The sequence below is a fragment of the Butyrivibrio sp. genome (genome assembly GCF_017433805.1).
In the GTDB taxonomy this organism is placed as follows: Bacteria; Bacillota; Clostridia; order Lachnospirales; family Lachnospiraceae; genus Butyrivibrio.
On record NZ_JAFRGN010000043.1, the window covers coordinates 1 to 115,343 of the forward strand.

General features: G+C 41.5%; 88 protein-coding genes and 2 pseudogenes (1 of these 90 running past the window's edge). 9 read left to right on the top strand and 81 right to left on the bottom strand.

From position 1 onward, the window contains the following. Positions 1-181: 181 nt before the first annotated feature. The 6 genes and pseudogenes from IJI01_RS10945 to IJI01_RS10965 form a co-directional block, all read right to left on the bottom strand. Complete coding sequence (locus IJI01_RS10945) at positions 182-1,756, bottom strand: flagellin (protein WP_442861682.1); 1,575 nt, start codon at positions 1,754-1,756, stop codon at positions 182-184. After that, a pseudogene (locus IJI01_RS14930) lies at positions 1,742-2,101 on the bottom strand (flagellin); the annotation flags it as partial. The gene IJI01_RS10945 and the pseudogene IJI01_RS14930, both read right to left, overlap by 15 nt. Positions 2,102-2,113: 12 nt before the next feature. Next, entirely contained in the window at positions 2,114-2,512 is a 399-nt protein-coding gene (locus IJI01_RS10950; RefSeq protein ID WP_292190091.1) for a hypothetical protein, read from the bottom strand. Between the two features lie 136 nt (positions 2,513-2,648). After that, the gene (groL, locus tag IJI01_RS10955) at positions 2,649-4,274 is read right to left on the bottom strand and encodes a chaperonin GroEL (protein ID WP_292190093.1); all 1,626 of its coding nucleotides are present in this window, start codon (positions 4,272-4,274) and stop codon (positions 2,649-2,651) included. A 188-nt stretch (positions 4,275-4,462) separates the two neighbouring features. Continuing rightward, a complete protein-coding gene (locus tag IJI01_RS10960; protein WP_026488498.1) occupies positions 4,463-4,747 on the bottom strand; it encodes a co-chaperone GroES in 285 nt (94 codons plus the stop codon). Between the two features lie 259 nt (positions 4,748-5,006). Continuing rightward, the gene (locus tag IJI01_RS10965) at positions 5,007-5,756 is read right to left on the bottom strand and encodes an SIMPL domain-containing protein (RefSeq protein WP_292190100.1); all 750 of its coding nucleotides are present in this window, start codon (positions 5,754-5,756) and stop codon (positions 5,007-5,009) included. A gap of 220 nt (positions 5,757-5,976) precedes the next feature. Here IJI01_RS10965 and IJI01_RS10970 point away from each other — a divergent pair, with 220 nt between their 5' ends. Further along, positions 5,977-6,393, top strand: coding sequence for a hypothetical protein (locus tag IJI01_RS10970; protein WP_292190102.1), 417 nt, complete (start codon positions 5,977-5,979; stop codon positions 6,391-6,393). A 74-nt stretch (positions 6,394-6,467) separates the two neighbouring features. Here IJI01_RS10970 and IJI01_RS10975 read toward each other — a convergent pair whose 3' ends face one another. Genes IJI01_RS10975 through IJI01_RS10995 form a run of 5 tightly spaced genes read right to left on the bottom strand, consistent with a single transcriptional unit; the run spans position 6,468 to position 12,413 of the window. Continuing rightward, complete coding sequence (locus tag IJI01_RS10975) at positions 6,468-7,358, bottom strand: metallophosphoesterase family protein (protein WP_292190103.1); 891 nt, start codon at positions 7,356-7,358, stop codon at positions 6,468-6,470. 11 nt (positions 7,359-7,369) lie between these two features. Next, a complete protein-coding gene (locus IJI01_RS10980; protein ID WP_292190106.1) occupies positions 7,370-9,184 on the bottom strand; it encodes an ABC transporter ATP-binding protein in 1,815 nt (604 codons plus the stop codon). After that, positions 9,181-10,998 (bottom strand): ABC transporter ATP-binding protein, encoded by a 1,818-nt coding sequence (locus IJI01_RS10985; RefSeq protein WP_292190109.1) that lies wholly within the window; start codon positions 10,996-10,998, stop codon positions 9,181-9,183. The genes IJI01_RS10980 and IJI01_RS10985 overlap by 4 nt, the downstream gene beginning before the upstream one ends. A 50-nt stretch (positions 10,999-11,048) precedes the next feature. After that, the gene (locus IJI01_RS10990; protein WP_292190112.1) at positions 11,049-11,966 is read right to left on the bottom strand and encodes an SPFH domain-containing protein; all 918 of its coding nucleotides are present in this window, start codon (positions 11,964-11,966) and stop codon (positions 11,049-11,051) included. A gap of 3 nt (positions 11,967-11,969) precedes the next feature. Continuing rightward, positions 11,970-12,413: an NfeD family protein gene (locus tag IJI01_RS10995; protein WP_292190115.1), complete on the bottom strand. Its 444-nt coding sequence runs from the start codon at positions 12,411-12,413 to the stop codon at positions 11,970-11,972. 233 nt (positions 12,414-12,646) lie between these two features. Here IJI01_RS10995 and IJI01_RS11000 point away from each other — a divergent pair, with 233 nt between their 5' ends. Further along, entirely contained in the window at positions 12,647-14,035 is a 1,389-nt protein-coding gene (locus IJI01_RS11000) for a GGDEF domain-containing protein (protein WP_292190117.1), read from the top strand. Between the two features lie 69 nt (positions 14,036-14,104). Here IJI01_RS11000 and IJI01_RS11005 read toward each other — a convergent pair whose 3' ends face one another. The 27 genes from IJI01_RS11005 to IJI01_RS11135 form a co-directional block, all read right to left on the bottom strand. Continuing rightward, on the bottom strand, positions 14,105-15,124 hold the full coding sequence (locus IJI01_RS11005; RefSeq protein WP_073384489.1) for a GGGtGRT protein: 1,020 nt from the start codon (positions 15,122-15,124) through the stop codon (positions 14,105-14,107). A 23-nt stretch (positions 15,125-15,147) separates the two neighbouring features. Then, entirely contained in the window at positions 15,148-15,840 is a 693-nt protein-coding gene (locus tag IJI01_RS11010; protein WP_292190118.1) for an iron-sulfur cluster assembly scaffold protein, read from the bottom strand. Between the two features lie 304 nt (positions 15,841-16,144). After that, positions 16,145-17,335, bottom strand: coding sequence for a multiple monosaccharide ABC transporter permease (mmsB, locus tag IJI01_RS11015; protein ID WP_292190119.1), 1,191 nt, complete (start codon positions 17,333-17,335; stop codon positions 16,145-16,147). After that, on the bottom strand, positions 17,328-18,881 hold the full coding sequence (gene mmsA, locus IJI01_RS11020; RefSeq protein WP_292190121.1) for a multiple monosaccharide ABC transporter ATP-binding protein: 1,554 nt from the start codon (positions 18,879-18,881) through the stop codon (positions 17,328-17,330). Before mmsA ends, mmsB begins: the two co-directional genes overlap by 8 nt. Positions 18,882-19,108: 227 nt before the next feature. After that, the gene (gene chvE / locus IJI01_RS11025) at positions 19,109-20,185 is read right to left on the bottom strand and encodes a multiple monosaccharide ABC transporter substrate-binding protein (protein WP_292190123.1); all 1,077 of its coding nucleotides are present in this window, start codon (positions 20,183-20,185) and stop codon (positions 19,109-19,111) included. 251 nt (positions 20,186-20,436) lie between these two features. Further along, the gene (locus tag IJI01_RS11030; RefSeq protein ID WP_292190127.1) at positions 20,437-21,501 is read right to left on the bottom strand and encodes a sugar ABC transporter substrate-binding protein; all 1,065 of its coding nucleotides are present in this window, start codon (positions 21,499-21,501) and stop codon (positions 20,437-20,439) included. A 15-nt stretch (positions 21,502-21,516) separates the two neighbouring features. After that, positions 21,517-23,112 (bottom strand): helix-turn-helix domain-containing protein, encoded by a 1,596-nt coding sequence (locus IJI01_RS11035; RefSeq protein WP_292190129.1) that lies wholly within the window; start codon positions 23,110-23,112, stop codon positions 21,517-21,519. A gap of 3 nt (positions 23,113-23,115) precedes the next feature. Further along, positions 23,116-24,591, bottom strand: a complete 1,476-nt coding sequence (locus IJI01_RS11040) for a sensor histidine kinase (protein ID WP_292190132.1) — start codon at positions 24,589-24,591, stop codon at positions 23,116-23,118. Beyond that, positions 24,584-25,672, bottom strand: a complete 1,089-nt coding sequence (locus tag IJI01_RS11045; RefSeq protein ID WP_292190135.1) for a substrate-binding domain-containing protein — start codon at positions 25,670-25,672, stop codon at positions 24,584-24,586. Before IJI01_RS11045 ends, IJI01_RS11040 begins: the two co-directional genes overlap by 8 nt. Positions 25,673-25,781: 109 nt before the next feature. Continuing rightward, positions 25,782-26,264, bottom strand: coding sequence for an acetolactate synthase small subunit (ilvN, locus tag IJI01_RS11050; protein ID WP_026488477.1), 483 nt, complete (start codon positions 26,262-26,264; stop codon positions 25,782-25,784). Between the two features lie 188 nt (positions 26,265-26,452). Beyond that, a complete protein-coding gene (ilvB, locus tag IJI01_RS11055; protein WP_292190138.1) occupies positions 26,453-28,081 on the bottom strand; it encodes a biosynthetic-type acetolactate synthase large subunit in 1,629 nt (542 codons plus the stop codon). Between the two features lie 39 nt (positions 28,082-28,120). After that, positions 28,121-30,586, bottom strand: coding sequence for a homocysteine S-methyltransferase family protein (locus IJI01_RS11060; protein WP_292190140.1), 2,466 nt, complete (start codon positions 30,584-30,586; stop codon positions 28,121-28,123). Between the two features lie 74 nt (positions 30,587-30,660). Next, the gene (locus IJI01_RS11065; protein WP_292190142.1) at positions 30,661-31,731 is read right to left on the bottom strand and encodes an acyltransferase family protein; all 1,071 of its coding nucleotides are present in this window, start codon (positions 31,729-31,731) and stop codon (positions 30,661-30,663) included. Positions 31,732-31,735: 4 nt separating this feature from the next. After that, the gene (locus tag IJI01_RS11070) at positions 31,736-32,254 is read right to left on the bottom strand and encodes an LptM family lipoprotein (RefSeq protein ID WP_292190144.1); all 519 of its coding nucleotides are present in this window, start codon (positions 32,252-32,254) and stop codon (positions 31,736-31,738) included. A 16-nt stretch (positions 32,255-32,270) separates the two neighbouring features. Then, entirely contained in the window at positions 32,271-32,696 is a 426-nt protein-coding gene (gene atpC, locus IJI01_RS11075) for an ATP synthase F1 subunit epsilon (protein ID WP_292190147.1), read from the bottom strand. A 2-nt stretch (positions 32,697-32,698) separates the two neighbouring features. Then, positions 32,699-34,090: a F0F1 ATP synthase subunit beta gene (gene atpD / locus IJI01_RS11080; protein WP_292190341.1), complete on the bottom strand. Its 1,392-nt coding sequence runs from the start codon at positions 34,088-34,090 to the stop codon at positions 32,699-32,701. Positions 34,091-34,100: 10 nt separating this feature from the next. Continuing rightward, positions 34,101-35,072 (bottom strand): ATP synthase F1 subunit gamma, encoded by a 972-nt coding sequence (gene atpG / locus IJI01_RS11085; RefSeq protein ID WP_292190149.1) that lies wholly within the window; start codon positions 35,070-35,072, stop codon positions 34,101-34,103. Positions 35,073-35,098: 26 nt separating this feature from the next. After that, positions 35,099-36,895 carry a F0F1 ATP synthase subunit alpha gene (atpA, locus tag IJI01_RS11090; RefSeq protein ID WP_292190151.1) on the bottom strand — a complete coding sequence of 599 codons (1,797 nt, stop codon included), beginning with the start codon at positions 36,893-36,895 and terminating at the stop codon, positions 35,099-35,101. 7 nt (positions 36,896-36,902) lie between these two features. Beyond that, positions 36,903-37,379 carry an ATP synthase F0 subunit B gene (locus IJI01_RS11095; RefSeq protein WP_292190153.1) on the bottom strand — a complete coding sequence of 159 codons (477 nt, stop codon included), beginning with the start codon at positions 37,377-37,379 and terminating at the stop codon, positions 36,903-36,905. Positions 37,380-37,407: 28 nt separating this feature from the next. Then, positions 37,408-37,623: an ATP synthase F0 subunit C gene (gene atpE / locus IJI01_RS11100; protein ID WP_013280552.1), complete on the bottom strand. Its 216-nt coding sequence runs from the start codon at positions 37,621-37,623 to the stop codon at positions 37,408-37,410. A gap of 40 nt (positions 37,624-37,663) precedes the next feature. Further along, positions 37,664-38,353, bottom strand: coding sequence for a F0F1 ATP synthase subunit A (locus IJI01_RS11105; RefSeq protein ID WP_292190156.1), 690 nt, complete (start codon positions 38,351-38,353; stop codon positions 37,664-37,666). Positions 38,354-38,468: 115 nt separating this feature from the next. Continuing rightward, positions 38,469-40,988 carry a DUF342 domain-containing protein gene (locus IJI01_RS11110; RefSeq protein ID WP_292190158.1) on the bottom strand — a complete coding sequence of 840 codons (2,520 nt, stop codon included), beginning with the start codon at positions 40,986-40,988 and terminating at the stop codon, positions 38,469-38,471. A 138-nt stretch (positions 40,989-41,126) separates the two neighbouring features. After that, a complete protein-coding gene (locus tag IJI01_RS11115; protein ID WP_292190160.1) occupies positions 41,127-42,929 on the bottom strand; it encodes a methyl-accepting chemotaxis protein in 1,803 nt (600 codons plus the stop codon). A gap of 177 nt (positions 42,930-43,106) precedes the next feature. Continuing rightward, entirely contained in the window at positions 43,107-45,953 is a 2,847-nt protein-coding gene (ppdK, locus tag IJI01_RS11120) for a pyruvate, phosphate dikinase (protein ID WP_292190162.1), read from the bottom strand. Positions 45,954-46,022: 69 nt separating this feature from the next. Continuing rightward, positions 46,023-46,922: a glycerophosphodiester phosphodiesterase family protein gene (locus IJI01_RS11125; protein ID WP_292190164.1), complete on the bottom strand. Its 900-nt coding sequence runs from the start codon at positions 46,920-46,922 to the stop codon at positions 46,023-46,025. A gap of 155 nt (positions 46,923-47,077) precedes the next feature. After that, positions 47,078-49,225, bottom strand: coding sequence for a glycosyl hydrolase 115 family protein (locus tag IJI01_RS11130; protein ID WP_292190166.1), 2,148 nt, complete (start codon positions 49,223-49,225; stop codon positions 47,078-47,080). Positions 49,226-49,329: 104 nt separating this feature from the next. Next, entirely contained in the window at positions 49,330-50,670 is a 1,341-nt protein-coding gene (locus tag IJI01_RS11135; RefSeq protein WP_292190168.1) for an MFS transporter, read from the bottom strand. A 102-nt stretch (positions 50,671-50,772) separates the two neighbouring features. Between IJI01_RS11135 and IJI01_RS11140 the strand changes: the two genes are divergently transcribed. Continuing rightward, the gene (locus tag IJI01_RS11140; protein WP_292190171.1) at positions 50,773-51,636 is read left to right on the top strand and encodes a DegV family protein; all 864 of its coding nucleotides are present in this window, start codon (positions 50,773-50,775) and stop codon (positions 51,634-51,636) included. A 176-nt stretch (positions 51,637-51,812) separates the two neighbouring features. On the opposite strand, the gene IJI01_RS11145 is transcribed toward IJI01_RS11140, so the two are convergent. From IJI01_RS11145 to IJI01_RS11155, 3 genes are all read right to left on the bottom strand, one after another. Next, positions 51,813-52,424: an Hpt domain-containing protein gene (locus tag IJI01_RS11145; RefSeq protein WP_292190173.1), complete on the bottom strand. Its 612-nt coding sequence runs from the start codon at positions 52,422-52,424 to the stop codon at positions 51,813-51,815. 26 nt (positions 52,425-52,450) lie between these two features. Further along, positions 52,451-53,212 carry a response regulator gene (locus IJI01_RS11150; RefSeq protein ID WP_292190175.1) on the bottom strand — a complete coding sequence of 254 codons (762 nt, stop codon included), beginning with the start codon at positions 53,210-53,212 and terminating at the stop codon, positions 52,451-52,453. Positions 53,213-53,358: 146 nt separating this feature from the next. Continuing rightward, positions 53,359-55,080, bottom strand: coding sequence for a GDSL-type esterase/lipase family protein (locus IJI01_RS11155; protein ID WP_292190178.1), 1,722 nt, complete (start codon positions 55,078-55,080; stop codon positions 53,359-53,361). Positions 55,081-55,276: 196 nt separating this feature from the next. Between IJI01_RS11155 and IJI01_RS11160 the strand changes: the two genes are divergently transcribed. Then, positions 55,277-56,917 (top strand): ABC-F family ATP-binding cassette domain-containing protein, encoded by a 1,641-nt coding sequence (locus IJI01_RS11160; RefSeq protein ID WP_292190181.1) that lies wholly within the window; start codon positions 55,277-55,279, stop codon positions 56,915-56,917. Positions 56,918-57,010: 93 nt separating this feature from the next. After that, a complete protein-coding gene (locus tag IJI01_RS11165) occupies positions 57,011-57,886 on the top strand; it encodes a phosphoribosylaminoimidazolesuccinocarboxamide synthase (protein WP_292190183.1) in 876 nt (291 codons plus the stop codon). Between the two features lie 42 nt (positions 57,887-57,928). Here the strand turns inward: IJI01_RS11165 and IJI01_RS11170 are convergent, their stop codons facing one another. From IJI01_RS11170 to IJI01_RS11205, 8 genes and pseudogenes are all read right to left on the bottom strand, one after another. Then, positions 57,929-59,563: an Mbeg1-like protein gene (locus tag IJI01_RS11170; protein ID WP_292190186.1), complete on the bottom strand. Its 1,635-nt coding sequence runs from the start codon at positions 59,561-59,563 to the stop codon at positions 57,929-57,931. 124 nt (positions 59,564-59,687) lie between these two features. Beyond that, positions 59,688-60,107: an HIT family protein gene (locus tag IJI01_RS11175; RefSeq protein ID WP_292190189.1), complete on the bottom strand. Its 420-nt coding sequence runs from the start codon at positions 60,105-60,107 to the stop codon at positions 59,688-59,690. A gap of 20 nt (positions 60,108-60,127) precedes the next feature. Further along, a complete protein-coding gene (gene thrH / locus IJI01_RS11180; RefSeq protein WP_292190192.1) occupies positions 60,128-60,730 on the bottom strand; it encodes a bifunctional phosphoserine phosphatase/homoserine phosphotransferase ThrH in 603 nt (200 codons plus the stop codon). Positions 60,731-60,769: 39 nt separating this feature from the next. Further along, positions 60,770-62,149, bottom strand: a pseudogene (locus IJI01_RS11185) (TrpB-like pyridoxal phosphate-dependent enzyme). A gap of 81 nt (positions 62,150-62,230) precedes the next feature. After that, positions 62,231-63,115 (bottom strand): protease modulator HflC, encoded by an 885-nt coding sequence (gene hflC, locus IJI01_RS11190; protein WP_292190195.1) that lies wholly within the window; start codon positions 63,113-63,115, stop codon positions 62,231-62,233. 12 nt (positions 63,116-63,127) lie between these two features. Beyond that, on the bottom strand, positions 63,128-64,057 hold the full coding sequence (gene hflK, locus IJI01_RS11195; protein ID WP_292190198.1) for an FtsH protease activity modulator HflK: 930 nt from the start codon (positions 64,055-64,057) through the stop codon (positions 63,128-63,130). 86 nt (positions 64,058-64,143) lie between these two features. Continuing rightward, on the bottom strand, positions 64,144-64,776 hold the full coding sequence (locus tag IJI01_RS11200) for a CPBP family glutamic-type intramembrane protease (RefSeq protein WP_292190201.1): 633 nt from the start codon (positions 64,774-64,776) through the stop codon (positions 64,144-64,146). A gap of 53 nt (positions 64,777-64,829) precedes the next feature. After that, a complete protein-coding gene (locus IJI01_RS11205; protein ID WP_292190204.1) occupies positions 64,830-66,638 on the bottom strand; it encodes a hypothetical protein in 1,809 nt (602 codons plus the stop codon). Between the two features lie 122 nt (positions 66,639-66,760). Between IJI01_RS11205 and abc-f the strand changes: the two genes are divergently transcribed. Further along, positions 66,761-68,779, top strand: a complete 2,019-nt coding sequence (abc-f, locus tag IJI01_RS11210; protein WP_292190206.1) for a ribosomal protection-like ABC-F family protein — start codon at positions 66,761-66,763, stop codon at positions 68,777-68,779. Between the two features lie 235 nt (positions 68,780-69,014). Here the strand turns inward: abc-f and IJI01_RS11215 are convergent, their stop codons facing one another. The 8 genes from IJI01_RS11215 to IJI01_RS11250 all read right to left on the bottom strand — a co-directional run bounded on the left by IJI01_RS11215 (position 69,015) and on the right by IJI01_RS11250 (position 84,530). Next, positions 69,015-70,223 carry an NADP-dependent isocitrate dehydrogenase gene (locus tag IJI01_RS11215; protein WP_292190209.1) on the bottom strand — a complete coding sequence of 403 codons (1,209 nt, stop codon included), beginning with the start codon at positions 70,221-70,223 and terminating at the stop codon, positions 69,015-69,017. A 22-nt stretch (positions 70,224-70,245) separates the two neighbouring features. Further along, entirely contained in the window at positions 70,246-70,926 is a 681-nt protein-coding gene (locus IJI01_RS11220; protein WP_292190212.1) for a GntR family transcriptional regulator, read from the bottom strand. Between the two features lies 1 nt (position 70,927). Then, a complete protein-coding gene (locus tag IJI01_RS11225) occupies positions 70,928-72,373 on the bottom strand; it encodes a 2-isopropylmalate synthase (protein WP_292190215.1) in 1,446 nt (481 codons plus the stop codon). 148 nt (positions 72,374-72,521) lie between these two features. Then, positions 72,522-74,468: an EAL domain-containing protein gene (locus tag IJI01_RS11230; RefSeq protein ID WP_292190218.1), complete on the bottom strand. Its 1,947-nt coding sequence runs from the start codon at positions 74,466-74,468 to the stop codon at positions 72,522-72,524. 98 nt (positions 74,469-74,566) lie between these two features. Beyond that, positions 74,567-76,657 carry an elongation factor G gene (gene fusA / locus IJI01_RS11235; protein WP_292190221.1) on the bottom strand — a complete coding sequence of 697 codons (2,091 nt, stop codon included), beginning with the start codon at positions 76,655-76,657 and terminating at the stop codon, positions 74,567-74,569. Between the two features lie 212 nt (positions 76,658-76,869). Then, complete coding sequence (locus IJI01_RS11240) at positions 76,870-80,322, bottom strand: DegV family protein (protein ID WP_292190224.1); 3,453 nt, start codon at positions 80,320-80,322, stop codon at positions 76,870-76,872. Between the two features lie 18 nt (positions 80,323-80,340). Further along, on the bottom strand, positions 80,341-82,383 hold the full coding sequence (locus IJI01_RS11245; RefSeq protein WP_292190227.1) for a hybrid sensor histidine kinase/response regulator: 2,043 nt from the start codon (positions 82,381-82,383) through the stop codon (positions 80,341-80,343). Positions 82,384-82,385: 2 nt separating this feature from the next. Next, positions 82,386-84,530: a GGDEF domain-containing protein gene (locus tag IJI01_RS11250; protein WP_292190230.1), complete on the bottom strand. Its 2,145-nt coding sequence runs from the start codon at positions 84,528-84,530 to the stop codon at positions 82,386-82,388. Positions 84,531-84,711: 181 nt separating this feature from the next. On the opposite strand from IJI01_RS11250, the gene IJI01_RS11255 reads away from it, so the two are divergent. After that, on the top strand, positions 84,712-85,815 hold the full coding sequence (locus tag IJI01_RS11255) for a prephenate dehydrogenase (RefSeq protein ID WP_292190233.1): 1,104 nt from the start codon (positions 84,712-84,714) through the stop codon (positions 85,813-85,815). A gap of 16 nt (positions 85,816-85,831) precedes the next feature. After that, a complete protein-coding gene (aroA, locus tag IJI01_RS11260) occupies positions 85,832-87,160 on the top strand; it encodes a 3-phosphoshikimate 1-carboxyvinyltransferase (RefSeq protein WP_292190236.1) in 1,329 nt (442 codons plus the stop codon). Positions 87,161-87,213: 53 nt separating this feature from the next. Here the strand turns inward: aroA and IJI01_RS11265 are convergent, their stop codons facing one another. From IJI01_RS11265 to IJI01_RS11375, 23 genes are all read right to left on the bottom strand, one after another. Next, the gene (locus tag IJI01_RS11265) at positions 87,214-87,564 is read right to left on the bottom strand and encodes a PilZ domain-containing protein (RefSeq protein ID WP_292190240.1); all 351 of its coding nucleotides are present in this window, start codon (positions 87,562-87,564) and stop codon (positions 87,214-87,216) included. 94 nt (positions 87,565-87,658) lie between these two features. Beyond that, positions 87,659-89,281 (bottom strand): L-serine ammonia-lyase, iron-sulfur-dependent, subunit alpha, encoded by a 1,623-nt coding sequence (locus IJI01_RS11270; protein ID WP_292190243.1) that lies wholly within the window; start codon positions 89,279-89,281, stop codon positions 87,659-87,661. 20 nt (positions 89,282-89,301) lie between these two features. Continuing rightward, positions 89,302-90,462, bottom strand: coding sequence for a trans-sulfuration enzyme family protein (locus tag IJI01_RS11275; protein ID WP_292190249.1), 1,161 nt, complete (start codon positions 90,460-90,462; stop codon positions 89,302-89,304). Positions 90,463-90,469: 7 nt separating this feature from the next. Next, the gene (locus tag IJI01_RS11280; protein WP_029231089.1) at positions 90,470-91,084 is read right to left on the bottom strand and encodes a hypothetical protein; all 615 of its coding nucleotides are present in this window, start codon (positions 91,082-91,084) and stop codon (positions 90,470-90,472) included. A 30-nt stretch (positions 91,085-91,114) separates the two neighbouring features. Beyond that, entirely contained in the window at positions 91,115-92,041 is a 927-nt protein-coding gene (locus IJI01_RS11285) for a transporter substrate-binding domain-containing protein (RefSeq protein ID WP_292190256.1), read from the bottom strand. A 31-nt stretch (positions 92,042-92,072) separates the two neighbouring features. Then, entirely contained in the window at positions 92,073-92,825 is a 753-nt protein-coding gene (locus tag IJI01_RS11290; protein ID WP_029231091.1) for an amino acid ABC transporter ATP-binding protein, read from the bottom strand. After that, positions 92,819-93,526: an amino acid ABC transporter permease gene (locus IJI01_RS11295; protein WP_292190259.1), complete on the bottom strand. Its 708-nt coding sequence runs from the start codon at positions 93,524-93,526 to the stop codon at positions 92,819-92,821. Before IJI01_RS11295 ends, IJI01_RS11290 begins: the two co-directional genes overlap by 7 nt. After that, positions 93,523-94,236, bottom strand: a complete 714-nt coding sequence (locus IJI01_RS11300) for an amino acid ABC transporter permease (RefSeq protein ID WP_029231093.1) — start codon at positions 94,234-94,236, stop codon at positions 93,523-93,525. The genes IJI01_RS11295 and IJI01_RS11300 overlap by 4 nt, the downstream gene beginning before the upstream one ends. Further along, on the bottom strand, positions 94,237-94,602 hold the full coding sequence (locus tag IJI01_RS11305) for a NifB/NifX family molybdenum-iron cluster-binding protein (RefSeq protein WP_292190262.1): 366 nt from the start codon (positions 94,600-94,602) through the stop codon (positions 94,237-94,239). A gap of 20 nt (positions 94,603-94,622) precedes the next feature. Next, on the bottom strand, positions 94,623-95,984 hold the full coding sequence (locus IJI01_RS11310; protein WP_292190265.1) for a nitrogenase component 1: 1,362 nt from the start codon (positions 95,982-95,984) through the stop codon (positions 94,623-94,625). 19 nt (positions 95,985-96,003) lie between these two features. Then, positions 96,004-97,452: a nitrogenase component 1 gene (locus IJI01_RS11315; RefSeq protein WP_292190268.1), complete on the bottom strand. Its 1,449-nt coding sequence runs from the start codon at positions 97,450-97,452 to the stop codon at positions 96,004-96,006. A gap of 21 nt (positions 97,453-97,473) precedes the next feature. Continuing rightward, entirely contained in the window at positions 97,474-98,316 is an 843-nt protein-coding gene (nifH, locus tag IJI01_RS11320; RefSeq protein ID WP_029231097.1) for a nitrogenase iron protein, read from the bottom strand. Positions 98,317-98,518: 202 nt separating this feature from the next. After that, positions 98,519-98,884: a NifB/NifX family molybdenum-iron cluster-binding protein gene (locus tag IJI01_RS11325; protein ID WP_292190273.1), complete on the bottom strand. Its 366-nt coding sequence runs from the start codon at positions 98,882-98,884 to the stop codon at positions 98,519-98,521. 13 nt (positions 98,885-98,897) lie between these two features. Further along, the gene (locus tag IJI01_RS11330; RefSeq protein WP_292190276.1) at positions 98,898-99,770 is read right to left on the bottom strand and encodes a radical SAM protein; all 873 of its coding nucleotides are present in this window, start codon (positions 99,768-99,770) and stop codon (positions 98,898-98,900) included. Between the two features lie 44 nt (positions 99,771-99,814). Continuing rightward, positions 99,815-99,967 carry a YezD family protein gene (locus tag IJI01_RS11335; RefSeq protein WP_292190280.1) on the bottom strand — a complete coding sequence of 51 codons (153 nt, stop codon included), beginning with the start codon at positions 99,965-99,967 and terminating at the stop codon, positions 99,815-99,817. Positions 99,968-100,040: 73 nt separating this feature from the next. After that, positions 100,041-101,231 (bottom strand): MalY/PatB family protein, encoded by a 1,191-nt coding sequence (locus IJI01_RS11340; protein WP_292190283.1) that lies wholly within the window; start codon positions 101,229-101,231, stop codon positions 100,041-100,043. A gap of 151 nt (positions 101,232-101,382) precedes the next feature. Beyond that, positions 101,383-102,318 (bottom strand): cysteine synthase A, encoded by a 936-nt coding sequence (gene cysK, locus IJI01_RS11345; protein ID WP_292190286.1) that lies wholly within the window; start codon positions 102,316-102,318, stop codon positions 101,383-101,385. A 232-nt stretch (positions 102,319-102,550) separates the two neighbouring features. Beyond that, positions 102,551-104,599: a methyl-accepting chemotaxis protein gene (locus tag IJI01_RS11350; protein WP_292190288.1), complete on the bottom strand. Its 2,049-nt coding sequence runs from the start codon at positions 104,597-104,599 to the stop codon at positions 102,551-102,553. 237 nt (positions 104,600-104,836) lie between these two features. Beyond that, complete coding sequence (locus IJI01_RS11355; protein WP_292190289.1) at positions 104,837-108,589, bottom strand: starch-binding protein; 3,753 nt, start codon at positions 108,587-108,589, stop codon at positions 104,837-104,839. Between the two features lie 300 nt (positions 108,590-108,889). Further along, positions 108,890-109,939, bottom strand: coding sequence for a tRNA preQ1(34) S-adenosylmethionine ribosyltransferase-isomerase QueA (gene queA / locus IJI01_RS11360; protein ID WP_292190291.1), 1,050 nt, complete (start codon positions 109,937-109,939; stop codon positions 108,890-108,892). Between the two features lie 102 nt (positions 109,940-110,041). After that, positions 110,042-110,218 (bottom strand): hypothetical protein, encoded by a 177-nt coding sequence (locus IJI01_RS11365; protein WP_292190294.1) that lies wholly within the window; start codon positions 110,216-110,218, stop codon positions 110,042-110,044. Between the two features lie 138 nt (positions 110,219-110,356). Next, positions 110,357-111,430: an Rpn family recombination-promoting nuclease/putative transposase gene (locus tag IJI01_RS11370; protein WP_292190297.1), complete on the bottom strand. Its 1,074-nt coding sequence runs from the start codon at positions 111,428-111,430 to the stop codon at positions 110,357-110,359. A 273-nt stretch (positions 111,431-111,703) separates the two neighbouring features. After that, complete coding sequence (locus IJI01_RS11375) at positions 111,704-112,705, bottom strand: pectinesterase family protein (protein ID WP_292190300.1); 1,002 nt, start codon at positions 112,703-112,705, stop codon at positions 111,704-111,706. A gap of 209 nt (positions 112,706-112,914) precedes the next feature. Between IJI01_RS11375 and IJI01_RS11380 the strand changes: the two genes are divergently transcribed. Then, entirely contained in the window at positions 112,915-114,984 is a 2,070-nt protein-coding gene (locus IJI01_RS11380; RefSeq protein WP_292190303.1) for an endo-1,4-beta-xylanase, read from the top strand. 76 nt (positions 114,985-115,060) lie between these two features. Here the strand turns inward: IJI01_RS11380 and IJI01_RS11385 are convergent, their stop codons facing one another. After that, on the bottom strand, positions 115,061-115,343 hold the end of the coding sequence (locus IJI01_RS11385) for a hypothetical protein (RefSeq protein WP_292190305.1). It continues 656 nt past the right edge of the window; the window shows 283 of its 939 coding nt (coding positions 657-939); its start codon lies beyond the right edge, outside the window; its stop codon occupies positions 115,061-115,063.

The window sequence follows — 115,343 nt, forward strand, 5'->3', positions numbered from 1 at the left end:
GTGACAGCTAAGGCCGTCATCATTGCAAGCTGAATATAATCTCGATAATCAAAAAGGGTGACCACATCCTATGAAGTGATCACCTTTTTTCTATGCTTAATTTGTTTATTTAACTTGTTTACTTGACAGACCCCTGTTCAAATCCCTGACTCTGAATATACATTTTTATTTATCTAACTTTTTACTGTAATAGCGACAGAACACCCTGATTAGACTGATTAGCCTGAGCCAGCATCGCCTGTCCAGCCTGAGCTAAGATGTTGTTATTGGAATACTTGACCATCTCGGCAGCCATATCTGTATCACGAATAAGTGATTCAGCGCTCTGAGTATTCTCTACAACATTATCAAGGTTCTTGATCGTATGCTCTAATCTATTCTGAAGAGCGCCATAGTAGCTTCTGACTTGTGCTACGTTTCGTCCTGCTATATTAACTGTTTCAATAGTCTCAAGGGCATTCTCTCTTGTGGATGTGTCAAAGGTATTGCCCTCAGCAATAGACATCATGGTCATATTGTAGCGCTTAACTCCGATCTGGTTCTCAGAAGATGTCTCTGAACCAACCTGAAGATATAGCATCTTACCAACATCACCACTAATGCTTCCTTTTTCAGGTAAGGTATATCCTGTTCCATACGCATTAGTAATCCAGGTGTTGCTGGTATCCACATTATATGAGCCATAAGAGCCGCCGCTACCAGCACCTGAAAAAACATCATTTTCTGACTGTCCAAGATTTCCAAGAAGAGAACCTGCTCCGGTAGTTCCTCTTTCATTCAGAAGATTTCTAGTAAAGGTAAATGCATCTGAATCAGCATTTTTAAAGCCGCTTGTAAAGTCTGACAGTCCGGAATAATTAGTAAGAGAAGCTATAGCCTCATCCAAAGAGTGTTTATTGGTAGCCATATCTACCATCAGTGATTCCAAACCATCTAATATGTTCGCGGAAGATACCGTTGTATTACCAGCTTTTGAAGAAACTGCATATCCCAGATACATAGTTGCAAGATATCCTGCACCATAAGGCATGGATGTCATCTGGCTCATGTAATTCTTAACCGACGCATCACTTGAAGAAGGGCCAATACTTCCTGACACCCATCCATTATCCCCACTTGATGTCTGCGCCATACCTTCGATGAACCACTTAGGAAAACCATTAAGCATTCCATCTGTTAATGTGTCGTACATAACAAGATGCGTCATCTCGTGAGCTATTACAGATGCAAGATCAGACTTCTGTGCCTGTGTCATACTTGCATAATTACTTTCATTATAGTCAGATGTATCAACCTTAAGGCTATATGACATCATTGAATAGTCGTTGGTCCAGGACATCTTAAGTGATGCAACTGCTAGTGTTCCACCCTGACCATCAACGTTAGTCAGATCAAGACCTATCTTGATGTTATCAGAGGAAGCAACGTCAAACAGTCTGTCATATTTGGATGCAAGCTGAGAAACAGCACTTGCTGCAGCATTTTGAATGAACTTGGCAAAATCAGAATCTTTATAGCTTGTATCATTTCCTGAAGCAGAAGATTCCTTTACAGTGTTCTCTAGTCCATCGTTGCCTATGAAATCTACAGATATTTCTATGGATTTCCCATTGGAAAGATTGACCATAAGCTTTCCATCAGTTTCAGTAACACTGATATTCTCGTTAGGCTCATAGCCATCATCAGAAAAGATATGAATATTATTAAACTCTGTAGATGCGTGAATTCTGTCTATCTCTGCAGCCATCTTCTGCATCTCTTCGTTAATATACTTCCTGTCTTCAGACATAAGGGTATCATTAGCTGCCTGAACTGCAAGTTCTTTGGCTCTGCTCAGCATAGTGCTGACTTCATCGAGAGCTCCATCAGCAATCTGGCACCAGGAAATACCATCCTGAGCATTACTGGATGCCTGTGTAAGACCACGGATCTGTCTGCGCATTTTCTCACTTATCGCAAGACCAGCTGCATCATCCGCTGCCCTGTTGATTCTGTATCCAGATGACAGTTTCTCAGATGATTTAGCCTGTACTCCGGTAGTGATATTCAGTTGTCTTCTGGAATTCATTCCGCTTATATTATGCTGAACTACCATAGACATTCACCTGGATTCTTAATCCCAGTGGCCATTAACTGTTACTTCTAAGGGTTCTCCGCATGGAGGACATGAAATCTTTGTCTTACCTTCTATTACTTCTTCTGAATCGTATATATCTACTTCAGCACCGCATGGACATTTAGCCTTATATACAATAAACTGTCCATTTTCCTGATTGAGTTTAAATACTGCAACGCCTGATATTCTGCCGCACTTGTCGCATACGCCTATTTCTTTTGAAACGTACCAAAAATTTCTAGGGTACTGCTCAATAGCGGCTTTTATCTTATCCTGCGTAGGTTTGTCAAACAGGGTCAGGACTGTATCGAGACTGTTAAAAGTAAGGCCTGCACCTACGCCAAGGTTTACTTCATATCCACATTTTTCGCATTTAAGACTAATAAGTTGTCCCATTTGTTTTCTCCCACGGGGTGAAGCAAACATAGTTCACCTCTATCATTCTGTTTATCGGTCAATTAGAGTATTTACTTTAACTTTTAAACAAAAAAACACCTGGCCTTACAGACCAGGTGCCAAACTAAAGATCAAATTACATCATACCGCCCATTCCTGCGCCGCCTGCTGGCATTGGAGGAACTGGCTCTTTAACTGTTGCTACAGCAGCCTCTGTTGTAAGGAAGCTTGATGCAACAGATGTAGCGTTCTGAAGAGCTGAACGTGTAACCTTGGCAGGATCGATGATACCATCCTTAACCATGTCTACATACTCTTCTGTATATGCGTTGAAGCCGATACCCTTCTTGGACTCCTTAACCTTGTTAACGATTACAGAGCCATCAAGACCTGCATTGTTAGCGATGTGGAAAAGAGGAGCCTCAAGAGCCTTAAGAACTACCTTAGCACCTGTCTTCTCATCACCATCAAGTGAATCAGCAAGCTTAGCAACTTCCTTGGAAGCGTGGATATATGCACTACCACCACCGAAGATGATACCCTCTTCTACAGCAGCTCTTGTTGCGTTAAGAGCATCTTCCATTCTGTACTTAGCTTCCTTCATCTCTGTCTCTGTAGCAGCACCAACTCTGATAACTGCAACACCGCCAGCGAGCTTAGCAAGTCTCTCCTGAAGCTTTTCTTTATCGAAATCAGATGTTGTATCCTCAATCTGCTTCTTGATCTGAGCTACTCTAGCCTTGATTTCGTCCTTGTTTCCAAGGCCGTCAACGATTGTTGTCTTCTCCTTCTCAACCTTGATGCTCTTAGCTCTTCCAAGGTCATCCATTGTTGTATCCTTGAGCTCAAGACCAAGATCAGAAGAAATAACCTTACCACCTGTAAGGATAGCGATATCCTCAAGCATAGCCTTTCTACGATCACCATAGCCAGGAGCCTTAACAGCTACTACGTTGAATGTTCCACGAAGCTTGTTAACGATAAGTGTTGTAAGAGCCTCGCCCTCAACGTCCTCAGCGATGATAAGAAGCTTAGAACCTGTCTTAACGATCTGCTCAAGAAGTGGAAGGATATCCTGAATGTTTGAAATCTTCTTGTCTGTGATGAGGATGAATGGATCTTCAAGTGTAGCTTCCATCTTGTCCATATCTGTAGCCATGTAAGCTGAGATATATCCTCTATCGAACTGCATACCTTCTACAAGGTCAAGCTCTGTCTGCATTGTCTTGGACTCTTCGATTGTGATAACGCCATCGTTGGAAACTTTCTCCATAGCGTCAGCGATCATCTGTCCAACCTCATCATCACCTGATGAAACTGCAGCAACTCTCATGATCTGCTCTTTGCCCTTAACCTTTGTAGCCATGCTGCTGATAGCCTCTACAGCCTTATCTGTAGCCTTCTTCATACCCTTTCTGAGTACGATTGGGTTGGCACCTGCTGCAAGGTTCTTAACACCTTCATTGATCAGAGCCTGTGCAAGAACTGTAGCTGTTGTTGTACCATCACCTGCTACGTCGTTAGTCTTTGTAGCTACTTCCTTAACAAGCTGAGCGCCCATGTTCTCATAAGCATCCTCAAGCTCGATCTCTTTAGCGATTGTAACACCGTCGTTTGTGATTGTAGGTGCACCGTAAGATTTATCAAGAACTACGTTTCTTCCCTTAGGTCCGATTGTTACTCTTACTGTATCTGCAAGCTTATTAACGCCTTCTACCATAGCTGTGCGGGCGTCAGCGCCGTACTTAATTGTCTTTGCCATTTTCGTTTCCTCCGAATTAATTCATATAATATACGAGTGATATACGGATTGCTCCGTTTCACTCTCGCAATCCTACATACATTCGGAATCCGCATTATCATGCTCCTTCCTCATGTATGTTCGCATCCCGAGGTCAATTGATCATATGTGCAAGCACATGATCAATTGACTTCTGTCTGCTATATCACTCACTTAATGATTGCAAGAATGTCGTTCTGCTTAACGATGATGAATGTCTCGTCATCAAGCTTAACTTCTGTTCCAGCATATTTGGAATAGATGACATTGTCACCCTTCTTAACCTGCATCTTAACTTCCTTGCCGTCTACTACTCCGCCAGGACCTACAGCGATAACTTCAGCCTGCTGTGGCTTCTCCTTCTCTGCTCCAGGAAGAACGATTCCTGATTTTGTAGTCTCTTCAGCCTCAAGAGCCTTCAGTACAACTCTGTCTGCAAGTGGTTCTAACTTCATAATAAAGCCTCCTTTATATGTTAAATACTTTGCTTTTTAATTTTTGTTAGCACTCATTATTATTGAGTGCTAATCTCTAAGAACATATATTAGTTGTTTATGGTTACACATGCAACCTCTATCGCATCGATATATCTTAGCATATCTCTTTTAATCTCTATATTACTCTATTATTCTCATATTTTCTACAATACATATAAAAAGAGCTTTACAAAGCCCATTTTAACTGACTTTGTAAAGCTCATTGGATGCAAAAATATCACTTAAGATCATACTCAAGACGCACTGTTATAGAAGCTGTCTTGTATCTGGCGCTTGTATCAAAGGCTCCATCATATGTATAGCTGCTTGTTCCGGTATTTCTGGCTGTAATCTGGAATACTCCAAGACTTGAGTTCTTGAGTTTACCAAGACCTGCTCCTGAATTCTTGGCGATTATGTCTATTCTGTCCTTGGCATTTATTGAAGCCTTATCGATAAGATCGAGCTTGAGTGCATCAAGATCAGAATAATAGTACTCTGGTGAATTGGAAGTAAGCTCTACTCCTTTATCAAGAAGACTTGAAATGTCTCTGGATATCTTTTCAACCACATCAAGGTTGTATGAAGATACTGTAACACTCTGTGTGAGCTGATAGCCATCTGCTTCAGAGCCAATGTAATTACCATTATTATCATAATTGTCACGATAAGTTCTTCTGATATCCACAGAGTCAAAAATGATCTCCGCTTCCTGAACACCATTACTTGTGAGGTACTCTTTAACTACATTTGCATCCTTTTTGATCTTGTTGTAGGCCTCCTGCGATGTAAAGGCTGTAGATGAAAAAGAGCCTCTCCAGATGATAATATCTGATTCAAAATCAACACTGGCACTACCTGTTGCGGAAATGACATGAGAACTCTCAGATCTAAAGTGTGAAAGTCCAAAGGCTAAAAGAGCGCAGCTGCTAACTACACACAGGCCAATTATAAGCGCATTAACCCAACTATTTTTCTTTTGTTCCATACTCTTCCCTCCTGAAATGCTAAGAAACTTCATAACTATACTAATATTATACGGACCGCCCAGTAATAATACAATTTTAATCACTTTTTAATTGCCACTTAATTGCATTTATGGTCCCTTCGAATAATAATAATCGTAAGATACTATAGTTATTTTGTCAGAAAAAGGACTTTCTGACGTTTGCAACTTGAGCAAACGCTATACTCAAGGAGGTGAATACATGAGCACTAATTTCTTTTCAAGTTTATCTGGAAATTTTGATTATATGTCCAGCATGAATAGTCTTCTTGGCGACTATGCCAGCATCAAAAATGGCTCTTATGGTTCCCTGATGAAATCATATGTCAATAAAGTTGGTAACAAGGCAGCTCTGAATGCATACAGAGAGACTGGCTCTACAACTTCTGTGGCTGATACAGCCAGCTCTACCAGTACATCATCAAGTACATCAACAGCAAAGACATCCACAGCCAAATCTAGTTTCCTTGACAGCCACCTTGGCAGCGTAAGCAGTTCAGGACATGTTGAGAAATCAGCAACTCTTCAGAAGCTTAAAGAAACAGCAACCCAGTATGATAAGGATGCAAATAAGACTACAGTAGCAAATACACCAACAGAGTATGACACAACTATCTAAAGTTCATATTCAGTTGGAATAAATAGCGCACTCAAAAAGGAAGTAACCACATTCAGCTGGTTACTTCCTTTATTTTATTCTTCGCTATGCGGAATCTCTTTTCCATGCAGATCAATATAGTTTTCTTTAAGAGCTATCGCCCAGTATTTCTCAGGAATATTGGGCCATTTTACTGTTCCTCTCTCCTGCTCACAAAGCCTCATGGCACGCAAAAGAACTGTCTGATTAAGGTCTACTCCGGTTCTGATGGTATGCATGGAAACCGCCGCCCAGGCAGGTGCATATCTGCTGACATCTGAGGACTTAAAATCTCTTATGATCTCTTTTCTGTTATAGTCCAGCTGAATATATTCTTCTTCCCAGCCTTTGGCACTACCATGTAATATGCAGAACTGAGTCTTACCATCATAGTACCATGGGATTCCGATGGATCCAGGATTGATTGCCTTGTTTCCGCGGTATACATAAGTTCCCTGAATATGCGTATGCCCGTGTACCAGGCAATTGCCCTTAAGATGGGTTAATACCTTTTTGGTATTACGCTTTTCCTTATACAGGAGCTCTGAAGTATTGGATGGAGATCCATGACAATACTCAAAGGATGGAAAGCCCTTCATCTCAAATACGCCGTAGTTAGGTAGAGATTCAAAAAACTTAAAGTCTTTATCAGAAAGATTCTCGTAGGTATAAAGAAGCGCTCCTGAAGCCGACCCTTTACGCCAGTTCCCTGCGCCGCTATTACGGTAGTTTAAAAGATATTCTTCCCTGTTGCCTCTGATGATATATGTATTAAAGTACTGTTTGAGAACATATATCTTTTCCATGGTCTTCTGAGGGCTCGGGCAGTCAGTGACATAGTCACCAAGGAGCATAAAGTTCGTAATGCCCTTGCCAACTGCATAGTCTATACACGCCTGCAAAGCGCTATAGTTACCATGAATATCACTAAAAACTGCTATATCCATATAATCCCCTGTCAGCCAAATACTGCATTGGTACTTGTTTCATCAAACTGCTTGGTAAAGAGCTCGTAGTAATAACCTCTCTGATCCATGAGCTGCTGGTGAGTACCTCTTTCTATAATTTTACCATCATTAACCACAAGAATGATATCTGCATCAACAATAGTTGATAATCTGTGTGCAATTACAAAAGAGGTTCTGCCCTTGGTAACTGTCACGATAGCGTCCTGAATAGCCTTCTCTGTAACTGTATCTATAGAAGCTGTGGCCTCATCAAGGACCAAAATCCTTGGATCAGCAAGAAGTGCTCTGGCAAAAGAAAGAAGCTGCTTCTCACCAGTTGAGAGCATTCCACCATCCTCTCCTACGTCGCTGTCAAGTCCCTTGTCCATACGCCTTACAATATCATCTGCCGATACCAGCTCAAGTGCTTTCCAGATTTCTTCCTCTGTAGCATCAGGATTACCATATCTAAGGTTATCTCGTACTGAACCAGAGAAAAGATGTGGTGTCTGGAGAACATATCCGATGTTGGAGTGAAGCCATAGCTGTGACCTCTCTGCTGCATCTCTACCATCGATGAGAACCTGACCACTTGTAGGTTTAAAGAATCTGCACACAAGGTTAACAAGTGTAGATTTACCAGCACCTGTCTCACCAACAATCGCTACATTGGTACCCTGGGGAACCTTGAGGTTAAAGTTTGTAAGAACATATTCATCTCCATCAGGATATTTGAAGGTTACATCCTTAAACTCAACATCACCGTGAAGTGGCTCCCAATTCTCTTTTTTAGGATTGAAGGTATCTCCGTATTTCTCGATAACCTCAGGAGAATCAGATACATCTGACTCTGTCTCAAGAAGCCTTGTAAGTCTCTCAACATTAACCTGAACGGCAATGAGCTCAGAAAGAGTGATGATAATGTTCTGAATAGGCTCCATCATGCTAAGGGCATAGGACAGGAAAACAGAAAGTGTTCCTATCTGTATAACGCCGTCCAAAGTAATGATTCCACCTCGCCACAATACAAGTGCCAGCGCCAGGGAAGACATCATGGTAATTGCAGATGTGAAAAAGGCTGAATAATGAGTAGCATGCACCGAGGTTGCTCTCATCTTCTCAGTATCTTCTTCAAAGTCTCTCTGAATCTTATCCTCTACAACCAGAGTCTTTATTGCTCTGGCTCCGGTAATACCTTCATTGAAGTTACTGGTTATAGTTGAATTGATCTCTCTGATCTTACGATTCAGCACTATAAGCTTACTCTGGAAATACATTACAAGTACCACTGCAATAGGCACCAGAACTATTACAAAAAGAGCCAGTCTGAAGTTGAGGATCATCATCAGAACAAGTTCAAAAATAACGAACGCTCCCTGCCATATAATATCCATCATACGCCAAGACACCATCATACCGATTTTGCCGGTATCACTCATTACTCTGGCATGGATATAGCCTACATTGTTCTGATTAAAGTAGGCAAAGGACAAGGTCTGTAAGTGGCTGAATGCCGCATTACGAAGATCTCTGTCCACAGACAGTTCTACCTGTCCGCAGAGATAACAACATATGAAATTATCAACAACCTGAAGAACCAGAACTGCAACATAAAGTATTATGAATACCGACAGGCCTTCAAGAGTTTTTTTGCCAACAAAATTATCAATGGCATACTGATTAAAAATTGGAAATAACGAATCCGCAAGCGAGCTCAGAACTCCCAAGAAGATCATAAAAATAATCTTGGGAATGTACTGCTTGATATACGGATACAATCTAGGTATTCCAAATAGTTTTAGTTTAATATTAGTATTCTCGTTCATGTTCCCTGCATCTGAATATCATAAATCTTCTTGTAAATGCCGCCCTTTTCAAGTAACTGTTCATGAGTTCCCTGCTCAGCAATCCTGCCGTGGTCCAGAACAATTATGTTGTCGGCGTTCATCAGTGTCATAATCCTGTGCGAAATAAGAACTACTGTGGAATCTGAAGTATTCTCAGAAAGCGCATGTCTTATCTTGGCATCAGTCTGCGTATCTACAGCAGAAAGTGAGTCATCAAAAACCATCACCGGAGGCTTGGAAACAAGCATCTGTGCAATAGCAGTTCGCTGTTTCTGTCCACCCGAGAGTGTTACACCACGCTCACCAACATAGGTCTCATATCCCTTGGAAAAATCTTCTATAGTCTCATCAAGAGCTGCTATTCTGGCAGCTGCACGAATCTCTGCAAAATCAGTTTTCTTCTGAGTTATACCAATGTTCTCAGATAAGGTTCTGCTAAAAAGGAATGGCTCCTGAAGTACAAAGCCAATATTCTGACGAAGCCATGACGCCTTGATATCTGTAATATCAGTATCTCCAACGAGAATTCTTCCGCAGCCTTCCTTAAGCCCATAGAGTCTGTCCATAAGGTACATAAGTGTGGACTTGCCTGAGCCAGTTCCACCAAGAATGCCGAAAGTTGTCCCTGCCTTGATGGTAAAAGATACATCTTTTAGAACTTCTCCTCCGCCGTTCTCATAAGCGTAGGATACATGGTCAAAGGTGATATCCTGATTAAGTGATGGAGTGACAGCTCCCTCTTTATCATGCTCAGTCTCTGAGTTCATGATATAGGCTATACGCTCTATTGATACTCCGGCTTTACTCATATCTGAGATGATTCTGCCAAGAGCTCTTACAGGCCAAACCAGCATGGAATTATATGATACAAAAGCAATATACTCACCAACTGTAATAGTATCCTGAACGCAATAAACTGCACCCAGAACCGTAATCAGCATAACCTGAAGACCTGAAATAAGGTCATTGGAAGACCAGAAGGCTGCCAGCGTTCTCATAAGGTTGATCCACAGCTGGGTATATTCTGCGTTCTGTTTAACGAACCTGTCTTTTTCATATTTTTCACGGCCAAAGGCTCGTACAACCCTCACACCTGTCAGATTCTCCTGAGCAGTTGCAGATAGTCTTCCCTCTTCGCTGTCAGCTCTTTCAAACTCGGTTCTGATACGCTTATGGAAAAAGCCTGAATATATGACAATTATAGGAATGAACACAGCTGATACAATTGACATAGGTATGCTGATGCCAATCATAAAATACATGGCTACAATTATCCTGATCGCAATTCTGAAAAGAGACAGCATCTGCTCAGAAATGAACATCTTGATAGTATCTACATCAGAAGTACATCTCTGAATGATATCTCCTGTGTGATTCTCTCCATGCCAGGTAAATGGCAGGTGCATAATATGCTCAAAAAGCTTATCTCTCATTCTCTGGATAAGCTTCTCAGCACCCTGCGCATTACACAGCCTGAAGAGATACCTGAAGGTAGCAGTTAAAAGAGCTACCACAGCCACCACAAGAGCAATGTAATACAGATGGCCTCTAAGGAACTCTCTTCCTCCAAGGCCATCCATTATTCTTTTCAGATAGACAGGAACACTGTTCGACTCTGCATCTGAGATACAGAAGTCGACAGTGTACTGTATGATTTTTGGATTGATAAGATCAAAAAATGTAACCAGAACAGAAAAGATAATACTTAAAAAGAAAAATCTCTTGCTTCCCTCAAGGAAGTATAAAACCAAATCTGAATTAGATTTGAATCTTTTGTTATTATTTGATGACATATTATAATCCCTATTATTCTGCATTATTAGTGGCAGGGATTATCAAAATGTTATTTAACCACTTCCTTGATAGACTGCGCAAGACCAGCAATTCCCTGAATATTTGAAGGAACAATGATCTTAGTAGCCTGTCCATCAGAAGCCTTCTCAAATGCCTCAAGGCTCTTGAGAGTAAGTACTGACTCATCAGCACCAGCCTCTTTTAACATCTTGATACCCTCAGCATTAGCCCTCTGAACGCTCTTAATAGCTTCAGCCTGACCTTCTGCTTCTCTTATTCTCTTCTCTCTCTCAGCTTCAGCTCTAAGGATTGTAGCCTGCTTATCAGCTTCAGCCTGAAGAATCTTACTCTGCTTCTCACCTTCTGCAACAGTGATCTGTGACTGCTTCTCACCTTCTGCGAAAAGGATCTTCTCTCTCTTCTCACGCTCAGCCTTCATCTGCTTCTCCATGGCATCTCTGATCTGCTCTGGAGGATTGATGTTCTTGAGCTCGACTCTTGTGATCTTGATACCCCAAGGATCAGTTGCAATATCAAGCGCATCCTGCATCTGTGCATTGATCTGATCACGTGATGTAAGTGTCTCATCAAGAGTAAGTGAACCGATTACGTTACGAAGTGTTGTAGCTGTAAGGTTCTCAATAGCTCCGATAGGATTTCTAACACCATAAGCATAAGCCATAGGATCAGAAATTCTGAAGAATACGATTGAATCGATCTGCATAGTAACGTTATCCTGTGTGATAACAGGCTGAGGTGGGAAATCACAATACTGCTCCTTGAGATCAACCTGTCTAGCCACTCTGTCGATAAATGGAACCTTGATATGAAGACCTACATCCCAGGTCTCCTTGTATGCGCCAAGTCTCTCTACTACATATGAGTGAGCCTGTGGCACGATCTTAATATTTGCTGCAAATAAAATCAAAATAAGAATAATAAGAGCTAGTAAAACATAAATAGACATAACTTAAACCTCCCTTTCAACAATAAGCTTTGCTCCCTGAACGCGAACCACTCTAACCTCTGCTCCAGCCTCAATTACAACCTCATCAATACTGGAAGCTGCAAGCCATGTAGAACCATCCATATCAACTTTGCCAGTTCCCTTGATATTGTCAATTTCCACTTTGACAATCAGTTTCCTACCGACAAGAGCATCAATATTGGTCTTCTTAATGTGGTTATTAAAGTGCGCTGCTGCAATAGGCCGCACAGTTAAAAGAATAACCGTGGATACTATCACAAATGTAAAAAGCTGTACCCAGATATTTCCACCAAGAAGTGACACTATAATAGTCACAGCTGCGCCGATGGCAAACCAGATAGTTATAAGTCCCATAGTGGAAAGCTCAATGACCGCAAGAACTACAGTCAGAAGCAGCCAGAATACTGCATATGAAACATTTGTCATCCCCATACCTCCTCTCTTAATGCTGCGATGCAGCTAGGATTATTATACTTCATTATCCTCTGGCAAGGAAGTACATATTTCCCGATGTAATCTGATATTTTCAGCATTTTTAATAACTATTTAATAATTCGCAGAACACATGTAAATGTTTTTTAGTTAACAATGTGTTATTATATAATGGTAGAATTGTAATCGTTATGTCGTATTTATTATATAAATAACTGGAGGCTGAAATGTCAGGTATCGATTATTCAACTCTCAAGAGTATAGTAAATCTTTGCGATATGCCCTGCGCTATCATGTCAGTAGAGAAAAAGGCAGATGGCACCTGTGGTGAGATTCGTATGGCCGCAACCAACAGTAAATTCAGCATGACTGGTGAAGATGTTGAGGGGCTGACCTATGATGCCAAGCTTCCCAAGGATCCAAAATTTGAAGATATTCTCTTCAAAGCGGCTTGGGAAAACGAGCATTATCATGCATATATCGATACTTCAAGACTCTATGGATACTGGACTGAAGATATTATCATCCCAATGAACAACGGCGGCGATGATAAGATTGGTTACTGCCAGTTTATGTATAACCTGAGTAAAGAAATGGAATCAGGCAAATATTCTATGATTTCACCTGATATAGCAAGCTTTGTTATCAGAACCTGCATTAATCTTCGTAAGGACGACGATTTCTATGCAACAATGGCAACTGTAACCAAAGATATCCGAGAGTTCACAGATTCTTTTGCTGCATCTATTATGACTGTTTCAAAGGACATGTACCAGTTTGAGGTTGTAAGTGAAAGCGTCAGAAATAACCTCAAAAACCTTCATGATGTATTTGCTGATATTCCTTATGAAGTTGTTGAATCCTGGGAAGAGCTCATTTCTGAGACAGACTGCATCATAATCCGCAATGAACAGGATATGAAGGATTTCGAATCCAAGGCACCAGAATGGGTTCAGACTCTTAGAGATAATGACGTAAGGAGTCTTATCCTTGCTCCTTTCATTCATCAGAACATGATCATCGGATACCTTTACATAACGAATTTTGACGTTTCTCATCTTTCCAGATTAAAAGACACAATAGAAATGGTATCCTTCTTCCTTGCTTCTGAAGTTGCTCACCATATCTTCATAGACAAGCTCAAAACTCTCAGTTCGCTGGATATCAGAACCGGTGTACAGAACAGAAATGCCATGAACAGTAAGGTTGATGAACTTGCATTGGAACTTCGTATCAGTAAGACTCCATTCAGTGTAGCTTTCTGTAACCTGAACACTCTTCGTACAGTCAATATCCAGCAGGGCCACGATGCAGGAAATAACCTTCTTAGCGATGCCGGCAGGATCCTAAGAGATGTATTCAAGGATGATTTCATCTTCAGATCATCCGGTGATGAATTTGCCATCATCTCAACCAACAGCTCCAAGGACGGCTTTGATGCCAAGATAAAAGAGCTGAAGGAAAAAGCCAACGATCCAGAATGGGTTTACTTCACAGTTGGATACTACACTGACATGACGGAAGGAAACCTTCACGCTGCCATGAGATTTGCAAACGAATATGAGCAGGAGTTCAAGGAAGACTTCTACTACAACAATCCTGACATGCTCAAATAATTATATGAATTTTCCCACTAAAAAAGGTGCCATCGTAAACGATGACACCTTTTATTATTGTTCAAATAATTAGAACTTACCAGCCTTAGCAGCCTCTTCGATTGATACAGCAGTTGAAACTGTCATACCAACCATAGGGTTGTTACCAGCGCCGATAAGACCCATCATCTCAACGTGAGCAGGAACTGATGAAGAACCAGCAAACTGAGCATCTGAGTGCATACGTCCCATAGTATCTGTCATACCATAAGAAGCTGGGCCTGCAGCCATGTTATCTGGGTGAAGTGTACGTCCTGTACCGCCACCTGAAGCAACTGAGAAGTACTTCTTACCAGCCTCAACACGCTCCTTCTTGTATGTACCTGCAACTGGGTGCTGGAATCTTGTAGGGTTAGTTGAGTTACCTGTGATAGATACATCAACATTCTCCTTCCACATGATAGCAACACCTTCCTGTACGTCGTTAGCGCCGTAGCAGTTAACCTTAGCACGAGGTGAATTAGCATCCTTAGAGTAGCACTTTCTGAATACTTCCTTAACCTCACCTGTGTAGTAATCGTACTCTGTCTCAACATATGTGAAACCGTTGATACGAGAAATGATCTGAGCAGCATCCTTACCAAGACCGTTAAGGATAACTCTAAGAGGTTTCTGACGAACCTTGTTAGCCTTCTCTGCGATACCGATAGCACCCTCAGCAGCTGCGAATGACTCGTGACCAGCAAGGAATGCGAAGCACTCTGTATCCTCTTCAAGAAGCATCTTACCAAGGTTACCATGTCCAAGACCTACCTTACGACGATCAGCAACTGATCCAGGGATACAGAAAGCCTGAAGTCCGATACCGATTGCAGCAGCTGCATCAGCAGCCTTGCGGCAGTTCTTCTTAATTGCGATAGCAGCACCTACAGTGTAAGCCCACTTAGCATTTTCAAAACAGATTGGCTGAATGCCCTCGATGAGCTTGTATACATCGATACCAGCATTCATGCAAATATCTCTACATTCTTCGATTGAAGAGATTCCATACTCCTTAAGGCAAGCCAGGATCTGGGGCTCTCTTCTTTCATATGATTCAAATAAAGCCATTTTAATTTCCTCCTTCTTACCTATTACTCGTGTCTAGGATCGATGCATCTAGCTGCATCTGCAACACGTCCATACTGTCCCTTAGCCTTCTCAAGAGCTGTGTTAGCATCATCACCAGCCTTGATGAAGTCCATCATCTTACCAAAGTTAACGTATTTATATCCGATGATCTCATCATTCTCATCAAGAGCAACATCTGTGATGTAACCATCTGTAAGCTCGAGGTAACGAGGTCCCTTCTCAAGTGTACCGTATGTTGTACCAACCATTGAACGGTTACCCTTACCAAGATCCTCAAGACCAGCGCCGATCTGAAGTCCATCCTCAGAGAATGCAGACTGTGTACGTCCATAAACGATCTGAAGGAAGAGCTCTCTCATAGCTGTGTTGATAGCATCACAAACAAGGTCTGTGTTAAGAGCTTCGAGAACTGTAAGTCCTGGAAGAATCTCAGCTGCCATAGCTGCTGAATGTGTCATACCAGAGCATCCGATAGTCTCAACGAGTGCCTCCTGAATGATACCTTCCTTAACGTTAAGTGAAAGCTTACAGCAACCCTGCTGAGGAGCACACCAGCCAATACCATGTGTATAGCCTGAAATGTCCTTAATTTCTTTTGACTTTACCCATTTAGCCTCTTCAGGAATGGGAGCAGCGCCATGATGTACCCCTTGTGTTACGGGACACATATTTTTTACCTCTGTTGAGTAAATCATGTGAAAAATCTCCTTTCGTATTGTAAAGTAACTTTCATTACTTACTACCTATTAGATGACCGCATGCCTTATGATATGCCACATGCAATCAAAGATGGCTCTTACATGTCAGTTTATATGCCGACCGTAGAACACCATTTTTATTTTTGCACAAATTCTCTAGTTTTTCAATGGTTTTTGATATTTTTTTAACATCCCATTTTCAGCATATTTTTTTCCAATAAATAGCATGGCTACGGGACAGAAAACAAGGAGTGCAATCCTTTAGATCGCACTCCCTGGCATAGTTTATAGATATTTAATATTAGTTCTTAACGATCATCTTACCACCACGCTTAGATACAACGTCGAAGATAACAGCTGCAAGAAGAACGACACCCTTTACAACCTTCTGCATGTTGGCATCAACACCCATAAGAGACATACCAAGGTTGATAACACCCATAAGAACCGCACCAACGATAACCCCCGGAACTGTACCGATTCCACCGTAAGCAGATGCTCCACCGATGAAACACGAACCGATAGCATCCATCTCGTAGTTCTGACCATATGTTGGCTGAGCTGATGTAAGTCTTGCTATTGTAACCATTCCTGCAAGTGCTGCAAGGAATCCCATGTTTGTGTAAGCAAGGAAGTATACCTTGTTTGTATCGATACCAGAAAGCTTTGTAGCCTTCTCATTACCACCTACTGCGTAGAAATAACGACCAGTTGTTGTATTGCTTGTAATGTAACCATAGATGATTACTACGATGAGTACCCAGATAAGAACTGTAGGAATACCCTTATGCTGAGCAAGCTTATAAGCAAAAGCAAGAAGTGCTGCAGCAATGAGGATCATTTTACCAAGAAATGCCCATAATGGTTCTACATCATAGTGGCTGTCCACTTTCTTTTTACGGCTGAATAAGCTAAGTGAAACAATGGCAACTGCTCCAAGGATTCCACCAAAGAGACATGTAAGGTTAAGGCTTCCATTTCCAAAGAAGTCAGGAATATAACAATCTGCACCGCCACCAAAGAGGTTAACAAATGATGTCTTATCCTTGATTGATACTGTAAGACCGCCGAGTACTACATTTGAAAGACCTCTGAAAGCAAGCATTCCAGCCAGTGTTACGATGAAAGGTGGAATTCTTACGAATGCGATCCAGAAGCCCTGGAAAGCACCAATTGCTGTTCCGATAAGAACCATAGAGAGGATTGAAAGCCACACAGGAACATTTAGGTTAACCATGAGTGTCGCACCAACCGCACCTACGAAACAAACAACTGATCCAACTGAAAGATCGATGTTACCACCAGTTAAGATACAGAGCAGCATACCTGTTGCCAGGATAAATACATATGCATTCTGCGAAATCAGGTTACTTACATTCATTGGCAGAAGGATTGCTCCACCTGTCTGCCATGAGAAGAATCCCAATACTATGAGAAGCACTATGATCATAGTGTTCTTTTTCAAAAATCCAAATACTTTGTCCTTATTCATGTTTCTCCTCCTTAACATCGGCAGATCTTAAGATGCAAGCCATAATCTTCTCCTGTGTTGCATCCTTGGCATCCATTTCCCCTACCATCTTGCCTTCGTTCATAACATATATTCTGTCGCACATTCCCAGGATCTCTGGCATTTCAGATGAAATCATGATAACGGCTTTTCCCTCTGCTACCAGCTGGTTAATAATGCAGTAAATCTCATACTTGGCACCGACGTCGATACCTCTTGTGGGCTCATCCAGTATAAGAATATCCGGATTAGCAAACATCCACTTTGCAAGAAGAACCTTCTGCTGATTACCACCACTAAGGTTTCCAACATTCTGTTCTACTGTAGGACACTTGGTTTTAAGCTTTTCCTTATACTCTACCGCTACTGAATACTCCTTGTGCTTATCAATTACACTCCTGTTGCTGACATCATCAAGATTAGCAAGAGTTGTATTTATCTTGATAGGATTTGAAAGAATAAGTCCATTTCCTTTTCTGTCCTCAGTAACGTATGCAAGTCCATGTTTGATGGCTGTATTTACGTTCTTAAGGTCAACAGGTTCCCCATTTATAAGGATCTGTCCAGAAATATTTTCTCCATAGCTCTTTCCAAAGATACTCATTGCAAGCTCTGTTCTGCCTGCTCCCATAAGTCCTGAAATACCAAGAACTTCACCTTTTCTTACATTGATATTTACGTTATCAACAACTTTTCTATCTTTGTGAAGAGGATGATATACATTCCAGTCCTTAACTTCCAGCATAACATCGCCGATATGAGGTTCTCTCTTAGGGAATCGATCTGAAATTTCTCGACCAACCATACCCTTGATGATGCGGCTCTCAGAGAAATCATCTACGCCCTTAGTAAGAGTTTCTATAGTAGAACCATCTCTTATTACCGTGATCTTATCCGCAACGTAGGATACCTCGTTGAGCTTATGAGAAATAATAATAGATGTAAGATTTCTTTCTGCTTTAAGTCTAAGGAGCAGATCCAAAAGAGCTTTAGAATCTGTCTCATTAAGTGATGATGTAGGCTCATCCAGGATAAGAAGCTTGGCATCCTTTGAAAGAGCCTTAGCTATTTCAACAAGCTGCTGCTTACCAACACCAAGATCTTTGATAAGCGCCTGTGTGCTTTCATGAAGACCTACTATATCCAAGAACTTTCTAGCAAGTTCGTTAGTTTCATTCCAATTAATTCTAAACTTTGTTCCTCTCTCATTTCCAAGGAACATATTCTCCGCAATTGTCATATACGGAATAAGAGCCAGCTCCTGATGAATGATAACAATACCCTTTTCTTCACTATCCTTGATAGCATTGAACTGGCATACTTTTGAATCATATATAATGTCGCCTTCGTATGAACCAAATGGATATACTCCACTTAGTACATTCATGAGTGTAGACTTACCAGCGCCGTTCTCTCCAACCAGCGCATGAATTTCACCTTCTGCCACTTGCAAATTTACATTGTCAAGTGCCTTAACCCCAGGAAAGGTCTTGGTGATATTCTTCATTTCCAATAATATCTTTTCCACCTTTGCCCCTCCTCCTTTCTTTCAAAGTAAAGGCGGGCTTTTTAGTTCCCGCCTTATATTTCTTGAGTTCTATACGGATTGCTCCGCTTCGCTTTCGCAATCCTACATACATTCGGAATCCGCTAATTTGCAAGCAAATTGCTACTTCCTCATGTATGTTCGCATCCCGAGGTCAAAATGTCATTTGTGCAAGCACATGACATTTCGACTTCTGTCTGCTATATCACTCACTTCAGCTGATCCTCTGTGTAGTAACCAGAATCAATAAGGAGTGTCTTGTAGTTGTTAACATCAGCGAATACAGGCTCGCAAAGGTATGAAGGAATAACGCCTGTGCCGTTGTCATATGTTGATGTATCGTTTACAGGAGCCTCTGTTCCCTTCATGATAGCGTCAACCATCTCAACTGTCTTAGCTGCAAGATCACGAGTATCCTTGAAGATAGACATTGACTGCTTGCCAGCGATCATGTTCTTAACGTTTGCGATATCGCAGTCCTGACCTGTGATGATTGGCCAGTCGCCTGTGTAGTTAGCTTCAAGAGAGTTTGTAACACCAAGTGCTGTTGAGTCGTTTGAGCAAAGAACTGCATCAAGCTTTGTTCCATCAGCATAGTTAGCAGAAATAATAGCATCCATTCTTGACTGAGCATTCTCTGTTGACCAGTTAGCTGTAGCAACGTTATCGAAGTCAACCTGACCAGACTTAACTACGAGCTTACCATTGTCGATGTATGGCTTAAGGACATCGATAGCACCACCATAGAAGAATCTAGCGTTGTTGTCACCAGGGTCACCTGTGAAGATCTCAAGGTTGAAAGGACCAGCTGCGTTGTCGAGATCAAGCTGCTGCTTGATGTATTCGCCCTGCTTTGTTCCAACCATGTAGTTATCGAATGTTGCATAGTAAGAAACAGCGTCTGAATTCATGATAAGACGGTCATAAGCAATAACCTTAATTCCAGCTTCCTTAGCCTGTGCAAGAACTGTTCCAAGTGAATCACCATCGATAGAAGCAATTACGAGAACCTTCGCTCCTGAACTGATCATGTTCTCAATCTGAGAAACCTGAGTAGCAATATCATTAGAAGCATACTGAAGGTCTACATCATAGCCAGCTGCCTTGAGCTGTTTCTCCATGTTAGCTCCGTCCTGATTCCATCTCTGAAGATCCTTTGTAGGCATAGCAACACCGACTTTACCATTTCCGCCGCCTGAGCTAGCAGGAGCTCCACTACCGCATCCAACAAGAAGTGATGCTGCCATAGCAGCAGCGAGCATTACACTAAATAACTTTTTCTTCATTTCTTTTCCTCCGTCTAGATTTACTATATGTTTATAGTTTTTTTATAGTTCAGCATCGCTCATGCCTCCCTACAGTTAACACCTTATCATAAAAAAACAAGCACTAACTTGCGATGTTAAGCAAATTTTTATGGTTGGTTAATAATAAAAAACAGTAGTGCTAGCATTATTTTGCTAGTACTACTGCTTTGAGACAATTTTGTGCTATAACGATTAAGATTCTGTAAATTTACGATGACTATTTTTGATAATCATTTCCCAGGAACATTGAGATATACATCTTCCTCCAAATGGAAGCCGCTCTTAATTATCACCTCATCCATATTGTCAGCACTGACGCTTACTGTTTCTATCTTGAGATATGGAACAATCTTCTTGCCATCATCATATTCATCAATGTCATCTACAGGAAGCTCTTCTCCACTTACCATGGCAACTGCTGCCTCTGCTGCCGTTCTGGCCAGCTTCTCAATAGGCTTATACACCGTCATGAGCTGTGTTCCTTCTACTATCCTCTGACACGCCTCAAGATCTGCATCCTGTCCCGAAACAAGCTTTTTACCTGCAAGTCTCTTTTCTGAAAGAGCATATACCACTCTGCTGGCAAGATCATCATTGCCACACATTATGGCATCAGCTTCTTCTATGAGTTCTGTATTGCTATATACATAATCGCCTGCTGCCTCTGCCTTCCAACCGTCTGCATAATATATGTCCAGAACCTCATTGTCATTTTCTTCCATGACTCTTGTAAAACCATCACGAACCATAGGCACGTTGTTGTCCGTAAGAGGGCCACATATCATTACAACCTTGCCGCCCTTAAGTCCACTTTTCACAAATGCCTCTCCCATCATTTCTCCAACCATTTCATTGTCAAAAGAAATATAGAGGTCTGCTCCGGCATTGGTAATTGGTCTGTCATAGGCAATGACCTTTATTCCTTCATCCTGAGCTTTTTTGACTGAATCAACTATCTTTTCCGGGTCGATACTAATAATGACAATAATATCCATACCCTTCTTGATAAAGTATTCTATCTGTTCTTTTTGCTTGAGCGGATCTCCATTAGCATTCTGGACATTGACTTCAGCCCCAAGCTCCTTGGCTGTGGATACAAATACATCCCTATCCCTCTGCCATCTCTCTATAACAAAAGAGTCAAAGCACATACCTATCTGTATTTTGTCAGTTTTTTCTTTATTACTGCTATCAGTCTCCATTGCTGGCGCACTACATCCACTGCATGTACACAAGAATGCTGCAATGAGAAGACTAGTGATAACCCTTAGAATATAAAACCTTCTCTTTCCCATAAACCCTGCCCCGTTTTAGAACCTGTCTTTATACTCAGTTGGTGTAACTCCCACGTTTTTCTTAAAGCTGCGGCTAAAATAGTTAGGATCGGAATAGCCACAGGATACGCATATCTCCTTGATAGAAAGATTAGAATTCTCAAGAAGATTCTTGGCCTTATCTATTCTGATGTTTGTGAGATACTCAATAAAGTTAAGACCACTCTCCTCCTTGAATATCTTACTGAAATAATAAGGGGAGATATTAACTACCTTTGATACGTCATCTAAGGAAATGTCCTTATCAAAATGCGCATCTATATAATCCTTGGCGGTCTTTATTATATTGCCTGACCTCTCCTGTCTCTTACTGATTACATCACTGCAGGCTGTAATTACCTTGGCTATAAACCACTCTTTTATCTGCGAAGGGCTATCAAGTGCCATTATCTCAGGCAGGTAGTTGTTTCTACTGGAATACCTGTAGGTCTGTCCGCCGTTTTGGTATGCGATGTGCTCAGCATAAAGAGAAAACTCAAGTACCTTAAGCCTCATAGACATAAGGTCACCGTCCATAGCTTTTTTACACATCCAGTCAGCATACTGCTCAGCAATCACCCTTGTTTCATTAAGATCGCCTTTGCTGACAGCTTCGAACAGAGGCTTCTCCAGTGCCTTGGGATATCCATCTTCATAGTCACAGTTGATTGTAAGGTCATCCGCATGAGCTACAGAACCAGTAGTTGCTATAAGGGCATTTAGTGCTTCCTTGTAGGAATCGCCCAGCTCCTTAAGAGGCTTAACTCCGCCAATACCTACTCTGAAGCTTATGTCTGTCTTTTTCCTGAGATACCTTGCCATCTCTCTTGCTCTGTCAATCAGCTCTGATCTTGCTGAGAGCTCCATCTGTGGATCCTTTTGCGGAATAAGGACAGCAATCTTGTTGGCCATTACGTTACCAATCTTACAGTTAAAAAAGTTTTTGACACCCTCTCGTATCTCCTGATACTTGCCAGATATCTTGACGGAACTACCAATGGCATTAGTCATATGATTACCCTCCTGGGAGTCTCCACATACTATAGCCATCATATAGCCATAGCTTTCATCGATTCCCAGAATAGTCCTGTAGTTCTCAATATCTTCCTCAAAATGCTCCTGCAAAAGGATGTCATAAATAAGACCGTTTTCGATGATTGGCTCAACAGTCTCAAGCTTCTCCTTAATAAGAAGCTCATTGCTGCGCTTTTCTCTATCAGAATCAATCTGCTCCATGGCCTTTTTAAGTACGCTGACAACCTTGGTCTTATCCATGGGCTTGGTGATATACTCAAGAACGCCAAGCTTAATAGCTTCCTTGGCATAGTCAAATTTGTCATATGCAGACATTACGATAAATACAGTGTTACTACTAAACCTCTGCATTTCTCTTATGGCATCAATTCCGTTGATGCCAGGCATATGAATATCTACTATTGCTATATCAGGTCTGAAGGTCTCAGCAAGCTCTATCATCTTGCGTCCTGTCTTGGCGAATTCCACCTGACACAGATCTCCAAACTCTTTTTCTATTATGAACTTGGTAGAATCTATTACGATTCCCTCATCATCAGCAAGCATTACTCTGTACATACATTACTTCTCCTCAAGAGGAAGGCTTAATTTGATCTCACATCCCTTATCCTCGCCGTCACTCTTAATATTGATAACATCGTCCCTTCCTGCAAAAAGACGAAGTCTTGAAATGACATTATCCATTCCAATGCCATTATTATCATATCTGCTCTCATCAGGATTTCTGGTCCCTGAGAGAATCTCTTCTATGGTCTTACTATCCATTCCCTTACCGTTATCAATAACGCTTATGCACAGCCTGTCATCTTCCCTGTAGACCTTAAGAAGGATCCTGCCTTCTCCTGCCATCTCTCTGATACCATGATTAACAGCATTCTCAACTATAGGCTGCAGTATCATGCTCGGCATTTCATGCTCAAGGAGCCTTTCATCAACCTGCTTGTCATAGCCTATGTCTCCAGAAAATCTTACATTCAGAATGCGAATATAGTTATCTACAAGGGTAACCTCTTCACGAACCTTAACTGTATCCTCACGGTTTTTGACATTATACCTGAAGAAATCAGCAACAGTCTGAACATACTCATAGGTTCTGTCTGCCCCCTCCATCATAGCAAGCTGAGCGCCTGCATTAAGGGTGTTAAAAAGAAAATGCGGATTGATCTGGGCCTTTAGATACTTAAGCTGAGCATCCTTAAGGTGAGCTTCCATAGTCAGCTCTTTTTCCTGCATGTCTTTTTCTTTTTCCAGGCTCTCACGAAGCTTTTCAATATAATCCTTGATACTGATGACCATCTTATTAAAGGCTCCAATAACTATTCCAACCTCGTCATTGTAATGAGCTGTTGGAAGAACGATATCGAAATTACCATCAGCCACTTCGTCAGCAGAATCAGACAACTTTTTAAGTGGCATGATCATGGTCTTAACAAACTTAGTGATAATGATTACATTACCTATCATTACCAGGAATGTAACAGCAACAGCAACTACCTCAAAATATCTGAACGCCGTGATGAGTGTGCTGAAGTTCTCTGAGTTTGATACAAAGAGCTCAAGGTTAAGACTGGTAAGATATGCCTTTATATCCTTGTAGAGCTCAGTTGATTTCTCGTAATATGCACGGTATTTTTCTACATTTCGGCCGCGCTTGGTATCAATTGTCTGCTCAACCTCACTTAAGTAATTACCAGTCATGTACTTGATGTTCCTCTCCATTCTGTTGTAGGAGAGGTCTGTTATCTTATCATCAAGGTCACCTGCAAGATTAGAAAGTCTCTGAGCACTGATATAGTAGTTCTCAAGAGAATCACTGGTCTTGGAGCTAAGGTAAAGAGTCATTGAATCCTGAACCTCATCAAGAGCCTTAGTCAGCTCGTTAAGTGCCCTGTTGTCCTGATAAACCATGTCCATGTCATTGGACATACTATTTATTCCCAGTAAAAGAAAAAGATTAACCACGAAGATGATCATGTTCGCAAAGACACATACACTTATGATCTTGGTCTGGAGGGAGCTGTTTAATAGTTTATTCATCCTGCTCCTCCTTTTTTTTGAAGTCACCAACGTTTTCCTTGTTTATAAGTGTGATGTCTGCAGTGTAATATTCACTTGTATTTCCAAATTCATAGTAGTCCATAAGAGCCTGAACGCTGTAGGTTCCAAGCTGATCAGTATCAATGGCTACCGTTGCATAGATAACTCCTCTGTCGATAGCCTTTATAATTTCTTCTGAGTCGTAGTAGCCAAGGACATTAACGTCTCCAACCATGTTGTAATCTACAACTGCCTGATAAGCGCAGACAGTATTAAGCTCATTTAGAGCTACGATTACATCCGGAACCTCTTCCTGCATGAAGATATCTCTGATGGATTCCTCTACAGCAAAGGCGTTGGTGTTATCTACAGTAACGATAGAAACCTCAAACTCAGAGTCTGTTGCATTTTCCTGCCTGATAGTATCCTGCATGGAAGAAATGATAATGTTCTGACCTGCATCAAGAGTATCTGCATTTGCAAGAACAGCAATCTGTATTTGGGTTCTGTCTCCTATAGTCTCTGATTCAAGTAATTCCTGTCTTCTGTTATCTTTGATGATATTGACTATCTGTTTGCCATAGAGCTTACCGACACTATAGCCGCCGACACCTACAAAGCTCAGCCTGTCAGAGTGCGTGCTATCCCCGTACAGGGTGACTACAGGGATACCATTTTTAACCGCTTCATCTATGAGATTGGTCATGGAAACTGCCTCGCTGGCATAGACAATTATCCCATCTACTTTGGAAGCTATAGCCATTCGCATAAGCTCCTCACAGGAATAATCCCCCGAAAGATTCTCTCCCAACAAATCCACATAAATACCATGTTCTTTGGCTGTCTCAAGAGCCGATCTGTATACTGACTGCCAGAAATCCGACTTATAATTGTCAGTTATCATCACATAGTACTGATCGTACTCGTTTCCTTCGGCTCTTCTTGTTATCCCCGCCCTGTAGAACCTGAAGTAAAAAGAACCGGCTATAAGCGTAATTACCACAAAGAAAAGCGTAAATAAAAGCGTCAGGTATTGTCTGTTTATTCTCTTTTGATAAATATCAACATTACTTTTTTTCATATGCTCCATTTTATCAAATAGGCCACTATATACAAAAGTGGATTATCTTGTCATTTCATCTCCAATGACAAAAAAATCCACTTGGTAATACTATATGCATTTGGAAGTTTTACTGCTCCTTACACTTGGTAAGAGCTACAGTTCCAGTGCGGGCAATCTCAACGATGCTGACACTTTTTAGCATTTCTATAAAGAGCTCTATACGCTCTGAGGTATCGCATATCTGGATCATCATAAGGTTCTTGGACATGTCAACGATCTGGGCATGCATGATCTCGCAGTTCTCCATGATGTCGCGGCGATTTTCCTTGTTATATTTGACCTTGATGAGCATGAGCTCTCTGTTGATAGACATGCTCTCCTTGAAGGTCTTAACTTTGATGACATCTATTTTCTTGTTGAGCTGTTTCTCAATCTGCTCAATAGTACGCTCATCTCCGCTGGAAACAATGGTCATGGCAGATATTCCCTTATCGGCAGTCTCACCAACAACAAGGGAATCGATATTGAAATTCCTTCTAGAGAAAAGACCTGCTACCTTCGAAAGTACACCGGCTCTATTCTCAACTAAAACTGAATAAATTCTACGCATGCTACTCCAATCCAGTTTTCTATATGCTCGCATGAATATACATATTCAATCAGTAGTTCTAAACGCTTCGACAAGCCAAATCATTGGATTTGTCTTGCCTACACAGAACTAATTCATTCATATGTATATCCATTGTTCGCATTAGAAAACTTCACTGAATCATATATCTGTCTGGAACTATATGCAGATCAATACTTCACAAGTTCCATTGGGTCTACTCGAACTTCCAAAAGACCTGCATTGTCATCAGAAAGGAACTTTTTAAGCTTGGCTTCTATATCATCCTCACCTGTAATTTTATCGTAATTCATCTCATAGGCTGCGGCGATAAGGGAAAGGTCTGGATCACCCTTAAGCTCTACCATGCTGTAGTTATCGTCATAAGCATAGTGCTGATGCTCTCTTACCATGCCAAGGAAACCATTCTTCATAACAATTATCTTGATGTTGATTCCGTACTGTCTCATGGTGGCAAGCTCCATCATGGACATCTGGAAGGCTCCATCTCCAATAACTGCAAGGACCTGTTTATCAGGAGCTGCGAGCTTGGCTCCCATCGCAGCCGGGATAGAATAGCCCATAGTTCCCATACCACCTGATGTAAGGAATCTTCCATCCTTAACCTTGTAATATGCACAGGACCACATCTGATTCTGACCTACGTCAGCTACATAGATAGCATCATCCTTAACAGCAGCTGAGAGCTTGATCATGAAATCTTTGGGCTCTACATAATCATCATCTCTTGGTGTTCTGTCTGATGCCATTTCTTTCTTGTAAGTGTTAAGCGTATCAAGCCACTCGCTGTGATCATCCGCATGCTCATCCTGTTCAAGGAAATCCTGAAAAATATTCTTGATATCTCCAACAAGAGGAATTGTAGGTCCAACGTTTTTACCAATCTCAGCAGGGTCTACATCTATATGTACCATTACCTTATTCTCTGTAATAAGGTCTGGTCTGTTAACCGCTCTGTCAGCAACTCGCGCTCCTACCATGAGAAGAAGATCTGACTCATTCATCGCTCTGTTAGCAAATGGCTGTCCGTTATTACCTACCATTCCAAAGAAAAGTGGATGATCAGAAGGCATTACGCCAATTCCCATCATAGTTGTAACAACAGGAACACTATTGAGCTCAGCAAACTTCCTTATCTCCGTCGTAGCCTGGCTAAGGTGTACACCGCCGCCTACGCAGATAATAGGACGCTTTGCATTCTCAACTTCCTTGATAACCTTTTTGATCTGAGCCATATTACCTTTAACAGTAGGCTTATAGCTTCTCATGGAGATTGACTCAGGATATGAGAATTTATCTTTAAACTCATCATTCTGAATATCGAAAGGAATATCGATAAGTACTGGTCCTCTTCTTCCTGTACTTGCAATATAGAAAGCTTCCTTGAAGATTCTGGGAAGGTCATTAACATCTCTTACAAGATAGCTGTACTTAACAAAAGACTCTACAGCTCCAGTAATATCAGCCTCCTGGAAAACATCACTTCCGATCATGTCACTGTTGACCTGACCTGTGATTGCTACAATAGGAATACTGTCGGCATAAGCTGTTGCAATACCTGTAATAAGGTTAGTAGCACCTGGGCCTGATGTAACAGCACAGACACCCACTCCTCCACTGATTCTTGCATATCCGCTGGCAAGATGAGCAGCATTCTGCTCTGTGCGCACAAGGACTCTTTTGATCTTAGAATCCAGTATCTTATTCCAAAATGGATCTATGGCAACACCTGAATATCCGAAAATAACCTTAGTGTTCTCTTTTTCAAGACATTTAACGATTACTTCTGCACCTGTCATAGGAGCCTCCAACTTAGCTTTTTCTCTTTTGTTCTATTATTACTCTATACCAAGAATGTTCTTAACAACTCTTACTGCATCTGCAGCATCTGATGAATAACCATCTGCACCGATCTCATCAGCGTAGTCCTGTGTAACTACTGCCCCGCCAATGATGATCTTGGCATCAAGGTTCTCAGCATGCGCCAGATCTACCACATTCTTCATCTCTTTCATAGTTGTAGTCATAAGAGCTGAAAGAGCAATGATCTTGGCATCATTTTCCTTGGCAGCCTTGATTATCTCTTCCCTTGGAACATCCTTACCAAGGTCGATAACGTTAAAGCCGTAGTTCTTGAGCATCAGCGCCACAAGATTCTTACCAATGTCATGAATGTCACCATGAACCGTAGCTATAACAATTGAAGGAAGCTTTTCTCCAGAATCTGCCCCCTCCTTTAAAAGAGGTTCAAGATATCCGATAGAGAGCTTCATCGCCTCAGCACCAGCAATGAGCTGAGGAAGGAAGTACTTACCCTTATCAAAAAGATCTCCTACTTCGTTGATAGCAGGCATCAGAACTTCATCCAGAATCTGTCTGGGAGAATTGCCCTCCTTAACAGCCTTCTCAGTGTCCTTGACTATTCCTCTCTTGTTACCTGTCAGTACATCTTTCTTAATTATATCAAGAATATTATCGTTTTCCAAAACAGGCTTTGACGCATTTGCATTAGTTCCTGCAGGGACAGCCTGATTCTGATCGGCATAACGCTCCATTCTGGTGATATATCTTACGTCTGCGCCCTCTTTTTTTCGAAGAAGGTCAGAAGCAAAGGCCGCATTGACCAGCATCTCCTGTGATGGGTTGGCAATTGCCATAGTAAGGCCTCTTGCTATAGCCATAGTCAGAAACGCTGTGTTTACGTTACTTCTCTGAGGAAGTCCAAAAGAAATATTGGAAAGTCCACAGATTGTAGCATAGCTGTTGTCATGACAGTACCCAATTGTATCAAGTGTGTTGAGAGCTGCATTAGGATCAGCACCTACAGTTGCTACAAGGCCGTCTACTACTATATCTTCCTTGTCCATGCCAAGTTCACAAGCCATAGCATAGATCTTATTAATGTTATCAATCTTCTCCTGACTGTCCTTAGGAAGGGCTTCAGCCAGTGGCAGCAGAATGAACATAGCGCCATATTTCTTGGCGAGTGGAAGGAACTTCTCAGCCTTACCCTTTTCAAGGGAAATAGAATTCATAAGTGCTCTTCCTGGGTATAGGCGAAGCGCAGCTTCCATTACATCTGCGCTACTTGTATCAATACAAAGTGGAAGGTCTGTGATAGACATTACTTCTTCCATAACCTTGAGCATCATCTCTTTTTCATCGATTCCGCTCATACCAACGTTGATATCAAGGATAGAAGCGCCCTCTTTTTCCTGATTGGCAGCAAAATCACATACCATATCAAGGTTGCCTTCTCTTAGCTGTTCCTGAAGCTTCTTCTTACCAGTAGGATTGATTCTCTCACCTACTATCATGAAGTTCTCATCAAGCCCAAAGGAAAGGCTCATTCTCTCAGAAGCAAGGTATCTTCTGCCGCAGATTTTCCTAGGTATAGGGTTACCTTCGCTATCTCTGATATCTAAAGGCTTAACATCGCCGTATTTATCTTTTATTCCCTTAATGTATTCAGGAGTTGTGCCACAGCAACCACCGATAATAGAAGCTCCGGCGTTAACAAGCTGTTCCATCTCCTTAACAAAAGTATCACAGTCCATGTCGTACTCAGTATTACCATTTTCATCAACAGATGGAAGTCCTGCGTTAGGCTTGGCAATAATAGGAATACTTGTAACCGCCGCCATATCACTGATAATGCTGACCATCTTGTCTGGACCTGTTGAGCAGTTAGCTCCAATAGCGCATGCGCCAAGAGCTTCCAGTGTGATAGCGCTTGATGCTGCGTCTGAGCCGTAAAGTGTTCTGCCATCAGCTTCAAAGGTAAGGGTTACCATAACAGCAAGGTCTGTTACTTCCTTGGCTGCAATAAGTGCTGCTCTGCACTCCTGAAGGCTCATCATAGTCTCAACTACGAGAAGATCACAGCCAGCAGCCTCTAATATCCTGATCTGCTGCTTGTAAACTTCGATAAGCTCCTCAAAATCTAGGTCACCGATTGGCTTTAACTGCCTGCCTGTCATGGTGATATCACCAGCTACAAGAGCTCCAGGCGCTGCTTCTTTGGTGAGCCTCACCAGCTCAGTATTGATCTCTTCTATTCTGTCTCCAAGACCATAATCTGCAAGCTTGATGCGATTTCCAGTAAAGGTAGGCGCATAGATAATGTCAGCTCCTGCCTCAGCATAGCTTCTCTGGAGATTAAGCATTACATCTTTATGCTCAAGGATCCAGTTCTCAGGACAGACGCCAGCAGGCATACCGGCTTTCATCAGGTTAGTGCCAGTAGCTCCATCAAGGAACAGTATTCTATTATTACTAAGTTTTAAAAACTCTTCTTTTGTCATTTCGTTATTTCCTTTAATACTTATCTAACTGCTCATCTCAGCAATTTTACTATCAAATATAACCTTAAATTACATCATGTACTAGATGGCATTTTTAACCATTTTTCTGTTATCACTGGAAGCAAATAGAATAAAATCACACAAATAGCCATAACCAGCAGCGGTTTAAACCACATGGCAGGCGTATGAATAAGGCCTTTTTGCGAGCATAGATCAATCACTGCGATCAAGAGTACATGATAATAATAGATATTTGAGGATGCTCTCCTTCCAATCTTCCAGGCAAAGCTTCCTAAAGGCATGTCGCACTCTGATAGGAACAAAAGGCTTACAACTATCATAAGAGATCCAAAGTGTACCTCTTTATTGCCATAGATTTCTATTTCCACCGCTGTAAGAACCACACCTGCTATAAGGCCAGCAAGTGCCTTTAATCTGGTACTTTTTTGCCAGCTCTTTTTATCTGCGTCAGCAAGTATATCCACCTTGCTCCTGATGTAATCGGAAAACAGTACACCAATGAGAACAAAAGGTATTCCCACAAACAGCCAGTTCCTCATTACGTACCAGGTACAGATATTGATTCCAAAGGGCCTAATTGGATAATAGGTCTGAAGCAGCATTCCAAGGTATAAAAAGAATAGGAGAATCGCTATAAGCCCCTTGTACCATTTCCTCAGAACTTTTGCAAAAATGCAGATCAGCAGATATACATAGATAAGTGCAAATAAGAACCACATGTGATCAAAGGTATATGAGCCGTCATAGATAAATCTGCCTGAGTTGTACAGGATAAAGTTTGATAGCTCTGTCAGATTAAACTTACTGGTAAGCCACTCGAGAGGTGCCATCTGATCTCGAAAAACATTGATGATAAAAGAATATACAAGATGGATAAGGTAAACAATTCCAGTAACCTTAAGTAGTCTCTTTAAAGCTCTTATTGCTCTAAAGCGAATATATCCAGGCTCATCATTTGATGAATCCAAAAGATATCTTCCTGAAACTGCAAAAAAATAAGGTACCGCAAATCTGGCCAGGGCATCCATCACCTGACCAAATTTTCCCGGAAACCTTGTATGAATTGTTATAACTGCCAGGCATGCAATAAATCTGACAGCATATAAGAATTTGTTTTCTTTCATGTATTTACTCTGCGGTTGCTCCTATTGTAGAGAACTGACCAGCCTCCTGCGTAGTAACTATTACACCATCTCCCTCTGGAATCTCTCCATGAAGAACCTGCAGCATAACATTAACTCTGTTATTAGCTCTCTCGTAGTACTGAGATGCTAGCATCTCACTGTCTTCATCAAACACACCGTCATAAGCCTGATGATAGCTCTCATTGGCCATCTGCATATAATCTGCAGCCTCTGCAGCTATATCTGAAATACCTGAAAACTCCTCTGGAATAGCTATTGCCGCCATCATCTTGTACGCTTCATTCATCTCATCAAGATATCCCAAAAGCTCGTACTTGGCTGTATCTGATGATGTATCAATATTGTTCATAGAATCATCAAGGCTTGAGAGCTTGTCATAGAACTCTGTCATACTAGCCTTGTAATCGTCAAGCTCCGCAGAGCCCTTCTGTCCGCATCCGGTAAGTGCAAATACCAGAACGGTCATAATAATGGTCAAAAAATATGCTTTACTTCTAAACAACTTGTGTCTCCTAAAATCAGTCAGAATATTTGGAAGCCGCCTTAAGTCTTGTAAGAGCTCTTGCAAGTCCCGCCTGAGACTTTTTAAACTCTTTGATAGACTGCTTCTGCTGAAGATGCTCCATAGCAAATTCGTATGCTTCCTGAGCTCTTCTCTTATCAATATCTTCAGGTCTCTCAACCGTATTAACTATTACTATACATCTATTATTGGCAACCTGAACAGACCCAAGACTTACAACACCGTAAATCCATTCTCCGCCAGGCTTCTTGATCTTGATGACACCATCATTAAGAGCAAGGATCATCTCCTCATGCTCCGCAAGAATGGCAAGTTCACCATCATCCAGAGGAAGAACAATCTCTTCTGCTCTGTCATCATAGAACACACCGTTAACAGATATTACCTGAAGACCAAAGGTTGGAACTTTTCCCTCACTCATATTTATGCCTCAATCTGCTTAGCTTTCTCAACTACTTCTTCTATAGTACCAACGTTAAAGAAAGCTGATTCAGGATAAATGTCCATCTCACCATCAATAATGGCCTTGAAGCCCTTAACCGTCTCAGCAAGAGGAACGAATTTACCTGGAATACCTGTAAACTGCTCAGCAACATGGAATGGCTGAGATAAGAATCTCTGTATCTTACGAGCTCTGTGAACTGTAAGCTTATCTTCATCACTAAGCTCTTCCATACCAAGAATAGCAATAATATCCTGAAGCTCTTTGTACTTCTGCAGTATCTCCTGAACCTTCATTGCCGTCTCGTAGTGCTCTTTTCCTACAATATCCTCTTCAAGGATTCGGCTGGAGGATTCAAGCGGATCAACAGCCGGATAGATACCCTGCTCAACAATCTTTCTGGATAAAACAGTAGTAGCATCCAGATGAGCGAATGTAGTAGCAGGTGCCGGGTCTGTAAGGTCATCCGCAGGAACGTAAACAGCCTGTACGGAAGTTACAGAACCAAGTCTTGTTGAAGTGATTCTCTCCTGTAATGAACCAAGGTCTGTAGAAAGAGTTGGCTGATAACCAACAGCTGAAGGCATTCTGCCAAGAAGTGATGAAACCTCTGAGCCTGCCTGAACAAATCTGAAAATATTATCAATGAAAAGCAAAACGTCCTGATGCTTAACGTCTCTGAAGTATTCAGCCATAGTAAGACCTGTCTCAGCAACACGCATACGCGCTCCTGGTGGCTCATTCATCTGTCCAAACACAAGGGCAGTCTTACTGATAACGCCTGACTCTGTCATCTCTGACCACAGATCGTTACCTTCTCTTGAACGCTCTCCTACACCTGTGAAAATTGAATATCCGCCATGCTCAGTCGCAATATTCTGAATAAGCTCCTGGATAAGGACTGTTTTGCCAACACCAGCACCACCAAAAAGACCTATCTTACCACCCTTGGCATATGGAGCCAGAAGGTCGATTACCTTGATACCTGTTTCCAGAACCTCTACTACAGGGCTCTGATCAACAAGCTTGGGTGGTTCTCTGTGTATCTGCCATCTCTCGGCATTTTTTACATCGCCTTTATTATCAATAGCATCACCCAGTACGTTAAAGAGTCTTCCCAGAACCTCTTCTCCTACCGGAACACTAATAGGGCCACCAGTTGGATAAACTGGCATATCCTTGCAAAGTCCTTCACTTGGAGATAACATGATGCAGCGTACTACATCATCGCCTATGTGCTGGGACACCTCCATAACACGCTTTTTGTCATCTACATAAACTTCGAGAGCATCGCTGATATATGGAAGTTCGCTATTCTCAAATTTTACATCTACTACAGGTCCCATGACCTGTACTATCTTGCCATTATTCAAGACTTTTCCCTCATCTTCTCGTTTCATCTATGATTTTCGCATCCTGGCCATGCATTTCCACCTTGGGAGTTTTCTGCATTTTAGCCATCTTGGCTCTTTTAAGCGCCTTAGCTCCACTGGCTACCTCAGTTATCTCCTGAGTGATCATCGCCTGTCTCTGCCTGTTATAGGTTCTCTGAAGAGCGTCCAGCATCTTGGCTGCATTCTTGTTGGCTGAATCCATAGCCATCATTCTGGAACTCTGAACTGAACAAAAGGCTTCTACAAGAGCGCCGTAAATATATCCTGTGACATAGTTTGGAACAATATTATCCAGAATCGCTGAAGGACTTGGTTCCATAAGGAATTCTTCCAGCATGGTACCTGGAGCTGTCTTCTCCTTCTGAATATCTGTAATGATTTCAAGTGGCAACAGCTTTTCATATCTGGTCTCGCAGACATTTCCATGAACTGTGGTATAAATACAGTAGAATTCATCTATCTCTCTGCGATAGTAGTAATCCAGAATCTCAGCTGCTATTTTCCTGGCTCTGTGAAGAGTAGGATTCTGAGAAGTGAACATGAAAGATTCCTCAATATCCATATTTCTGGACAAAAAGTGAAATCTTCCAACTTCTCCTATAACGAACAGTTTCCACTTGTCACCATCTTTCTGGATGTGTTCCTCAGCAAGCTTGATAACGTTATGGTTATAAGCACCTGCAAGTCCCTTATCATCAGTAAAGATGATGTATCCTTTTCTCCTGTCCTGCTCCGGAATATCAAGCCTTGACTCCAAGAAGATATTCTCAACTCCCTCAGGAAGATGTCTGACTACTCTTGAAATCATTGCCTGAGTGGAAAAGAAAAATGGCTCAGTATCATTAAGCATTTTCTTGGCTTTACGGAGCTTGGTTGAGGAAATCAGATACATGGCATTTGTAATTTTTCTTGTATCGTTGACGCTGTTTATGCGGTCACGAATTTCCTTGATATTTGCCAATTATCAGACCTCTGTTTTCTGATGTATCATTGCTTGTTCTTATGCAGTTCTTCTACTTCTTCTTTGAGCTTTTTGTTCTCGACGTCCATAAATTCATCGACAGCTTCTATGATTCTTCTCTTAAGCTGATCTGACATCTCACCGCTCTTCTCAAGCTCTTCACAGATATCTCCCTTTTCTGTGTTAAAGAATTCAAGGAGTCTGTTCTTGTAGCCTCTTACCTGATTAACAGGAATCATATCAAGTCTCTTGGCTCCAACTGCAACAAGAATTATAACCTGTTCATGCATTGCAAGAGGATGCTCAAGTGGCTGTTTGAGAAGCTCCATCAAGACATTACCATGAGCAAGCTGATTCTTGGTGGTCTCATCCAGATCAGAACTAAACTGTGTGAACACCGCCATTTCTCTGTACTGGGCAAGGTCAACTCTGATACTGCCCGCAGCCTTCTTCATGGCTTTAGTCTGAGCCGCACTACCTACACGGGATACGGACAGACCAACGTTTACGGCTGGTCTCATTCCTTCAAAGAACAGATCGCTTTCAAGGAATATCTGTCCATCTGTAATGGAAATAACATTGGTAGGGATATATGCAGATACATCACCTGCAAGTGTCTCTATGATCGGAAGCGCTGTAATGGAACCTCCACCAAGTTCTGATGAGAGTTTACTGGATCTCTCAAGAAGTCTTGAATGCAGATAGAATACATCGCCTGGATAAGCCTCACGACCTGGTGATCTCTCAAGCAAAAGAGAAAGTGCTCTGTAAGCAACAGCATGCTTGGACAGATCATCATATACAATAAGAACATCTTTTCCCTGATACATAAAGTACTCAGCCATAGCTGTTCCGGAATAAGGTGCTATGTACTGAAGAGGTGCTGTATCAGATGCTGTAGAGCTCACAACGATTGTGTACTCCATAGCTCCTGTCTTTTTGAGTGTCTGTACTATCTTGGCTACAGTAGATGCCTTCTGTCCTATAGCTACATAGATACAAATAACATCCTTGCCCTTCTGGTTAATGATGGTATCGAGGGCTATAGATGTCTTACCAGTCTGTCTGTCGCCGATGATAAGCTCTCTCTGTCCTCTTCCAATAGGGAACATGGTATCAATAGAAAGAATACCTGTCTCCATAGGCTCATTAACTGACTGTCTCTCGATGATACCAGGCGCAGGTCCCTCAACAGGTCTGTATCCTGACTCCTTGATATCACCCTCTCCATCTATAGGAGCGCCAAGTGCATCAATTACTCTTCCTATAAAGGCTTCACCAACAGGGATACCTGCCTCTTTGTAGGTTCTGACTGCTCTGGTGCCCTGTCTGATTCCTGTATCATTACCAAAAAGAATACACCCAATATGATCATCTCTGATATCCTGGGCCATTCCCTTAGTACCATCTTCAAATTCAATTATCTCGCCGTAGAAAGCGTGGTCAATTCCATCGATATTGGCAATTCCATCACCAACCCATGTAACACTGCCAACCTCTCTATCCTCAACAGCAAGGTTAAAGTCCTCAACCTTGGTGCTGAGCATGGAAATGATCCTGCCAGTGTCATTATCGCCGCTCTTGCGTCTGAGATTATTTATTTCTGCGCGAAGCTGCCTTGCTCTGCCAATATCCGACCAGTCATACTCATAGTTCTTGCAGGATACAATAAAGCCGCCACCAATAGACTTATCTTCGCTGACCTCCAGCTCGATGTCTTCACCATCAAACTTCTTACGAAGCATGGCCTTTATTCCATCAATCTGTTCAGTAGTTGGAGCAGTGCTGGCATAGCGCAGTTTAGCTAAAAGTTTTTCACCCATTCTCTGCTCAAGCCTCATTTATAAACTTATCGTACAGTTCTCTATCGTCTTGTGTACTATGCTTGGTTGCCGCAATCTTGGATGCAGCATCAATAACCATGTCTGTGAGCTGAGCAGCATAAATCTCCTTGGCTCTCTCATTCTCAACCTCAGCGTTGTGCTTGGCCTCTGTAATGATCTGCTCACCCTTTTTCTTGGCATCATTAACAATGCGCTCGTACTCGTCATAGCCCTGCTTCTTGATATCAGCAAGAATCTGCTCTTTTTCCTCGTCAGCAAGAGCAATCTTCTCCTCATATTCTTTCTTGGTATCAAGAGCCTTCTGTGTCGCAATATCAGCAGCTCTGGTAGCCTCATCCACTTCTTCTTTTCTCTGCATGAGAACCTTATCTACTCTCTCAAACAGGAACTTCTTGAAGATCAGATAGAGAATAAGAAGATTAACTATGACACATATAATGTTTACTAAACTAAATTCTAACAATGTATTACCCTTCTTTCTCGCTGTCTGATCAAGTGAACAAAATCATGATAGCTACAATGAAGCCATAAATAGCTGTAGCCTCTGCAAGTGCACAACCTGTGATCAAAAGAGTCATGATCTTACCATTAGCTTCTGGCTGTCTTGCTACAGCGTCTGTAGCCTTAGCTGTCGCAACACCGATACCAATACCTGCACCAATACCTGTAAATACCGCAATTGCTGCTCCTAATGCTGTTAAATCCATTACTTTACCTCCGTTTTTGAGTTTTTATATTGTGGTACTATCACTCTACTGCTTCGTTAATGTAGAGAGATGTTAAAAATACAAATACATATGCCTGAATAAGTCCATCAAAAATATCAAAGTACAGACAGAATGGAACTGGCAGAACAACCGGCAGAACCATCTTGATAAGCTCCATGATAACTGTGGCACCGATGATATTACCAAAAAGTCGCATACACAGTGACAGAGGTCTGATTGCAAGCTCCATGATATTCATAGGAAGAACGATAGCCATAGGCTTGGCAAAGCCCTTGAGCCAGCCCACAGGTCCTTTTTCTCTGATAGCTGCCACTTCAACAAGCGTAATACTCATAAGAGCAAGAGCTGCTGTAACGTTGATGTCCATAGTTGGCGGAATAAATCCAAGCAGTCCTATCATATTGGCTGCGCCGAGGAATAATAAGACACTTACGATATAATCAGTATATCTTTCGCCCTTTTCCCCAAGGGAACCTCCTATTATCTTCCTGATCCAGACAACAAAAGACTCAATAGCCGCCTGTCTCTTGGAAATATTATGAACTTTAAAATCACGGGTAAGAATTAGTAGAACAACCAAAATAATAGCCATTATGATCCACATGACCACAACTGACTCATAGATATCATATTTGCCATCCCCAAAAGGCAAATGAATGAAAGTCTTATCTTTTAAAAGAACTTCTCTTAGTAATTCTTTAATATCCATTTTATACCCCCATAGCAATCATATTCTATTATAAAAAAGCGTATGGGATTGTGCAAGATAAAACGGGGCTTTATGGCATTTTTTATATTCCCAAAAGCCCCTTATTTTTGTTTAATTAAAATACAAATATTTTCTCTTTTTTGGCATCGATTCTGAATACTATTTTATCAACAGTTTTACGGTCTTCTGTTATCTTAAGTGCAAGACCTTCGATAATAATTATAGTTCCGGCGAAGATCTGTTCTGTAACTACCGCTGTAGCTTTTCCGCCCTTCTCAACGTCTCCTTCAAGCTTTTCTTTCTTGGCTGACAGATACTTTATCTGCTGCTGTTTAATCGCAATCGCGGCATTGATCTTGATCTTAAGCTGCATAACCTGTGTGTTTCCAGAACCTATCTCCTGAAGCTTTTCTTTTTGCTTAAGCAGATTCTTAAGGTCTTCAGCCTCTCTGCTGATCTGCTTCTGTAATTCACTGTATTCTGCAAGAAGCGCAGTGTTTGCTCCAAGTGTGATTGTTGTCCTTGCTCCTGATACGTTTCCAATTTCAGCAGATTCAATTCCTATGAGGCTATAGGCCGTTCCACCGTATATAACACCCTGGCGGCCAAAGGTCCTGATCATTCCCCTGGCCTCTATAGTGCAGTTAATAAAATAGTTCGATGAGATATTGTTTCCCTTGATTGTAACTCCATCAAAGAACTTAGCTGTTATATCGCCTTTTGCTGTTATCGAGCCTCTGTTAGGACAGGTTGCACCACCTGCTATCACAACATTACACTTACTCTCTATTTCAGAGCTTTCCATGTGTCCGCCGATGATAATATCACCTGTAGCATGAATCTCACTGCCAGCATGGACATCACCCCTGATGAATACTACTCCATCGTAATTTATCTTATTATCAGTGATCTTGACTTCAGACATTATCAATATCTTCTTGATATAGATATCGCCCTCTTCCACACTGATAGCGCCACCGTACTTGGCTACATAGGTAACCCTGTCGGTCATGATCATGAATCCATCGCCCTTTAAAATAGGCACTTCCTTACCGTTTTGCGCTTTTACTATCTCGCCGTAAATATTGAATCCATCAACGCCTTTTGTGGCCTTGTGGTATAATGCCAGTTTATCTCCTACCTTTACCTGCTCTATCTCTTCAATGTTTGAAAAGTCAATGTTACCTTCTTCATCAACCTTGATCTCATTATTCTTTTCATAGTCAAAAAAGTATTCGTAATAGCCATCTTTGCCATTGATCACTTCTTTACCCTGTGCAGCAAGATATTTTTTCTTAGGCTCAGGGTTGGCAATAGCATCCTTGATAACTTTTCTATCTATACCGCTTCTTATCTTGAGCTTAAAAAAGAGCGTCATAATGGCATCTTCGGTATAATTTATTCCGTCTCTTCTAAGAGGAAGCATTAACCAGCATTTCATTTTATCTTCGGAAACAGAGATATACTGGTCTCTATTTTCGAGCATATCAGATAAAAGAGCCGTCTGATCTGATACGCCTCCAGTTCTGTCAAGGATACTTCCTTCCAGAGAATCATCAGCAATAACATTCTGCAACTCTCCAGACAGTATCTTTTTTCTGATGCGATACATATCCTTGGCTGTATACATCATTGAAGAATATTTAGATACATCAAGACTCGCTTCAATACCAAGCCTTATTTCACGCATCTGATCAGCCTGATATAATGGCTTACAGTATGGTGTTACATCTATCTGATGCTCCAGTCCCAGACGCATTTCGCGCATCTGCATCCAGTTAAAGGCAACATCAGCATACTTACCTACATCTATTCCCTCTTCCAGACCAAGTCTTATCTCTTTGATCGCTTCACCTCGCATATCAGCGGTCATGAAATCGTCGATAGGAAGATTCTTCTTAAGCGCCAGTCTTATCTGTTCAAGCTGTTCAGCATCAAAAAGTCTTTTAACATATCCATCAATATTAACGCCGTCCTTATGAGCCTGATGCATTTCTTCCAATATACTGGCTGTATATCTGCGAATGTCGGACTCTGTAAAGAAAAGTCCATCTTCAGCACTCTTTCTGGCAGCCCTCATCTTCATATATGGAATATCCAGCATCGCATAAGGAGAGATGTCAATACCTGCCTGTAGGCCCTTCCTGATTTCCCTCATCTGAAGAGAATCGAATGCCGGATCCTGGAAAAAGATAATAGGCACACTATTATCCTTGGCAAGTCCATGTCTTATTTCTCTCATCTGATCAGCCAGATACACCTTTTTGGCATAAACAGATACATCGAGTCCATCAACAATTCCTCTTCTTATCTGATAAAGCTGCTGATTATCAAAGCCTTTCTCTCGATACTCAGACATATCTATGCCCTGAGACATTTCAAGGCGCATTTCTTCCATATCCGTCCAGGAAAGCTTAGGATTCAGATACTTATTTACATCAACATTTTTATCCTCAAGGCCTTTTCTTATCTCAGCAAGCTGGAGCGCATTAAAACCAAGGCTACGCAGCTTTTCAACATTAGCGCCCAGCCCCTTACATAATTCCAACTCTTTTTCCAGAGCGATTTCACTTAACGATTCGAGTCCAGAATAGATATTCAATTCGTTAATAAGATCAATATCTTCGATATCCATCAAACGCTCCTTCATTAAAATGGATACAGTATTACACAGTAATTTTATCACTATGTTGATTATCACTCAACGCTATATCGGAACACAAAAGCACCCTAGCCCGCATATAGACTAGGGTGCAGTATATTTATTAAGTTATTATAAAGCAAATTTTGATACAAATTCCTGGAGTTCCTGCGCATTGTCAGCAAGTTTGTCTGATGCTTCCGCAACTTCATGGGTAGAAGCTGTCTGCTCCTCTGATGCTGCCGATACATTCTGAGTTTCATCAGCAACATTTGTACTCATATCTTCAATCTTACGGATATTATCTGCGATTGTCTCTGTTCCATCAGACAACTGGCTTACAATCTCACTCATTCTCTCGGACTGTTCTGAGATTGAATATACCATGTCTACAATATTACTAAAGGTATTACCGGCTTCATTTACGGTCTCAGTACCCTCAACAACGTTCTGTGCTCCGACACGCATGGCTTCAACAGCCTCATCAGAATTCTTCATGATCTCAGCAATAAGCTCAGTAATCTTGGATGCAGCCTCATTAGACTGATCAGCCAATTTGCTTATCTCACTGGCTACTACCGCAAAGCCTTTACCCATTTCTCCCGCTCTTGCAGCCTCAATGCTGGCATTAAGAGACAAAAGATTTGTCTGGCTTGCAATCTCAGCAATAGTATCAACAAAGGTATCAATGTTCTTGAGTTGTTCTCCAAGAGCTTCTACGACAGTTGCTGTATTTTCAACAGATTCCTTGATAGAACCCATCATATTTGTAGCGTTGGTCATATCAGCAGCACCCTTGCTGGCCGCCTCATTAGTGCTTTTGATCATCTCAGTTGTTCTGCCAATAGCATCCTGGAATTCCTGCATGTTATTAACAAAGGTCTTGGTCTCTTCACTGGCACCTGCAACTGCCGTAATCTGTCCAGAACAGGACTCTGCAACATTAGTACAGGAATTGGCAACCATCTCACTGGCCTTTGCAGACTGTGAAGCACTTGCAGAAAGTTCTTCTGAAGCAGACGCAACATAAGCTGTTGTATCAGAAATCTTCATCATAAGGTCTCTGATATTTGTATGCATGAGATCAAGAGCAACAGCAATCTGGCCAATTTCATTCTTTTCTCTTGCAGGAAGCTTACGAACTTTATCCATTGCCTCTGTATCAGTAAAGTCATTATTGGACATACGAACCATCTGATCTGTAGCCAGTATAAGTGGGCTTGTAATTCTCTTACCCATATATACAGCGATAGCTATACCAATGATCAAAAGAATAATAGTAACAACAATACAGCTCGTGATAGTTTTGGACAGGGCTGCAGACGCATGCTCATTATATGTGGCAGTAAGGGTATCTATATAATCTACCCATACTCCGGTACCCATAACCCAGTCAAAAGGCTCAAAGTATGCCGTATAGTTTATCTTAGGCAAAGGTTCAGTCTCGTTTGGCTTGGCAAACATAAGGTTAGTGTATCCGCCACCATCCTGCATGCCATTCTTAATCATTTCCTGAATAAAATAGGTTCCATTTGGATCTACACTATCCCATCTGGACTGACCTTCTGTGTCTCTTCCAAGAAGAACTACATTTACACCCTTAGAAGTATCAACCCAAAAATAGCCAGATCCGTCATTATACTTAAGCTCTCTAATAATATCTGCAGCTTCTTTCTGAGCTTCTTCCATGGTCATCTCACCAGCTAAGTATCTATCATACATTACCTGGCATATACTCATAGCTTCCTGAGTCTCGTTCTTGAGCTCAGTCATTATATCTTCCTTAAGTCTGCTCTGATAAGCTTCTGTCTGCGATGCGTTTGTACTGATAGTACTATAGATGTTGAACCCTGCAATAGATATGGCAGTGATCACAACAGCAAGAAAAATAGATCCAACGATAGGTAACATTAAAGAACCACGTTTTTTATCCATAATGACTATCCTTCCCCGATACTTTAACGATATATCGGCATCTACCTTTAGAATATATCACACTTCAAAGTATTAAAACTTAGGAAAAAACAAATATATTATTAAGAAAAAATAAAGAAAAAAAAGAGCTAGAACCCTTCTGGATTCTAGCCCTTTATTAAAGTCTAACTAAACAAATTAGTTCTTCTTGTTCTCGTTGTAAGCTCTCTTAGCTTCCTCGAGACCAGCCTTAAGACCAGCGAGACCAGCCTTAGCAACCTCTGCAGATGTCTCTGCGAGCTCCTTAGCGATTACCTGAGCCTTCTCAGCAGCTTCCTTAAGCTTCTCCTTTGTCTCGTCATCTACGAATGCCTTTGTAGCATCCTCGCACTTGTCGCACTTCTTAGCAGCCTTCTCAGCGATAGCAGCCTGAGCAGCAGCAAGTCTAGCAACAGGTACACGGAATGGTGAGCATGATACATAGTCAAGGCCAATCTTGTGGCAGAACTCAACTGATGAAGGATCTCCACCGTGCTCTCCGCAGATACCAACGTGAAGTGATGGGTTAACTGGCTTACCAAGCTTGAGAGACATCTCCATAAGCTTACCAACACCTGTCTGGTCAAGCTTAGCAAATGGATCGTTCTCGAAGATCTTTGTATCATAGTAAGCATTGAGGAACTTACCAGCATCATCACGTGAGAAACCGAATGTCATCTGTGTAAGGTCGTTTGTACCGAAGCAGAAGAAGTCAGCTTCCTTAGCGATCTCATCAGCTGTAAGAGCAGCTCTTGGGATCTCGATCATTGTACCAACTTCATACTCAAGCTTAGCGCCTGCAGCAGCGATCTCAGCATCAGCTGTCTCAACAACTACCTTCTTAACATACTTAAGCTCCTTAACCTCACATACAAGAGGAATCATGATTTCAGGCTTAACGTTCCAATCAGCATGTGCCTTCTGAACTTCAAGAGCTGCACGGATAACAGCCTTAGTCTGCATCTTAGCAATTTCAGGATATGTAACTGCAAGACGGCATCCTCTGTGACCCATCATAGGGTTGAACTCGTGAAGTGAGTTAATGATAGCCTTGATCTCGTCAACGCTCTTGTTCTTTGCGTCAGCAAGCTTCTTGATCTCGTCCTCTGTTGTAGGTACGAACTCGTGAAGTGGTGGATCAAGGAATCTGATTGTAACAGGGCATCCCTCAAGAGCCTCATAAAGAGCCTTGAAGTCGTTCTGCTGGTAAGGAAGAATCTTCTCAAGAGCAGCTTCTCTCTCTTCTACTGTATCTGAGCAGATCATCTCACGGAATGCAGCAATTCTGTCTTCCTCGAAGAACATGTGCTCTGTACGGCAAAGACCAATACCCTCAGCGCCAAGCTCTCTAGCCTTCTTAGCATCAGCAGGTGTATCAGCGTTTGTACGAACCTTAAGCTTTCTGAACTCATCAGCCCAAGCCATGATACGTCCGAACTCACCAGCGATCTGAGCGTCAACTGTTGCGATCTGACCATCATAGATGTTACCTGTTGTACCATCGATTGAAATGAAGTCTCCCTCGTGGAACTCTTTGCCACCAAGTGTGAACTTCTTGTTCTCTTCGTCCATGTTGATATCGCCACAACCAGATACGCAGCACTCACCCATACCACGAGCAACTACGGCAGCGTGTGATGTCATACCACCACGAACTGTAAGGATACCCTGAGCAGCCTTCATACCTGTGATATCTTCTGGAGATGTCTCAAGTCTTACAAGAACTACCTTCTCTCCTCTTGCAGCCCAATCAACAGCGTCATCAGCTGTGAATACGATCTTACCGCAAGCAGCTCCAGGTGATGCACCAAGACCCTTTCCGATAGGTGTTGCAGCCTTAAGAGCAGCAGCATCAAACTGTGGGTGAAGAAGTGTATCAAGGTTTCTAGGATCGATCATTGCTACAGCTTCTTCTGGAGTCTTGTGTCCCTCATCAACGAGATCGCAAGCAATCTTAAGAGCAGCAGGAGCTGTTCTCTTACCGTTACGGCACTGAAGCATATAGAGCTTCTTGTTCTCAACAGTGAACTCCATATCCTGCATGTCATGATAGTGGTTCTCAAGAGTCTCACAAACCTTGATGAACTCTGCGTATGCTTCTGGGAACTCCTTCTCCATCTGAGCGATTGGCATAGGTGTACGAACACCAGCAACTACGTCCTCACCCTGAGCGTTGATAAGGAACTCACCCATAAGCTTATTCTCACCTGTTGCAGGGTCACGTGTGAATGCAACACCTGTACCAGACTCATTATTAAGGTTACCGAATACCATAGGCATTACGTTAACAGCTGTTCCCCATGAATATGGGATATCGTTATCACGACGATATACGTTAGCACGAGGGTTATCCCATGAACGGAATACAGCCTCGATAGCAAGCTTAAGCTGCTCTACTGGATCTGAAGGGAAGTCCTTGCCAAGCTGATTCTTGTACTCAGCCTTGAACTGCTCTGCAAGCTCCTTAAGGTCAGCTGCTGTAAGGTCAACGTCAAACTTAACACCCTTCTTCTCTTTCATTGCATCGATAAGCTGCTCGAAGTACTTCTTACCAACTTCCATAACAACGTCTGAGAACATCTGGATGAAACGACGATATGAATCATATACGAAACGCTCGAATGCAGGATCAGGATTACCCTTGATCATTGCTGCAACTACGTCATCATTAAGACCAAGGTTGAGGATTGTATCCATCATACCAGGCATTGATGCACGAGCACCTGAACGAACTGATACAAGAAGTGGATTCTGAAGATCGCCAAACTTCTTGCCGTTAATCTCCTCCATTTTCTTAACGCCTTCCATAGCCTGAGCCATGATCTCGTCGTTGATCTTACGACCATCCTCGTAATACTGTGTGCAGGCCTCTGTTGTGATTGTGAAGCCCTGTGGTACTGGAAGGCCAATGCTTGTCATCTCTGCAAGGTTAGCACCCTTACCACCGAGAAGGTTACGCATTGTCATGTTACCTTCGCTGAACATATAAACCCACTTGTTCGCCATGTTTTCTACCTTTCCTGTCGCTCCTCTAAAAAGCGACACCTTTCAATATTGTGCATTATTTATATATAATCACATTTTGGGCCCATTCAAAGGAATGAAGCTATCAAATATGAATATATCGAAATTCTTGCGAGCGCGCTCAAGATCTTCCTCGCTCTTGATAGTCCAGGCAGCGGCAACGTTGCCATATACGCGTCTGCAAATTCTTCTGGACAGGTTACTTGCGTACTTGTGATTGTAAGCAACAAAGTCCGGTCTGGTAATACAGTTAAATAACAGATTAGTAAGAATAAAATACAAAGGTCCCTTGAACTCCTCAGGCTTGTCCTTGTGGAATTCATCTGAGAGCTGGCCTCTGAAAACCTCTGGCCTGTTCTTCCTATACCATCTGACACCCAATGGATTAAAGGATTCTATACAGTAAACTCCCTTGTAGTTACTAAGGAGTGCATCCACTTTTGGACAAACTGACAAATCTTTTAATTCTATTTTGAGTTCGACGATAAGAGGAATTGTACCATTTACCATTTTGAGAAACTCCTCAAATGTTGGGATTTTCTCATCAGAATCAAGTAAATGAAACTCTAATAGTTCCTCGTACGTATAATCGATTACTTTGCCTTTTACTCCAAGGCTTCCATCTGGGTTTCTTACTGCATCTGCAGGAATCTGACCCTCTGGATATCTGGCAATCCTTGCCAATGTAAAATCGTGGAAAATAACTGGAACCCCATCCTTGGTAAGCTGAACATCACATTCGATGCCGTATCCAGCCTCTACAGCCTTTCTGAAGGCTGCCATTGAATTCTCAGGTGCATCGCTCCTATTGTCATGTAGTCCCCTATGAGCATAAAGCACCCTGGTAAATGGTTCTCTAGAAGGTTTGTTCACCAATCTAGGCATAATCATAAGCATGTAGACCACGCATATAATAAGAATAATTAAGCCAACAATCTTAAGAACTAACATCAAACCACTTCCCAAATTCAATATACTGACAAACGTTAAAATTCTAACGGAGTTTGTCCGCTAAATATTTTACAGCCTTAATCCGTATTACGCAACTAAATTTTCTATGAATTACGAATATTAGATATAGATATGAAATATTATATTAAACACCTTTATTTATTTAGAGCCAGATCCATCAATTCCCAAAGCTCATCATCTGTAAGATGCTTTCTGACCCTGAGGATCAGGTGAACCTTGTTTCCTCCTGCTCCCTCCTGAAACATTCTCTGCCACTTATAGAAATGTGGTCCATCGCCATGGAACCTTACAAAAGACATAAGTCCCTTCATAACATAGTAAGATTGCCTTATATCAGCTTCGCAGTCATTATCAAAAAAGCCATCAAAATCCCCATGCTCATGGCTTCTCATCTTGTCGTAACCGGCAAGAAAAGCCTGTGCTGCAAGACCTGCTTCGTAGAACGCAGTCAGATAATCAGGCTCTCCTTCCCTATCCTGCCCCTGAGAGATACAGTCTATGACTTTCTCTTTCTGGTCATCATCAGTTCCCACTTTATCCGAGGCATCAACAAGACATGCATCCATAGACTTTATTGCATAAAGTGCGCCAAGATAGCTGTAATAAAGATATTCAACCTGCCAAACAAGAGTATCCTCCAGTATCTGTCTGGTGCTTTCAGGAAGCTCAGCCAGTACCTGCCTGCACTTTACAAGGTATTCCTCGTAGCCTCTCTGGGCGGGCTCTATAACATCTCTGTAAGCCAGTAGCTGCTCTCTAAGTGTCTTCTTGTCAGAGAACCAAAGCCACTCATCTGCCGCCCTGGTGCCACTTGGATTCTTTTTATCAAAATCCGTGATAAATCCTGTTGTCAGAACCCTGGCTCCATGATGTGCAAACTGTTCTCCTGAATGATCATCCTCATTGGGTCCATAAGATGGACTGTACCCTGGCCACAGCTGGTACAGTTCCTGTATCTGCGCAAGATGGTCATCCGCATAGTAATTCTGACAGTACTCTGATAAATGCGCATTAACATATTCAGGTGCTTCTCCTGCCAAGGCTTCCTCATCCGCCATAAGAGGTTCTCTCCACATTCTGGCGATAAGGTCAAGTATATAAGCATGAGGCTTAACATTTGAGCAGTTGATTATCCAAAAATCATCTGCTCCTACCTCATAGACGTTCGTCAGCTCTTTTACCACAAATTCAGGTGAGTTTGGAAGCATAGTCATCTGCGCAGCCGCCTGAAGGTCGTAAAAGGATGCATGATAATAGATTCCATGCCTGCCAGCTGCCCCATTCTCAGGAAGCGCATAAACTCTTGGATTGTGATTGCCCTGACGCCTTGAAACCATCTTGCCAAAGCCATTATCTGCCCAGATAAATATTACATCCTCTGGAATATCCAAAAGTCCCTTTTTGTACAGCTCCATGGTCTCACCGTAAAGGTTACTGCAGCATACGGCTTCACTGTCATAAGCCTTGACCAGATCATACTGCTTGCGGATGAGACTACTCATGAGCTCTCCACGCTTCTCATCAGAATCGTAAGCTGGATCATCGGCCCAGAATGGCCTGTCTCCCTGTCCCCTAAAGCCAAGATTCCATATAACCTTACATTCCTTCTGATCTTCTATTGCTTCCTTCCATAGTCCCTCGAACAGCTCAGGATATCTGTCATAGGAAGCCTCAAGCTCCGGATATGCTCTTGCAAACATTCTGGCACCAAGTGGCTCTGCATGATGGTGGGTTATCCATAAGCCGTAGTCAGCTGCTAGTTTCTTATATATGTGTGCATTAAAATCCGTGCCTGGGATAGTCATGTTGCCGCCAAGTCTTAATAGCGTTTCAAAAGCCATCTCCCAGGGCCTGTTGTCATCCTTATCTTTTTTCCAGCCATCGAACAAAACTTCATCGTTAATAAACCATCCTCTGAATCTCACACTGTAAGGCTTTGCTTCAAAGTGATAGTCCTCTGGAACCTCGTATCCTTCACGCTTTTCAAATATCTGCTCGTTCCAGAACCAGAATTCATTTACCCCAAGGAACTTCTTACTGATATGGTAGATTCCATAGACAAAGCCCAAGTCATCAGAAGCAGATATCTGCACTTTGTCAGAGAAGGCCGTGATCACATAGCACTCGCCAACTACAGCATCATCCTTTACAAAAGAAATATCGATGCCCTCTTTATCTGATTCAAGACAGGTACAGATAATGTCTCTCCTAAGAGCATCCGCAGCTATCTGCACCGGCTTATGTCTTGGAACATCTATAAGTTTAGTATTGTATGTGATCATAAGACCTCCTGACCTTTCGGACCTTTAAATCTGTACATCTATCGTAACACAAAAATGTAGTCAGACACCTACGCATCTGACTACATTTTACATCATATATTTAATCAATCATCTACATCAAAGTTCTCAATAAGTTTTTCCTTCTTGGGCGGCTTAACATCTCCATGTTTAACCATCAGCATCGTGCAGAATGAAAGTGCGGAGAATATAAACGCATAAGGGAAAAGAGTTTTATAGGAAACATGCTCTAGTAAAAATCCCGAAAAAATTGGTGTGAACACCTGAGCTGCCATGGAAAACGTGTAGTAGGTTCCTGTAAATTTACCTATATCTCCCGCTTTACTCATCTCAACAACCATAGGATAGGAATTAACATTTATAGCTGCCCAGCCAATACCAACCAGGGCAAAAAAGATATTGATTGAAGCCGAAAAATGAGGATACATGCCAGTAATAATGTAGCTCGCTCCCATGATCGCTATACCTATAAGGATTGTTTTCCTTCTGCCAATCTTGCTGGACACCATGGCAATCGGCACATAAGCCAGCGTTGCAGCGATGGTTGCCACCAAAAGACATGTAGCATAAGCATTATCATGAAGATTCCACACTTCTCCAACGAATCTGGAAAAGGCTGTTGTTACTGCGTTATAAGCTGTAAACCAAAGGAATACCGATACCAGAAGGAAAATAAGGCTTCTCTTTACCTCTTTGGGCATCATCTTGGTTACTGAGCCTTCCTCGAAGCTCTCAGTATTTTTGATACACTCAGCATCTTCTTCGTCATCAAAGGTATCTCCAAGAGAACAAAGTCCGCCTTCCTTGCTGATCTCATCCTTGATTTTCTTTTCCCTTATAGTTAATACCACGACTGCTACAGCAATAAGCATAAACAGAATAAGGCTGATCATAAGTGGTATGTAGTTAGTCTTGGCAGGATCATCAGCTTCCTTGAGAAGGAGCTTGATCATTACAAGAATATAGATACCTCCAAGTGTACCCATGAGATTGATAATGGCATTAGCTGAACTTCTGCATGGAGCAGGTGTAAGATCAGGCATCAGAGAAACTGCTGGTGATCTGTATATTCCCATTGCAATGAGAAGGAATAAGAGCACTGCCACGAAAAATGCAAGACTACCACTTGGCCTTGCAACAACAATAAGGATAGTTAAAAGAAATGTAGCCAGAACGGTTCCGATAATGATGAAAGGCATTCTTTTACCGATTCTTGTATTAGTCCTATCTGAGACAGAGCCAAACAAAGGCAAAAGGAAAAGCGCAAGCACATTATCCAGCGCCATAACTACTCCTGTAAAAGTTTCCCCCAGATTAAAAGTATATTTTAGTATCTTAGGAATCTCGTTGTCGTAGAACTGCCAGAATGCGCAGATAGACATGAAGGCAAATCCGATGAGTATAGTTCTTTTTGTGTTAAGTTTCATCCCCAAATCCCCCTAGATTCTTTATATAGTAATACTACTACAAAATAAAGTATGATATAATGTCTTTTGTACAATATTTTGAAAAATTTTAAGGGGTTTTTTATGTCTTTTACCGTATTTGCAGATGGATGTGCCAATCTGCCACAGAAAATAGCTGAAGAAATCGTAATTCTTCCATGTAATTACCTTGTAAATGGCACTCAGAATACTTATAGTGGCGACATTGATAATTTCGATGGACACACCTACTATGAGGGTCTTAAGAATGGCGATCTTATTCAGACCAGCCTTCTTAATACACAGCTTTTTATTGAGCACTTTACTCCTTACGCTCAGGAAGGTAAGGATATTATCTATATTTCTATGAGTTCAGGAATCAGTGGAACCTATAATGCTGCCAGAATCGCTGCTGATGAGCTTATGGAGGAATATCCAGACTGCTTTATCCATATCGTTGATTCACACGGCTGCGGCTTTGGTAACGGAATACTTGCTCTCAAGGCTGCAGATCTTGCAAGAAAAAATATCAGTGCCAGAAACGCTGCACAGATTCTGGACGAGGCTGTTCCTCATGCCTGCCAGTACTTTACTGTAGACGACCTTAACTTCTTAAAGAGAACAGGCCGTGTAAGCGGAGTTACAGCTAACATCGGAACTATCCTTAACATCAAACCCATTCTTTTTGGCGACAGCACAGGTCATATCATCTCCTGCAATAAGGTCAGAGGCCGCAAGAATGCTATTTCAGAGCTTGCCAAGAAATATGCCGAGAAGCGCATGGAGGATGAGAAGCAGATTGTTTTCATCTCCCACGGTGACTGTCTTGATGATGCCAATAAGCTTGCCGAAATGGTAAAAGAGATTAATCCACGTGCCCAGATCACAATCTGCATGCACGAGCCATTCTCCGGAGCCCACGTAGGACCTGGAATGCTTGGTCTCTTCTTCTGGGGCAAGGAAAGATAACGAAAAGGTATACTCCAAAAGCCGAGAGATTAATATGCGCACCCAATCCTCCGATGATTGTTCCAATCAAATCGGATTGGTCGCACATATTTAACCTCTCGGCTTTTTCACTTATACCTTAGATTGTATTATTCTCTAGCCATATTTATTGGCTTATCAGTCAGTCCTCTATGGATCTACAGATTATGAATCAAATCGTTCATAACATCCCAATTCATCTGTACAAGAAGCTCTTTAAGTTTGTCTACTGTATCATGATCTTTTTGGGGGAGCTTGTACTCTTTTAAACTATCAAGAATTACTTCTACTGCATCGTAATCCATTTTAGGAATATATTCTTTAAGGGCATTGTACGCATCTATAAGGTCTTCTGGAGCGATTTCTTCATGTGGTGTTTCTTCTAAGTTTTCAGCTACCACAGACAGCTTAGCTTTGTAACTGGAATAAAGCTGAAGAAGCTTATCATTATTATCTCGTATAAAAGCGATATCTTTCTTCTCTCCTGCTTCTTCGAGGCTACGAGCAAGGTCCGAAAGCTCGTATGCGCCTATTATTCTTGATGTACTCTTAAGTGCATGAACCTTGATCGTGTAGCTGGTCAGGTCATTTTTATCGAAAGCTTCTTTTATTTCTGCCAGCTTATAATCTATGGAACTGTAAAAAGTATTAAGAAATTTCAGAAACGCCTTGGAGCTACCACAAAAATCAAGTCCCTCTTTTATAGATATACCATCAATATTCTCCAGAATTTTAAGTTCTTCTGGAATCTCTTTTCCGTCTCCTATCATTTATAAATTCACACCTTAAATATGTTTTATCTATTTACAAAGAATTTGCTGATAGTATTTACTATCTCAGCCTTTCCGCTGGTCTTGAGAATATAGCCCTCTGGCTTGAGGGACAGAACACTCATAACGCTTTCCTTGTCATCCTTACCCGTAAGGAATATTACGGGAATGCCCTTGGTCTCTTCGTCACTTCTGAGCATCTCCAGAACCTGTGGTCCATCGGTAACAGGCATCTCATAATCCAGAAGTATCAGGTCAACCTTGTTACTACCAAGCCATTTGATAGCACGAAGTCCCGAGTTAGCCATTGAAACCTTGTAGGTATCCTTGATCCATTCTCTTACAAGACCCATGTAGTTAGGATCATCGTCAACGATAAGAATACTCTTTTTCATCTCACCTTCAGCAACCAGATTGAAGTAGAGGCTGACATCCGAAATGAAAGCATTATAGTCAAGAGGTCTGGTGAAGGCTTTGAATATGACATGTGGAGGGAACATATCTATTGCCTCCTTGGTATCGGTCATATCTCCTATAAGCGCAAGCTGCTTGTTATAATCTGACAGCTTGTCACGAAGGAACGTGGCAACTTCTCCTGCAATATGCTCACCCGCCTCCATGTAATAGATGACAAGGCCACTATCTGCCCACTCTTTATTTATAGCATTTACATTGGTGGATGAAAAAACAGCAGTTATCCCGGCATCTTTAAGCTTGCCCATAAGTACCTTAATGATAAATGTCTCTTTTTCGCCTATAACCAATATCTTGTTTGAACCAAAAACCATTGGTTGCCTCCATCTCTCATCAGGATTCATTGATACTGTCTTAAGCACAATGCCACGTACATGTTATCATTATATCATTTGTCAATTATCAATGCCATATCATAGACCTTGAATCTATGATATTTTCGGGCACTAATTCTAAATTTTCAATGTACTGGGTGAACTTCTGCATCTGATGGAAGGCCCTGATCAGACAGATTATCCCTATCCATGAACCTTGCAAGTATCGAATAAACTGCTGCTCTATTCACAGCTTTACCTGCATCAGCTGGGTCAATGTCTATTAAACCAAGCTCGATTGCTCTTTTTGCATAGCTTTCATACTTTTTATTCTCAAGCCTGCGAACCAAAAACTGAGATAGTTCTTCGTATGTCACAGCATCATCCGGCCTGAACACAAGCTTGGAATAGGCATTTCGTCCGTAGGTATCATAATCTATCAGATTATTTTCTATAAGTGCCTGAACATAGCCCGAAATCCACTCATCAACCTGGATATCTGCAAATATCTTTTTGTAGGGCCTGACCCCCGCCATCCTGAAGGCGTTAAACATCACCATCAGAAGCTGTCCCCTTGGCATCTGATCATAGGGGTGAAGGTACATAACGCAAGGATCAAGAAGGCAATACTTAAATGCCTTGCGTATTCTCTCATATTCAGGGATTCCCTTAATATCCAGATATGGCGGCTCAATATCAAATATGCTCGGGCCTGGTAACTCCTTGGGAAGTGTTTTGGTGTCTGAATCCGGAAGAAAGTCTCTACAAAATGGACCACTAACCCCGTCCCCCTGGTCCATTTGTTTCTTCATGTTTTCTACAAAAAGGCTGCATATGAGTACTGCGCCATATTCATTGGTATGGGTTATGTCTCCCGGCATAAAATAATCCCTGGCCTTATCACCAAGCTCTACCCATTTATCAAAGGTCATCCTGTGAAGGTCAATAAAACATACATTAAGCTTCTCGGCTACATCTCTTGCAGCATCAGCGTGAGCCTGTAAAAGAGAGTAGTGCCTTGGCATAGATAAATCCTTGGACTCCTCCTTGCTCAGTTCAAGCGGGATACGGCTTATGGGTGAGCATATGATCGGCTCAGCGCCTTTATCTCTTGCTTCTATAACAAATCTTCCAAGGTTATCTGCATAGCCTCCATAGGCTGATAAATTTCTTCTTTTCTGGTCATTGTGTCCAAACTGCATTATAAAGAAGTCACCTTTTTTCATGAATTCCTGGCAGATGGCGTAGTGTCCGTCATCCCTAAAGCAGTTAGATGTCATTCCAGAATGAGCCAGATTACAAACCGCATCCTTTCTGACGTATTTGTTAAGAATCTGCGCCCAGCCTGCGCAGCTACCATATGGATAGTAAGGAATTCCCGCATTCTGATCAGTGAGTGTTGAGTCACCTGCAATCCAAATGACCGGCACATCCTCTTTTGAAATATTTACTTCTAAGTCCTCTTCAATATCCGCCTCATCAGCTCCTGCTATGCTGACATATATACTCTTATCATTTATTCTATCTGCCATAAGAGCTGGAATATAGGGAAATACAGCCTGATAAAAAGATATATGATACTCTTCACCCTTTTTGATGCAGATATTTCTATCAATCATGTTTCTTCTTCCTGCAAAAAGAGTCAGTTCAGACAGCTCTTTTACCCTAGCTGAAAGAGTAACCTCCACCCTATAAGTTCCAAATTCAGGCACGCTAAAGCTTCTGACTATAACATTTCTGTTCCTTGAATCAGACTTTACGCCTTCATCGCTCAGGAGCCTTCGCTTATTCCATCCGCCATTAAAAAGTGCTGTATATGAATCCGTATCTTGCACGCTTATCTGCTTACATTTTGTTTGCTCTGTCATAACTTCCCCATTTAAAATACATTTTTCATTACTACACAATAGTAAACTCTTTGTCATATCTTTGAAACTCAGTTTTACAAGGTTTCTTCCTATTTTCATCCATATTCTTTTTTTGTTGCAATTAATAGAAGATTCTCATATAATACGAACTGTTGCAAAGGATAGATTTTTAATAAATATGTGAGGTTATTTTTTAATGATTAGTGCAAATAACGTAACCTTAAGAGTTGGTAAGAAGGCTCTTTTTGAAGAAGTTAACATCAAGTTCACACCAGGTAACTGCTACGGTATCATCGGCGCAAACGGTGCTGGTAAGTCTACATTTCTCAAGATCTTATCAGGACAGATCGAGACCACTAACGGAGATGTAGTTATCTCTGATGGTGAGCGTTTATCATTCCTTGAACAGGATCACTTCAAGTATGACGAGAATGTTGTTCTTGATACTGTTATCGCTGGTAATGCCCGTCTCTTCGAGATCAAGAATGAGAAGGATGCTATTTATGCCAAGGAAGATTTCACTGATGAAGATGGTATCAGAGCAAGTGAGCTCGAGGCTGAGTTCGCTGAGATGAACGGATGGGAAGCTGAGTCAGATGCTGAGTCACTTCTTAACGGCCTTGGAATCGATACAGAGTTCCACTACAAACTTATGAAAGAACTCGATGGTGCTCAGAAGGTCAAGGTTCTTCTTGCAAGAGCTCTCTTTGGTAATCCAGATATTCTTCTTCTGGACGAGCCTACTAACCACCTTGATCTTGATGCTATAGCATGGCTTGAGGAGTTCCTTATCAACTTTGAGAATACAGTCATAGTTGTATCCCATGACCGTTACTTTCTCAACAAGGTTTGCACTTACATTGCAGATATAGATTATGGCAAGATTCAGCTCTATGCTGGTAACTATGATTTCTGGTACGAGTCATCACAGCTGATGATCCGTCAGATGAAGGAAGCCAACAAGAAGAAGGAAGAGCAGATCAAAGAGCTCAAGGAATTCATCGCTCGTTTCTCTGCTAACGCAAGTAAGAGTAAACAGGCTACTTCCAGAAAGAAAGCTCTTGAGAAGATCGAGCTTGATACAATTAAGCCATCAAGCCGTAAGTATCCATACATCGACTTCAGACCAGACAGAGAAATCGGTAACGAAGTTCTTACTGTAGAAGGTCTTTCCAAGACAATCAACGGCGAGAAGGTTCTTGATAACATCTCATTCGTTGTACAGCGTGAAGACAAGATTGCTTTTGTTGGTGGTAATGAGCTTGCCAAGACTACTCTCTTCCAGATTCTTACAGGAGAGCTAGAGCCAGACGAGGGAACTTACAAGTGGGGTGTTACAACATCTCAGGCTTACTTCCCTAAGGACAACACAAAAGAGTTCGATAATGACTACACAATTACTGAGTGGCTTACAGGCTACTCTGAGATAAAGGATGCAACATACGTAAGAGGATTCCTTGGACGTATGCTGTTTGCCGGCGAAGACGGAGTTAAGAAGGTTAAGGTTCTCTCCGGTGGTGAGAAGGTTCGTTGCCTTCTTTCCAAGATGATGATAAGCGGTGCTAACTGCCTTATCTTCGATGAGCCTACTAACCACCTTGATATGGAATCAATCTCCGCTCTCAATGACGGAATGATCAAATTCCCAGGTGTTGAGCTTTTCGCATGTCGTGACCACCAGGTTGTTCAGACTACAGCTAACAGAATCATGGAGATTCTGCCAGACGGATCACTTATCGATAAGCGTTCAACATATGATGAGTACCTTGAAAATGATGAAATGGCCAGAAAGCGTACAGTTTATAACACTGCCGCTGACGAAGAGGAAGACGACTAATTGCAGTTCTAAACGGAAAGCGATAGATAGTCTTCTACCCTGTCCTTTCCGCTTATATATTATTTATTTCACATAAAACGGAGGAGTAATAGCATGCAGGAATTTAAGCCAGTAAAAGAGGGAAAAGTTCGTGAGATTTATGACATCGGTGAGAACCTTATCATGGTAGCTACCGATAGAATTTCAGCTTTCGACGTTATCCTTAAGAACAAGGTAACCAAGAAAGGCGCAGTTTTAACACAGATGTCCAGATTTTGGTTCGATTATACCAAGGACGTAGTTACAAACCACATGGTCAGCGTTGATTCAGCTGACATGCCTGAGTTTTTCAGAACACCTGATTTTGCAGGTAATAGCATGCTTTGCAAGAAGCTTAGAATGATACCTGTTGAGTGTATCGTTCGCGGCTATATAACAGGAAGTGGCTGGAAGAGCTATCAGGCAGATGGCACAGTTTGTGGCATCAAGCTCCCAGAAGGTCTTAAGGAATGTGATAAGCTCCCTGAACCAATCTACACTCCTAGTACTAAGGCTGAGATTGGTGATCATGATGAGAACATCGATTTCGAGCGCAGCATCGAAGTCCTCGAGAAAGAGTTCCCTGGTCATGGCGAATACTACGCTACCAAGATCAGAGATTATACAATCGCTCTTTACAAGAAATGTGCTGACTACGCTCTCACTCGCGGAATCATCATTGCAGATACCAAGTTTGAGTTTGGCGTAGATGAGAATGGCGAAGTTGTTCTTGCTGATGAGATGCTCACACCAGACAGCTCACGTTTCTGGCCAGTAGAAGGCTATGAGCCAGGTCACGATCAGCCATCCTTCGATAAGCAGTTCGTACGTAATTATCTCAAGGCTCATCCAGAATGTGATTACAACCTTCCTCAGGAAGTAATCGACAAGACTATTGATAAGTATCTTGAAGCTTACAAGCTCCTTACAGGAACTGAACTTAACGCATAAAACAAACAGCGCCGAGGCAATCGCCCGGCGCTGTTTTAATATTTAGTCATCATCTTCATAGAATCGGCTTTTCTTTTTAGGGTTATGCATCTGCTCCATCAACTGAATGATCAGGCGCACAAAGCCAATAATGATCAAATAGCTTCCAAGCGTAACTGATTTGGTGTAGTCAAATCTAGATGGAATGACTATAGAAATGATTCCAATGTACAGGTTAACCACAGCCAGAAGCATCATCCAGAACTTAGCTTTTCCTGATATAGTCTCTTTATATCTGATAATGTACCTGACACTGGCAAATGCCAGGGAAAAGAATACAATAGCCATCAAAAAGTTGGTCCACTTAGGAATTCGCTCCAGGTTCGACATAATAAAAACCATGAACCACATGAGCACTATATGAAAAATCATTCGGCCTCTTTTAAGAAACGGATTCTCATCACGCATGCCTGCCTTTACCAGCATTATCGCGCTCCAGACTGCAACTATCAGAGCTATAGCTCCGCCTAAAACACTGTAAACCGCCTCTGGAATGGTACGAAAAACGATACCAAGAAACATCATGAAAATATCTATGATACCCTGAAGTGACTTAAGGGCATCCAGAATCTTAATCTTCTCAAAAGACCTCCAAAGAGATCCAAAGAACTTACCTACAACTATCTTAGTCTTACTCTCAGAGTTGGCAGCTGATAGCAGAATGGTTCCAAAATCATGGAAGCCTCCTTCTGAAATATCATTTAATGAAACAGCACCTGCAGCCTTCATAGAATCAAAGATATCTCTCGTAAAAGTTCTCCTCTGCTCCATGGTAGCATTACCTATCCAGTCATCGATCGCTCTGTTGTATACAGAGCTTTCCTCTGTTAAAAACCTTCTGTTTACAAAATGATTTCCCTCTATCTTCCAGGTCATTCCAGAATGCTGCGCCATCTTCTTGGCACTAGATGCCACAATCTCGTGTGTAACTGGAAGTTCAAAAAGCATACCTACTACGCAGAAGGTCGGAACAACGTGAACTACTCTCTCCTGTATATCAGCAAACTTCTCTTCGTCCAAAAGTTCAGGACAAAAGCCTGGTCCATCAAAGCTATATATCTTTTTGATTCTGTTTCTAACAACATCGGGAGCATGCATGGCAGAATAAACCGCAAGATTTCCGCCCTTGGAATGGCCTCCCACATAGATGTTACCCGCATATTTCTGCATCACATACTGAAGGTATCTTGCTGCAGCTCTCTGAGCTTCTATCTCTTCGAAACTTATCTGGAAATCAAGTCTCCAGTCATCTATCTCCATTGTCGTTCCACGAAAAGCCACAAAGTGACTTCCATCTGGAAGGTGTACAGTAAATGCCGTAAACACCATGTTCCTGTCGGCATCGTCCACATCAACATAATCCGACAGATAAAGGCTTCCAAACCTCTTATATTTGGCCATATAGTACAGAACCCAGTCAAATGCAAGTTCATCCAGTTCATCTATACTGTGGGTCTGAAAATACCTCTCTGCAACTTCATAAACAGATACACGTCCATTCTCGCCCTTACCAGGAATCAACCCGGTAAAGTCGTTATATACCAAAAGAGCCAGCGCCAGATTATCGACTTTATTAAAAGGCACCTGCTTAAATTCCAGATCACCACGCCATTTGATGTAGTTTATGATATTAGCCATTTTCTGTTCCTCTTATTGTCAAGCAAAGTCAAGATACCCTGGAAAACACTTACATATATCATTATAACGTAAAAGAGTGCATCTGTTCACAGATACACTCTTTTCATTATCATTTTGTGTTAAATTACAGTGCAGCCTTGATCTTCTCGATCATCTCATCGTACTCTGCGTCAGATAAGAAAACCTTCTGTGGGTTCATCTCAAATACTCCGCCCCACTCAAACTCATCTTTGTACTTGGGAACAAGGTGCATGTGCAGATGACAGCCCGTATCACCATATGCGCCGTAGTTGACCTTATCAGGATTAAATACCTTATGAATAGCCTTGGCAGCACGGTTAACGTCTGCAAAAAATGCATTTCTGTCTGCATCGGAAATATCAACTATCTCGCTGATATGATCCTTGTAAGCAACGATACATCTACCAGGATGTGACTGCTCCTTAAAAAGAATAAGCTGGCTGACCTCAAGGTCACAGATCTTGATACCAAACTTTGCAAGTGGCTCGCCACCTACACAATATCCACAATTACAATCTTTCATTACAAAAATACTCCTAAAACTTAATCTAATTCTTTAATAATAGCGCTTAGCAGATCATTATATTCCTCAAAAGCTGGAAGCTCAGGATAATCTGCCTTGATCTTATCTGTTGATCTGAACAAAAAGCCTGCCTTGGAAGCCTGGATCATAGCAAGATCATTATAGCTGTCTCCACTGGCTATAGTATCATAGCCGATTGACTGAAGTGCCTTAACTGTAGTCAGCTTGGATTTCTCAATTCTCATCTTAAAGCCTGTAATCTCGCCGTTATCAGCAACCTCAAGTGAGTTGCAGAAAATTGTAGGCCAGCCAAGCTTCTCCATAAGAGGAGTTGCAAACTGAGTGAAGGTATCACTGATGATGATAACCTGTGTGCGTCTTCTAAGCTCATCAAGGAACTCTTTTGCTCCAGGAAGTGGATCTATCTTGGCAATAGTATCCTGGATTTCCTTAAGGCCAAGGCCATGCTCCTTGAGAATTCCTATTCTCCATTTCATAAGTTTGTCATAATCAGGCTCATCTCTTGTTGTTCTCTTAAGCTCTGGAATCCCACTTGCCTCAGCAAAAGCTATCCATATTTCTGGAACTAAAACGCCCTCAAGATCTAAACATACTATGTTCATGAATCAAACGTCTCCTCATAATCTATTTTGATGCAAATATCAGATATTAACCTTAGGTAATGTATCGAAGCTCTTCTGCAGCTCTGCATCTGTTGGGATATAATCTGTCATAACGCCATCGTTGTACTTCTGGTATGCAACCATATCAAAGTAACCAGTACCGGTAAGACCAAAGAGAATTGTCTTCTCCTCGCCTGTCTCCTTGCACTTAAGAGCCTCATCAATAACAACTCTTATAGCATGGCTTGATTCTGGAGCAGGAAGAATACCCTCTACTCTTGCGAATTGCTGAGCTGCCTCAAATACTGAAGTCTGCTCAACTGATCTGGCCTCCATAAGCCCATCATCATACAGCTGAGAAAGAATTGGGCTCATGCCGTGATAACGAAGTCCTCCAGCATGGTTAGCTGATGGAATAAAGTTACTGCCCAGTGTGTACATCTTGGCAAGAGGACATACCATTCCGGTATCGCAGAAGTCATAAGCATATTTACCTCTTGTGAATGAAGGACAGCTTGCAGGCTCAACTGCGATAATCTGGTAATCATTCTCTCCGCGAAGCTTCTCACCCATGAATGGAGAAATAAGTCCGCCAAGGTTAGATCCGCCACCTGCACAGCCAATGATCATATCTGGCTTAATTCCGTACTTATCAAGAGCTGCCTTAGCCTCAAGACCAATAACTGTCTGATGCAAAAGTACCTGATTAAGAACGCTTCCAAGAACATATCTGTAGCCTTCTGTATGTGTAGCCACCTCAACAGCCTCGGAAATAGCACAGCCAAGGCTTCCTGTTGTACCAGGATGCTCAGCATTGATCTTGCGTCCGATCTCTGTCTCCATAGATGGTGAAGGTGTTACGCTTGCGCCATAAGTACGCATAACCTCACGTCTGAATGGCTTCTGCTCGTAAGAAACCTTAACCATGTAAACCTTACAATCAATGCCAAAATATGCTGATGCCATAGAAAGAGCTGTTCCCCACTGACCAGCACCAGTCTCTGTTGTTACACCCTTAAGCCCCTGCTTCTTGGCATAATAAGCCTGAACGATAGCAGAATTGAGCTTGTGGCTTCCGCTTGTGTTGTTACCTTCGAATTTGTAATAAATCTTGGCAGGTGTTCCAAGAGCCTTCTCAAGGAAATAAGCCCTAACAAGTGGTGATGGTCAGTACATCTTGTAGAAATCCATGATCTCATCAGGAATATCTATGTAAGGAGTTGTATCATCAAGCTCCTGCTTGATCAGCTCATCACAAAATACAGGCCTAAGGTCATCAAAAGTCATAGGCTTAAGTGTTCCTGGATTAAGAAGTGGTGCTGGCTTATTCTTCATGTCAGCTCTTACGTTGTACCACTGTCTTGGAATCTCATCCTCGCTAAGGTATATCTTATAAGGTATTCTCTTTTCTTCTCCCATTTCTATATCCCCCGATATTCTTCAACAATTTAAACCATTAAAGCATATTTTAACCCGTCATGTCAATGAGAAAAGCCCTATTTAATTGAAGTTACCATACAGTATCTGAGCAAGTTCAGAGTCCTTATCAAGGATAATTGTCTTCTCTCCCCTAAGTGATTCCTTGAGGGTATCAAGACCTCTGATATAGCTATAGAACTCAGCCTTTTCCTCTGTATCATAAGCCTTTGAAAGAGTCTCCATGTATGCAGCTTCTCCCTCAGCCTCAAGAACTGCAGCGCTCTTCTGAGCCTGAGCCTTTACAATGGCTACCTGCTTGTCTGTCTCATTGTGAATCTTCTGAGCCTCAGCTTCTCCCTGAGCAGTATATGATGCAGCAATATTGTTACGCTCTGAGATCATTCTCTCGTATACAGCCTGCTTGTTGTCATCAGGAAGGTCAAGAGCCTTGATCTGAGCCTGAATGATAGCAATACCATATCCAGCCATATCTGAGTTAGCCTCTTCTGTAATAAGCTTGGTAAGGGTCTCGCCTCTTGCCTCAATGACCTCATCCTGTGTCATGGAAGAAATAGCATTTTTGGTTGCATTATATACAGAAGCTTCAATTCTCTCATCAGCTCTGGCACTAACTGCATTAAGAGTCTGGATATACTTAAGAGGATCAGCTACTCTCCAAAGTACATATGTATCAGTGATCATAGACTTCTTATCCTTGGTGATAACATCTGAAGCTGGGATATCATAGATGATGATCTTGCCACTGATTGCCTGTGTATCCTCGATAAATGGTGTCTTGAAATGAAGACCTGGCTCAGAAGCAATAGATACGATCTTACCAAATCTTCTGACTGCAACATACTCATTCTGATGAACTACATACATTGATGAGCCAACAAGAAAAGCTGCAGCAATTAACAATATGATAATTAATGTCTTTACAATACTAAATCTCTTCTTTTCCATATCAGGCCTCCATCAATTATTAAAACTGTCTAAAGGAAGCATCTGCTGTGTCTTACCATCAGTGATGATAACCTTCAGATCTGGAAGAACTTCTTCCATAGTCTCGTAGAATAGTCTCTTCTTGGTAATGTATGGCTGAAGCTTGTACTGCTCATACATCTCATTGAATCTGGCAACCTGACCTTCAGCCTCTGCGATTCTGGCCTGCTTATAAGCCTCTGCATCCTGAATGATCTTGTCTGCGTCAGCTTCTGCCTTAGGAAGCTCCTCACTCTGATACTTCTTGGCATTGTTAACAGCTGTGTCCTTGCCCTGCTTGGCTGTTTCTACAGACTTAAATGCCTGAACGATTTCCTGTGTTGGTGGCTCAGCATCCTGAACAGAAAGGTTAACAACCATCATTCCGATGTTGCTGTTAGTAAGCTCATTCTGAAGCTTCTCTTTAACCTCGGCCTGAATCTGTCCCTTAGCTGTTGTGATAACATCATCAACTGTGTAATTAACTACAGTATTTCTGATACAGGCAAGTGCCATATTCTTCATGATAACCTCAGGATTAGAAGAATTGTAGTAGAACGCTACAGGATCACTTACCTTGTACTCAAGATAGAAATCAATATCAACAAAGTTGAAATCAGAGGTGATCATAACACCCTCATCATCGACAGTAATGTTCTGTCCATCCTGCAAAACATAACCGATTCCAACACCATGAGTTGTCATATCGATTGTATGAACATCCTGAATAAATGGAATCTTGAAATAAAGTCCGGCAGTATCTACTCTGATTACCTTACCGAACATTGTCAGAACAGCCTGTTCCTGCTCTTTGACAGAATAAAAACTTTCCCCTACACACGTAAGTGCCACAATTGCTATGATAACAGCAATTACAATCGTAGGATTGAACTTGGCTTTAGGTGCATTACTTTTTACTCGCATACCTTTTCTCCCTTTTCTAAATAATAAAAAGCCGGCAGCTTCCAATTAAGCATACCGGCTAGTATTATACCATAAACCCTTATGAACTATCTATTCATTATCCTTCCCACAGCATAAACTATGGAATAAATATTATCGTAGAACTCAAACGCCACATGCGCCATGACTGAAATATAAATATTCCTTGTAATGACATATGCTATTGTCACAGGAATCGTCATGATCATCCACTCTGCGATTCCAAGCACTCCATGCGCTCTTGTAACTGCACATAAGATAAGGCTCACTATAGTAAGAACAAATACTCTTTTCTTGCTACCAAAAGAAATAATAGCTTTCCTGAAGAACAGTTCCTCTGCAACTGGCTTCATAACTATCATCATAAGTGCATAGAAAAAAGTAGGTAAAATATCATTTCTTGTGATAATGCTGACTGTACCATCCCTGACTGTAGCAAAATACGGCTGAAGAACTCTGTTCTTAATGTCATTAGCCAGCATCAGTCCAGCAAATGTCAGTATCACTGGAAGCCAGAATCTCTTTATTCTGGTAAGGTTTCGTGCAAATTTACGGAATGAAAACTGCTTGTGAAAATAATAAAAATAGATCAGAAGTCCCAGGTAAAATACGAAGAACAAGTGAAATGCCTGCATTGGCATAATTATTGTCGAGATGACAAAAAGCAGTTCCCACGCCAGTGGTATATATAAACGTCTCAAAGTAAACTCCTTTATTGTGAATCCACATCTCATTTATTATATAAGTCAGACTCTTATTTTTCAAGGAGTCCTTTGATAACAAGCACATTGTTACGGTCTTTTTGCTTGTAATCGGCTTCATTTCCAGTAAGTGACTTCTCAAGCTCTGAGATTTCATCAAGCTCATCCCAGTTTACAAGGCATACATGGCTCTTATTCTCTACATCCTTGGAGATACGTTTTGCTTCTGACTCTGAGGCCTCAAGTGCCCTCTTTTTGAAGGTATCAAGGTCCATCTTTTTGTAGCCCGCAGCATAGTAAAAAGCATTCCATCTAAGATGCTCAGATTTAGCCAGATTCTCAAGCACATCAGAAGATAATTCCCTGCCATCACACAGATCAAGCCTCTTCAAAAGAGCTGCCTGATAATCTGCAGATGCTCTGGAACTCATCCTGTCAAAATAGCTGCAGTCAGCCCAGTTCTTCTTGGGAGAAGCGCTATTGTTCATGTAATAATGATTAAGCTTCTTGGCCAGATCATCCATAGTTCCTGTATAAAGGATGTTCGCATCAAAGATACTGTGTCTTTCCACAAGACTGTTAAGCTCGTACTTGGTCACGCAGTCGCTACAGCACTGATAAACAGGAAGATTGACTCCTCTTCCTCTCATAAACTCCAGAATATTCATGGCAATCTCACGTCCTGTGCGGTCATCGCCAACTGCCACTGCAATATATCTGAGCTTATCAATATTTTCCTCAAGGAACAGCGCGAGCTCTCTACTGCGACCATCATGGTTTTCAAAAGAAATATCGTAGTTATCAAGAAGTGAACTAAACCTGGCCCTGAAAAAGCCGTCTATATTGCGTCCGCTCTTATCAAACACTTTGACCTTGAAGTTACTGCCCTCGAACTGACCATTTATAATTATCTTCTCTAAAAGCTCCTGTCCTTTTCTGCCAAAGCCAATAAGGAGCACATTGGCATCACAGGTAGCCTTGCCATTTTCATCAAAAGAAATAGCGTCGCAGATAGGATACTTCTGCATAAGGAGTCTTGCGAGGAGCTCAGCCTTTTCAAAGACTCGTACAGTTCCATAGCCGTACTTATCGCCTATAGCCTGGAGCATATATCCGTTATGCTCCTCATAGCCATAGAGGATCACTTCTGTCTGCTCAGGCCTTACCTTGGCTTTCTCAAGAGCTCTCATGATTTTAACTGCATAGTCCAGATTCTCATCGATATTGCCGGAAAAAGCAATAAGCCTGAACTTGCCCCTACCACGCTTAACAGATAATCTATGAAGAAATTTCACATCAGGATCAAGAGCTTCGCTGTCAGAAAAAAGAAGTCCTCCCATCTGGCTTATCTGGCTATCTTTGCCATTGGAACTGGTTCCTACATAAACTATAGAAGTATGATCCTTATCAGAAAGTCTTCTGCCGTAGGCAAGAGAATTCTCAGTAACTCCATAAATAAGCTCAACATCATTTATACGTAAAAAGAATGTTCTGATCTTCTTGAGCATTCCCTTGGCAACAGTCATGAGAATAGCACTGGCAAGTGAATAGTATGCCATAAAGTGCACTACCCAGAAGAAAATCATCCATTTTGAATCTGCCCCAACAAGCTTTTCAAAAACTGAAGCATTATTGACTCCGGCAAACATTCTGCCCACATCTACAACAGTCTCAAAAACTGCAGCCACAAGATTAGTCGCCTCATGAGCATGTGTTATTCCATAGATGCAAAGTCCTCCGATAGAGGCTATACCAAAGGTAAAGCCCAGCCATCTCTCCCTCTGATCCTGATTAAGTGCCAAATATAGTATAACTGCAGCAAACATAGCAGCTGAAAGCAGCACAACAACTAAGTATTCCATACACGTTTCCCTCAAATTCAGATTCTAACTAGAATAATAACATATTTTGTTTCTTTTACATATTGCCATTTACATGCTAAAATGTGGTGTCAAAATAACAATTTTCAGGAGTCTTATTTACTATGATTCTTTCAGTACATAACATAAATAAATCATTTGACGGTAAGGATATTCTCAAAGATGCCTCTTTTCATATAGAAAAAGACGAAAAGGCTGCCATTGTCGGAATAAACGGCGCAGGTAAAACCACCCTTATCAAGATCATCATAGGCGAACTATCTGCTGACGACGGCGATGTTACTTTTTCCAAGGATATTACATGGGGATATCTTGCCCAGAATCAGAATATAGATTCAGATAACACCATCTATGAAGAACTCGTAGAGGTTAAAAGAGATGTTATAGACCTTGAGAACAACATCCGCCTTGCAGAAGAAAACATGAAGCATGTCCAGGGAGCAGAACTGGAAGCTCTTATGGACAGATATACCAGAATGCAGGATGAATTTCAGCGCAAGTCTGGATATGCCTGGAAAAGCGAAGTAACAGGTGTTGCCAAGGGTCTTGGCTTTCTCGATGAAGAACTTGATAAGAGGATCAGCACCCTTTCAGGAGGTCAGAAAACAAGAGTTGCTCTTGGTAAGCTTCTTTTACAGAAGCCTGATCTTATCATCCTGGACGAGCCCACTAACCACCTTGATATGAACTCTATCAGATGGCTTGAGAACTATCTTCTCAACTACAAAGGCGCTGTACTTATTGTCTCTCACGACAGATATTTCCTTGATAAGATATCAGGCAAGATAATCGAAGTTGAGAATACAAGAGTTACCTCTTTTACCGGAAACTACAGTACCTATGCTGTTAAAAAAGAGCAGATGCGAGCTATAGAATGGAATGCCTACATCAAGCAGCAGGCCGAGATCAAGCACCAGGAAGAAGTAATTGCCAAACTCAAATCCTTCAACAGGGAAAAATCCATCAAGAGGGCTGAGAGCCGTGAAAAGATGCTTGATAAGATAGAAGTTCTCGACAAGCCCATAACAATTGATGATCGTATGAAGATAAGCCTGACTCCTTCCTGCGAAAGTGGTAATGATGTTCTGACTGCAACAGGGCTTTCCAAGTCATTTGGTAATGAACACCTCTTCTCAAATCTTGATTTTGAGATCAAAAAAGGCGAGCATGTTGCAATCATTGGTGATAACGGTTCAGGTAAAACAACTCTCCTTAAAATAATAAACGGAGTTGAGAGCCTTGATGCCGGAGAAATTGATTTTGGTGTCAAAGTTCATATTGGTTACTACGATCAGGAACATCATGTTCTCCACGATGAAAAGACCTTGTTCGAAGAAATATCAGATGCATATCCTACACTCAACAACACTGAGATAAGGAATACTCTGGCTGCTTTTCTGTTCACCGGTGATGATGTATTCAAGCGCATCGGTGATCTGTCAGGTGGTGAAAAGGGACGTGTGAGTCTTGCTAAGCTCATGCTCTCAGATGCCAATTTCCTCATTCTTGATGAGCCTACAAACCACTTGGATATCACTTCAAAAGAGATACTTGAAACAGCAATTTCAGGCTACACCGGAACTGTTCTCTACGTAAGCCACGACCGTTACTTTATCAACAGAACAGCTACCAGAATCCTCGACCTGACCCACGGCCAGTTCGTAAACTACATCGGCAACTACGATTACTACATTGAGCACGTGGACGAACAAATGCAGAGACTCTTCGGCACAGCAAGTAGCGTTGGAAATGCAACTCTTGCCGACGGCAGCTACAAATACGCACAGAGTGCTACAAGTGAGACTTCTGAAGCATCCAGTACTACAGCGGCTAGCAATGCTGCTTCTGCCCCATCCGGTGCCCAGGACTGGAAAGCCCAGAAGGCTATTCAGGCCCAGAAACGTAAATTGGAGACTTCCCTCAGCAAATGTGAGGAAGAGATCAGCAAGCTCGAGACTCGAGACGGCGAGATTACAGAGCAGCTCTCCGATCCATCAATTGGAACTGATCTGGCCAAACTCAGAAAACTTACCGATGAGCAGACTGAAATTCAAGACAAGCTTGCAGCTCTCTATGATGAGTGGGAGAACCTTTCCTCTGAACTTAGTGAGTTGAATGTTTGATTCATAATTGCTTTCCCATGAACAGTCAGCTAAAGTGGGGCAATGAATAGATTTGCGAATCATTCGCACGAGCAAGTAAATATATGAGCATATAAAAATATGACCTTCTTCCTGTTTATGGTTTACCCATTTTTAAACCATAGGAAGAAGGTCATATTATTTTTATGCCATATATTCTTGCGAGTCAGAAGTGAGCAAATCTATTTATGCCCCACTAGAGCTGACGTCCAGTTAATCATAATGATTCAGATAACTCAGTTGCAATAGCGTCGAGGAATTCCTCAGAACCGAGTTTAACTGGGTTAGGAAGATTGGTGATAAGTGCAAGGTCACCTGTCATACGTCCTGACTCAATTACAGAAAGTGTAGCCTTCTCAAGCTTGTCTGCATATTCCATAAGCTCTTTTATTCCATCAAGCTCACCTCTCTTGCGAAGAGCACCACTCCATGCAAAGATTGTTGCAACTGGGTTAGTTGATGTTGGCTCTCCCTTGAGGTACTTGTAATAATGTCTCTGAACTGTTCCATGAGCAGCTTCGTACTCATAAACACCTGTTGGAGATACGAGTACTGAAGTCATCATGGCAAGTGAACCAAATGCTGATGACACCATATCACTCATAACGTCGCCGTCATAGTTCTTACAGGCCCAGATAAATCCGCCCTTAGACTTCATAACACGGGCAACAGCGTCATCAATAAGTGTGTAGAAGTAAGTGATTCCAGCTGCCTCGAAGTCTTTCTTGAACTCTTTTTCATAAATCTCATCGAAGATATCACGGAATCTTCTGTCGTAGGTCTTACTAATTGTATCCTTTGTTCCAAGCCACAGCTCCTTTTTCTCAGAAAGAGCATATTTAAAGCAGGCTCTTGCAAAGCTCTCAATAGAAGCATCCTTGTTATGCATGCCCTGGATGATTCCAGGCTCTTTAAACTCATGGATTGTCTCTCTTATCTCTGTTCCGTCATCGCCTGTAAATACAAGCTCTGCCTTACCAGGTCCTGGAACTCTGATCTCAACATTCTTGTAAACATCGCCATAAGCATGTCTTGCAAGAGTTATTGGGCTCTCCCATGTTCTTACGTTAGGCTCAATGCCCTTAACCATAATAGGAGTACGGAAAACTGTTCCATCAAGAATGGCCCTGATTGTACCATTTGGACTCTTGTACATCTTCTTAAGGCTATATTCCTTAACTCTCTCATCGTTAGGTGTGATAGTTGCACACTTGACAGCAACACCGTATTTGAGAGTAGCATTAGCACTGTCTACAGTAACCTGATCATCAGTCTCATCTCTGTGCTTAAGTCCCAGGTCATAGTACTCGCTCTTAAGATCAACATAAGGCAAAATCAGCTTATCCTTGATCAGCTGCCACAACACTCTTGTCATCTCATCCCCATCCATCTCAACAATGGGGGTTGTCATCTTGATTTTCTCCATCCTGTCCTCCTACAAAACTTTATTATTCGTACATTTCAAGTAGTCCCTTATCAACCATGTTCTCATAAGCATTGATCATGTGCTGATTAGCAAGCTCTTCTGCCTTATCGGGATTATTCTCTTTAATTGCTTCCATAATAAACTTGTGCTCAACGTTGGATACAGCACCTCTGTTGCTGGAAAGAGTCTTCTGTCTGACTCTCCATACATAGCTGTGATAATCCTTGAGAAGGTGCTCAAGCATCTTGGAGTTACATGCCTCATACAAAATTGTATGGAATCTGTTATCAAGTTCAGCCATCTGCTCCATGTGGCCTCTTGCTGCATGAAACTCTGCAAGATAGATGATTTCTTCCATCTCTTCAAGCTGCTCTTTGGTAATATTCTCACATGCCCATCTGGCACATAAGCCTTCAAGCTTGGATCTGATCATGTAGATATCCTTGATATCCTTGACCTTGATACCAGTAACATAAGCACCCTTATTAGGGATAATCTGAATAAGACCTTCAAGCTCAAGCTGTCTGAAGGCTTCTCTTACAGGAGTTCTGCTGACGCCAAGCTCCTGGCCAATAGCTACTTCTTTTAATTCCTCATGATCCTTGTACTTGCCATTTAAAATGTCTTCTCTGATTCTATGAAAGACTCTTCCTCTAAGTGAGTATTTATCTGTTACTTCTTCTTTTAGATCGCTATTTCCCATATTAGTCCTCTTTAGTCTCGTGACTTACTATCTCTCCCTCTTTAACAACTAGTCCTAGTTCGCTGCTTACTTTTTCTATTTCTCTTACAAGCTCATCATCATACATTACGGTTACTCTACCACCGGCGTATTCAGAATCCACCCACTCTTTTAACTTAAGAACAAGTGGCGATGTCTTGGACATTGCCTTGTCATCACGCAGCTTATAATGAACATTTATCCAATGTGCAATTCCTGCAAGTCCTGATGTATTAGAAACAGCGCTGACAGGTGGACGGCGCAGGAACTTATCTGTATCAAAGATATTGTAGATCTCTTCATTCTTGAGAAGGCCGTCTGCATGGATACCTGCTCTTGTAACATTGAAGTTCTTACCAACAAATGGAGTGTTGGCAGGAACAGTAAATCCTATCTCTTTCTCATAATACTCAGCAAGGTCTGTGATAACCTGAGTATTCATGCCATTAAGTGTACCCTTAAGCTGAGCATATTCAAATACCATAGCTTCAAGAGGTGTATTACCAGTTCTCTCACCGATACCGAAAAGAGAAGTATTAACAGATGAACATCCATACAGCCATGCTGTTGTAGAATTGGTAACCGCCTTATAGAAGTCGTTGTGTCCGTGCCACTCAATGAGCTCACTTGGAACACCAGCGTTGGTATTGATAGCATATATGATACCCTGAACACTTCTGGGAATAACAGCACCAGAGAAATTAACACCATATCCCATTGTATCACAGGCTCTTACCTTAATAGGAATCTTATACTCATCTTTGAGCTTCATAAGCTCAAGGCAGAATGGAACAACAAATCCGAAAATATCAGCTCTTGTAATATCTTCAAGATGACATCTTGGGCTGATACCAGCTTCAAGACAAGATTTAACGACACTAAGGTAATGATCAAGCGCCTGTCTTCTTGTCATCTTAAGCTTCAGGAAAATATGATAATCTGAACATGAAACAAGGATTCCCGTCTCCTTCATTCCCATGGATTTGACCAGTTTGAAGTCTTCCTCACTAGCTCTGATCCAGCTGGTTACCTCAGGGAACTCGTAACCTCTCTCCATGCACTTATAGGCTGCATCACGGTCACTCTTACTATATAAAAAGAACTCGCTCTGGCGGATCATACCATTAGGGCCGCCAAGCTCATGGAACATATCGAAAATATGCACGATCTGATCCGTTGTATAAGGCGCCCTGGACTGCTGACCATCTCTAAAGGTTGTGTCAGTTATCCAAATCTCTTTGGGCATATTGTGAGGTACGATTCTGTCGTTGAAAGGAATCTTAGGTACCTCTTCATAAGGAAACATGTTTCTGAATACGTTAGGCCTCTCAACATCATCAAGAATGTACATATGCTCTTCGATCTGAAGCAGATTATTCTTGTTGTTCATTGTGACAGGCCGGTTCTGGAATGTGTTATTCTCCTGCATAATAAAGTCCCCGTTATTTCGAAAAGATTGTTCGTTGGGTATAATTGTATACAATCATACTATTCATGTCAACGTAGTAAAGTTATGCAATATAAAAGAGATGGGATTAATTTCCCACCTCTTTCCTGCAAAAATTAATATATTGTACTTAGAATGCGCTTTTTCTTGTAAAATATTTTTTGACATTTTCTATTGGCTCTGGCTTAGCATAATGGAAGCCCTGAATAAAATCAAAGCCTCTTTCCATCGAATACTGACTCTGCGACTCATCTTCAACTCCCTCAACCAAAGTAACAAAACCATTTTTCTTGAACACCTCGATCATGTAGCTCATTATGTCATCCATTCGTTCATCATCAAGGGACTTATATAGAAGCGTCTTATCAAATTTGATGGTCTTAACAGGGCAGTTCATAACTCTTTCAAAGGATGAATAACCTGTTCCAAAATCATCAAGATAGAACTGGATTCCTGCTCTGTTAAGAGAATTCATATTCTCATTGGCCTGTTCGTAATTCTCAAACATTGCAGATTCTGTAATCTCAAACCTTATCTTGGAGACATCAAAATCATATTTGTCGATAATGTCCATCAGATCCGAATACGCATTTTTGTGCGAAATCTCGCGGGAAGATACATTAACCGAGATAGAATCAAAATCATAGAACTCATCAAGAGCCTCTATAGACCTGCATACCTTATCCAGCACAATGCAGGTGATAGCATGAATTGTTCCGCTTTCCTCCGCAATTGGTATAAATCTCTCAGGACTTATTATCTTATTTCCAAGCTTAAGTCTTGTAAGAGCCTCTGCAGCTCTGAAATTTCCAGTATCAACGCTGTAAATAGGCTGAGCATATACCATAACTCTCTCATCGTCCATATCCAGCCTGTTACGTATATCCTCAAGCGCTACAGCTATCTCATATTCCTCAAGGAAATCATCGTAATCTGTAGGATTAACAACATAGAAATGACTGCTATTCTGGCTCTTAAAGCGTCTTGAAATATACTCAAAGTACTGTCTGCATTTTGCAGCAGTCTCAAGCTCTGGAAGAACTTCGCCGGAAACCATAATATAGTTGATGGGCACCGTCATATCTGCTCTTGCTCCATCAAGAACGCCTCTTATATTATTTATTGCCGCCACAAAGGACTTGTAGTCATCTACTTCTACAACAGCAATATATCTATCTTCAGAAATCCTGTACAGCTTGACCTTAGGTCTTATTGCCTCCATTGCCCTGCACATAGATACTGCTTTCATATATATCTCATCAACATTATCGCCAAAGCTCTCTACATTAGGATACTTAAGCTCTATATAGCTGATGAACATTTTCTTTCTACCAAGGTTCTTTTCTACATATGATAAAAGGCCATAAACATTCTGGCTTCCAGTCATCTCATCATAAGGATTTGAATGGAACAATATGTATCCAAGCGCAAATACCGGCACATAACTCATAGCCATATATACTGAATGGAATTTATCTACTACTACCATTTGGCTTCCAAGGAGGAGTATTTCCAATGGAACAATAGCAATAACAACATACCAGATAACTCTCGCTACATTTGTTTTATTGCTAAGTGTCGCATTAAAGCAGATGATAGCGCACACTATTCCAGCTCCGCAGTAGTATCTTACAAAGTGAGTAATATCGATTCCATCCACTTCAAAGGAATAGAAATTTCTGGCTGCAATCTCAATAATGACTCCGGTAATATAAGTAATAGACAAAAGAGTATACATCAAAAGAAACTCTTTACGCTGATTGCGCCTTACTATAGACATCATATTCACATAGGAATAAATGCAGAACAGTATTCCATTATATAAAAGAAGGAATACCAGAATCTGTCCCATAAAAAGATATCTGTTAAAATAAAGATCCGGATTATTAGCTACGTGAATAATAGAAATCTGAGTCAGAATGGCTGCTATAGACAGCACGATACCTCTGTAGATGTATTTAAAAACATACGACTTTTTGGGCTTAGTATAAATCAGAAGCACCAAAATAAGACCTGCCATAATAAGGCCGGCTATCTCACCTATATAGTTATAAGAAATAAAATTATTCTCTACCATATTCCCATATTATCACAAAACCGATAATTATGTGTTAAATTAATATTAACAATAAATAAGAGGCTCTGCCAGACGGCAGAGCCTCAATATATGCTATATTATTCCTCTGAATTAGCAGCTGCAACCTTATCTGCTCTAGCCTCAACTTCCTTGGCCTGAACATCTGAAGGAGCCTGCTCATATCTGTTGAACTCATACTCGAAATCACCACTACCACCTGTCATAGAACGAAGCTGTGTGCAATATCCAAAAAGTTCCATCATAGGCACTTCTGCCTCGATAACCTGCTTGCCTGTAAGAGAAGGATTCATTCCAAGTACACGTCCTCTTCTCTTATTGAGATCTCCCATTACATCACCTGTGTAAGTATCAGGTACTGTAACCTTGAGAGAAACGATAGGCTCAAGAAGAACTGGAGTAGCATCCATGAAGCCCTTCTTGAAGGCGTTGGATGATGCTACCTTGAATGCCATTTCTGATGAGTCTACTGGGTGATAAGATCCATCATAAAGAGTAGCCTTAACACCAACTACAGGATAAGCTGCAAGAGGTCCACGAAGGACTGACTCTGCAATACCTTTTTCTACAGCTGGGAAGAAGTTCTTAGGAACTGCTCCACCAACAACTTCCTGATCAAACTCATAAGCCTTGGTCACATCTCCAAGAGGAGCAAAGCGCATCTTAACGTGTCCATACTGACCATGTCCACCTGTCTGCTTCTTGTACTTGTACTCAACATCTGAGTTCTTACGAATAGTCTCTCTGAAAGCTACCTTAGGCTTAGTAAGATCGATGGCAACCTTGTAAACGTTCTGAAGCTTACTCTGGATAACCTCAAGATGCATATCGCCCATACCATACAGAAGTGTCTGGCGGTTCTCAGCATCATTGACAACCTTAAGTGTCTGATCCTCAGCAGCAAGCTTAGCAAGAGACTGAGCAATCTTATCGATATCGCTCTTATTCTGTGCGTGATATCTCATGTATGTATATGGTGTAGAAATATCCATCTTAGCATACTGTACAGGTGTAGACTTGGTTGAAAGTGTATCACCTGTAGAAATATCAAGCTTCTGAAGTGCTCCGAGGTCACCTGCGTGAAGCTCAGGAACTTCTATAGCTTTGTTGCCCTGAAGAACATAGAGCTTACCAAGCTTAACCTCAGCATCCTTATTAGCGATGTACATAACATCATCAGGCTTGATGACACCTGAACGAACCTTGATAAGTGAATACTTACCAATAAATGGATCGATCATTGTCTTGAATACAAAAGCGGTCTTTGGCTTAGAGAAGTCAAAGTCAGCTTCAAAGATTTCATTAGTATTAGTATTGATACCAGCCATCTTACGGTTCTCTGGGCTAGGCATATACTTAACAATATCATCGAGAAGTGTATAAATACCCTGGCAAAGAGTACTTGATCCCATCTCGATAGGTACGATTGTTCCATCACAAACGTTGGAACGAACAGCAGCTCTGATTTCTGCCTCTGAGAAGGTATCACCGTTAAAGTATCTGTCCATGAACTCTTCAGATGTCTCTGCTACTGACTCGATAAGAGTATCTCTGCAGAGCTTAAGGTTAGCCTGGTTGTACTCTGGCACTGGGCACTCAACAACCTCTTTACCTTCCCATCTAAAGCCCTTCTCCTGAATTACATTAACGTAACCAACAAACTTCTCATTCTCACGGATAGGAAGATTGAAAGGAGCCATCTTCTTACCATATTTGTCTGTCATGTCCTGCACAACCTGTCTATAGGAAACATCATCTATATCCATGTCTGCAACAAATACCATACGTGGTAATTTGTATTTCTCACATAATTCCCATGCTCTCTCGGTACCAACTTCGATACCTGCCTTACCTGATACAACAATGATAGCTGCATCAGCAACACTCATAGCTTCCTCAACTTCACCGACAAAATCAAAGAATCCAGGAGTATCAAGGAGATTAATCTTGTGTCCATCCCACTCAAGCGGAATAGTAGAAGTGCTGATTGAAATATGTCTCTTCTGCTCTTCTTTATCAAAGTCACTAAGAGTATTTCCATCCTCGACTTTTCCCATTCTGGATGTAATACCTGCTAAATAAGCCATTGCCTCAGAGAGACTTGTCTTACCTGCTCCGCCATGGCCCAGCAGCACTACGTTTCTAATTTTGTCAGTCGTATAAACGTTCATATCAATGTCCTCCAGTTGCAATAAATTGGGTATTTTTGAGAAATACAAGGGACAATAGACGCACATTCAGCCGTAGCAGAACGCTACCGCCGCTCATATGCTATTTGAACAATATAGACACTCGCCCCAAACAATTCTCATAAGAACATTTTACTAAATATAGTGTTTAAACACAAGCATTTTCGGCCTTTTGCACAAACTATTCCCCAATGCTATTCAACCTCTTTTAATACCTCTGTCATTCCATCAAAATCAGACGCTTCAAAAAGTTCGTATAAGCGTTTAAATCTATCCTTATGTTCGCCAAGATCATAGTCTTCCATCTCCTTGAAAAGGTTACTCAAATAACCTACGTTTTTTTGATTAATACCCTCTTTAAGAGCTTCATACATACTCTTAATGAGGAATTCATTGTAGTTTACAGATGGAGCTTTATTTACTTCTTCTTTCTTGGCCTGCTCTTTTGCCTTTTCTTCGGCTTCTGCTGCAGCATATATCGCAGAAAGAGGCTCTTTATATCTGTTAAGCTCAGCTATAACCTCATCATTGTGTTCCCTGATATAATCAATATTTCCTTCTTTGCCGGCCATTTCCAGAGCTTCAGCGCCCTTTGACAGCTCCATTGCGCCAATAAGACGTGCTGAGCTCTTTAGAGCGTGGACCTTGATCGTGTAGTTCTCATAGTCGCCAGATTCATAGAAGCCTGTAATTTCCTGGCTCTTACTATCTATGGAATCATAGAATATCTTGAGGACACTCTTAAAAGACTCCTCAGAGCCGCTATTTTCAAGCGCCACCTTGGAATCAAGTCCCTCAATCTGGTCATACCACTTATCAGATGCAGTCTGGCCCGCTGCTTCAACAGTATTCTCAGTAATATTTTCTGTTACTGCCTCAGCATCTGTCTTTTTCTCTTCTTCATGCTTATCTGCAACCAGTATTTCTTCTTCAGGGAATACCAGAAGCTTCTGAAGATTATAAGGATGCTCTGACTTTTCCATATACATTATTCCAAAAGCGCCAGGACCACAGCTCACAGAAAGAGCTGCAGAAGCCTTCTGGAATATGACGTTCTTAAATGGAGCATTGGCAAGTATCCTCTTCTCAATTCTCTCAAGAACTTCCTCCGGAACATCAGAATGTGTCACCATCACAACATCAAGATCATGCCCTGCCCTTCTTGGAACAGCATAATCCACGTATCTGTCATAGCTTCTTGTCTTATTACCTATCTGTACCCGGTCTACCTTAAAGGTATCATTTTTAACAACAACAAATGGCTTTAAGCCAATTGACAGCATAAGCTCGCAAAGTCTTTTTCCTATAATTCCTCTCTTCATAAGAACCATAGGATCACTGGCAACAAAGCTGCACCTAACCTTACTCTTGATAGCAGTAAGCTCTTTGATGATATTTCCGGGGCTCATTCCCTGATTAGACAGGTTATAGGCCATAAGCGCGATCATACCCATAGAGCTTGAGTTAAAGCCTGAGTTAAAGACGAATACATTGCCATAGGCCTTGGCTGCCTGTCTCGCTCTTTCATACTCTTCACTGATACCTGGAGCCAAAGTGATATAAATGATCTGGTGGGCCTTCTTGAGTTCTTTTGCAAAGAACTGTTCGAATTCCTCAATAGTTGGAGGCTCAGAGGTAAATTCCTTGCCAGCCCTCATATATCTGATGATCTCATCTGTATCCGCCTCAAGGCCATCGTAATACTCTTTGCCATCCACATGAACCTTAAACGGAATAGTATCGATCTGCAGTTCCTTGAGGGTTCTAACTGGAAGATCGCACATACTGTTGGTTGTAATGATAAGTGGAATCTTCTTGTTATAGCCCTTAGCAGTATTGAGCTTGGATTTGCTAAAGTCTGCTGTCTTACTGATAGTAACCTTGGATTCAGGGAGGTGAGCCAGAAGCATTTCCTCAAACTGAGCTCCAGATACCGGTTTTAAAAGATATCCGTCAAAACCGCTGGAACTATACAGAGCCCTGTTCTCACTTCCAGCATTAGCAGTAAGAACAATAACAGGAACATGGTTATTATAGCCACCATGCTGCTTTCTGATAGCCTGCAAACATTCGATACCGTTCATAACAGGCATTAGATGATCCATGAATATAATGTCATATCTTGTAGCGATGGTATGAGCAAGTGCATCAGCTCCGCTACTTACCGTATCTACAGTTATCTGAGTGCCTTCAACAAGTTTTTTCTCAACCTCAAGGTTCATCTCATTGTCATCAACAATAAGGATTCTTGCCTCAGGAGCAGTAAAGCTCGCCTCATACTTCTGTTCATCTCTGACACTTCCATAATTAGTAATACTGATATTTCCAACTGCTGTAGGATTGCTGACCTTCTGCCACAGAGCCACTGTGAAGTTAGACCCCTGCGTGTATACACTGTTTACTGAGATGTCGCCATTCATCAGCTCCACGAGCTGCTTAACTATAGAAAGGCCAAGCCCTGTACCTTCGATCTTACTGTTTTTCTCTTCATCAATTCTCTGGAAGGCATCAAAAAGATAAGGAATAGCATCTTCCTTAATACCCATTCCTGTATCAGAAACAGAGAAGATAATTCGTACCTTCTCATCCTTGATGTCCTCTTTTTCTATATGAAGAGTAACTGTACCTTCGCTGGTATATTTGACCGCATTGTTCAAGAGATTTACTAGTATCTGCTTGATTCTGACTTCATCACCAAAGAGCTCCTGCGGAATCGTAGGATCGATCTCAACATTAAACTTAAGACCTTTTTGCTCGGCTCTAAGCCAGATCATATTGACAATCTCAGAGATCATGGATGGGACATTGTAATTTACAGGAATAATGTCCATCTTTCCCGCTTCAATCTTGGAAATATCAAGGATATCATTGACCAGAGCCAGCAGCATTTTACCTGCGCCCTGGATATTTCCTGCATCTTTTTTGATCTCTTCAGAAGCATCCTCCTGCCTGAGAATAATCTCATTAAGTCCCAGAATAGAGTTAATAGGCGTTCTGATCTCATGGCTCATGCTGGAGAAGAACCTGTTCTGAGATTTGTTCAGTTCCTCATATTTCTGGGTTTCTTCTTTGGCTCTTTTGTTCTCCTCTATAAACATCCACTCAACGAACCATACCATGATGCAGCAGATGGTGCCTACCATGATGACTGAAACCAGTGAATCTATGAAAAAGAACTGTCTACTGTGCTCTGTTACCCTCTCAGGATGCATATATGCATCAAAGTACATGAGACCTGATTCTATAGTAAGAACTATCAGCATGAACGGTCTCCACATACCGTTAAGAACGAGACCTGTATAAAGATATGCAAAAATAAGCCAGAGATAACCACCACCAGAAAGACCACCACCAAAATAAAACAAAATAGGCAGAATGATACCTACAAGGCCAATAACTATAATTCGGACAGCTACCTGAACTTTATTCTTTCTGACAGAAACACTCGTAATAATGGGCACAAGAATAATAGTGATGGTCAAAGTAATGATCTCCACTATATTCTCTCCCAGAATAAGGTTACTGATAAGCGCAAAAAATACGCCAAAGTCCGTCAAAAGAGTAAGTGCAATAAATACTCTTTCTCTCAGTGTCCTTGACGGATCCTTTAACCTTTCAATTGTTCTGGTAAAAAGACCTTTCTTCAATATGTACCTCCATCACGATCAGCGTTTCTCTGCCATTACGCGATTCATAACTCTTTCAAATTCACCTATATTTATTGGCTTAGCTATAAAGCCATCGAAGCCTTCTCTAATAAACATCTCCTTGGCACCGCTGACAGCATTAGCAGTAAGCGCAATAATCCTGATCTTACTGTTATCACGCTCAGCCATACCTCTTATGAACTTCATAGCTTCTACTCCATCCATCCCCGGCATCATGTGATCCATGAAAATAACGTCATAATCATTCTTACTATACTTATCAATTGCTTCTTTTCCGCTTTCTGCAGTATCAACGATCATCTTGTATTCACCAAACAGACCTCTTGCCACAACAAGGTTCATCTGTTCATCATCTACTACAAGCGCCTTGACACCATCAAGTACTGGCTTCTTGAAGTCTTTAGTAAGGACATCTGTCGCCCTTTCAATATTTCCATCGAGTATCTGAACCACTGTAAGGCCGTGGAATGGCTTGTTTATACAAACAATATTTGAATTATCAACATGCTGGCTATCATCTGCACATATCATGGTTACAGTGATATTTCCATTTGCCAGATTTCTGATATAGGATTTATCTTTTTGGTATTCTTTGTGGCCCATAAACACATGGGTAATCTTGCCTTTAGCCACAAGCTTTTTGAGATCATCCAAAGAAGTTGCAAAATACAGGTTAACCCTCAGGCCTGCTGCCAGATTCTTGCCCATATTTCTGTACATCTCACCAAGAGCCGGATGTCTGTTCTTATCGCCCATATCGTAAAAGACAACGTTAATAAACTTATCAGTACTGATTCCAAGGCAAGGTGACGGATCAATAACCTCCTGGAAGATACTGACTCTTACAGTTGTTCCCTTTCCCCTCTGGCTCTCAATCCTGACAAAGCCATTCATAGCTCTTACAACGCCGTATACTATAGAAAGACCAAGTCCAATACCGCCAGTACTCCTGGTTCTTGTCATATTGGCCTGGTATACACCCTTTTGGACACTCTCAATGTCCTTGGCTGTCATTCCAATACCTGTATCTGTAACTTCGATAATCAGGTTTACTCCATAGTCTTTTTTTAGGGCCGAAATTCTGAGGTATGCACCACCCTCATTAGTGAATTTAAAGGCATTATCCAGAAGGTGAGATATGATCTTCTGTATTTTTCTGATATCACCCCTAAGGACTGCTGGAACTGTAGGATCTACATCCACGATAAATTCCAGATGAGTCTTAACGTGCATGGCGTTATAATTGGCCAGAATATCATGGATAATGGAAGTTACCATGTATCTGCCATTTTCAAGCGTAAGGTTATTCTGCTGGATTTCACTGTAGTCCTGGATGTCTTCGATCTGGCCAGCCATTCTAAGACCAGCATTTCTGATCTGTATAATATCTTCTCTTGCTTCTTTTCTAAGAATCAGATCTGTAAGTCCATTTATAACGTTAAGAGGAGTTCTGAGCTCATGAGAAATATTAACCAGAAAGTCCTCCATATCACTGTCATGGCTCATTTTTTCTTTACTTAGCTTTTCTATCTGTGCTTCATCATCCTGCCTTTTTTCAAGAAGACAACTTAGTATCAAATAGATAAACAAAGCAGCTACAACATGTAAGAGCAGTCTTGAAACAACTAACGAAGTAAGCTGGTAATATGAATTTCTGACTGAAAGAACTATCTGTATCCCTATGATCACAAAAAACTCAATGAGAACGAGCTTTAAAAAAATTCTTCTGTCAAGAAGCGCTGCTATTCCCATTAAGAGAGCACAAATGACTATTACATCAAAAAAGCTTGAGCTATGTATGCCATGGTAGAAAGTTATAACCATGGAAAAGATCAGATAGAAGTTCTCTCTAAAAGAACTCCTGTTGTACTGAACAATATGCATCCACCACATGGCAAGAACACTCACGCCAATAAGAGGTGGCATCCAGAATTCCCACCCCATGGCAATGTTCTCAACAATGGCGCCAGTGCAAAATATGGATATTATGAAAATCGCCATGCTATGAACTCTGTTTTTTTCCTGCCTGCTTTCTTCCAAACTTATACTCCTTTATCCAACTCTGTTTTCTCGTTTTCCAAAAGCTCAAAGGTATACTTTATAACTACCTGAATATCAGTTGCACCATTAGAGCAAAAGACAGCTGCCACCGTTGCCTGACATTCTTTCTCACCAAGCAGTCGCTTAGCCCGTTGTACATCATTGTCAAAGTATGTCTCATCACTTTCAAAACCAAACGCCACAAAGGTTTCACCAGATAGTCTGTATACATTCTCATCGCCAAAGGCTTCAATCAGGCTCTGAGCTGTATTTCTAACCATCTCATCTCCGATATCATGTCCCATTTTTGTATTTATTTCCTTTAGATTTTCTATCTCGCAGAGGACATAACCAAAGGTCTGGGCCATATCAAGCTTTTCTTCCGTAAATTCTTTTAAAGCAATACGATTCTTGGCTCCCGAAAGAGAATCATGATAGCTGAAATAGATGATCCTATCCTGCTCTTTGCGCTGATTTATAAACTGAGCCATGAAATACGGCAGAATCCTCATAACCTCATATACGCTACTAATTGCATCCTTAGGAATATCGCTGATACCGACAAAACCAATAGAAGTATCACCTGATTTGATCGGACTGAAAACTGCATTGGATAGATTACCCTTCTGCATCATGTCATACAAAAATGGTGACAATTCTTTAACCTCGTCAGCGTTGTTTATAACAAAACAGTTGCCAGCAGCTGACATAATCTTCTGATGAAGCTGCTCCATTTCTTTATCCGTTGGTAAAGTCTCAATCTCTTTTTCCATAGGAGTAAGTCCATCCTTGAACCACTCATAGGTTTGAGACATACCACCATTTTCATTCATTTCAAAAATATAAGTTCTCTTAGCCTGTAGTTCTTTACCTAAATACTCCAAAAGAAGCTTGATACTCTCTATAGGATTTCTGGAATTGGCAGCAAACTGAAGCGATCTGTTTATGAATCTGTCTCTGTTGATAGCAACCTGATCGTTGGTCCACCATTTTACAAATTGAAGGATCATGATAACTATAAAGATTACTATTCCAACGCGCATGAAGGCGCCATAAGAATCCTGCATTTCCGTGTTATATCTCCACATGATGACGTCAAATATCATCATCACTAAAAGAATGCAGGTTGCCACCTTAAAGGTCTGAAGACCCGAAGGGATTTCAAGCTTCTTGCAATATATATTGTTTTCAATAAGAAGTATCGCCAGAATAGAAACATCGAGCACTACGCCACCAGCAGCAAACCAGCCATCTGACCTCATCATATCCAGATCTGCTACATAGCGCAGCACCACCATAGCTATCAGCGATAATATGGAGATAAAGCCAGATACCACGTTGTATCTACTCCTATTTAACTTAGTGAGGGAATTTACAAACACGACAAAAGGATAGCCCAACATAGGAATTGAGAGTGTTCCTACGATTCGCCAGAAATAATAATGCCCCGACAGGAGCTGAACAATATTGGAATTAATAAGGCACCAAATACCTACTACAAATGCGGCTGCACCTAGAGCCAGAACATTATATGGAGACCTGGATTTATCTGGAATTCCCATCCACAAAACAACCAGCAGCAATCCAAAGAATATGATCAGTGTTGAAGTCACAACAAGCGAAGCTCTGTCATAAATAAATCGCCTGATATAATCAGCTGGTTTTCCCAGATATGCTCTATATATCTGTCCTGATATATCTCTATCTACAAGTCTTTCAATCTGCATGGTTATAGTCTTTCCAGCATCCTCTCTGGAAAGTCCCACAGCATGAAAAGCTACTCCATAGCCTTTTCCTGTTATGTTCTCAACAGAATTAAAATCATATACTCTTCTCTTACCAACAGAAACCTTTATATTTACGTTTCTGGATTCAAAACAGATGCAATCTCCATCAAAAATGTAATACGGGAGTTTTTTTGTTAGAATAATACTGTTCTCAAAGTCTTTTACATTGAGATCGTCTATCTCATAAACGTTTCCATACTCATCAAGCCATTCAGAATTATAGTCAGTCATTTCAGGCAAATAACTGCGACTGAACGCATCCGAATTGATAAGCGAAACCACAGAAACAATAAGAACAAAAGCCGCATATACACAGCCTACTATTTTGTTTATCCCAAAATGTTTTTTGTTTTCCTGCATAATATACTCCTATGCATACTACCACTCATATATCATTTTAACATGCAATATTACGTTAAATTATTATTTTAATATTAAATATTCATTCACGAATTAACCTTTTTACGCGTTGACTTTAACACTTTGAAGTGTTATAGTTGATGTTGCACAAATATGCTTTGTTAAGGGGATTTTTACCTTTATGGATACTAGAATATACGGTTTTGTTGGCTTGGGACTTATCGGCGGTTCTATGGCCAGAGCAATAAAGAATGCCGAGCCTGATTGTAAGATTATTGCTTACACGCCTCACAGATCAACTGTTGATGCTGCCAAGGAAGAAGGAACTATTGATGTAGCGCTTGACAGGATCGGACCAGAATTTACAGATTGCGATTACATTTTCCTGTGCGCTCCTGTTGAGATCAACAATGATAATTTAGAGCTTCTGATGCCCTATCTTAGTCTTAAAACTACTGTTACAGATATCGGAAGTGTCAAGAACAGCATTCATGAAAAAGTTAGAGAACTTGGAATCGAGAAGCAGTTTATAGGTGGTCATCCAATGACTGGAACAGAGCGAATCGGTTATCAGAACTCCAAGGCATCTCTTTTGGAAAATGCCTATTATATCCTGACCAAAACTGATTCATGTCAGAAAGAGCGTCTTGAGGATTACTACCTGCTTGTTAAAAAAATGGGAGCTATTCCTCTTGTTGTTCCATATCTTCAGCACGACTATGCTACAGCCGCCATCAGCCATGTTCCTCACGTACTGTCAGCAGCGCTTGTTAATCTTGTCAAAAACAGCGACAACGAGGACCATCTGATGAAGACAATTGCAGCTGGAGGCTTTAAGGATATCACCAGGATTTCCTCCTCCTCTCCTGTCATGTGGCAGCAGATCTGTAATACCAACTCAGAGAATATTTCAGGGCTCTTAGAGCACCTTATTGATTCACTTATAGAGATCAAACTGGCTGTAGAGGATCATGATCCGGACAAGCTCCTGGATTTCTTTACATCCGCCAGAACCTACAGAGAATCCTTCTCAGACTTTACAAGTGGTCCTATTCAGAAGACTTATGTGCTCCACGTAGAAATCGACGATCAGCCTGGACGTCTGGCTGCCGTTGCAGTTCTTTTATCTGACCACAATGTGAATATCAAAAACATCGGAATTGTACATAACAGGGAATATGAGCGAGGAACTCTACGAATTGAGTTCCATAGCGGAAAAGACCTGGAACAGGCCACTAAGCTACTGACAAGCAATGAATACACTGTTGTTCTGACACAGGGATGACAATTGGAGAACACAAATGATATCACTAGAAAAAGCTAAACATCCATTAAAAGGCGACGTTTTCGTTCCTGGAGATAAATCCATTTCTCACAGGAGCATCATGTTTGGTGCCCTTGCAGAAGGCACCACCGAGATAACAGGTTTCCTTGAAAGTGCAGACTGCCTCTCAACAATAGAGTGCTTCAAAAAGCTTGGAATCATCATCGATCACACTATGAGACCAACTCACGGTGTTCCAACTATCACTGTTCACGGAAGAGGTCTCCACGGCCTTACAGCCGCTGATTCCACTCTGTACACAGGAAATAGCGGAACCACCACAAGGCTTATGTCAGGTATTCTGGCTGCTCAGCCTTTTGATTCTAACATTACAGGCGACAGCTCCATAGAGAAAAGACCTATGAGCCGTATCATCAAGCCTCTTTCTCAGATGGGCGCTGATATTTCCTCTGTACTTGGTAATGACTGTGCTCCGCTTCACATAGGTGGAGGCCGTAAGCTTCGTGGAATCAACTATCGTAACCCTATAGCTTCAGCTCAGGTTAAATCAGCTATTCTCCTTGCCGGCCTTTATGCAGATGGAGAAACCGTAGTTTATGAGCCAGCTCTTTCCAGAAACCACTCAGAGATAATGCTCTCTGCCTTTGGTGCAGATGTACATAATGAAATAGCCAGAGATGGTAGCGCTGCTGCTATACTTAATCCTGGAATGCCACTTCATGGCATCAAGATAAATGTCCCTGGAGACATTTCATCCGCCGCATATTTCATTGCTGCAGCCCTTATAGTTCCTGGTTCTGAGCTTCTTATCAGAAATGTTGGCATTAACAATACAAGATGCGGTATTCTGACTATTCTCAAGCAGATGGGTGCTGATATCACTCTTATGAACATCAATGAAGACGGTGAGCCTCGTGCTGATATTCTTGTTAAGCACAGTGAGCTCCACGGCAATCAGAACAATAAATTTGAGATCGGTGGTAAAGACATCCCTACAATGATAGATGAGCTTCCAATGGTTGCAGTTCTTGCTGCTACAGCTGGCTGTGATACTATCATCAAGGACGCAGCAGAGCTCAAGGTAAAAGAATCAGACAGAATCGCTACTGTTGTTGAGAACCTTAAGGCTATGGGTGCTGACCTTGAGGCAACAGATGACGGTATGATAATTCATGGTGGTAAGCCTCTTCACGGGGCCGATATCAACACTCATAACGATCACCGCCTTGCCATGTGCTTTGCAATCGCTGCTCTGGCTGCAGAAGGCACCACAAGAATTCTGGATGACGCCTGCGTTGGTATCTCATATCCTACCTTCTTCTCAGATCTTCAGAGATTACTGTAATGAATTATAAAAGGCTTTAGGAAGAAATTTCCTAAAGCCTTATATTTATTAGCTTAATGTCCCTGATGCTCAAGCTCATCAGTAACTGTCTCATATACCTGAATTCTCATCTGGTCTGCATCTGGCATTCCAATAAAGATACCGCCATATCTGAAGATATCACCCTCTTTATCAGCTCTTACGATCTGAATGAACACATGTATCTTATCCTTGTTCCAGAGTGTTAAGTTAGCCTCATAGTTGCTGCCAATGGTAAGAGCCTTATCAGTTGAAAAGCCAATTCCATCCCTCGAGCAGTCATGGATTTCGATATCGGCCACTTCACCGTTATCCGGTCCGCCCAGTTCCTTCAAAAGAAGTTCTCCGGAAAGTTCCAGTCTTTTATGTTTTCTCTTATCTTCCATAATTACCCCCGCTGATATGATAGATAATCAACTATATTTCGTTATCTATATTCATAATAACGCAATATATGCACATCAGCAAGTACTATGAAGATTATACAGCTTCAAATTTAAGATTATCTGCCATGAGGTCGCTCAGGAACTGCTTGCACTTCTGAGCTGCAGGTGTTGTGCAGGTTCCGCAGTCAGAACCACACAGGCGCTCTGGAGGTGTCAATCTGTAGTGTCTCTCCATTGCCTGAAGGCATTCATGGTATGGAATCAGTGGATCAATACCGATAATTGCCATCTCAGCATACATTGGAGCTGTCACTGCTGCCCTAAGAGTCCTTGTGATACATGGGAATTCAAGGCCGCCTGGAATTGGATCGCAGACAAGTCCCATGTTCGCCTGAAGAGCCATGGATGCTGCACGCTCTACTGCTATGCCAACGTCTACTAGTGGATCATCCGGCGTGATCAGATAGGCAATTGCTCCAGCTGCCATGGCATTACATACTCCTGATTCTCCAATACAGCCTCTGTCACCGGAAGCATTAGTATGAGTGTAGGCCAATGCTCCCAGGGCCGCAGCGATCACAAGTGCTTCCAGCTCTCTTTCCCTGCTAAAGCCCCTGTCCTCTCTTACTGCATCAAGCGCTGAATACAAATATCCGCCGCCAGTTCCCATTGGGCCCGGAACAATCTTAAAGCCGGGGACCTTGGCATTGGTGGCATAAGCATGAGTTAAAATGTGTCTTGTAAGAGAGTCAGATATTACCTTACCTCCATCAAGATATTTCTTCCACAGCTTGCCATAAATAGGAAGTGTAGGTGTATCCTCCGCATCGTAGTCAAGCTCCTCAAGGCTGTGAATCTGCTTATCAAATATATCCCTTATCTTAATAAAGAACGCCCAGATCTCTTCTTCACTCCATCCAGAGGCATCCTTTTCATACTCAATTGCAGCCTGAAGAAAAGATATTCCCCTGTCACTGGCAACCTGCCTCCACTCCTCAACAGTTGTAAAGAGCTGTTTCTTCTTGGCCTTAGTAGTAACTACTGGAAGGACAGCTGGAAGATGCACTGTCTGTCCAGCGCCTCCTGCCAGAATATCGTCGACATCAGAAATATCAATATCAGTCTCTATGAAAAGAGCTTCTCTATCATCAGCATTTGTGACTATGCGATGTTCTACAACATGATCACCAAATTTCTCAATATACTTGGAGACCAGGTTATCCAAATCTGTATCAGTACCTATAACCAATGTTCCGAATGTATCAGCCTGCCAGTTAAGCTTATAACCATAGGCTTCATATATCCTGATCATTCCTCCGCCTACAGATGCCCCAATCAGCTCGCCCTGACTGCTTTCTCCATAGACATTTATCTTAACTGCCCTAAAGTAACCAAAATTCCCATCATCAAGTCTGAATTCATAGGATAGTTTTTTCTCCTGGGCAAGTCTGTGAGCATCAAAAAGTCTCTTATCATCTGTGGCAAAGCCCTGTACACCACCAAGATACCCTCTGTCTGTCATAAAATTCCCCAGTGACTTAAATCGGCCTATATCCTCCTGTTGAAGCGAGAATACAACCTTTTTAGGCTCTTCCTTGATAAGATGTCTTGCCACATTACCTATTCTTGCCGGGCCTGCAAAGCCTCCTGATGATCCCGGCTGCATTATAGGTCCAAATACGTCATTAAAAAAATCCGGATAAAAAATTTTAGCCATATGCCTCTCCCCTAGTTGTATTATGCCAGTGCCTGTCTCAAATCCTCTTTCAGATCCTCCACGTCCTCAATTCCTACAGATAATCTGAATACTCCATCGGTTACCCCGGTTCTCTTTCTCTGTTCTTCAGGAATCGGGCGCTGAAGAGAAGCATTTGGAAGATTAATCAGCGACTGAACTCCTCCAAGACTTCCAGCCTGATATATGAGTTTGAATTTTCCAAAATATGAAGGCGCCTTAGAAGCATCTTTTATCTCAAAAGAGATCATACTGCCAAAGCCAGCCTGCTGCCTCTTTGCAAGTTCATGGTCAGGGTGCTCCTCATCCCCTGGATAGATAACTCTTTTCACATTTGGAAGGCTCTTAAGATATTCTGCTAAAACCTTAGCGTTTTGCTGCTGCCTTTCAAGCCTTACAGAAAGAGTCTCCATGCCTCTGAGAGTCAGCCAACAATCATCTGGAGATAATGGATTACCTGTAGCAAATACATAAAAATATAATTTCTCTCTAAGTTCTTTGGTTGCTGTTACGATTACTCCCGCCAGCACATCGTGGTGCCCTGCCAGGAACTTGGTAGCACTGTGGATCACAATATCTGCACCAAGCTCTATAGGCTTTTGTAAAAGAGGTGACAGGAATGTATTATCTACTATCAAAAGAGCATTCTTGTCATGAGCTATTTGAGAAATAGCCTTGATATCACTTATCCTTAGCATCGGATTGGAAGGTGTTTCTATGATAAAGCCCTTTACATCATCTGTAGCTGCAGCTCGTACTGCCTCTATATCCCAGGTATCTACAAATGAAAACAGATAGCCGTACTTACTGTACACCTGATCAAATAGTCTGTAGCTTCCGCCATAGAGATCGCTGGACACAATTATCCTATCTCCTGGTTCAAAGAGTCTGAGTACCGCATCAAGTGCTGCAAGACCGCTTGTTACTGCAAGGGCATCTGCTCCGTGTTCGAGTAATGCCACCTGCTTTTCAAGAGCTCTCCTTGTAGGTGTATTGCATCTGGCATAGGAAAAATCCTCTGGATCATGTTCCAAAGAACTATGTACGTAAGTTGCACTTCTATAAACAGGAACGCTTATGCTACCAGTCTCATCAAAAATTCCACTTCCTCTTGCTATCAAAGTATTCTCTCTACAGTTACAGTCAACATTTAGCTCCGACATATTATTGTTACCTCTTTTCTATTCCAATATAAGAAATGATTTTCCCCTCTTTATCGAAAACAAGCGAATTATTATCAGCATGCATATGATTGGCAAAGAAGTTAAATGGCGCTATCTTTTTCCCCTCCACCATGATGGTCGTACCAAACACAGGCTCAAGAGATCTGATCTTACCATCTTCGTAAAAAGAGACTCCTACATTTGTTGTTATCTGTCCGTATCTGGTATCCACCAAAAGCTTCTCGTGATCATATATTGTAAAGCTCAATAATTCACCACTCTCATAGAAATGAATGCATTGTGGTTTAACCAGAAAGGATGCGTCTCCAATCTGTAGTCGCATCCTCTCGGTAATAGAAGCTTCGTCCTTGGAACTCCAATATGCACTTATTGCCCCATATCTTGGGAATACTCTCCGGATAGCTCCGCTCTCATAAAAGGTTATCAGCTCGCAAGGGATGACTCCGCATGGTGTCTCAATGTCAGTCTGCTCATTCAGGTAAATACTCTTTAGTCTTCCGCTCTTGTAGTAGCTGACTCTCTCCCTTTCCTTACGTCTGAAATCCATGGGCGGAACAGCCGTAGTTTCGTAATTTTCAAAAAGTTTGGTGTAGTCCTTCATACGAACACTTCCTTAATTATCTAAATCTGCTCATCCTTCTGTAAGAGTAGAATTCAGATCAAATGGGTTGAATCCATAGAACTCTGTTGCGATTTTCTCAAGAGTTCCATCTTCCTTAAGCTGGCCAAGTACCTCTGAAATATCCTGCGTAAGCTGTGTCTCACCTTTAGCAATGATTGGGAAAGTACTGATAGAGATAACTGGTGTGTATGAGAGCTTGTCATAATACTCATGAAGTGCTCCATCTTCAGGCTCGATAACTGTAGTCCATCTAGATACAGGTGTAAGATGGCATCCATATCTTCCTTCAGCAACAGCTACAATCGCATTTGAAAATGCATTCTCATCACTTGTATATGAGAGTTCAAGCTGATTGTCAGGGTGCTCTTCGTTATACTTCTGATACTGATATGTGTTACCATCACCTGCCAGGTATGGAGCCGGCTTAAGGCCTGCTGTAGCTGCTGCCTCAAGTGATGTGATATCAGCATTTTCCTTGCTTACGATAAGTCCGGCCGGTGATGCTCCGATAGGATTTTCTGGAATCTCGTAGTTCTCAGCTCTCTTAGTTGTATAGTAAGCGTTTGTAAGAGCTATATCATACTTACCTGTAGAAAGACCTGTGTAAATAGCCTCCTGCTCTCCGTCATAGTACTCAAACTCATACTGTGGAAGTGCTTCATCGACAAGCTTAATCACTTCAATCTCATATCCTGTCTTGTTACCATTTTCATCGTAGTAAGAAAATGGAACAGCGCTTGATGATGATGCAATTCTTATCTTGCGAACCTCGCCGCTTCCAGCTGCATCTTCTGTCTTATTCTCTGCCTGCGCAGTTTCTTCCTTTACTGGTTCTGCTGCCTTTTCTGTAGCAGAAGCGCTTGATGCCTGTCCGCATCCTGCAAGTACCACTGTCATAGCTGCTGTTAAAACAAATCCTAAAACTCTTTTTTTCATCTTTTCTTCCTCCTCTTGATGTGATGATTTTTTATATAACATAGTCATATCCTTCAAGAAATCTTGATAGGAACTGCCTAGTTCTCTCTTCTTTTGGGTGTGTGAACAGCTCTTTGGCTTCTCCCTGTTCAACAATCACTCCCTTGTCCATATAAATAGCTTTGGTAGCTACGTCTCTTGCAAAGGCCATCTCATGGGTTACGATTACCATCGTTACACCCTTTTTAGCCAGCTTACTGATGGTCTCAAGAACTTCTCCTACAAGCTCCGGGTCGAGAGCTGATGTAGGTTCGTCAAAAAATATCACCTCAGGTTCTACGGCCAGCGCCCTTGCTATGGCGACTCTTTGCTGCTGTCCTCCTGATAATTCACTTGGATAATAATCAAATCTGTCTGCCAGACCAACTTCTTCAAGTGAACGCCTTGCTATTTCTTTGGCTCTAACCTTACTTACTCCGTGGCCTTTAGTAAGACCAAGCTCTACATTTTCAATTGCATTCTTGTTATTAAAAAGGTTGTAGTTCTGAAATACAAAGGATGTCTTTTGCCTTAACTCATGTATCTTCTGCCTTGATGCCGTGTGCAGATCCGCCTGTGTTTCACCTATTTTGATTGTTCCCTGGTCTGCTTTTTCAAAGAATTCAAGACACCTTAGAAGTGTTGTCTTACCTGATCCCGACGATCCCAGAATCGCAACCACATCTCCTTTTTCAACGCTAAAGCTAACGCCCTTTAATACTTCATTATCCCCAAACGCCTTATGTACATTCGATACACTTAACATTGTCTTCTCCTATATACCAATTTGGTCTCTTCCAGTTTTTTCATTATCAGCTCAGTAATTTTAATGACCACTATATAGATGAAAAATACGCATATATATGATTCAAAGTACCTGAGCACTCCTCCTCCGAGAATTCTGGCATAACCCGTTATCTCCACTACAGAGAGCATAAATGCCAGGGAAGATGACTTAATAAGTCCTACCAGAATATTTCCCAGAACCGGCCAGGCTGTTGTAAATGCCTGAGGGAAAACGACGTTAAACAGCACCTGTCCCTCTGTCATGCCAACCGATAATCCCGATTCAAACTGTCCCTTATCTATGCTCTCAAGTCCTGCTCTTACCGCTTCAGCTATTGATACGGTTGTTGAAAGAGATAGTGCAAGAAACGCATAATATATTGGCTTTATTGAATAGACATCCGCCTGGATATTTAGTTTTTGAAACATTTCAGTCAGAAGATATGGTCCAAAGTGAAAGATAACAAATATCTGAAGTACAATCGGTGTTCCTCTTATAAGTGACATGTACGTCCTGATGATCTGTGATGCCACCTTAACCTTCTTGAAATTGATGTAAGCAAATATGGTCCCTATTATCAGTGAAATGGTCATAGCCACAACTGTTAATTCTATGGTCACCGGCAAATATGCCAGAACCTGTGGGAAAGCTTCAATAACAAATTTCCAATCTACATTCATGTTTTCTGCTCCAAGACTACGACGTGCTTATATTCAAGTTTTTTCTCCAGAACGGAAAAGAGCTTCTCAAGGCCAGCTGTAATCGGCCAGTAAATGAGTGTTAGTGCAACACACATATCAAGAGCATATGCATTCATATCAAGAGCTGACAGGAAATATGCCTGCCCCAGCACATCACGAAGACCTATTACATAAGCCAGAGCTCCTTCCTTTATCAGGAAGATGATTGTGTTACCGATGTTAGGAATAGAGTTCCTGAACATCTGCGGAAGTAAAACGTGGTTAAAAGCCTGAAGCTGAGTCATTCCAACTGATAAAGCTGCTTCCAGCTGTCCCTTACTGACTGAGTTGTAAGCACTTCTGATAATCTCAGATGAAGATGCCCCAATGTTGATAGTAAAGGTAATAATGACGAATACCACCGTAGGAAGGCTGTTTAAAAATATGTTAAACGCGCCTGTAGTAACTGCTGACAGTCCATAAAACACCAGAAACAGCAAAATGATCGAAGGTGTGGATCTGACCAATGTTACATAACCCTGCGCCAGTGCCGATATCGCCTTGTTCCTGCTCATTCTTCCTTTTGCTATCAGTCCTCCAAGAGCAAAGCCCAGAATCAATGAGAAGAAAACATAAGTTAATGTAACCCGTAGATTAGGCAGTGATTTTAAAAAATATTCCAGTATTCTTGATAGGTTTATTGTTCTCATTTAACGTCTCGCCTTTAAGTATTGTTGGATTTTGATCAGGAGGCTTTCTATATCACCTTCCTGTTCAAGAGTCTGTATTCCTCTCCTTAAGAGGACTCTTGATGGATATGCACCGACCTCTTTTAGCAAAAGATACTCACAATCATGAAGGACGTCGGCTATAGCGTTTACGTATTCATCATTCCTTCCTGCACATCCGCCTCCATCCGGTACCGGATAAGCTGCGACATCAGGAAGTGTTCTGTTATCTATCTGCTGTATGTTGTCATCGCTTAATTCATAGATGGCAGCATTCTTTATTTCTCTAAAAGAAACTTTTGTATTTGGGTCATTGTCATATCCTACTGCAACTAATGTATTCTCCACATTTACACACTTCCTAAGCTTTATTTCTCAACTGTTGTATGTGCTATGAAGCCTTTATTCAATACTCCGGAATATAGGTCCTCTATGAGCTGTAAGCCTCCGTTATATCCAACATAAGATTTGCTGACGATTACTTTTTCAAGAATCGGTACACTCAGATAGATCAGAACGCTCTTGGTGTTATAAGCAAGTTCTCTGTCCCAGCTGGATCCAAAGATTACAGATTTTGTTTTTCTCTCATCAATGTTCCTTTTGATATCCTCTTTGATAAGAGCATTATCTCCTTCGAATACAACTCTCTCTCCAAGACCTTCCTTGATGCTCTCAAGCTTTTCCTTGATCCGATCCTTGGATGCATTGTTAGGTTCTGAGCTGTCATAGAACTTAACTACCTCTATTCCAAGTTCATTTTCAAGGAAATCTGATATTCCAACACCGTAAATATCATCAGCGGATACATACGCATCAAATGGAATATAAGAAGAATAGTCAGCCAGGAAATCGCCGATTGAAACGAAGTACTTCTTGTATCTCTTTTCCTCATACTTAATGAAACTTTCTACCTTATCAGTATCAAGCTCAAGAGCCTCTCCTACTCTTCTAAGGAATGCGCTTGTAGCCTTAAGTCCAACAGGAAGCACCGGCTCATGAAGAAATGGTGTTCCATATTTTCTCTGACAGAGCTTGGCTGCTGATAAACCAACCCATGGAGAAAGAACTATATTAAGCTGCGCATTTGGAATATTCTTCCACTCTGAAACGCCTTCTGAACCATATCCAAAGAGAATATTAACCTTAAGTCCTATTCCAGTGAGGATTCTCTTTATTTCTTCCAGGTCGCCTCTCCAATAAACATCCTGATAAGGTACTACTGAAAAGACATTTACAAGTCCTTTTTCCGGCTCTATTTCTTCGTCTACGTCGCCTACAAACTGCTCTATGAGTGCCTCAAGAACAAGATTATGGCCCTTGTAGTTATTGCCTCTAAAGCCGGCTGTATCTACTCCAATTACCTTTTTTTCTTTGGTAGAATGATCCTCAGCTACCTGCTTTACATCGTCTCCGACAATTCCTGCAGTGCATCCTGACATTACGACATACAGATCGCCATCCATGACATCCAAAGTTGCATCAATCAGCTTGCCAAGCTTTTTTTCTCCTCCAAATACAACTTCATTCTGAGTTGAATTAGTACATGGAATCTGTGCTCCACCTGCGTAGCCTTCTCCCTGATATCCAGCTCCTGCACTCAGATATGAGAACTGTCTGGCACTACAGCCAGGACCTGCATGTATGATTGGTATGGCACGTGGTATTGCAAGCACGGACTGCTGCGAACCAAGCGCGCATGAATATTTAGCTTCTTGTATAATTCCGCCCATCGCGTTATCTCCTCACCAGTTAAATAAATAGTCTTTCATCCTCAAGCCACTGCTTGGTATATGGGAATTCATTGTATTCTTCAAGTGTAGTCAGAACTCTCTTAAACTTTCTGATGTTCTTAAGTCTCTCACCAAGAGTTATGATTCCGTCATATCCAGCAGATACATTTACTTCTCCTTCCAGAATTGATGGAATTCCAAGCTTAGCTGACAGCGCCGGCAAATGCATATGTCTGATGATTACAACATCCGGCTTAACTTGTTTAAGTATCTTGATAACTTCATAAGGCTGTTTCTCACATACTGAAAAATGCTCTATGTCTCCGGCTACATTTATCATCTCCTGAAGAGAACTGTGCTCTACAGGCTCTCCATCTGTCTTCATATCATGGTGAAGAGTTGTGATACCTGCTATCTCTATTCCAAGATCAGAAGCTATGCTGGCCATGTTGTGAGCGTAGGAATCACCAGCGTAGATATATATCCTAAGTCCCTTAAGCTCTTTTCTAAGTTCTTCAAGCTTAGGAGCTATTCTCTCGTGTTCCTTGGCAATAACTTCTTCAACTATGTCTGACTTACCTGTAAGCCTTGCCACTTCTCTATACCAGGCATCAGTCCACTTTATTCCATAAGGAGCTGTAGCATGTACATGAGGCACACCGTACTGTTTCTCAAGGACATCTGTAATATATGTTCCAAGTGTTTCGCAGATACTTGTAGAACATGCTGCTTCTGTCATTCTGGCTATGGTATCAATATCTGCCAAAGGAACCAGGTAATTAGGCCTGAGTCCTATTTTCCCAAGAATTTCTGAAAAGGTATCTGATCCCATGAAGTTAAAGATATTAACAAGATCTGGCTGTTTCTTTTCAGGTTCTTTGACTATTCTCTTTAAAAGAGCGTGGTAGCCAGCATCAAAACCTGATGACCATACCTTTGATTTAAAGCCTTCGCAGTAGACAGGAACTACTGGAATTCCATATTCAGCCTGTTTCTCATCTGCAACACTCTCGATGTCGTCACCGACGATACCAGCTGCACAGGAAGACTGAACAAATATAGCTGACGGATGGAATCTCTTATAGGCTTCATCAATTGCTTCTCTTAATTTCTTGAGGCCTCCGTAGATTGTCTCTTTTTCTGAAATGTTGCTACATACAACATTTGTCTTAAAGGGCTTTTGACCTCTTCCAAGAGATCCGCTTTTATTTATCTCATCGTTTGCCGGATTATTGGCAAAGCATCCCATTGGTGAATGAACAACTACTGCTGCATCTCTAATGTGGCTACAGATAGTTCCAGCTCTCATCTGCGCACAGTCACTACACTGTGAAAAGCATCTTGGCTGCTCGACCTTTTTCTGAGAAACTGCGCCAGCCTGAAGTTCACTGGCTTTTCCAGCAAAAGATATTATTGATTTAAGTCTTCTTTCTCTTACTTCTACTTCTGTTGTAAGGCTATTACTCATCTTTGCTCCTCCATACCCCCATCAAATCTGGTAATCATCTGCCATGAGACCAAACTCTGACAGAATCTCTTCAAGTCTCTCCTGCTTCATTGGTGTAGGAATAACAAAGTTTTGGTTGTTGATGATAGCTTCTGCAAGGTTTCTGTATTCCTGAGCCTGGTTGGAATCCGGCTTGTACTGGATTACTGTCTGCTTATTGATCTCAGCTCTCTGAACGATGTTATCTCTAGGTACGAAGTAGATAAGCTGTGTTCCAAGCTCTTTTGCAAAGGCTCTTAATAGATCAAGCTCTCTGTCTACATTTCTACTGTTACAGATGATTCCGCCAAGTCTTACTCCGCCGCTCTTAGCGTATTTCTGAATACCCTTGGAGATGTTGTTGGCTGCATAAAGAGCCATCATCTCACCTGAAGCTACTATATAGATTTCCTGGGCCTTACCTTCACGGATAGGCATTGCAAAACCTCCGCAAACAACGTCGCCCAAAACGTCATAGAATACAAAATCAAGATCATCTGTGTAAGCCCCGAGGTTTTCAAGAAGTCCGATTGATGTGATTATTCCTCGTCCGGCACATCCGACGCCTGGTTCGGGTCCGCCTGATTCAACACATCTTGTTCCTCCAAAGCCGTCCTTCATGATTGCTTCAAGCTCTACATCTTCACCTTCTTCTCTGATAGTGTCCAGAACAGTCTTCTGAGCAAGTCCCCCTAGAAGAAGTCTTGTGGAATCTGCCTTAGGATCACAGCCTACTACCATGACCTTCTTGCCATGCTCTACAAGTCCTGCTGTCAGGTTCTGAGTGGTAGTAGATTTTCCTATTCCACCTTTTCCATAAATTGCGATCTGTCTTAGTCCTGCCATTTTTTTCAACTCTCCTCTTTTTTCTTTTTAACAAAAAAGAGACTAGTCCTTAAGTAGTACTAAGAACTAATCTCCAGTTGTCCGGTCGATTATGTTTAACGAATTAAAGTATTAAATTAAAAAGATATTAGCATAAGTGCTTAGTTTGTAGAATCAGCCTTTACTTATAGCCAGGTATAAGTATTTCTTGTAGCTCTTTTCCTCAAAAGCTCTGCATCTCTGCAAGAAGATTAAGATATCCATCAAGCTTTTTTAGTGCATCTCCTACTGTTCCCGGCATCTCAAAGGCTGCTATGCCGTGCTGTGACAGCTCATCTACAGCCCCTGGGCCTATCCTCGCTGCCAGAACAAAGTTACAATCAAGAAGCGCTTCAACGCCTCTTTTCATCTTATCTGAGTTGTGAGATCCGCCATTGCATATAGGAACAACAAATCTCTGCTCAATTTCTTCATATGAACCACTATCGTCAACATCAACTATCAAAAAGCTCTCAGCTCGTCCGAAGTGCTGATCTACGTTTCTGTTATCAGTTGATGCAAGTGCTACTCTGTATGCTCCATTTCCCATGTTCTTTCCTCCGTCAGCCATGTGAAAAAGTATTCTTCACATTTAACCTATTCTGATATACAAGCTGGCTGTATTCAGAAAGACCTGGAACACCAACAGCATCTGCACGGCAGTGCGCACAATGTCTAAAGACCTTGATGTACTTTTCAGCATCCTCTCTTGCTTTCTCAATCTGTTCACAGGTAGGCTTAGGAACATCTGACAGTTTGTGCTGTGGAATCAACGGTATTATGTTGTAGATAAGTGCACCTGCTTCCTTGACTGTCCTTGCGATCTCACTTATGTGATGGTCATTTATTCCTGGAACAAGCACTGTATTTATCTTAATAGTAACTCCTGCTTCAGCTACTTTTCTGATACCTTTAAGCTGATTTTCAATGAGTATTGCAGCACCCTCAGTACCTTCTATCTTCTTGCCATGATATATAATGAAGTCGTTAAGCTGTGCTTCTATCTGCGGATCAACAGCATTAACTGTCACCGTAAGAGTATCTACACCAGTCTCTATCAGTTCATCTGCTCTTTCATATAGTAGGAGTCCGTTAGTACTCATACACTTAAGGAGTTCTGGATGCTCTCCACCTATTTTCCTGAAAGTCTCAAAGGCGTAATCTGTTGCCAGTGTATCTCCAGGTCCTGCAATTCCTGCAACCTTTATGCTAGGCACCAGTTCAAGTGCTCTTCCTATAAATGTATTAGCCTCATCTGGTGAAATTACCTTGGAGGTTACACCTGGTCTTTGTTCCACATCATTTATTGATCTGTCACAGAATCTGCAGGCTATATTACAGCCCGGGCTCACGGGTAAATGAATTCGCCCTGCATTAAATTTGCATCCACCAAAGCATGGATGGTTTCTCTCAAGTTCCTGAATACTTCTAGCCATCTTCCTGTCCCCTTACCTGAATGTTTCATACCATAGAAGGCAATTTAGAATCTGATCTTGGTACTGGTCTCAACCTGTGTGATCTTGCCATCATGTACTGTGATGATCACATTTCCATATTTAAGATTACTTACCTGGCTCTTTATAACTTCCCAGATCTTGTCGCTATCCTTCTGTTTATTAACTTCCCCTGCCATCTTGCTATCTCCTGCCCTTCTTTGTTTTCTAGAATGTTACAGCATGGCTAAAGCCAGCACAATTAAGCAAATCTTATAGCCGTCTACCACTTTTTTCTAATGCTTCATAGAGCTGAACAAGCGCCTGTTCAAGCGTTTTTCTGGGGCATGCAATGTTGATTCTCTCAAAAAGAGCTGTTTCCCGGCCAAATATAATGCCAGGATCAAGCCATAACCTGGCTTCATCGACTATAAGTTTTTCAAGTTCCTTATGATTATCACTGATCTCTGAAAAATCCAGCCATATAAGATAAGTGCCTTCTGGCTCAATAAGATGCACTTTAGGAAGCTTTTCTTTCAAGTAATCTCTTACAAAAGAAAGGTTCTCTTCAAGGTATTCTTTTAGCTCCTCAAGCCACTCTTCACCATAGGTGTATGCGGCCTTTGTTGCTGTTAGTCCAAGAGTATTGGGCTGGCTATATCCAGAAGCATCGTTTTCTCTTCTGAACTTCTTCCTAAGCTCGTCATTAGGAATAATGATATTGGCAATCTGAAGGCCTGCAAGATTAAAGGTCTTACTGGGGGATGTGCCAAGTATGAGGCTCTGAGCATATCTTTCGCCAAGAGTTATAAGGGATGTATGTTTGTATTTACTGTAGACAAAATCAGCATGTATCTCGTCTGCAAATATAAGCACATTATGTTTTAGACATATATCTGCCACTTTCTGTAGTTCTACACTTGTCCATACTCTTCCTACAGGATTGTGAGGACTGCATAAGAGAAATAGCTTAACCTTCTCTTCAATAATCTTTTTCTCAAAATCATCGTAATCTATCTCGTAGTGGCCGTCCTTATAGACAAGCTGGTTATTTACAACCTTCCTGTTATTAAGCTTAATTGTCTCCATAAAAGGGTAATAAACAGGCTGCTGAATGATGACTCCATCCCCCGGTTCTGTAAAAGCCTTAATGGCAAGTGCAATGGAATAAACCATTCCAGGCTCCACAGTGTTCCATTCGTCATATATCTCAAAGCCGTGGCGCCTATACAGCCATGACTTAAGAGCTTCTTTATAAGAGGAATCCGGATCAGTATATCCAAATATGCCGTGTTCAGCTCTTTTAACTATTCTTTCGATTATCTCATCAGGTAACCTGAAGTCCATATCTGCTACCCAAAGAGGAAGAAGATCATCTCGTCCTTTTCGCTGAATTCCAAAGTCATATTTAAGGCTTGCTGTATTTTTTCTGTCTATCAATTCATCAAAGTTATATCTGCCCATATTAGTCACCCTTTTATAAATTGATGCCCCGAAGCAAATGAGCTACGGAGCATCCTACTATCCCCAGTCCAAGCTGTTTTGGCACTGGTTTCTTATTCAATATGTTCAAAGAATTTCAAATGAGAAATTCTCTTTTGCCGAGTACTGTATATTAGTTAGCGAAAAGAGGTGTAGAAAGATATCTGTCACCTGAATCAGGAAGCAGAACTACAATATTCTTGCCCTTATTCTCTGGCCTTTCTGCAACGATAGCAGCTGCTTTAAGTGCTGCACCTGATGAAATACCAACGAGAATTCCTTCAGAAACTGCAAACTTCTTGCCCTCTGCGAAAGCATCGTCATTCTCAATAGCGATTACTTCATCATAAACCTTGGTGTTAAGAGTATCTGGCACAAAGCCTGCACCGATTCCCTGAATCTTATGAGCGCCTGCTGTTCCCTGTGAAAGAACTGGGCTGCTTGCTGGCTCAACTGCAATAACCTTAACGTCAGGATTTACTTCCTTGAGGAACTCACCTACACCAGTTATTGTTCCGCCTGTACCAACACCAGCGATGAAGATATCAACCTGTCCATCTGTCTGCTTCCAGATCTCTGGACCTGTGGTCTTTCTGTGGATCTCTGGGTTAGCTGGGTTAACGAACTGTCCAAGAATTACAGCTCCCTCTATTTCTTTTTCAAGCTCTTCAGCCTTGGCGATTGCTCCCTTCATGCCCTTGGCACCTTCTGTGAGAACAATCTCAGCGCCGTAAGCCTTAAGAAGATTTCTTCTCTCAACACTCATTGTATCTGGAAGTGTGAGGATTGCTTTGTAGCCCTTAGCTGCTGCAACTGCTGCAAGACCAATTCCTGTATTGCCACTTGTTGGCTCTATGATTGTTGCTCCTGGTTTGATTCTACCGCTCTTTTCTGCATCCTCTATCATACTAAGTGCAACTCTGTCTTTTACTGAACCAGCTGGATTAAGATACTTGAGCTTGGCAAGGATGTTAGCATTTGTAACTCCTGCTGCCTTGCTGTATCCGTTAAGTTTAAGAAGTGGTGTTCCCCCGATAAGTTCAAGTGCGCTCTGCTTGATGTCTGCCATGATATTTTCCTCCGTTTGACTTTGTATTTTTAGTTGTTATCTGTTTGTTGTTTGTTTTGATGTTTAAACTATAGCATAGCTTTTTTTATAGCGAAATTAAACAAACCTTATCGCAAGGTATAAGCGGAGCTTAATCCGTTATAAATACCTGACAAAAAGAAAGCCCACCGCGGTCTTGCGCAGTGAGCCCTCTTTTATAAGTTATATAGATATAACTGTTATTAGTAAATTATTACTGGATTGTAAATCTCTCCAGGTTGTCGTTGATTGTATCAACAGCCTCAGATACTGAGGAAGCTGCTGTTGCAACAAGTTCAGATGAGGAAGCAACGCCCTTGGCTGCCTCTGTAACTCTTTCAACGTTGTCTGCAATCTCCTGAGTAGATGCGGACTGCTCTTCAGATACAGATGCCATGTTAGTTGCAACGTCATTAACCTTACTCATCTGCTCAGCCATAGTTGCAAGAGTCTCATTAGCCTCTGACAACTGCTGTGTGATCTCCTTGAAGGTTGTAGCTGCTGTATTTACAGACTCTGCACTGTCATTGATAAGCTGAGTATTAGACTCTGACTTCTGTGACAGCTGCTGTACTCTTGCAGACATCTCTTTGATGATTTCTGCAATCTGCTGTGTAGCATCTGCTGAGTTCTGTGCCAGCTGACCAATTTCCTGAGCAACAACTGCAAAGCCCTTACCAGCCTCACCAGCTCTTGCAGCCTCGATGCTGGCATTAAGTGAAAGGAGGTTGGTCTGTGAAGAAATGGAGTTAATAAGATCAACGATCTGATTGATCTTGTCTGCAGCTTCATCAACACTTGCTACGGCATCAGCCATATCCTTCATGGAATCAACGATATCATCCATTCCGTTAGCTACGTTAGCCATATCATGCTGTCCTGAATCAGCCTTAGAAACAAGCTCATTCATTGTCTTTTCAATATCCTGCTCCTGCTCAGTAACATTAGCTACTGTCTGGGCAAGAACTGTTGCATTCTCAGCAACCTCATTAACAGCTTTGGCCATGTTATCAATATTCTCACGAATCTGAGTCATACTTGCAGACTGGTCATTTGCTGCACTCTCAAGATCTTCAGCTGTAGTCTTGGAGGTCTGTGCATCTCCAAGAAGTCTGCCAGATACTGTCTTGATCTCACTAAGAGATGATCTCATTCCACTTACGAAATCTCCCATTGCATTGTTCATGTATGCAATTTCATCGTTACCCTTTGAAGAAATATCAACAGTGAAGTCACCACCGGAAATCTTTTCGATATTATCGGTAAGACTTGTAACAGGTACTTTGATCATCTTCTTAAGGACTACATTCATGACAACGATAGTAGCTATTACTGCTATCAGAACTACAAATATGAGAATAACAACGATCTTCTGCATTGTAGCAAGAACTTCACCCTGCTTAGCGTATACGATAACGCTCCAGTCAGTTCCACTTACCCCAGAAGATACAAAGTAATACTTTGTTCCAGCAACAACTACAGGTGTAACATTATGCTCTTCAGCAACTGCTTCTGCTGCAGCAAATTCACCCATCTTGGCAAGGAAGGCATCATCTGGGTAATCAGCAACGTTTGTTCCACAAATAGATGGATCATCTCTGTATGTAAGGATCTGTCCCTTAGCAGTAACCATCATAGCTCCACCAGTCTCATACAGCTGAATCTTATCAAGCTTCTCCTGAGCCTTTGTAAGCATAAGGTCAGCAGCAAAGCATCCTGTTCTTCCATCCTTGAGAGTAACCTTACGCATAACAGATGAACAAAGGCCTCCAGTGATTGTATCGAAGTAAGGCTCATCATAGAAATAGAACCAGCTGTTAGTATAGGTATCAGCTTCCTTATACATAACATTGTTGGTTACATTCTCCATTACGTAGTCAGGCTGACTAGGATACAGGAAAGTCTCATCACTGAGCATCATGTACGCACCAGTAGGGATCATCGAATATCTACCTACTGTACCCATCAAATAATCCATGATCTCCTGATTGTTGTCATATTCATTCTGCTCAATAGCATCCGCTACACCATTCAAATAATAGAATGTAGCAGTAAGCTCTTTGTTTACATCACTGGCATCTGCTGAAACCTCATTTAACAGTGATGTGTAGATAAGATCCTTCATCATGCCAAAAGCAAGAGTGAAGGTAAGCACCTCAGCAACAAGTATGCTCACAAGAAGCATACCCACGAACAAAATTGACAATTTTGCACTAATAGCCTTTGGAGCTCCGCCGCTCTTCTTATCTGTTTTTGCGCCCATAAAACCCTCCTTGAATATTGTTTAATCACAATTCAATGTATTTATCATTTATAGACATATTGCCATGAAATCAGTATACAAAAGAAATATAAATATACAGTAAACATTCTATTTTAAATAAATAAAATAATTGTTTAATCGTTAATTCTTTTAATATCAAAAAGATGACTATGCACAAAAAAAGCGGATAGATCAGCATAACAAGCCAATCTATCCGCCTCATCTAATCAGATTGTATTACTTAATTAACTTACCATTCTCGTCGAAGGTATATTTTTTACCATATCTTGTAATAGTTTCAGAAACAGCAAGTGTTCCATCCTTCTTGGCGTAGTATGTATCACCATCGATAGTGAACATTGCATCCTTGGCAACTCTTCCGTTGTCCTTGCAATAATACTTCTGTCCCTCATATGTTGTAATGCCCTTGATAGCCTTGCAATCATCACCAAGGATATACTCTGAGAAGTATTTTTCCATCTTGATACTTCTGGCAAGCTTACCATCTGAAAGAGAGATATAGATATCATCTCCTATAGTAAGAAGTCCAGACTTGGAGATTTTGCCGTCAGCCTTGGCATAATACTTATTACCGTCGTAATCGAAAACTGATGCTGTTACAAGCGCTTCATCAGTTCCAAAGTAATAGTCTGCGCCATAGATTGTTACCATCTCATCCTTGGCAATTCTACCATCACCTAAAGCTCTGAGTCTGTCATCGCCTCTTGTAACCCACTTATTGATTGCCATTACGCCATTTTCGTCAAAGAATCTGAGAATGCCCTCTACCTTATGGAAGCCCTTGAGCTTATCGCCATTCTCATCTATGAGATAATATCTGCCATATTTCTTGGTAAGTGTACCTTCTTCAGGCTCTTGCGGCTCATCAGTAGAGATTCCAAGGAAGGCATAAACCTCATCCTTACTTGCAAAACTGTCTCTGCTGCTATATGTAAAGAAGTTCTTATCGCTAGTGATATTCTTGTTATCGTCAAGCTGAGTGCCGTTGCCGTTGTTAAAGATGTATGTAAGTGTGCCTGTCTCAAGAGCCTTAGTTGGAACCTCTGCTGTTACCCAGTTAGTTCCTTCCTCTTTCTCCATGAGCTTACCAGGCCATGTGCCTACAAGGTTATTGTACTCACCATTGTTGCCACCAAATACATAGAGATATACATTCTTCCAGTTAGCATCATCAGCCATCTCATTGTAGTAGCTAACTGTTGTGTATGTAACTTCCTCTGCTCCGGCAATAGCTGCCATAGCTTCTTTTTTGGAACCATACTTCTGATATGCGATTCCGTTGTTGAGAATAAAGCGGTACTTCATATCAGAAATCTTCATGTCATTAGTCTGTTTGCCATTGTTGCCGTTATTAAAGATGATATTAAGGTCTTCGCTTGGGCCTGCAGGAAGAACTACGCTATACCAGCCATCTTCATCCTGAGTAAGCTCTTTTCCTGGCCACTCGCCCATTGCTGTTCCGCCCCATGTATATACGCAAACCTTATCCCAGCCTTCTGTATTGTAGAAGTATGCTGTTGTAAAGGAGCCTGAAACGCCAAGTGCTTTTTCTGCAGTTTCCTTACTTGTAAATCTCTTAACTACAAGCTGACCATTTGAGCTTTCTGCATCTACAGTGCAGTAGATATCTTCTGTTGCAGGTGTAAAGCCTTCGATATTAACTGTCTGAGTTCCTGCGCCATTGTTAAAGATGATGTTAAATACCGGAAGCTTAGCATATGTCTTAACGTCTGCTCTCCACCAGCCTGAACCTTCGTTAACTGCAGGTGTTCCTGGCCATCCACCAAAGATCTGCTCTCCGCCATCAAGCCATCCATACGCATAAACTGTATCCCAGTTCTCTGTATTAAAGAAATATACGCTGTAGGTATTGATTCCAAGACTTTCCTCGGCAGCTGCCTTAGAATAGAAAAGTTCATTGCTGTCAGGAGTTACGAAAGTTCCGCTTCCTGCTGTGATAGCATACTCTGGTGAAACCTGGCTGCCGTCAGCACTTTCAAATCTAATAGTGAACTCGTCGTCAAGTACAGTTACCTGGAACCATCCATCATTCTCATTTATTGTACTAAGTGTAGCTTCTGCATTATCTACTCTTGCAACAACGCTGTTCCAGTTCTGGTGGTTGTAGAAAGATACAACTGTTCCAGTTCCATCAATTCTCTCAGAAAGAACTGCAACACCTTCTCCAGCTACAGTACCGCTGATCACACCGTCCTTTACAAGGAATACTGCATCACTTCCCTCAACCTGATCAGGATAGATACCATCTGAAAGGTGAGTTTCTGCGTTAATTGTTGTTCTTGTCTGGGCTGCATTTACGATTACAGCACCTTCTACGCTGTCGTCATATCTCTCTATCATGAGAGTCTGAACGCCGTTTGGATTAGACAGATATTCATTTGCCTCACCCATCTTTTCACGGAAAAGATTTACTGCCTTAACTTCAGGAGCCTTGTAAATAGGGCTTCCTGCTTCTCCGATAAGGTTGTCACCATATGGATTTTCTGATGAGCTGTTATTTGGTCTGCTAAAGAAAAGTGGTGTTCCAGCATCTCTTGCTGCGATGATAGACCAGCCCATGATGATCATGTCATCGTCAATTGACTTCCAGCAGCTCTCTGAATCATTCATGTAGTTATCGTGTGACTCAACCCATGTAACAAGCTTTTCTGTGTCAGCTGTGTAAGTTGTTCCAAAAGCAGTGTCATCATAGATCTGATAGTCGAGAAGTCTGTCTACAGAGAGATTTCCGCTTGAAAGAGCTGAACGAAGGCTTGAGCCGTAGTTACTTGCTGTTGTTCCGCCAATATACTGCTGATAAGCAGCAAGTCTGTCGTTTGTTCCCTGTAATACTTCACCATATACAAAGAGTTCGTCATAGCTCTTTGTTCCAACTTCTGCAGAGTACTCATTGAGAGCCTGTCTCATATTGGGATAGAAGGTGTTTCTGCCCGCATCTGAATAATCTGATGGAACAGGATCATCTGGAAGTGAGATATGCTTGGCAGTATCAATTCTGAAGCCGTCTGCACCCAGATATACGCAGTCCTTGAGGAACTCATAGAAGTACTGCTGGAATCCAGTGTTCTCTGTATCAACGTCTGGAAGTCCTCCCATTGAGTAGTAAGTAAGTTCAAGTCTGTCTGTATATCCGCCGCCGATCTTACCTGTAGCATGATAAAGAGCATCACTTCCGCCAGCAGCTTCTTTAAGAGCAGCTGCTATCTGATTTGATGATGGTGTTGTGTGGTTAGGAAGGATATCTACGATGATAGCGATTCCATACTCATCAGCAACATCACACATATGCTTAAACTCATCACGGCTTCCAAGCTGGTAGTTACCAATTACCCAGTCAGTTGGCTGGTAGTGGTAATACCACATTCCATCAGGGCCATGGAGATTCATTCCCGGATTAGTAGCAAGACATTCATTTATAGGAGATGTCTGAACTGCAGTGTATCCAGCATCTGCAATATCAGCCATATTCTCTGCAATTGTATTAAAGCTCCAGCAGAATGCATGAAGGATAGCTCCATCATGAACATTTTCTCTTGTTACAAGGCTGTTATCTGCAGCCTTCTGCTCTCTTGGAGCAAGATTAGCATTAGGTGCATCAGCTAATGTAACTGTGTATTCTTCTGTCTCCAGCTCAGCTGTTACATTTGTTTCATCTGTCTCATCTGTAGTAGCTATAGTTGCTGCTTCTGCTACTTCTTCATCAATGATTACCGTGCTCTCTTCTGCAGCACTATCATCTAAGCTGCTGTCAGTTGCAGCTTCTGTAACTGAATCCTCAGAAGATGCCTCAGCTGATGCGTCTTCTGATGCCTTAATTTCCTCTACAAGTACAGTAGAGTTGCTTTCCATAGCCTGAACTCCGGTAACGTTTCCAAAGGAGCCCAAAAAAATAGACAAGCTAAGGCTTGTCGCAGATAATAATCTGCCCCACAATTTTCCCTTTCTCATACAACCTCCAAACCTAGAACGGTACTGAATTTGGCAGCTGATCAGCCGCCTGACAATAGTAACAATTTGTGCTAATAATCAAATTAGCGTTAACCGATTAACTGTGATAATTTGATTATAGAATTCCCAGATTATACCGTCAATTGTTCAAAATTTGATATTTTTCGGAAACGTTTTTGTAAGATTTGTATAGTAAACCTATAACCACTGGCATTAGTTAAAACATGTCCAAAGCTATATAGCAAAAAATAAAGCAGTTACAATCTGCATTCAGCAAACTGTAACTGCCTGTATATCTTATTAAATGAAAAGGCACGCATCTCCGAATGAGAAGAATCTGTATCTCTCCTTAATAGCCTCTTCGTAAGCTCCAAGTACATGCTCTCTTCCAGCAAAAGCTGAAACAAGCATAACAAGTGTAGACTCTGGAAGATGGAAATTAGTAATAAGACCGTCCATGAGCTTGAACTTATAGCCTGGGTAAATAAAGATTGATGTATCTCCGCTGCTGGCAGATAGCTTGCCATCCTCACTAGCAGCACTTTCAATAGTTCTGCAGCTTGTAGTTCCAACACAGATGACTCTGTGGCCTGCTTCCTTTGCCTTGTTGATCTTATCTGCTGCTTCCTGTGTTACCTGATACCACTCAGTATGCATGTGATGCTCTTTGACATTATCGACCTTAACTGGTCTGAAGGTTCCAAGTCCGACATGAAGGGTAACAAAAGCCATATCTACGCCTTTTTCCCTGATCTTCTCAAGAAGCTCATCTGTAAAATGAAGTCCTGCTGTAGGAGCTGCTGCTGAGCCCTCAAACTTGGCATAAACTGTCTGGTACATGTTCTTGTCCTGAAGCTTATGTGTAATATATGGAGGAAGTGGCATCTCTCCGAGTCTGTCCAGAACCTCTTCCCAGATTCCATCATAGTAGAACTTAACAAGACGATTTCCCTCATCTACTATATCAAGGATCTTTGCCTTAAGTATTCCATCTCCAAAAGAAACTCTTGCTCCTGGTCTAAGCTTTTTACCAGGCTTAACAAGTGTCTCCCATACATCTGCTTCTTTTCTCTTAAGAAGAAGGATCTCAACTGCTGCCCCTGTCTCTTCCTTAACTCCAAGAAGTCTTGCTGGAATAACCTTGGTGTTGTTAAGTACAAGGCAGTCGCCAGGCTCAAGGTAGTTGATCACTTCATTAAACACGTGGTGCTCAACCTTACCTGTCTCTTTATCCATATATAAAAGTCTGCACTCATCTCTCTTGGCCATTGGATCCTGAGCTATCAGTTCCTCTGGAAGATCAAAGTAATAATCTGCAGTTGAAAGACCTATTTCTCTATTTTCGCTCATTTCTATACTTCCTATAAATAAACATAAAAACTGTTACACTCTTTTTACAAGAAAAAGAGTATAACAGTTCTAATTCATAAAGGCAAGTTTACCTTATTCAGGTCACTTTCTATCAGCAATGATTGCAAGCGTATGTGAGATATCATTAAGAGTCTGGGTCATATTCTGAACCATAAGCTGCATTTTCATCTCATCAGATAATTCCTCTTTTTTAAATCTATCCTGCATCTCTTTGATTCTCTGCTGCTGAAGGTTAGTTACCTCTGAAACTCTGCTCATATATACACCCCTTTCTAACTTGATCGTTATTTCTAAAACACAATTAATCCCATAAAGTAATTCTACATTTAATAACGAATTAATGTGCTAAAATAACGATAAACTTTAAGTTAAAAAAGGATGACGGAACATAGCAGATCAATCAGTTGATGAATCCACCATTTTAGATCTTACAATCTCATCATATATTGCATCGATATCATAATCTGGTTCAAACCCACGTGCCACTCTAACTATATTTTCAATTTCGGAAGCATCATCTGCCTCAAGTTCGTCTACCATAACAGCAATATCTTTTCCTTTGGCAAGTTTCCTGCAAACCTGCTTTATAAGCTTGATCAGTTCGCCATTTTTTCTTTCCTCTATGACATTGATACCTCTAAAGCCTTCAAACAGATCACTCATATGACGCTCCTTTATCTGACTCACAAAGTCTTGAATCTCATTCTCTGGAACAAACTGCTTTCTAAGCAGAACTGCTACCACCTTGGCTAGTACATCAAGTACATCCTCCGGAGAATTGGCAGATAGATTATCAAGATAATCCTTTGGCAGATCAATAGAATTAAGCGAGGCAGCTTCTTTAATCTTATTAATTATCATGACAAAAGACAATCCATCATTTTTCTTAATAAGCTCATCATTGCCATAATCTGCAATATTAACCAAATGATAGCAAAAATCCGGAATATATGGTGCAAACACTTCGCTCATAGCAATTCTGCTAACAAATGATTTATCTGCTGTCCAATTATCCTTGCCAGTGTAGTATACTATGGGAAAAATCACAGGATACTTGAACCCTGCAAGCTTGCTCACGCCAGGAATCTTCTTCTCCTGCCTCTTCTCATAGTCTTCCCAAATATAGACCATGTAACGCAGTATCTGCATGCATACATTATAGTCCACCTGCGATTTGTGTTCAATTAGTGTTACAAAAACTTCATCATTTTCGCCTACCCTTACCTGCTTGACTACATCCGCATTTCTCTCTTCTGTGAACATAGGAATATAGCGCTCTGTTACATCTGTAATATCCTCTGCCTGAACATTCCTAAGAAGATCAATGTTCGAATAATCCCTTAGTAGCTGCGCGCATAGCGTTGGATTTTCAAATATCAGCTTGGCTCCATTATCCTCCACCTTACTGTTAGTAATCTGCTGACTATCTGCTGTGCTTACTTCATCTTTGTCTTGTGCATTCTCTTGCATATATCTATGCCTCCTACAAAATAATTATTTCTTCCATCGTTGAAATCGGCATCAGCAAGAACTGCTCAGCCTTTCCAGATTGGAAAAAGAGCTATGACAGATAAATCACAGCTCGGTTAGGATAGCATATGCATTTTCAAAACACAATAAATATTCTCAACATTAATAAAATCTTAAAGAATTAACGAAATTACAAACCTCTTCTTTTCTCAACTATTTGCTTTTGGAACAACTATTTATATTAACTTTCTCACAAACCACACCCTGTGAAAGTCAAACTTTCAATTGTTTCAATCTCTTGTATTCTTCCTCAGTAATATCCCTTACAAAAGAGTTCTTCTTACTCAGATCTATAGCTTCGCCGCTCTCAAGACTCACACTGCCATATTCGCCGTAATATGTATCTGGCTGATCCTTACCGATAGCTCCCCAGCCTGAAAAGCGCTCTGGCGCAATGGACTTATCTGTCTTGCAGTCAAGGAATACTGTTCTGGCTTCATCTCTCCAGGGGCGACCAAGGAACACAGAGCCTTCTGCGCAGCCCTCTTCTCCCTTGATCGTGCAGTTTCTGAACACAAAGCCAAGGTCGTCCTTAGTTCCGCAGGCGGCAGTAATATAGCCGTTGATAAATCTGCTGTCAGCCTTGTCACCATCGTTAGAATCCTTTGAAGCCTCATTTTTCTGTCTGTTATTACATACAATAAGGCAATCCTCAAACACAGCATCTGCTCCACCAAAGATAAAGTCCACATCGCCGTAAATCTCACAGTTTCTGTACAGCTGCCTGGTCTTCTTTCTCGGATTAAGTACTCTTGGGCCCATGAAGCCATTCTTTTGCCTCTCTGTAAGAGGAAGTGGTGCACAGAAAAGAGTATCCTGATGGCCTGTCAGCTTAACATTTTCAAAAAGGCACACGTCTGCATCAGCATAAACTGCAAGAGCCTGTCCATGAACTGAGCCATCTCCTACTGTATTAGCTATAGTCATGTTCTTTACTACAGCTCTTTTACCACCAAAAAAGGCTGTGTAGGAGCGGAAAGTACCTCTCTTTGAGCCATCCTCCATTAGATCAAAAGCGCCGTCGTTATATTCGATAATGGTCTTATCTATGCCAGCTCCGATAAAGGTGATATCACTCTTTTCGCAAAAGAGCTTCTCGTGATAAATTCCTTCTCCGATATGAATAACAGCCTGTTCCTCATATGGAACGGCCTGAATTGCCTCAGTAATTGCGGAGTAATCTCCGTTTTCTTTTGATACATGTACTTCAAACATCTGCTATTTCTCCATATTTCCGACTTGCGAAAAAGTCTATCTTTTTACCCAGTTTATTTACTGGGTATCATATTAAAAAGCCAATTTTCAATAGAAACTGCGCAACTATTGAGTATTTTAATAATCTCACATCATATATGATGAAATATGTCAAAACTTCCTTTTGACATCTACAACTAATAATAAAACAAAAAAGCCTTGGAGGCACTATGAATCTTAAAACAGCTTATGAACCATATTTTAAAATAGGCGCAGCAATTTCCAGATGGAATCTGCACACACCAGCTAATATGAAGCTTCTTACAGCGCAGTTTAGCAGCTTCACCTGCGAAAATGACATGAAGCCTATGTACTATCTGGACAAGGAGGCTAACAAAAAAGATCCCGAGAAATACAATCTTTCTCCTGCTCTTACTTTTGAAAATGCCGCTCCTTATCTTGAATTTGCCAAGGAAAATGGCATTGCCATGAGAGGTCACACTCTCGTTTGGCACAACCAGACTCCTAAGTGGTTTTTCTGCGAAAGATATAATGAGAACTTCCCTATGGCGGATAGAGAGACTATCCTCGCAAGACTTGAGAGCTATATTCACGGGGTTCTTGATTTCGTGCAAACAAACTATCCAGGAGTCATCTACGCCTGGGATGTTGTGAATGAAATTGTTGACGAGGGTGCCTTCAGAAAATCAATTTGGACTGAGACGGTTGGCGAGGATTTCTTTATCAAGGCCTTCGAATTTGCCAGAAAATATGCTGCTCCAGAGGTATCTCTTTTCTACAACGACTATGAGACAGCTCTTCCATGGAAAAGAGATTACATAATCGCCAATGTCCTTAAGCCTCTTATGGATAAGGGTCTTGTTGACGGTATGGGAATGCAGTCACATCTTCTCATGGATCATCCTGACCTAGGAGACTATCGCACAGCTCTTGAGATGTACGGTGCAACAGGACTTCAGGTTCACATCACAGAGCTTGATATGCACAACGCTGATCCTGGCGAAGAATCAATGCATGCCCTGGCTCAGAGATATCAGGAATTCTTCAAGATATACCTTGATGCCAAGAAATCTGGCAAAGCTAATATCACAAGTGTGACCTTCTGGAACCTTCTTGATGAGAACAGCTGGCTCTCAGGCTTTAGAAGAGAAACCAGCTATCCGCTTGTATTTAAGGGTAAATGCGAAGCAAAAGAAGCCTACTACGCAGTTCTTGAAGCCGCTGTACCAGCTGATTCCATCGATAAGTGGGAGCCTGATTACAGTGAGGAAGATTACAAGCTTCAGGGAATGCCTGCTCCAACCATAAAGCGCTTCAAAGAAAACATCTGGGAAGAAGGCGAATACAACTACGCTGCTTCCTATGGCTTTACACCTAATGTTTTTGCTTATCTTCATAACGATGACGTTAAGCGCGACTGTATGCTTGTTATCCCTGGCGGCGGCTATTGCATGTGCTGTTCTCACGAGGGCGAGCTTGCAGCTATGGAATTCTACAACCGCGGAATGAACACCTTTGTACTCAGCTATACCACAGATATTACCATGTCTGTTCCACTTAAGAAGCAGCCTCTTGAAGATATTTCAAGAGCAGTAAGATTCATCAGAAAGAATGCTGAAAAGTACAATGTTGATGGCAAAAAGCTTGTGATCATGGGATTCTCTGCTGGTTCTCACGTATGTGGAAGCCTTGCCGTTCATTTCGATGATGTTAAGGATAATAATCCTGAATATGCTGATATTTCCAACAGACCAGACGGTGTCATTCTCTCATATCCTGTTATTACAACAGGCGAGTACACACACGCAGATTCTGTCAGAGCGCTGCTTGGTAATGATCCTACTGCAGAAGAGCTTGAGTACTTTTCTTTAGAGAAGCAGGTAAAAGACAATACTCCATCCTGCTTTATCTGGCAGACAGAGGAAGACGCCGTAGTTCCTGTAGAGAACAGCTACCTCTTTGCCAAGGCACTTAGAGATAAAAAGATTTCTTTTGCGCACTACGTATTCCCAAGAGGCTTCCACGGACTTACCGTTGCCAATGACGAATTCTTTTCAGGCTGGTCTGGCGGCGAATATTCCATGGAACAGACTATGCGAGCTGCATTCTCTGTAAAAGAGGGAAAAGGCGTGAATGTTTCTGAAAAGCGTAAAGAAGAACTTATCGAGCAGTTCTTTAGCGGCAAACAGCAGCCTGCCATGGGCATTGACTTAAGTCTCAAGGAAGATGTAGGTCTTTGGACTGATCTTGCCTGGGCTTGGATTCAGAAATTACAGTAAATACAATAATCATAAAAAAGAGCTGTAGCATTAGATGATGCCACAGCTCTTTATTTATATTTGCTCTATTATCAAATTAGCAGAATGTGATGGAATCGATGATCATTGCAAGGTTATCACTTACCTGCATATCAAGCTCATCATCATCTGTGTTGTGTCCTGTTGTTTCAAAAACAAGGCATCCGTTCTTGTAATCCCTTGCAATAATTGTCTCATACAGTCCTGAACCCTCATCTCCTGAAGGAAGTATAGCCCAGTAGCCAGTTACATTATCTGTTCCAGGGAATGTACTCTCTGTCTGAATGGTATTCTCACCACCCCAGCTCTTAGCTGTAGCGTCAACTACATCCTTGGCACCA

Coding starts and splice junctions, on each gene's coding strand:
- IJI01_RS11270 (WP_292190243.1), bottom strand. CDS start 89,281: ATGGCTAAAATTTTTTATCCGGATTTTTTTAATGACGTATTTGGACCT.
- IJI01_RS11220 (WP_292190212.1), bottom strand. CDS start 70,926: ATGGGAAATAGCGATCTAAAAGAAGAAGTAACAGATAAATACTCACTT.
- IJI01_RS10945 (WP_442861682.1), bottom strand. CDS start 1,756: ATGCAGAAGATGGCTGCAGAGATAGACAGAATTCACGCATCTACAGAG.
- cysK (WP_292190286.1), bottom strand. CDS start 102,318: ATGGCAGACATCAAGCAGAGCGCACTTGAACTTATCGGGGGAACACCA.
- queA (WP_292190291.1), bottom strand. CDS start 109,939: ATGAGCGAAAATAGAGAAATAGGTCTTTCAACTGCAGATTATTACTTT.
- IJI01_RS11225 (WP_292190215.1), bottom strand. CDS start 72,373: ATGCAGGAGAATAACACATTCCAGAACCGGCCTGTCACAATGAACAAC.
- IJI01_RS11155 (WP_292190178.1), bottom strand. CDS start 55,080: ATGACAGAGCAAACAAAATGTAAGCAGATAAGCGTGCAAGATACGGAT.
- IJI01_RS11140 (WP_292190171.1), top strand. CDS start 50,773: ATGTCTTTTACCGTATTTGCAGATGGATGTGCCAATCTGCCACAGAAA.
- IJI01_RS10985 (WP_292190109.1), bottom strand. CDS start 10,998: ATGTCATCAAATAATAACAAAAGATTCAAATCTAATTCAGATTTGGTT.
- ilvB (WP_292190138.1), bottom strand. CDS start 28,081: ATGACAGGTGCAGAAGTAATCGTTAAATGTCTTGAAAAAGAGAACACT.
- IJI01_RS11300 (WP_029231093.1), bottom strand. CDS start 94,236: ATGAGAACAATAAACCTATCAAGAATACTGGAATATTTTTTAAAATCA.
- abc-f (WP_292190206.1), top strand. CDS start 66,761: ATGATTCTTTCAGTACATAACATAAATAAATCATTTGACGGTAAGGAT.
- IJI01_RS10975 (WP_292190103.1), bottom strand. CDS start 7,358: ATGGATATAGCAGTTTTTAGTGATATTCATGGTAACTATAGCGCTTTG.
- IJI01_RS11115 (WP_292190160.1), bottom strand. CDS start 42,929: ATGGATAAAAAACGTGGTTCTTTAATGTTACCTATCGTTGGATCTATT.
- IJI01_RS11335 (WP_292190280.1), bottom strand. CDS start 99,967: ATGGCAGGGGAAGTTAATAAACAGAAGGATAGCGACAAGATCTGGGAA.
- aroA (WP_292190236.1), top strand. CDS start 85,832: ATGATATCACTAGAAAAAGCTAAACATCCATTAAAAGGCGACGTTTTC.
- IJI01_RS11380 (WP_292190303.1), top strand. CDS start 112,915: ATGAATCTTAAAACAGCTTATGAACCATATTTTAAAATAGGCGCAGCA.
- IJI01_RS11130 (WP_292190166.1), bottom strand. CDS start 49,225: ATGATCACATACAATACTAAACTTATAGATGTTCCAAGACATAAGCCG.
- IJI01_RS11135 (WP_292190168.1), bottom strand. CDS start 50,670: ATGAAACTTAACACAAAAAGAACTATACTCATCGGATTTGCCTTCATG.
- groL (WP_292190093.1), bottom strand. CDS start 4,274: ATGGCAAAGACAATTAAGTACGGCGCTGACGCCCGCACAGCTATGGTA.
- hflK (WP_292190198.1), bottom strand. CDS start 64,057: ATGCGAGTAAAAAGTAATGCACCTAAAGCCAAGTTCAATCCTACGATT.
- nifH (WP_029231097.1), bottom strand. CDS start 98,316: ATGGCAGGACTAAGACAGATCGCAATTTATGGAAAAGGTGGAATAGGA.
- IJI01_RS11000 (WP_292190117.1), top strand. CDS start 12,647: ATGTCAGGTATCGATTATTCAACTCTCAAGAGTATAGTAAATCTTTGC.
- IJI01_RS11145 (WP_292190173.1), bottom strand. CDS start 52,424: ATGATAGGAGACGGAAAAGAGATTCCAGAAGAACTTAAAATTCTGGAG.
- IJI01_RS11045 (WP_292190135.1), bottom strand. CDS start 25,672: ATGAAAAAAAGTAATGTTGATATTTATCAAAAGAGAATAAACAGACAA.
- IJI01_RS11315 (WP_292190268.1), bottom strand. CDS start 97,452: ATGAGTAATAGCCTTACAACAGAAGTAGAAGTAAGAGAAAGAAGACTT.
- IJI01_RS11255 (WP_292190233.1), top strand. CDS start 84,712: ATGGATACTAGAATATACGGTTTTGTTGGCTTGGGACTTATCGGCGGT.
- IJI01_RS11040 (WP_292190132.1), bottom strand. CDS start 24,591: ATGAATAAACTATTAAACAGCTCCCTCCAGACCAAGATCATAAGTGTA.
- IJI01_RS11035 (WP_292190129.1), bottom strand. CDS start 23,112: ATGTACAGAGTAATGCTTGCTGATGATGAGGGAATCGTAATAGATTCT.
- IJI01_RS11005 (WP_073384489.1), bottom strand. CDS start 15,124: ATGGCTTTATTTGAATCATATGAAAGAAGAGAGCCCCAGATCCTGGCT.
- IJI01_RS11230 (WP_292190218.1), bottom strand. CDS start 74,468: ATGGTAGAGAATAATTTTATTTCTTATAACTATATAGGTGAGATAGCC.
- IJI01_RS10990 (WP_292190112.1), bottom strand. CDS start 11,966: ATGTCTATTTATGTTTTACTAGCTCTTATTATTCTTATTTTGATTTTA.
- thrH (WP_292190192.1), bottom strand. CDS start 60,730: ATGAACATAGTATGTTTAGATCTTGAGGGCGTTTTAGTTCCAGAAATA.
- IJI01_RS11215 (WP_292190209.1), bottom strand. CDS start 70,223: ATGGAGAAAATCAAGATGACAACCCCCATTGTTGAGATGGATGGGGAT.
- IJI01_RS11175 (WP_292190189.1), bottom strand. CDS start 60,107: ATGAAAGATTGTAATTGTGGATATTGTGTAGGTGGCGAGCCACTTGCA.
- atpE (WP_013280552.1), bottom strand. CDS start 37,623: ATGGATTTAACAGCATTAGGAGCAGCAATTGCGGTATTTACAGGTATT.
- IJI01_RS11370 (WP_292190297.1), bottom strand. CDS start 111,430: ATGCAAGAGAATGCACAAGACAAAGATGAAGTAAGCACAGCAGATAGT.
- IJI01_RS10970 (WP_292190102.1), top strand. CDS start 5,977: ATGAGCACTAATTTCTTTTCAAGTTTATCTGGAAATTTTGATTATATG.
- IJI01_RS11160 (WP_292190181.1), top strand. CDS start 55,277: ATGATTAGTGCAAATAACGTAACCTTAAGAGTTGGTAAGAAGGCTCTT.
- IJI01_RS11330 (WP_292190276.1), bottom strand. CDS start 99,770: ATGGCTAGAAGTATTCAGGAACTTGAGAGAAACCATCCATGCTTTGGT.
- IJI01_RS11355 (WP_292190289.1), bottom strand. CDS start 108,589: ATGAGAAAGGGAAAATTGTGGGGCAGATTATTATCTGCGACAAGCCTT.
- chvE (WP_292190123.1), bottom strand. CDS start 20,185: ATGAAGAAAAAGTTATTTAGTGTAATGCTCGCTGCTGCTATGGCAGCA.
- IJI01_RS10995 (WP_292190115.1), bottom strand. CDS start 12,413: ATGACAAATGTTTCATATGCAGTATTCTGGCTGCTTCTGACTGTAGTT.
- IJI01_RS11265 (WP_292190240.1), bottom strand. CDS start 87,564: ATGGAAGATAAGAGAAAACATAAAAGACTGGAACTTTCCGGAGAACTT.
- atpC (WP_292190147.1), bottom strand. CDS start 32,696: ATGAGTGAGGGAAAAGTTCCAACCTTTGGTCTTCAGGTAATATCTGTT.
- IJI01_RS11065 (WP_292190142.1), bottom strand. CDS start 31,731: ATGAAAGAAAACAAATTCTTATATGCTGTCAGATTTATTGCATGCCTG.
- IJI01_RS11030 (WP_292190127.1), bottom strand. CDS start 21,501: ATGGGAAAGAGAAGGTTTTATATTCTAAGGGTTATCACTAGTCTTCTC.
- IJI01_RS10965 (WP_292190100.1), bottom strand. CDS start 5,756: ATGGAACAAAAGAAAAATAGTTGGGTTAATGCGCTTATAATTGGCCTG.
- IJI01_RS11275 (WP_292190249.1), bottom strand. CDS start 90,462: ATGTCGGAGCTAAATGTTGACTGTAACTGTAGAGAGAATACTTTGATA.
- IJI01_RS11340 (WP_292190283.1), bottom strand. CDS start 101,231: ATGGGCAGATATAACTTTGATGAATTGATAGACAGAAAAAATACAGCA.
- IJI01_RS10980 (WP_292190106.1), bottom strand. CDS start 9,184: ATGAACGAGAATACTAATATTAAACTAAAACTATTTGGAATACCTAGA.
- IJI01_RS11310 (WP_292190265.1), bottom strand. CDS start 95,984: ATGGGCGGAATTATACAAGAAGCTAAATATTCATGCGCGCTTGGTTCG.
- IJI01_RS11325 (WP_292190273.1), bottom strand. CDS start 98,884: ATGGGAAATGGAGCATACAGAGTAGCACTTGCATCAACTGATAACAGA.
- IJI01_RS11365 (WP_292190294.1), bottom strand. CDS start 110,218: ATGAGCAGAGTTTCAGAGGTAACTAACCTTCAGCAGCAGAGAATCAAA.
- IJI01_RS11350 (WP_292190288.1), bottom strand. CDS start 104,599: ATGGGCGCAAAAACAGATAAGAAGAGCGGCGGAGCTCCAAAGGCTATT.
- IJI01_RS11110 (WP_292190158.1), bottom strand. CDS start 40,988: ATGGATATCGAAGATATTGATCTTATTAACGAATTGAATATCTATTCT.
- IJI01_RS11280 (WP_029231089.1), bottom strand. CDS start 91,084: ATGAAGGACTACACCAAACTTTTTGAAAATTACGAAACTACGGCTGTT.
- IJI01_RS11290 (WP_029231091.1), bottom strand. CDS start 92,825: ATGTTAAGTGTATCGAATGTACATAAGGCGTTTGGGGATAATGAAGTA.
- atpA (WP_292190151.1), bottom strand. CDS start 36,895: ATGGGTGAAAAACTTTTAGCTAAACTGCGCTATGCCAGCACTGCTCCA.
- IJI01_RS11285 (WP_292190256.1), bottom strand. CDS start 92,041: ATGAAAAAAAGAGTTTTAGGATTTGTTTTAACAGCAGCTATGACAGTG.
- IJI01_RS11125 (WP_292190164.1), bottom strand. CDS start 46,922: ATGTTAGTTCTTAAGATTGTTGGCTTAATTATTCTTATTATATGCGTG.
- hflC (WP_292190195.1), bottom strand. CDS start 63,115: ATGGAAAAGAAGAGATTTAGTATTGTAAAGACATTAATTATCATATTG.
- mmsB (WP_292190119.1), bottom strand. CDS start 17,335: ATGAATAAGGACAAAGTATTTGGATTTTTGAAAAAGAACACTATGATC.
- IJI01_RS11165 (WP_292190183.1), top strand. CDS start 57,011: ATGCAGGAATTTAAGCCAGTAAAAGAGGGAAAAGTTCGTGAGATTTAT.
- IJI01_RS11105 (WP_292190156.1), bottom strand. CDS start 38,353: ATGGATATTAAAGAATTACTAAGAGAAGTTCTTTTAAAAGATAAGACT.
- ppdK (WP_292190162.1), bottom strand. CDS start 45,953: ATGGCGAACAAGTGGGTTTATATGTTCAGCGAAGGTAACATGACAATG.
- fusA (WP_292190221.1), bottom strand. CDS start 76,657: ATGAACGTTTATACGACTGACAAAATTAGAAACGTAGTGCTGCTGGGC.
- IJI01_RS11150 (WP_292190175.1), bottom strand. CDS start 53,212: ATGGTTTTTGGTTCAAACAAGATATTGGTTATAGGCGAAAAAGAGACA.
- IJI01_RS11010 (WP_292190118.1), bottom strand. CDS start 15,840: ATGATTTACTCAACAGAGGTAAAAAATATGTGTCCCGTAACACAAGGG.
- IJI01_RS11060 (WP_292190140.1), bottom strand. CDS start 30,586: ATGACAAAAGAAGAGTTTTTAAAACTTAGTAATAATAGAATACTGTTC.
- IJI01_RS11170 (WP_292190186.1), bottom strand. CDS start 59,563: ATGGCTAATATCATAAACTACATCAAATGGCGTGGTGATCTGGAATTT.
- IJI01_RS11295 (WP_292190259.1), bottom strand. CDS start 93,526: ATGAATGTAGATTGGAAATTTGTTATTGAAGCTTTCCCACAGGTTCTG.
- IJI01_RS10950 (WP_292190091.1), bottom strand. CDS start 2,512: ATGGGACAACTTATTAGTCTTAAATGCGAAAAATGTGGATATGAAGTA.
- IJI01_RS11205 (WP_292190204.1), bottom strand. CDS start 66,638: ATGGAATACTTAGTTGTTGTGCTGCTTTCAGCTGCTATGTTTGCTGCA.
- IJI01_RS10960 (WP_026488498.1), bottom strand. CDS start 4,747: ATGAAGTTAGAACCACTTGCAGACAGAGTTGTACTGAAGGCTCTTGAG.
- IJI01_RS11250 (WP_292190230.1), bottom strand. CDS start 84,530: ATGCAGGAAAACAAAAAACATTTTGGGATAAACAAAATAGTAGGCTGT.
- ilvN (WP_026488477.1), bottom strand. CDS start 26,264: ATGCGTAGAATTTATTCAGTTTTAGTTGAGAATAGAGCCGGTGTACTT.
- IJI01_RS11375 (WP_292190300.1), bottom strand. CDS start 112,705: ATGTTTGAAGTACATGTATCAAAAGAAAACGGAGATTACTCCGCAATT.